Annotated in this window: 104 protein-coding genes, 2 tRNA genes, 1 pseudogene and 1 riboswitch (1 of these 108 cut by a window edge); of the genes and pseudogenes, 49 read left to right on the top strand and 58 right to left on the bottom strand. The window is 68.7% G+C overall.

Going from position 1 to position 115,343, the window contains the following annotated elements; genetic code table 11:
* Nucleotides 1–21: 21 nt before the first annotated feature.
* Both OG804_RS30180 and OG804_RS30175 read left to right on the top strand, forming a co-directional pair.
* Nucleotides 22–537, top strand: a complete 516-nt coding sequence (locus OG804_RS30180) for a gamma carbonic anhydrase family protein (RefSeq protein ID WP_328392026.1) — start codon at nt 22–24, stop codon at nt 535–537.
* A gap of 434 nt (nt 538–971) precedes the next feature.
* Nucleotides 972–1,589, top strand: coding sequence for a TetR/AcrR family transcriptional regulator (locus OG804_RS30175; RefSeq protein WP_328392025.1), 618 nt, complete (start codon nt 972–974; stop codon nt 1,587–1,589).
* Here OG804_RS30175 and OG804_RS30170 read toward each other — a convergent pair.
* The 7 genes from OG804_RS30170 to aceE all read right to left on the bottom strand — a co-directional run bounded on the left by OG804_RS30170 (nt 1,574) and on the right by aceE (nt 12,108).
* Complete coding sequence (locus tag OG804_RS30170) at nt 1,574–3,334, bottom strand: Eco57I restriction-modification methylase domain-containing protein (RefSeq protein WP_328392024.1); 1,761 nt, start codon at nt 3,332–3,334, stop codon at nt 1,574–1,576. The two genes, OG804_RS30175 and OG804_RS30170, sit on opposite strands and share 16 nt — an antisense overlap.
* Nucleotides 3,335–3,664: 330 nt before the next feature.
* Nucleotides 3,665–5,098, bottom strand: a complete 1,434-nt coding sequence (locus OG804_RS30165; protein ID WP_328392023.1) for an acyl-CoA carboxylase subunit beta — start codon at nt 5,096–5,098, stop codon at nt 3,665–3,667.
* A gap of 120 nt (nt 5,099–5,218) precedes the next feature.
* A complete protein-coding gene (locus OG804_RS30160) occupies nt 5,219–6,469 on the bottom strand; it encodes a KasA/KasB family beta-ketoacyl-ACP synthase (protein ID WP_328392022.1) in 1,251 nt (416 codons plus the stop codon).
* A 10-nt stretch (nt 6,470–6,479) separates the two neighbouring features.
* Nucleotides 6,480–6,782, bottom strand: a complete 303-nt coding sequence (gene acpM / locus OG804_RS30155; RefSeq protein ID WP_328392021.1) for a meromycolate extension acyl carrier protein AcpM — start codon at nt 6,780–6,782, stop codon at nt 6,480–6,482.
* Nucleotides 6,783–6,909: 127 nt separating this feature from the next.
* Nucleotides 6,910–7,824: an ACP S-malonyltransferase gene (locus tag OG804_RS30150; protein ID WP_328392020.1), complete on the bottom strand. Its 915-nt coding sequence runs from the start codon at nt 7,822–7,824 to the stop codon at nt 6,910–6,912.
* Between the two features lie 128 nt (nt 7,825–7,952).
* Nucleotides 7,953–9,287: a PucR family transcriptional regulator gene (locus OG804_RS30145; RefSeq protein ID WP_328392019.1), complete on the bottom strand. Its 1,335-nt coding sequence runs from the start codon at nt 9,285–9,287 to the stop codon at nt 7,953–7,955.
* Between the two features lie 10 nt (nt 9,288–9,297).
* Nucleotides 9,298–12,108 (bottom strand): pyruvate dehydrogenase (acetyl-transferring), homodimeric type, encoded by a 2,811-nt coding sequence (gene aceE, locus OG804_RS30140; protein WP_328398835.1) that lies wholly within the window; start codon nt 12,106–12,108, stop codon nt 9,298–9,300.
* Nucleotides 12,109–12,342: 234 nt separating this feature from the next.
* Here aceE and OG804_RS30135 point away from each other — a divergent pair, with 234 nt between their 5' ends.
* The 5 genes and pseudogenes from OG804_RS30135 to OG804_RS32460 form a co-directional block, all read left to right on the top strand.
* On the top strand, nt 12,343–12,897 hold the full coding sequence (locus OG804_RS30135; protein WP_328392018.1) for a hypothetical protein: 555 nt from the start codon (nt 12,343–12,345) through the stop codon (nt 12,895–12,897).
* Nucleotides 12,898–13,026: 129 nt separating this feature from the next.
* Complete coding sequence (locus OG804_RS30130; RefSeq protein WP_328392017.1) at nt 13,027–13,449, top strand: DUF3052 domain-containing protein; 423 nt, start codon at nt 13,027–13,029, stop codon at nt 13,447–13,449.
* A 63-nt stretch (nt 13,450–13,512) separates the two neighbouring features.
* A complete protein-coding gene (locus OG804_RS30125; protein ID WP_328392016.1) occupies nt 13,513–13,977 on the top strand; it encodes a peroxiredoxin in 465 nt (154 codons plus the stop codon).
* A gap of 32 nt (nt 13,978–14,009) precedes the next feature.
* Nucleotides 14,010–14,081 (top strand) — tRNA-Val (locus tag OG804_RS30120).
* Nucleotides 14,082–14,461: 380 nt separating this feature from the next.
* Nucleotides 14,462–14,710 (top strand): annotated as a pseudogene (locus OG804_RS32460) (ATP dependent DNA ligase); the annotation flags it as partial.
* A 30-nt stretch (nt 14,711–14,740) separates the two neighbouring features.
* On the opposite strand, the gene OG804_RS30115 reads toward OG804_RS32460, so the two are convergent.
* The 8 genes from OG804_RS30115 to OG804_RS30080 all read right to left on the bottom strand — a co-directional run bounded on the left by OG804_RS30115 (nt 14,741) and on the right by OG804_RS30080 (nt 24,017).
* Nucleotides 14,741–15,067 carry a transcriptional regulator gene (locus OG804_RS30115; RefSeq protein ID WP_328392015.1) on the bottom strand — a complete coding sequence of 109 codons (327 nt, stop codon included), beginning with the start codon at nt 15,065–15,067 and terminating at the stop codon, nt 14,741–14,743.
* Nucleotides 15,055–15,492 carry a hypothetical protein gene (locus OG804_RS30110; protein ID WP_328392014.1) on the bottom strand — a complete coding sequence of 146 codons (438 nt, stop codon included), beginning with the start codon at nt 15,490–15,492 and terminating at the stop codon, nt 15,055–15,057. Before OG804_RS30110 ends, OG804_RS30115 begins: the two co-directional genes overlap by 13 nt.
* 1,518 nt (nt 15,493–17,010) lie before the next feature.
* Nucleotides 17,011–17,787 carry an RNA ligase family protein gene (locus OG804_RS30105; RefSeq protein WP_328392013.1) on the bottom strand — a complete coding sequence of 259 codons (777 nt, stop codon included), beginning with the start codon at nt 17,785–17,787 and terminating at the stop codon, nt 17,011–17,013.
* An 80-nt stretch (nt 17,788–17,867) separates the two neighbouring features.
* Entirely contained in the window at nt 17,868–19,385 is a 1,518-nt protein-coding gene (locus tag OG804_RS30100) for an MDR family MFS transporter (protein ID WP_328392012.1), read from the bottom strand.
* A 236-nt stretch (nt 19,386–19,621) separates the two neighbouring features.
* Nucleotides 19,622–20,155 carry a DUF3145 domain-containing protein gene (locus OG804_RS30095; RefSeq protein ID WP_328392011.1) on the bottom strand — a complete coding sequence of 178 codons (534 nt, stop codon included), beginning with the start codon at nt 20,153–20,155 and terminating at the stop codon, nt 19,622–19,624.
* Between the two features lie 95 nt (nt 20,156–20,250).
* The gene (locus OG804_RS30090) at nt 20,251–21,081 is read right to left on the bottom strand and encodes a serine hydrolase domain-containing protein (RefSeq protein ID WP_328392010.1); all 831 of its coding nucleotides are present in this window, start codon (nt 21,079–21,081) and stop codon (nt 20,251–20,253) included.
* Between the two features lie 328 nt (nt 21,082–21,409).
* Nucleotides 21,410–22,540: an NDMA-dependent alcohol dehydrogenase gene (locus OG804_RS30085; RefSeq protein ID WP_328392009.1), complete on the bottom strand. Its 1,131-nt coding sequence runs from the start codon at nt 22,538–22,540 to the stop codon at nt 21,410–21,412.
* 412 nt (nt 22,541–22,952) lie between these two features.
* Nucleotides 22,953–24,017, bottom strand: a complete 1,065-nt coding sequence (locus tag OG804_RS30080) for a phosphotransferase family protein (protein ID WP_328392008.1) — start codon at nt 24,015–24,017, stop codon at nt 22,953–22,955.
* A 79-nt stretch (nt 24,018–24,096) separates the two neighbouring features.
* Here OG804_RS30080 and pabB point away from each other — a divergent pair, with 79 nt between their 5' ends.
* Both pabB and OG804_RS30070 read left to right on the top strand, forming a co-directional pair.
* Entirely contained in the window at nt 24,097–25,581 is a 1,485-nt protein-coding gene (gene pabB, locus OG804_RS30075; RefSeq protein WP_328392007.1) for an aminodeoxychorismate synthase component I, read from the top strand.
* A 54-nt stretch (nt 25,582–25,635) separates the two neighbouring features.
* Nucleotides 25,636–26,025 (top strand): hypothetical protein, encoded by a 390-nt coding sequence (locus tag OG804_RS30070; protein ID WP_328392006.1) that lies wholly within the window; start codon nt 25,636–25,638, stop codon nt 26,023–26,025.
* Between the two features lie 4 nt (nt 26,026–26,029).
* Here the strand turns inward: OG804_RS30070 and OG804_RS30065 are convergent, their stop codons facing one another.
* Complete coding sequence (locus OG804_RS30065; protein ID WP_328392005.1) at nt 26,030–26,518, bottom strand: hypothetical protein; 489 nt, start codon at nt 26,516–26,518, stop codon at nt 26,030–26,032.
* A gap of 88 nt (nt 26,519–26,606) precedes the next feature.
* Between OG804_RS30065 and OG804_RS30060 the strand changes: the two genes are divergently transcribed.
* The gene (locus OG804_RS30060; protein ID WP_328392004.1) at nt 26,607–28,574 is read left to right on the top strand and encodes a TerD family protein; all 1,968 of its coding nucleotides are present in this window, start codon (nt 26,607–26,609) and stop codon (nt 28,572–28,574) included.
* Between the two features lie 379 nt (nt 28,575–28,953).
* Here the strand turns inward: OG804_RS30060 and OG804_RS30055 are convergent, their stop codons facing one another.
* The gene (locus tag OG804_RS30055; protein WP_328392003.1) at nt 28,954–30,402 is read right to left on the bottom strand and encodes a DUF1254 domain-containing protein; all 1,449 of its coding nucleotides are present in this window, start codon (nt 30,400–30,402) and stop codon (nt 28,954–28,956) included.
* Between the two features lie 95 nt (nt 30,403–30,497).
* The gene (locus OG804_RS30050; RefSeq protein ID WP_328392002.1) at nt 30,498–30,791 is read right to left on the bottom strand and encodes a hypothetical protein; all 294 of its coding nucleotides are present in this window, start codon (nt 30,789–30,791) and stop codon (nt 30,498–30,500) included.
* 219 nt (nt 30,792–31,010) lie between these two features.
* Between OG804_RS30050 and OG804_RS30045 the strand changes: the two genes are divergently transcribed.
* Both OG804_RS30045 and OG804_RS30040 read left to right on the top strand, forming a co-directional pair.
* The gene (locus OG804_RS30045; RefSeq protein WP_328392001.1) at nt 31,011–31,286 is read left to right on the top strand and encodes a hypothetical protein; all 276 of its coding nucleotides are present in this window, start codon (nt 31,011–31,013) and stop codon (nt 31,284–31,286) included.
* Between the two features lie 476 nt (nt 31,287–31,762).
* Entirely contained in the window at nt 31,763–32,002 is a 240-nt protein-coding gene (locus OG804_RS30040) for a DUF6374 family protein (protein ID WP_328392000.1), read from the top strand.
* Between the two features lie 46 nt (nt 32,003–32,048).
* Here OG804_RS30040 and OG804_RS30035 read toward each other — a convergent pair whose 3' ends face one another.
* Nucleotides 32,049–33,791, bottom strand: coding sequence for a BCCT family transporter (locus tag OG804_RS30035; RefSeq protein WP_328391999.1), 1,743 nt, complete (start codon nt 33,789–33,791; stop codon nt 32,049–32,051).
* Between the two features lie 345 nt (nt 33,792–34,136).
* On the opposite strand from OG804_RS30035, the gene OG804_RS30030 reads away from it, so the two are divergent.
* Nucleotides 34,137–35,150 carry an NAD-dependent epimerase/dehydratase family protein gene (locus OG804_RS30030; RefSeq protein WP_328391998.1) on the top strand — a complete coding sequence of 338 codons (1,014 nt, stop codon included), beginning with the start codon at nt 34,137–34,139 and terminating at the stop codon, nt 35,148–35,150.
* 155 nt (nt 35,151–35,305) lie between these two features.
* A complete protein-coding gene (locus OG804_RS30025) occupies nt 35,306–35,773 on the top strand; it encodes a MarR family winged helix-turn-helix transcriptional regulator (protein ID WP_328391997.1) in 468 nt (155 codons plus the stop codon).
* 15 nt (nt 35,774–35,788) lie between these two features.
* Here the strand turns inward: OG804_RS30025 and OG804_RS30020 are convergent, their stop codons facing one another.
* Complete coding sequence (locus tag OG804_RS30020) at nt 35,789–36,577, bottom strand: acyl-CoA thioesterase domain-containing protein (RefSeq protein ID WP_328391996.1); 789 nt, start codon at nt 36,575–36,577, stop codon at nt 35,789–35,791.
* 226 nt (nt 36,578–36,803) lie between these two features.
* Complete coding sequence (locus OG804_RS30015) at nt 36,804–37,469, bottom strand: TetR/AcrR family transcriptional regulator (RefSeq protein ID WP_328391995.1); 666 nt, start codon at nt 37,467–37,469, stop codon at nt 36,804–36,806.
* A gap of 184 nt (nt 37,470–37,653) precedes the next feature.
* On the opposite strand from OG804_RS30015, the gene OG804_RS30010 reads away from it, so the two are divergent.
* Genes OG804_RS30010 through OG804_RS29995 form a run of 4 tightly spaced genes read left to right on the top strand, consistent with a single transcriptional unit; the run spans nt 37,654 to nt 42,569 of the window.
* On the top strand, nt 37,654–39,153 hold the full coding sequence (locus OG804_RS30010) for a sodium:solute symporter family protein (RefSeq protein ID WP_328391994.1): 1,500 nt from the start codon (nt 37,654–37,656) through the stop codon (nt 39,151–39,153).
* 37 nt (nt 39,154–39,190) lie between these two features.
* On the top strand, nt 39,191–39,943 hold the full coding sequence (locus OG804_RS30005; RefSeq protein WP_328391993.1) for a DUF1989 domain-containing protein: 753 nt from the start codon (nt 39,191–39,193) through the stop codon (nt 39,941–39,943).
* Entirely contained in the window at nt 39,940–40,563 is a 624-nt protein-coding gene (locus OG804_RS30000; RefSeq protein WP_328391992.1) for an urea amidolyase associated protein UAAP2, read from the top strand. Before OG804_RS30005 ends, OG804_RS30000 begins: the two co-directional genes overlap by 4 nt.
* Nucleotides 40,560–42,569, top strand: coding sequence for a 5-oxoprolinase/urea amidolyase family protein (locus tag OG804_RS29995; protein ID WP_328391991.1), 2,010 nt, complete (start codon nt 40,560–40,562; stop codon nt 42,567–42,569). Before OG804_RS30000 ends, OG804_RS29995 begins: the two co-directional genes overlap by 4 nt.
* A 49-nt stretch (nt 42,570–42,618) precedes the next feature.
* On the opposite strand, the gene OG804_RS29990 is transcribed toward OG804_RS29995, so the two are convergent.
* The 3 genes from OG804_RS29990 to OG804_RS29980 all read right to left on the bottom strand — a co-directional run bounded on the left by OG804_RS29990 (nt 42,619) and on the right by OG804_RS29980 (nt 45,322).
* Nucleotides 42,619–43,275, bottom strand: a complete 657-nt coding sequence (locus OG804_RS29990) for an isochorismatase family protein (RefSeq protein ID WP_328391990.1) — start codon at nt 43,273–43,275, stop codon at nt 42,619–42,621.
* Nucleotides 43,276–43,357: 82 nt separating this feature from the next.
* A complete protein-coding gene (locus OG804_RS29985) occupies nt 43,358–44,506 on the bottom strand; it encodes an isochorismate synthase (protein ID WP_328391989.1) in 1,149 nt (382 codons plus the stop codon).
* A gap of 9 nt (nt 44,507–44,515) precedes the next feature.
* Nucleotides 44,516–45,322 (bottom strand): SDR family oxidoreductase, encoded by an 807-nt coding sequence (locus OG804_RS29980; protein ID WP_328391988.1) that lies wholly within the window; start codon nt 45,320–45,322, stop codon nt 44,516–44,518.
* Nucleotides 45,323–45,408: 86 nt separating this feature from the next.
* Here OG804_RS29980 and OG804_RS29975 point away from each other — a divergent pair, with 86 nt between their 5' ends.
* The gene (locus tag OG804_RS29975) at nt 45,409–47,061 is read left to right on the top strand and encodes a (2,3-dihydroxybenzoyl)adenylate synthase (protein WP_328391987.1); all 1,653 of its coding nucleotides are present in this window, start codon (nt 45,409–45,411) and stop codon (nt 47,059–47,061) included.
* A 47-nt stretch (nt 47,062–47,108) separates the two neighbouring features.
* Here the strand turns inward: OG804_RS29975 and OG804_RS29970 are convergent, their stop codons facing one another.
* From OG804_RS29970 to OG804_RS29935, 8 genes are all read right to left on the bottom strand, one after another.
* The gene (locus tag OG804_RS29970; protein ID WP_328391986.1) at nt 47,109–47,351 is read right to left on the bottom strand and encodes a phosphopantetheine-binding protein; all 243 of its coding nucleotides are present in this window, start codon (nt 47,349–47,351) and stop codon (nt 47,109–47,111) included.
* Between the two features lie 12 nt (nt 47,352–47,363).
* A complete protein-coding gene (locus OG804_RS29965; RefSeq protein WP_442941671.1) occupies nt 47,364–48,203 on the bottom strand; it encodes a siderophore-interacting protein in 840 nt (279 codons plus the stop codon).
* Nucleotides 48,203–49,513: an enterobactin transporter EntS gene (gene entS / locus OG804_RS29960; protein WP_328391985.1), complete on the bottom strand. Its 1,311-nt coding sequence runs from the start codon at nt 49,511–49,513 to the stop codon at nt 48,203–48,205. Before entS ends, OG804_RS29965 begins: the two co-directional genes overlap by 1 nt.
* Complete coding sequence (locus OG804_RS29955) at nt 49,510–50,508, bottom strand: ABC transporter substrate-binding protein (RefSeq protein ID WP_328391984.1); 999 nt, start codon at nt 50,506–50,508, stop codon at nt 49,510–49,512. The genes entS and OG804_RS29955 overlap by 4 nt, the downstream gene beginning before the upstream one ends.
* A gap of 71 nt (nt 50,509–50,579) precedes the next feature.
* Nucleotides 50,580–57,698 (bottom strand): non-ribosomal peptide synthetase, encoded by a 7,119-nt coding sequence (locus tag OG804_RS29950; RefSeq protein WP_328391983.1) that lies wholly within the window; start codon nt 57,696–57,698, stop codon nt 50,580–50,582.
* A 153-nt stretch (nt 57,699–57,851) separates the two neighbouring features.
* On the bottom strand, nt 57,852–58,640 hold the full coding sequence (locus OG804_RS29945; protein WP_328398831.1) for an ABC transporter ATP-binding protein: 789 nt from the start codon (nt 58,638–58,640) through the stop codon (nt 57,852–57,854).
* An 81-nt stretch (nt 58,641–58,721) separates the two neighbouring features.
* Entirely contained in the window at nt 58,722–59,801 is a 1,080-nt protein-coding gene (locus OG804_RS29940) for a FecCD family ABC transporter permease (RefSeq protein ID WP_328391982.1), read from the bottom strand.
* A complete protein-coding gene (locus OG804_RS29935; RefSeq protein WP_328391981.1) occupies nt 59,798–60,829 on the bottom strand; it encodes a FecCD family ABC transporter permease in 1,032 nt (343 codons plus the stop codon). The genes OG804_RS29940 and OG804_RS29935 overlap by 4 nt, the downstream gene beginning before the upstream one ends.
* A 570-nt stretch (nt 60,830–61,399) precedes the next feature.
* Between OG804_RS29935 and OG804_RS29930 the strand changes: the two genes are divergently transcribed.
* The 4 genes from OG804_RS29930 (at nt 61,400) to OG804_RS29915 (ending at nt 65,017) form a co-directional block, all read left to right on the top strand.
* The gene (locus OG804_RS29930; RefSeq protein ID WP_328391980.1) at nt 61,400–62,044 is read left to right on the top strand and encodes an MspA family porin; all 645 of its coding nucleotides are present in this window, start codon (nt 61,400–61,402) and stop codon (nt 62,042–62,044) included.
* Nucleotides 62,045–62,110: 66 nt separating this feature from the next.
* On the top strand, nt 62,111–62,773 hold the full coding sequence (locus OG804_RS29925; RefSeq protein WP_328391979.1) for an MspA family porin: 663 nt from the start codon (nt 62,111–62,113) through the stop codon (nt 62,771–62,773).
* Between the two features lie 270 nt (nt 62,774–63,043).
* Nucleotides 63,044–63,586: a YaeQ family protein gene (locus tag OG804_RS29920; protein WP_328391978.1), complete on the top strand. Its 543-nt coding sequence runs from the start codon at nt 63,044–63,046 to the stop codon at nt 63,584–63,586.
* Between the two features lie 156 nt (nt 63,587–63,742).
* Nucleotides 63,743–65,017: an MFS transporter gene (locus OG804_RS29915; RefSeq protein ID WP_328391977.1), complete on the top strand. Its 1,275-nt coding sequence runs from the start codon at nt 63,743–63,745 to the stop codon at nt 65,015–65,017.
* A 47-nt stretch (nt 65,018–65,064) separates the two neighbouring features.
* Here OG804_RS29915 and OG804_RS29910 read toward each other — a convergent pair whose 3' ends face one another.
* Nucleotides 65,065–66,387 carry an NtaA/DmoA family FMN-dependent monooxygenase gene (locus tag OG804_RS29910; RefSeq protein ID WP_328391976.1) on the bottom strand — a complete coding sequence of 441 codons (1,323 nt, stop codon included), beginning with the start codon at nt 66,385–66,387 and terminating at the stop codon, nt 65,065–65,067.
* A gap of 268 nt (nt 66,388–66,655) precedes the next feature.
* Between OG804_RS29910 and OG804_RS29905 the strand changes: the two genes are divergently transcribed.
* The gene (locus OG804_RS29905) at nt 66,656–67,114 is read left to right on the top strand and encodes a hypothetical protein (protein ID WP_328391975.1); all 459 of its coding nucleotides are present in this window, start codon (nt 66,656–66,658) and stop codon (nt 67,112–67,114) included.
* 68 nt (nt 67,115–67,182) lie between these two features.
* On the opposite strand, the gene OG804_RS29900 is transcribed toward OG804_RS29905, so the two are convergent.
* A complete protein-coding gene (locus OG804_RS29900) occupies nt 67,183–68,247 on the bottom strand; it encodes a hypothetical protein (protein ID WP_328391974.1) in 1,065 nt (354 codons plus the stop codon).
* Nucleotides 68,248–68,496: 249 nt separating this feature from the next.
* On the opposite strand from OG804_RS29900, the gene OG804_RS29895 reads away from it, so the two are divergent.
* On the top strand, nt 68,497–69,237 hold the full coding sequence (locus OG804_RS29895) for an SDR family oxidoreductase (protein WP_328391973.1): 741 nt from the start codon (nt 68,497–68,499) through the stop codon (nt 69,235–69,237).
* Nucleotides 69,238–69,241: 4 nt separating this feature from the next.
* Here the strand turns inward: OG804_RS29895 and OG804_RS29890 are convergent, their stop codons facing one another.
* Complete coding sequence (locus OG804_RS29890; protein ID WP_328391972.1) at nt 69,242–70,666, bottom strand: WGR domain-containing protein; 1,425 nt, start codon at nt 70,664–70,666, stop codon at nt 69,242–69,244.
* Nucleotides 70,667–70,948: 282 nt separating this feature from the next.
* On the opposite strand from OG804_RS29890, the gene OG804_RS29885 reads away from it, so the two are divergent.
* The 4 genes from OG804_RS29885 to OG804_RS29870 all read left to right on the top strand — a co-directional run bounded on the left by OG804_RS29885 (nt 70,949) and on the right by OG804_RS29870 (nt 74,774).
* On the top strand, nt 70,949–71,893 hold the full coding sequence (locus tag OG804_RS29885) for a TIGR03564 family F420-dependent LLM class oxidoreductase (RefSeq protein WP_328391971.1): 945 nt from the start codon (nt 70,949–70,951) through the stop codon (nt 71,891–71,893).
* A 165-nt stretch (nt 71,894–72,058) separates the two neighbouring features.
* Nucleotides 72,059–72,937 carry an ABC transporter permease gene (locus tag OG804_RS29880; protein ID WP_328391970.1) on the top strand — a complete coding sequence of 293 codons (879 nt, stop codon included), beginning with the start codon at nt 72,059–72,061 and terminating at the stop codon, nt 72,935–72,937.
* Entirely contained in the window at nt 72,934–73,989 is a 1,056-nt protein-coding gene (locus tag OG804_RS29875; RefSeq protein WP_328391969.1) for a taurine ABC transporter substrate-binding protein, read from the top strand. Before OG804_RS29880 ends, OG804_RS29875 begins: the two co-directional genes overlap by 4 nt.
* Complete coding sequence (locus OG804_RS29870) at nt 73,986–74,774, top strand: ABC transporter ATP-binding protein (RefSeq protein ID WP_328391968.1); 789 nt, start codon at nt 73,986–73,988, stop codon at nt 74,772–74,774. Before OG804_RS29875 ends, OG804_RS29870 begins: the two co-directional genes overlap by 4 nt.
* An 18-nt stretch (nt 74,775–74,792) precedes the next feature.
* Here the strand turns inward: OG804_RS29870 and OG804_RS29865 are convergent, their stop codons facing one another.
* The 3 genes from OG804_RS29865 to OG804_RS29855 form a co-directional block, all read right to left on the bottom strand.
* Nucleotides 74,793–75,329, bottom strand: coding sequence for a hypothetical protein (locus tag OG804_RS29865; protein ID WP_328391967.1), 537 nt, complete (start codon nt 75,327–75,329; stop codon nt 74,793–74,795).
* 276 nt (nt 75,330–75,605) lie between these two features.
* Nucleotides 75,606–76,052, bottom strand: coding sequence for a 6,7-dimethyl-8-ribityllumazine synthase (locus OG804_RS29860; RefSeq protein WP_328391966.1), 447 nt, complete (start codon nt 76,050–76,052; stop codon nt 75,606–75,608).
* A 75-nt stretch (nt 76,053–76,127) separates the two neighbouring features.
* A riboswitch (FMN riboswitch) is annotated at nt 76,128–76,293 on the bottom strand.
* Nucleotides 76,294–76,467: 174 nt separating this feature from the next.
* Nucleotides 76,468–78,471 carry a PKD domain-containing protein gene (locus OG804_RS29855; protein WP_328391965.1) on the bottom strand — a complete coding sequence of 668 codons (2,004 nt, stop codon included), beginning with the start codon at nt 78,469–78,471 and terminating at the stop codon, nt 76,468–76,470.
* 135 nt (nt 78,472–78,606) lie between these two features.
* On the opposite strand from OG804_RS29855, the gene OG804_RS29850 reads away from it, so the two are divergent.
* Entirely contained in the window at nt 78,607–79,242 is a 636-nt protein-coding gene (locus tag OG804_RS29850; protein ID WP_328391964.1) for a TetR/AcrR family transcriptional regulator, read from the top strand.
* 81 nt (nt 79,243–79,323) lie between these two features.
* Here the strand turns inward: OG804_RS29850 and OG804_RS29845 are convergent, their stop codons facing one another.
* The 3 genes from OG804_RS29845 to OG804_RS29835 form a co-directional block, all read right to left on the bottom strand.
* A complete protein-coding gene (locus OG804_RS29845; protein ID WP_328391963.1) occupies nt 79,324–79,854 on the bottom strand; it encodes a hypothetical protein in 531 nt (176 codons plus the stop codon).
* 75 nt (nt 79,855–79,929) lie between these two features.
* Entirely contained in the window at nt 79,930–80,247 is a 318-nt protein-coding gene (locus OG804_RS29840) for a hypothetical protein (protein WP_328391962.1), read from the bottom strand.
* On the bottom strand, nt 80,214–81,134 hold the full coding sequence (locus tag OG804_RS29835) for an FAD-dependent monooxygenase (protein WP_328391961.1): 921 nt from the start codon (nt 81,132–81,134) through the stop codon (nt 80,214–80,216). Before OG804_RS29835 ends, OG804_RS29840 begins: the two co-directional genes overlap by 34 nt.
* A 223-nt stretch (nt 81,135–81,357) precedes the next feature.
* Between OG804_RS29835 and OG804_RS29830 the strand changes: the two genes are divergently transcribed.
* Nucleotides 81,358–81,753, top strand: coding sequence for a nitroreductase family deazaflavin-dependent oxidoreductase (locus tag OG804_RS29830; protein WP_328391960.1), 396 nt, complete (start codon nt 81,358–81,360; stop codon nt 81,751–81,753).
* A gap of 63 nt (nt 81,754–81,816) precedes the next feature.
* Here OG804_RS29830 and OG804_RS29825 read toward each other — a convergent pair whose 3' ends face one another.
* The 3 genes from OG804_RS29825 to OG804_RS29815 all read right to left on the bottom strand — a co-directional run bounded on the left by OG804_RS29825 (nt 81,817) and on the right by OG804_RS29815 (nt 83,872).
* Nucleotides 81,817–82,374: a hypothetical protein gene (locus OG804_RS29825; RefSeq protein WP_328391959.1), complete on the bottom strand. Its 558-nt coding sequence runs from the start codon at nt 82,372–82,374 to the stop codon at nt 81,817–81,819.
* 209 nt (nt 82,375–82,583) lie between these two features.
* Nucleotides 82,584–83,219, bottom strand: coding sequence for a hypothetical protein (locus OG804_RS29820; protein WP_328391958.1), 636 nt, complete (start codon nt 83,217–83,219; stop codon nt 82,584–82,586).
* 347 nt (nt 83,220–83,566) lie between these two features.
* Nucleotides 83,567–83,872, bottom strand: coding sequence for a hypothetical protein (locus tag OG804_RS29815; protein ID WP_328391957.1), 306 nt, complete (start codon nt 83,870–83,872; stop codon nt 83,567–83,569).
* Nucleotides 83,873–84,155: 283 nt separating this feature from the next.
* On the opposite strand from OG804_RS29815, the gene OG804_RS29810 reads away from it, so the two are divergent.
* Nucleotides 84,156–85,382, top strand: coding sequence for a helix-turn-helix transcriptional regulator (locus tag OG804_RS29810; protein WP_328391956.1), 1,227 nt, complete (start codon nt 84,156–84,158; stop codon nt 85,380–85,382).
* 115 nt (nt 85,383–85,497) lie between these two features.
* Here the strand turns inward: OG804_RS29810 and OG804_RS29805 are convergent.
* A tRNA-Ile gene (locus OG804_RS29805) sits at nt 85,498–85,571 on the bottom strand.
* 149 nt (nt 85,572–85,720) lie between these two features.
* Here OG804_RS29805 and OG804_RS29800 point away from each other — a divergent pair.
* From OG804_RS29800 to OG804_RS29790, 3 genes are all read left to right on the top strand, one after another.
* Complete coding sequence (locus tag OG804_RS29800; RefSeq protein ID WP_328391955.1) at nt 85,721–86,170, top strand: nitroreductase family deazaflavin-dependent oxidoreductase; 450 nt, start codon at nt 85,721–85,723, stop codon at nt 86,168–86,170.
* Nucleotides 86,171–87,451: 1,281 nt separating this feature from the next.
* A complete protein-coding gene (locus OG804_RS29795; protein ID WP_328391954.1) occupies nt 87,452–87,967 on the top strand; it encodes a hypothetical protein in 516 nt (171 codons plus the stop codon).
* A 126-nt stretch (nt 87,968–88,093) separates the two neighbouring features.
* A complete protein-coding gene (locus OG804_RS29790; RefSeq protein WP_328398829.1) occupies nt 88,094–88,768 on the top strand; it encodes a VTT domain-containing protein in 675 nt (224 codons plus the stop codon).
* Nucleotides 88,769–88,793: 25 nt separating this feature from the next.
* On the opposite strand, the gene OG804_RS29785 is transcribed toward OG804_RS29790, so the two are convergent.
* Nucleotides 88,794–90,329, bottom strand: coding sequence for an aldehyde dehydrogenase family protein (locus OG804_RS29785; protein ID WP_328391953.1), 1,536 nt, complete (start codon nt 90,327–90,329; stop codon nt 88,794–88,796).
* A 219-nt stretch (nt 90,330–90,548) separates the two neighbouring features.
* On the opposite strand from OG804_RS29785, the gene OG804_RS29780 reads away from it, so the two are divergent.
* From OG804_RS29780 to OG804_RS29745, 8 genes are all read left to right on the top strand, one after another.
* On the top strand, nt 90,549–91,007 hold the full coding sequence (locus OG804_RS29780; RefSeq protein WP_328391952.1) for a DNA-binding protein: 459 nt from the start codon (nt 90,549–90,551) through the stop codon (nt 91,005–91,007).
* Entirely contained in the window at nt 91,007–91,480 is a 474-nt protein-coding gene (locus OG804_RS29775) for a Zn-ribbon domain-containing OB-fold protein (protein ID WP_328391951.1), read from the top strand. The genes OG804_RS29780 and OG804_RS29775 overlap by 1 nt, the downstream gene beginning before the upstream one ends.
* Nucleotides 91,473–92,543, top strand: a complete 1,071-nt coding sequence (locus tag OG804_RS29770) for a lipid-transfer protein (protein ID WP_328391950.1) — start codon at nt 91,473–91,475, stop codon at nt 92,541–92,543. Before OG804_RS29775 ends, OG804_RS29770 begins: the two co-directional genes overlap by 8 nt.
* Entirely contained in the window at nt 92,540–93,694 is a 1,155-nt protein-coding gene (locus tag OG804_RS29765) for a thiolase domain-containing protein (RefSeq protein ID WP_328391949.1), read from the top strand. The genes OG804_RS29770 and OG804_RS29765 overlap by 4 nt, the downstream gene beginning before the upstream one ends.
* A 108-nt stretch (nt 93,695–93,802) precedes the next feature.
* Nucleotides 93,803–95,002 carry a thiolase C-terminal domain-containing protein gene (locus OG804_RS29760; RefSeq protein ID WP_328391948.1) on the top strand — a complete coding sequence of 400 codons (1,200 nt, stop codon included), beginning with the start codon at nt 93,803–93,805 and terminating at the stop codon, nt 95,000–95,002.
* A 64-nt stretch (nt 95,003–95,066) separates the two neighbouring features.
* Nucleotides 95,067–95,750 carry a TetR/AcrR family transcriptional regulator gene (locus tag OG804_RS29755; protein ID WP_328391947.1) on the top strand — a complete coding sequence of 228 codons (684 nt, stop codon included), beginning with the start codon at nt 95,067–95,069 and terminating at the stop codon, nt 95,748–95,750.
* 63 nt (nt 95,751–95,813) lie between these two features.
* Entirely contained in the window at nt 95,814–96,092 is a 279-nt protein-coding gene (locus OG804_RS29750; RefSeq protein WP_328391946.1) for a type II toxin-antitoxin system Phd/YefM family antitoxin, read from the top strand.
* On the top strand, nt 96,089–96,355 hold the full coding sequence (locus OG804_RS29745; RefSeq protein WP_328391945.1) for a type II toxin-antitoxin system RelE family toxin: 267 nt from the start codon (nt 96,089–96,091) through the stop codon (nt 96,353–96,355). Before OG804_RS29750 ends, OG804_RS29745 begins: the two co-directional genes overlap by 4 nt.
* Before the next feature lie 14 nt (nt 96,356–96,369).
* On the opposite strand, the gene OG804_RS29740 is transcribed toward OG804_RS29745, so the two are convergent.
* Nucleotides 96,370–97,959: an AMP-binding protein gene (locus OG804_RS29740; protein ID WP_328398827.1), complete on the bottom strand. Its 1,590-nt coding sequence runs from the start codon at nt 97,957–97,959 to the stop codon at nt 96,370–96,372.
* A 172-nt stretch (nt 97,960–98,131) separates the two neighbouring features.
* The gene (locus OG804_RS29735; protein ID WP_328391944.1) at nt 98,132–99,058 is read right to left on the bottom strand and encodes a LysR family transcriptional regulator; all 927 of its coding nucleotides are present in this window, start codon (nt 99,056–99,058) and stop codon (nt 98,132–98,134) included.
* Nucleotides 99,059–99,145: 87 nt separating this feature from the next.
* Here OG804_RS29735 and OG804_RS29730 point away from each other — a divergent pair, with 87 nt between their 5' ends.
* Complete coding sequence (locus OG804_RS29730; RefSeq protein WP_328391943.1) at nt 99,146–99,982, top strand: oxidoreductase; 837 nt, start codon at nt 99,146–99,148, stop codon at nt 99,980–99,982.
* A 153-nt stretch (nt 99,983–100,135) separates the two neighbouring features.
* Here the strand turns inward: OG804_RS29730 and OG804_RS29725 are convergent, their stop codons facing one another.
* Entirely contained in the window at nt 100,136–101,731 is a 1,596-nt protein-coding gene (locus tag OG804_RS29725; protein ID WP_328391942.1) for an aldehyde dehydrogenase (NADP(+)), read from the bottom strand.
* The gene (gene kdgD / locus OG804_RS29720; protein ID WP_328391941.1) at nt 101,731–102,645 is read right to left on the bottom strand and encodes a 5-dehydro-4-deoxyglucarate dehydratase; all 915 of its coding nucleotides are present in this window, start codon (nt 102,643–102,645) and stop codon (nt 101,731–101,733) included. The genes OG804_RS29725 and kdgD overlap by 1 nt, the downstream gene beginning before the upstream one ends.
* Nucleotides 102,646–102,752: 107 nt before the next feature.
* On the opposite strand from kdgD, the gene OG804_RS29715 reads away from it, so the two are divergent.
* From OG804_RS29715 to OG804_RS29705, 3 genes are all read left to right on the top strand, one after another.
* Complete coding sequence (locus OG804_RS29715) at nt 102,753–103,685, top strand: LysR substrate-binding domain-containing protein (RefSeq protein WP_328391940.1); 933 nt, start codon at nt 102,753–102,755, stop codon at nt 103,683–103,685.
* Between the two features lie 191 nt (nt 103,686–103,876).
* Nucleotides 103,877–104,356 carry an RrF2 family transcriptional regulator gene (locus OG804_RS29710; protein WP_328391939.1) on the top strand — a complete coding sequence of 160 codons (480 nt, stop codon included), beginning with the start codon at nt 103,877–103,879 and terminating at the stop codon, nt 104,354–104,356.
* A 99-nt stretch (nt 104,357–104,455) separates the two neighbouring features.
* Nucleotides 104,456–105,670, top strand: a complete 1,215-nt coding sequence (locus OG804_RS29705; protein WP_328391938.1) for an NAD(P)/FAD-dependent oxidoreductase — start codon at nt 104,456–104,458, stop codon at nt 105,668–105,670.
* Between the two features lie 45 nt (nt 105,671–105,715).
* On the opposite strand, the gene OG804_RS29700 is transcribed toward OG804_RS29705, so the two are convergent.
* Together OG804_RS29700 and OG804_RS29695 are read right to left on the bottom strand one after the other, a co-directional pair.
* On the bottom strand, nt 105,716–106,924 hold the full coding sequence (locus tag OG804_RS29700) for an MFS transporter (protein WP_328391937.1): 1,209 nt from the start codon (nt 106,922–106,924) through the stop codon (nt 105,716–105,718).
* Nucleotides 106,921–107,574 (bottom strand): GntR family transcriptional regulator, encoded by a 654-nt coding sequence (locus OG804_RS29695; RefSeq protein WP_328391936.1) that lies wholly within the window; start codon nt 107,572–107,574, stop codon nt 106,921–106,923. Before OG804_RS29695 ends, OG804_RS29700 begins: the two co-directional genes overlap by 4 nt.
* Before the next feature lie 181 nt (nt 107,575–107,755).
* Here OG804_RS29695 and OG804_RS29690 point away from each other — a divergent pair, with 181 nt between their 5' ends.
* Nucleotides 107,756–108,550, top strand: coding sequence for a thioesterase family protein (locus tag OG804_RS29690; RefSeq protein WP_328391935.1), 795 nt, complete (start codon nt 107,756–107,758; stop codon nt 108,548–108,550).
* 105 nt (nt 108,551–108,655) lie between these two features.
* On the opposite strand, the gene OG804_RS29685 is transcribed toward OG804_RS29690, so the two are convergent.
* The 5 genes from OG804_RS29685 to OG804_RS29665 all read right to left on the bottom strand — a co-directional run bounded on the left by OG804_RS29685 (nt 108,656) and on the right by OG804_RS29665 (nt 114,261).
* Nucleotides 108,656–110,386, bottom strand: coding sequence for a hypothetical protein (locus tag OG804_RS29685; RefSeq protein ID WP_328391934.1), 1,731 nt, complete (start codon nt 110,384–110,386; stop codon nt 108,656–108,658).
* Between the two features lie 135 nt (nt 110,387–110,521).
* Nucleotides 110,522–110,977: a nitroreductase family deazaflavin-dependent oxidoreductase gene (locus OG804_RS29680; protein ID WP_328391933.1), complete on the bottom strand. Its 456-nt coding sequence runs from the start codon at nt 110,975–110,977 to the stop codon at nt 110,522–110,524.
* A gap of 203 nt (nt 110,978–111,180) precedes the next feature.
* On the bottom strand, nt 111,181–112,224 hold the full coding sequence (gene dmpG / locus OG804_RS29675; RefSeq protein WP_328391932.1) for a 4-hydroxy-2-oxovalerate aldolase: 1,044 nt from the start codon (nt 112,222–112,224) through the stop codon (nt 111,181–111,183).
* Nucleotides 112,225–112,453: 229 nt separating this feature from the next.
* Nucleotides 112,454–113,416: an acetaldehyde dehydrogenase (acetylating) gene (locus OG804_RS29670; RefSeq protein WP_328391931.1), complete on the bottom strand. Its 963-nt coding sequence runs from the start codon at nt 113,414–113,416 to the stop codon at nt 112,454–112,456.
* Entirely contained in the window at nt 113,413–114,261 is an 849-nt protein-coding gene (locus OG804_RS29665) for a 2-keto-4-pentenoate hydratase (protein WP_442941669.1), read from the bottom strand. Before OG804_RS29665 ends, OG804_RS29670 begins: the two co-directional genes overlap by 4 nt.
* A gap of 113 nt (nt 114,262–114,374) precedes the next feature.
* Between OG804_RS29665 and OG804_RS29660 the strand changes: the two genes are divergently transcribed.
* Nucleotides 114,375–115,142, top strand: coding sequence for an IclR family transcriptional regulator (locus tag OG804_RS29660; protein ID WP_328391930.1), 768 nt, complete (start codon nt 114,375–114,377; stop codon nt 115,140–115,142).
* 120 nt (nt 115,143–115,262) lie between these two features.
* On the opposite strand, the gene OG804_RS29655 is transcribed toward OG804_RS29660, so the two are convergent.
* On the bottom strand, nt 115,263–115,343 hold the 3' end of the coding sequence (locus tag OG804_RS29655; protein WP_328391929.1) for a type II toxin-antitoxin system VapC family toxin. It continues 348 nt past the right edge of the window; the window shows 81 of its 429 coding nt (coding positions 349–429); its start codon lies beyond the right edge, outside the window; the stop codon is at nt 115,263–115,265.

Genomic DNA, 115,343 nt, shown 5'->3' with positions numbered 1-115,343 from the left:
CGGGCGCGTTAGGTTGCGTATATGAGGATCGAAGTCAGCGGACATCAGCCCGAGGTACACGACACCGCGTGGATCGCGCCGAATGCGTCCGTGATCGGCAAGGTGCGGCTCGAGGCCCAGGCCAGCATCTGGTACAACGCGGTACTGCGCGGCGATACCGAGCTGATCACCGTCGGCGAGCGCAGCAATATCCAGGACGGCTGCGTGCTGCACGCCGACCCCGGCTTCCCCACCACCGTGGGCGCCGGGGTGTCGGTCGGGCACAACGCGATCCTGCACGGGTGCACGATCGAGGACGACTGCCTGATCGGAATGGGTGCGACCGTGCTCAACGGGGCGGTGATCGGCCGGGGCAGCCTGATCGCGGCCAATGCGCTGATCCCCGAGGGCGCGCAGATCCCGCCGGGCTCGCTGGTGGCCGGTGTGCCGGGCAAGGTCCGGCGCGAGCTCACCGCCGAACAGCAGCGCGGGGTGGAGCTCAACGCCATGGTCTACCTGCACCACATGTCCGAGCATCAGTCGGCGAAGGAGCTCTGAGACCTTCGTCCCGGGACCGCACCGGACACATAATTGGACAAGCGTCCAGTAGGTGACTGATACGATGGGGACAACGAAAACGGGGAGACGGGCAAGCTCGAAACCCGCTGTCCTGCAAGGTGTCGGCGTTTCGGGCGGCCCGGACACGGGGCACGGGAACGTGTCCGGCAGGAGGTATGACGGGTGGCGTGCGAGCAGTCCGGGATGCGTCGGCCGACCGGACAGGTCAGCGTGGCGGATATAGCCGCTCAACCGGGAGGAATCGAGGCACTGCGGCGACGCGTGCACGAACTCCGTTCCCGAGGAGTCGATTTCGCGGCGAATGCGATCGAACACGAGATGGCCGAATTGGACCTGCCGCGGGAGTGATGCCCGGCACCAAACCAACGCGCAGGTCACTCGGCGCCCCGGACGTCCGATAAGGTGGGAAAACCATGTCTCCCGTACCGCCGATTCTGCAGCGCATCCTGGCCCAGCCCCCCGCCGACAGCGGGAAAGTGCTCGACAGTGCGTTATCGGCATTCCTGGACTTCGGGATCAAACGCACCAGCATGGGTGAGATCGCCCGCCGCGCCGGAATAAGCCCCGCGACCCTGTACCGCCGCTTCGAATCGAAAAACGACCTCGTCGAAGCCGTCACCATCCGCGAGGCGCAACGCTTCGTCGCCAAGATCGACGACCGGGTGCGCACGGTGGCCGGCTCCGAGGATCAACTCGTGGAGATCTTCGTCGCCTTCATCTCCGCCATCGCCGGAAATCCGCTGCTGATCCGGCTGCTGCGCACCGAACCCGATCTCGTCCTGCCCCGCCTCACCACCGAGGCCGGGCCCATCCTGGCCGTCGGCCGCACCTATCTGGCCGCGAAACTGCGCGAGCTCAACGACAGCGGTATCGATTTCGATCCCGACCTGATCGCCGAGATAATGGCCCGGCTGGCGCTGTCGCTGGCCCTCACCCCGGACGGCCTCATCCCGATCCAGGACGAGGCAGCGGGCCGCGAGTTCGCTCGCCGCACCCTACTGCCGATGGTGTCCGGTCACAGCGCCGGCTGATCTCCACTCAGCGCGAAGGACCGATAGACCAGCGCGTCCAACTCCGCCTGCGCCGCCGCACCGGGCTCCGGCTCCTCGGCGAACGCGCGCACCCGGTGCACGATCGCGGCGGCCACCGAGGTGCCCGGATCGGGTAACGGAAGCCGCGACACATACTGGGTGATCCAGCGCCGCCGGCCGGAATACAGGCGGTTGCCGCACATCGCGTCGTAGTACCGCAGGCCCAGCGCGGAGTTCGCGACACCCATCATCAAACAGGCCATATCCTCGGCGCCGCCGTCCCCACCCAGATCCGCCAGCGATATCCAGTAACAATCGCCGTTCACCACCGCACCGGAACGGTCCAGGGCGAAACGCGGCCGGTCGCTGATATCCGGGAACACCACCTTCGGGACCCGCCACAGATGCGGACGCTGCGGCACCCAGTGCTCGAACCATTTCCGGCCCGCGCCGGTGAGATAGGCCCGTGCCGCCAGCACCTCCCGATGCTGCTCCAGGTAGGCGGCGGTACGCGGATACCGGGCCAGATCCACCGGGACCCGGCGGGTCCGGGTGAGGTCGTACGGATACAGCACCCGGGTCGCGCGCGACCGCTCGATCCGCCACGGCCGCAGATCGTGATGGGTGATGAGATCGCACAGCAGCTCCGGCTCGGTCGCCGGATCCCCCCAATGCGCGGCGATGAAAACCTTGTCCGCGTTGGTTTTGATCCCCACCCGGATACGCCCGAGCTCCCCGAATGTCCGCCACATCTGCCGGGAGACCCCGCGCAACCAGTCGTCGTGCCCCACGCGCGACATCCGCCATCCCACCGACGTGTCGGCCGGTCCGGTCTCGGTCGCCAACTCCCCTACCGCCACCGTGAACCTGCGGCCGTGTCGCCACACCGTCGCACCGTCGGCGCCCCGCAGCGCCGCGAACAGGTCCGGATCCGCGACCGGCCCGCCGCGCGCCGAATCCGGCCGGTGCGCGGAATCCGCGACCTCGGCCAGCGCACCCCCGGCGGCGGATTCCGGCCCCGTCGGCCCACCCGGATCGTCCTCGTAGACCGAGGCATACCGGCAGTTCCCCCGCGCCCCGCCGCGCACCGCGATGGTCACCGCCGGCAATACCGCCGCCTCGAACAGTTTGGTGTCGCCCAGGTCGTACAGTTCCACCGGCGTCAGATCGGCCAGCAACACCGCCCGCAGGTTCGCGCCCGCCTTCGTGGTCAGGAACCGATTCGCACACAACAGCCCGAGCACTCCACCCGGTACCAGCAGCCGCGGCAACGCGGCGACGAACGGATGGGTCAGGTCGAACCGGCCACGCAGACCGAACTGACCCCGCAACGCCTGCGCCGTCACACCGCCGAGCTGCTGAGTGCGCACATAGGGCGGGTTCGCGATCACCGCGTCGAACGATTCGCCGGGCAACCCCGCGCAGTCGGCCAGAAAATCCGACTGCCGCCACTCGGCATCGACCCCCGCCTCTGCGGCGCGGCGCCGGGCCAGCGACAGCCCAGCCGGGTCCAGGTCGTAGCCGACCAATTCGACCGACGTTCCGGGTAGCCGCGCGGCGAGCGCGTCCCTGATCGCGAACAGCAGCTCACCGGACCCGCACGCCGGATCCAGCACCCGCACGCCTTGTCCGGGTACATCGATCCGCTCGGCGACCCGCCCGGCCAGAAACCCCGCGAGTGTCGCGGGTGTGTAGTGCCGGCCGTGCCGTTTACGCTCGCGAGCCCCCGCTCCATCGCGTCCCATCTGCGCATTGTCGTCGACTCGGGTGGGCGAGCAGATCATTTCCGGTGTATTCGGCCCACCTCCGGCGGGGCGGGAGCACTCACGCCCAGCGAAACGGAAGCCCACCCACGAAGGTCTGTGTTTTGGCGCCGCCTGCGGCGTTCGCGGGTCGAGGCCCCTGAGGGCCCGGCGTTCAGCCCTCGAGACTCGCGCCTGCGGCGCATGCGCTTCGAGGGCTGAACGCCGGGCCGGGCCTCGACCTTCGAGGGCCTCGCTGGACTCGGCGCAGGGAGGGGGTGACAGTTCGCGAAGGCGGACGTTTCACGGCTGCAGAGTGGCCCGCAAACTAGCTCACAGGGGGATGTTCTTGTGGTGACTCGGCCGCGAGGGTGCGGCGGCCAGCGCGGCGGCGATCACGCTGCGGGTGTGCGCCGGGTCGATGATCTCGTCGACGACCCCGATGGCCACCGCTCGTTCCACACCTCCGGCGATCGCCTCGTGTTCGGCGGTGAGCCGCTCGTGCAGGGCTTCGCGCTCCGCGTCGGGGGCGGCGGCCAGGGCCTTCTTGTGCAGGATGCCGACGGCGGCCTTGGCGCCCATCACCGCGACCTCCGAGCCCGGCCAGGCGAAGACCGCGGTGGCGCCCAGCGCGCGGGCGTTCATCGCGATGTAGGCGCCGCCGTAGATCTTGCGGGTCACCAGGGTGACCCGCGGGACCCGGGCCTCGGCGAAGGCGTGCAGCAGTTTCGCGCCGCGCCGGACCACGCCGTCCCATTCCTGACCCACACCGGGCAGATAGCCGGGCACATCGGTGATGACGACCAGCGGGATGCCGAAGGCATCGCACATCCGGACGAACCGGGCCGCCTTCTCCGCGCTCTTGGAATCCAGGCAGCCGCCCAGTCGCAGCGGGTTGTTCGCCAGTACACCGACGGTGCGGCCGGCCAGCCGGCCCAGGCCGGTCACCATGGAGCGGGCGTATCCGCCCTGCAGTTCCTCGAAGCTGGATTCGCCGTCGACATTGTCGAGCAGTTCGTGGACCAGTGGTTTGACGTCGTAGGCGCGTTTGGCCGAGGCCGGGAGCATGGCCCGCAGGTCGACATTGCCGTGTTCGGCGGCGACGAGATCGAATTCGCCCTGTTCGGCGAACATCGACACCAGCCGGCGTGCCCGGTGCACGGCGTCGGCCTCGTCGTCGGCGACGATATGGGTGACACCCGACTTCTTGCCGTGGGTTTCCGGACCGCCGAGGGTGACCATATCCACCTGCTCGCCGGTGACGCTGCGGACCACATCGGGTCCGGTGACGAATACGCGGCCCTCGGGCGCCATGATGACGATATCGGTGAGCGCGGGGCCGTAGGCGGCGCCGCCGGCGGCGAAGCCGAGCACCACCGAGATCTGCGGCACCAGGCCGGACGCGCGGACCATGGCCTCGAAGACCTGGCCGACCGCGTGCAGAGCTTCTACACCTTCGGCGAGCCGGGCGCCGCCGGAATGCCAGAGGCCGACCACCGGCGCTCCGGAGTCGATGGCGGTATCGATGGCGTCGACGATGTGCCGGCAGCCCTCCACACCCATGGCGCCGCCCATCACGGTGGCGTCCGAGCAGTAGGCGACGGTGCGGACGCCGTCGACCTCACCCACCCCGGCGAGCACACCGGACTTGTCGCGCGGGTGCAACGGCAGCAGGGTGCCGGGGTCGAAGAAGCGTTGCAACCGCCCGAGGGGATCACGCGGATCCGTCGCGGTGTCCTGATGGCGGGCCGGAGCGATAATCGTCATCGCGTTCTCTCCTCGAATGTGTGCGGCCGAAACGCGGGCCGCAGTTGTCGAAGCCCAGCGCGGGGCCGACCGGTGAACCGGCGGCCCCGCAGTGGGTCGTCGAACAATTCGATCGGGGTGCTATGCCCGACCGAAGGCGAGCGCGACATTGTGCCCACCGAAACCGAACGAGTTGTTGATCGCGTACTCGATCTCCTGGCGGCGGGCTTCGCCGGCCACCACGTCGAGGTCGATCTCTGGATCCTGGTTCTCCAGGTTCAGGGTCGGCGGCACGATACCGTCCCGAACGGCCAGCACGGTGAGCACGGACTCCAGCGCGCCGACGGCGCCGATCGAGTGCCCGAGCGCCGATTTGGGCGCGTAGACCGAGGCGTGGTTGCCCACAGCCAGGTTGATCGCCCTCGCCTCGGCGGTATCGCCGATCGGAGTGGCGGTGGCGTGCGCGTTGATATGGGTGATGTCCTTCTTGGACAGACCCGCGGTCTGCATGGCCCGGGTCATGGCGCGGGCGGCGCCCGTGCCCTCGGGGTCCGGCGCGACCAGGTGGAAGCCGTCGGAGGTGATGCCGGCGCCCAGCAGGCGGGCGTGGATGGTGGCCCCGCGCGCTTTGGCGTGCTCCTCGGTCTCGATGACCATGAGCGCGCCGGCCTCGCCGAAGACGAAACCGTCGCGGTCCTTGTCGAACGGCCGGGAGGCGGCCTTCGGGTCGTCGTTGCGGGTGCTCATCGCGCGCATCATGGTGAACGCGGCGATCGGCACGGCGTCGATGAAGCCCTCGACACCGCCGGTGACGACCATATCGGCGTCGCCCATGACGATCATCCGCCATGCGTTGGCAATGCCCTCCGAGCCCGACGAGCACGCCGAGACCGGAGTGACCACTCCTGCCCTGGCCTTCAGCTCGAGACCGACGACGGCCGACGGCCCGTTCGGCATGACCATCTGAACAGCCAGCGGCGAGATCTTGCGATAGCCCCCGTTCTTCAGCTTGTCTACCGAATCGATGAGCGCGTCACCGCCACCAAGTCCAGTGCCGATGGCCACACCCAGCCGGTCCGGATCGACCTCCGGGCTGCCCGCATTACGCCAGACCTCGCGGCCGAGCACGGTCGCGAGCTGCTCGACGTAGGCCATCCGGCGGATCTCGACCCTGCTCAGCAGGGTTTCGGGACGAACCTTCAGATGACCGCCGATGCGGACCGGTAGGTCGTATTCCTCGACGAAGGAATCCTCGAGAACGTCGATACCGCTCTCGCCGTTGAGGAGACCCTTCCACGTCGCATCGACGTCACCCGCGATCGACGTGGACGCCGCCAAGCTAGTAACGACGACGTTCGGGAAGTTCCCGTTCAAGGTGGAAGGAGTGGTCACGGTGTCGGCCCTACTCGGCGCTGTCGAACTTGGCCTTGAGCTCGGCGGCGGCGTCGGTGTTCTCCGCCTCGAGCTTCTGGATGTAGCCGACGGCGTCGCCGACGGTCTTCAGGCTGGCCAGGTCCTCGTCCGGGATCTTCACCCCGTACTTGTCCTCGGTCTGCACCGCGATCTCGACCATGGACAGCGAGTCGATGTCCAGGTCATCGACGAAGGACTTCTCGATGGTCACCTCGGAGGGTTCGATACCCGTCACCTCTTCGATGATCTTGCCGAGTTCCTCGACGATTTGTTCCTGGGTCAGAGCGGCCACTTCGTGGCTCCCTTCTCAATTTTTCCGGGTAGGGCTTTGCATATTTCTTCGGGTCGAGTAGACGAACAGTTACGTCACTCGGTGCCGTACTCCCGCGAGGTTTCGCGGAAACACGGCCGCAGGCACGCTAGCCCGAGCTCGTGAGCTCGGCCAGCGCGGGGATGTCCTCCGGGGTCTTCAGCGCCAGGTTGGGGGTGCCCTTGAGCTCCCGTTTGGCAATTCCGACCAGGGTTCCCGCCGGTGGCAACTCCGCCACCGCCGAAACGCCGGCCTGCCGGACGGTTTCGGTGCACAGATCCCACCGGACGGGCCGGGTGATCTGCGCGGCGAGCTTAGCCACCGCGTCCGCACCGGACTCGACCGGCTTGCCGTCGGAGTTCGACAGCAGCGGGCGAGTCGGTTCGTGCGGGGTGATCTCGGCGATCGCCGCCGCTACCGCCTGTCGAGCCGGGGCCATGAACTCGGTGTGGAACGCACCCGCCACCGGAAGCGCCCGGACCCGGGCCTTCTCCGGCGGATTCGCGGCCAGTTCGGCCAGTGCGTCCAGCCGTCCCGCCGCCACGATCTGTCCGGTGGCATTGCGGTTGGCCGGGACCAGTTCGAGTTCCTCGAGCCGAGCCAGCACGGCGGCCTCGTCGCCGCCGAGCACCGCGGACATCCCGGTCGGCTCCAGCGCGCACGCCTTCGCCATTTCGGTACCGCGGATGGCTGCCAGCGTAACCGCTTGGTCGGCCGAGATCACTCCGGCCACCGCGGCGGCGGCGAGTTCACCCACCGAATGTCCGGCCACGATGGTGTCGGCCGGTACCCGCCGCTCGCCGATCTCGGCGAAGGCGAGCAGTGCGGCCGCGACCACCAGCGGCTGAGTCACCGCCGTATCGGTGATCTCTTCGGCGGTCGCCTCGGTCCCGAGCCGGACCAAGTCCAGGCCCGATTCCTTCGACCACAGTGCGAGGCGGTCATGAGCGCCCGGCAGGTCGAGCCAGGGCGCGAGCATGCCGGGTGTCTGAGAGCCCTGTCCAGGGGCGAACAACGCGATCACGTACCTAAGAAAACACTGTGAGACCGCATTTGCGAGATGTCGACGCGAATAGAGCTTGCGGACAGGTTTTGTATGGTCCCCACAAAAGCCCGCGTGGGGTGTCCGGATCGACCGAATCGGGGTCGGCGTTACAGCCCATCCTTGTCCACTGGGACAAAAGAGTCCTCTGAGACCGGTGTTGACGATTCGTTACGTGTTCGTGTCAAACGGCCTACTGTGGCCGCGATTCGTAACACATACGCATCGCGCGGATTCAGCGGGTCCCGACCGGTGACTTCCCCGATCCGCTTCAGGCGATAACGCACAGTATTTGGATGAACGTACAGTTGACGGGCGCACATCTCGACCGCACCACCGCACTCCAGGTAGGCATCCAGGGTGTCCGCCAGGGCGGAACCCGCAGAAGCCAACGGAAGGACAAGGTACTCGACGAGCGCGTCGACCGCAGCTCGGTCCCCGAGCAGGGCACGTTCCGGGAGCAATTCCATGGCGTGTACCGGGCGCGGCGCCTCGCGCCAGCCGATCACCGCTTCCATGCCCGCCAGCGCTTCCAGGGCGCTACCGTGCGCGGCGCCCAGTGTGCGGGTCGTCGGTCCGATCACCACCGGACCGTCGGAAAACGCCTCGGTGAGCAGATCGGCCATGAACGGCGATGTGTGCAATGTGTCGCCCAACTGTCCGCTCACCACCATCACCAACCGCGCGCCCTGCACGACCGCCAGGGCGGCCCGGCCGTGCCGGGCCGCAATGGTGTGCACCGCGCCCACCACCGAGACGCCCTGATCCCGCGGCGGGGTACCCACCAGCACCGTCGCGGGCGCGGTGGCGTCCCAGTTGAGCGTGGCCGCCCGCGAGAGCATGTCGGGTCCGGTATCGCCGCGCACCACCGCGTCCACCACGAGCGCTTCCAGGCGGGTATCCCAGGCGCCCCGGGATTCGGCCGCGCTGGCGTACACCGAGGCGGCCGCGAAGCCGAGCTCACGCCCGTATCGCAGCACCGCCTCGGTGAGCGCGACCAGTTGCCGGTCGTTGCGCGCCAGTGCAGGCAGCCACTGTTCGAAGAACTCCATGGCCACCCGCACCATGTCCACGGTCTGGCGCAGCGTCAGCCGCCGCGCCAGATCCTGCGGGATGACCTGGAAGGCGTCCAGGCTGAACCGGATATCACTGTCCGGATCCTGTAGCCATTCCAGGAAGTTGACCACCGCGGTCTGCACCAGCATCTGGACCCCGGCGCGCTGCGCGGCGTCCAGATCGGCGAAGAACGGCAGCCGGTCCTGCATCGACCCCACTGCCTCGGTGGACAGCCGGCCGGAGAACTGCTTGACGCGTTTGAGCAGCGTGTCCGGCAAAGGGTCGCGGGTCTGCCGGTTCGGTGACAGCGCACCTGTCGGCAGATACACCTCGTGCTCGTTGGAGCCCTCGGTGACCCGGCGGGGCCGCGGTGGTCTGCGTTCGATCATCGAACCGCCGTCACTCCGCGTCTCCGGCCCCGCCGGCGGTGAACTCCGGCGCGGCCGACACATCGTCGATCCGGTACCTGGCGGCGGCCTCGGCGGCCTTCGCCGGATCGAGCCGGCCGATCCGGCCCAGTCCGGCCAGAGCGGCGACCACGATGGATTCGGCGTCGACATTGAACACGCGGCGAGCCGCCGGGCGCGTATCGGAGAAGCCGAACCCGTCGGTACCCAGCGTGGTGAAATCGCCCGGCACCCATTTACGGATCTGATCCGGCACGGCACGCATCCAGTCGGTGGCGGCCACGAACGGCCCCTCGGCACCGGCCAGGGCCCGGGCCACATACGGCTGCCCCGGATCCTCGCCCGGATGGTGCAGCGCCTCGATCTCCAATTCGAGGGCCTCGCGGCGCAGCTGACCCCAGGACGTCACCGACCAGACGTCGGCGGCCACACCCCAGTGGTCGGCGAGCAACTGCTGGGCCCGCAGACCGTCGGGCACGGTGACCCCGGAGACCAGGATCTGCGCCCGGACATCGCCCGCGCCACCCTTCTTGTACAGGTACAGCCCCTTGAGCAGCCCGTCGATATCGAGTCCCTCGGGCTCGGCCGGCTGCTGGTAGGGCTCGTTGTACAGGGTGATGTAGTAGAAGATGTTCTCGCCGCCGAACCCGTCGACGCCCGGCGTACCGCCGTACATCCGACGCAGGCCGTCCCGCACGATATGGGCGATCTCGAACGAGAACGCCGGATCGTAGGACACCACCGCCGGGTTGGTGGACGCCAGCAGCAGCGAATGTCCGTCGTTGTGCTGCAGGCCCTCACCGGTGAGCGTGGTGCGGCCGGCGGTCGCGCCGAGGACAAAACCGCGCGCCAGCTGATCGGCCGCGGCCCACAGACCGTCGCCGGTGCGCTGGAACCCGAACATCGAATAGAAGATGTAGAGCGGGATCATCGGCTCGCCGTGCGTGGCGTACGAGGTGCCGACCGCGGTGAACGACGCCGTGGAACCGGCCTCGTTGATGCCCTCGTGCAGGATCTGCCCGACCGTGCTCTCCTTGTAGGCGAGCATCAGTTCCGCGTCGACCGAGGTGTAGAGCTGGCCGTTGCGGTTGTAGATCTTCAGCGACGGGAACCAGGAATCCATACCGAAGGTGCGGGCCTCGTCCGGGATGATCGGCACGATGCGCTTGCCGATCTCCTTATCGCGCAGCAGTTCCTTCATGAGCCGCACCAGCGCCATGGTCGTGGCGACGTTCTGCTTCCCGGACCCCTTGCGCACCGATTTGTACGCCTCGTCGCCGGGCAGCTTCAGCGGTGCCACGTCGGTCCGCCGCTCCGGCAGATACCCGCCGAGCGCCTTGCGGCGATCCAGCATGTACTGGATCTCCTTGGTCTCCGCACCCGGGTGGTAATACGGAGGCAGGTACGGATCCTTCTCCAGCTCGGCATCGCTGATCGGGATCCGCTGCAGGTCGCGGAAGTCCTTCAGATCCTGCAGGGTCAGCTTCTTCATCTGGTGCGTGGCATTGCGGCCCTCGAAATGCTTCCCGAGGGTGTAGCCCTTGATGGTCTTGGCCAGGATCACCGTCGGCTGACCCTTGTGCGCCAGCGCCGCCGCATAGGCCGCGTACACCTTGCGGTAGTCGTGACCGCCGCGCTTGAGGTTCCAGATCTCCTGATCCGACAGGTCCTGGACCAGTGCCTTGGTGCGCGGGTCGCGGCCGAAGAAGTGGTCGCGGACATACGCGCCGTCGTTGGCCTTGTAGGTCTGGTAGTCACCGTCCGGGGTGCTGTTCATCAGGTTCACCAGCGCGCCGTCGCGGTCGGCGCCCAGCAGCGCGTCCCACTCGCGACCCCAGATCACCTTGATGACGTTCCAGCCCGCGCCGCGGAAGAACGACTCCAGTTCCTGGATGATCTTGCCGTTACCGCGGACCGGGCCGTCCAGGCGCTGCAGGTTGCAGTTCACCACGAAGGTCAGATTGTCCAGACCCTCCATGGCCGCTACCTGGGCCAGGCCGCGCGATTCGGGTTCGTCCATCTCGCCGTCGCCCAGGAACGCCCACACGTGCTGATCGGAGGTGTCCTTGATCCCGCGATCGTGCAGGTAGTGGTTGAACCGCGCCTGATAGATGGCGTTCATCGGGCCCAGGCCCATCGACACCGTCGGGAATTCCCAGAAATCGCTCAGCAGCCGCGGATGCGGATACGAGGGCAGACCCTTGCCGAGGCCGCCGTGGCTGTATTCCTGACGGAAACCGTCGAGCTGATCGGTGCTCAGTCGGCCTTCGAGGAAGGCGCGAGCGTAGATACCGGGCGAGGCGTGACCCTGGATGAAGATCGAATCGCCGCCGCCGGAATGGTCCTTGCCGCGGAAGAAATGGTTGAAGCCGACCTCGTAGAGCGCCGCAGAGGACGCGTAGGTCGAGATATGGCCGCCGACGCCGATACCCGGGCGCTGCGCGCGGTGCACCATGATGGCGGCGTTCCAGCGAATCCAGGCCCGGAAGCGCCGCTCGGTCTCCTCGTCGCCGGGGAACCAGGGCTCGTTCTCGGTCGGAATGGTGTTGACGTAATCGGTGGACGTCAGCGCGGGAATGGACACCCGGCGCTCACCGGCGCGCTCGAGCATCCGCAACATCAGGTAGCGGGCCCGGCCGGGGCCCTCACGCTCGAGCATCTCATCGAAGGACTCGAGCCATTCGCTGGTCTCCTCCGGATCTATATCCGGTAGGTAGGACGCCACTCCTTCACGAATCACGCGGACTCGGCCACCGGGCGGCACGCCGTTGGCGTCGCGAGGGGTGGGAGCGGAACCCGGCACAGCGGATTCCGCCGGGACGCCAGAGTGGATCAGATCGGTCAAAACTGCTCCTCGTACAGGGGGTGGTCGAGCTGATGGCTGCGGTGACCCCGAGCGGCCCGCTGGTGTGCGGATCACTCGTGACGACTATTCCGGGCGCGCCCGCGTCCTCGCGTGGCGCGTCCCACATCATCATGTCAGCCGCCGATCCAGTACCGTTCGACAGGCAGCGGTTACCGAGGAGTCGGGAGGACGATGGAAGGGCTGGATCCGCGCCGATTCGGGCTGGTGTGCGCCGCGGCGGCACTGGTCGCCGGCGCGACCGTGACGGGTTGCGCGCAGCAGGTCGCAGGTATGGCGACACCCAACGCCGCCGAAGCGACCGCCTACCGCAACGCCGCGTCGTCCTCGTCCGCCGCTGCCACGTCCTCGCAGATCGCCGCGGCCCGCGACAAGGCCATCTCCGACAACTGCACCCTGTTCCCGGGCACCACCGGGGTGGGGGTGAGCAAGTACAACGACTTCGTCGACGCGCACGACGACAACGCCCCCGACTACGCCGCCAAACGCGACGGCGCGGTGACCGCGTTGGAGGATGCCGCCAAACAGGTCGAGGGCGGAGTGAACACCGCGGGCACCCAATTGCCCGAGGAGCTGAAGACCAAATTCACCGCCTACGTCGATGCCGCCCGCGGCCTCGCCCAGGCGACCCGGGAGATGAGTTACACCTCCCCCGTAGGACCTCTCAACGATGCGAGCAAGCGTGTGAACGACGCGCGCAACGCGGTGCGCGATGCCTGCCCCAGCTGACCCGGATCGCCCGTCACCAGGGGTTTATCGCGACATCGAATATTTGATCTACCCGATCGGCTTGCGTTAGGGCCGATAACCATGTTCGCTTGCAGATATCTGTAGTCGGGAGTTGAGGAGGACGCCACCGTGGTCGCCGCGGCGGACGATCAGAATTTCGCTCAGAAGCTTGGCATCACCCACGGCTTGGTTGTCCAGGAGCTGGGTTGGGACGAGGACACCAACGACGACCTTCGGGCCGACGTCGAAGAGACATCCGGCAGTGAACTGCTGGACGAGGGCTCCGACGAGGTCATCGATGTCGTCCTGCTGTGGTGGCGGGACGGCGACGGTGACCTGGTAGACGAGCTGATGGAGGCAATCGGCCCACTCGCCGACGACGGGTTCATCTGGGTGCTCACCCCCAAAACCGGTAACGACGGCCATGTCGATCCCAGTGAGATCGCCGAGGCCGCACCCACCGCGGGGCTCACCCAGACCTCGGCCATCAAACTCGGCGAATGGTCGGCCAGCCGACTGGTGCAGCCCAAGGCCCCCACCAAGCAGCGCTGAGCCGCCCATAGCTGTCGGCGCACCTCTCGACGATGTGCGCTGCCCGAGATTTGGAGGAACCTCATGCCCCTAGAGGTCGGCACGCAGGCGCCGGAGTTCACCCTCAAGGATCAGAACAATCAGGAAGTCTCGCTGTCGGACTATCGCGGCGAGAAGAACGTCCTGATCGTCTTCTACCCCTTGGCCTTCACCGGCATCTGCCAGGGTGAACTCTGCAAGGTCCGCGACGAGTTGCCGCGGTTCCAGAACGACAACACCGAGATCATCGCGATCTCGGTCGGTCCGCCGCCCACCCACAAGATCTGGGCGGCCGAACAGGGCTACACCTTCCCGCTGCTGTCGGATTTCTGGCCGCACGGCGCGGTGGCCCAGGAGTACGGCGTCTTCAACGACACCACAGGTTTCGCCAACCGCGGCACCTTCGTCGTCGACCGGGAGGGAATCATCCGTTTCGCGGAGATGAACGGTCCCGGAGAGCCCCGTGACCAGGCGGCTTGGGAGAAAGCGCTCGCCGCGCTAGATTCATAGACCGGTCCCCCGGACAGCGCTCCGGGGGATACGGGCGTATAGCTCAGCGGTAGAGCTCTGGTTTTACACACCAGCGGTCGGGGGTTCGAACCCCTCTGCGCCCACAGCTGAATTGCCGGTCGGCCCCGACCCGCACCCGGTACGGCGGGCCTGCACCGGCGCGGTCTCGAAGCCCATCTCCTGTAGGCGATCCCGGCGATCGACTCAGGGGCAGGCCGGTCACATCCTCGCCATCGACGGCGAGGACGTCGAAGCTGCACCGGCACCGCGGAGATCAAGGCCCACGGCTGGGGCACGTGCATGCGGCGCTGCAGCAGCCCGGACGACGGGGTCACGGCCAAGTTCTGCGCGATGATCTCCCCGTCCACCACCAGCCCTGCCGGATCGCTCGACCAGCGCATCGTGGACCAAGGTCGAGAACGCGCTCGACCAAGAGATCGTGATCGTGGGCTGGAAACCGGGAGCCGGTCGGCGCGCAGGCCACATGGGCTCACTACTGATGGCCGTCCACGACGACGACGGCGGCGGCCAACTCATCTACATCGGCAACGTCGGTACCGGCTGGGCCGTCCAGATGCTCGACGAGCTTCGAACGAAACTTGAACCGCTGCCACGAAAGATCGCGACCGTCGAGTCCGATGCGCCCGGTGCGGTGTACGTCGAACCGCGGATCGTGGGCGAAGTCTCGTTCACCGAGAGGACGTCGGACGGTCGGCTGCGTCAGCCGAGCCGGCGCGGCTTACGCCTTGGGTCTGGGCAAAGATCAGGTTTCACGAGATGGTGTGCCTGCCTCGCCCTCCGCCTTCTGTGCTTGTTGTGCGAGCGCGGTAAGAGCGTTCAAGTGTTCGTAGTACGCCGTACGGCCGTGTTCGGTCAAGGCGAGCCATGTCTTCGGTCTGCGCCCGACATATCCTTTCGTGATCGTGAGGTATCCGGCGGCCTCGAGCACGGTCATCGCCTTCGACAGTGTGGACTTGTTCATCTCACACAGGTCGGTGATCGTGCCGAATTCCGCCTCGCGGCACCCGCCCAGAAACGCAACCACTTTCAGGCGCGGCAGCGAGGCCAGCACTGTACTCAGTTCCGCCACAGCGCGACCCGCGGTCGTGCCAGCTGGACCCACATCCACACGCCCATGACCAGGGCGAAGGCACTTCCACTGAAAAAGACGAAGGCTACGGCCGGCGGTAGCCCGCCCAGGGCCACCCGCTTCCAACGCTGCGCGGGTTCCTCGGCCAGAGGCCGGGGCATGACACCGCCGGTCCTCCATGCTCGAATCACCCACGCCAGGAAGAGCCCGAATGCGGGCGCCACCACGATTCCGGCTACCCCGCGAACGGTGATCGTCCAGTCGAAGAGCATGCCGATCGTGTCGCCGATCAGGAAGAAGGTGCCGAAGCACAGCAGCGCGGCCAACGATGGCACCCAGCGGCGTTGAGCCGTTGCGCTGCGGGCTCGACGGGTGGCGGCCGAGGCGAGGTCCAGCGCGGCTTGTGGGGTCAGTTCGTCACTCACACACGCAGCATAATCAACTAGTTTCCAATCGCCAACTAGTATCCGGGTTCTGCTCCGACGGCGAACAGCGGCGCCCGAACTGCGGAGCGTCGAAACGGCCCCTTACAGAAAGGCCGGCACTGCCAGGGTGGTGTCGGCCGAAAACAACAGGCCTCGCGACAAGCGCCGATTCGGCGGGCGACCCGCGACGGCCATGAGCCCCGGGCAGTGCCTGTTGAATCGGCGACGCGGACCTGCAACGTGCGGTCGGCGAAGCGAGGTGGGAGACCATGCCGACTTCAGCCAGGGCGAGTGAGCAGTAATGCCGCTCATCGCGCGAATCGACGGAAGCCGAGTTTCGTGGCTATGAGGTTAGACCTGTTGTTGCCCAGTCCTTTTGGTGACGCCGATGCATACGGTTTGCGCTACCGTCTCCCGGCCCCGGCGAGAGTCTCAGCGAGTGCCGACTTGCGAGTTCAGAGAAGCACGCCGTCCCACTTCATCTCCACCACCCACCCCGGGTTGTCCGGCGGCCGACCGGAAACTGTCGAATGCCTTGCAGAAAAACGCTTCCCCACCGATACGACGTCTCGAGGCGAATTAGAGAGCAACTGCCGCAACCGCTGGTGATCGACTCCGAGCCACTACGCCATCGGCTGCATCGACCGACGGCGCCCATCCAACATCAATCCCTGCACGTACATCCCCGGCGTGGCTGGCTGAGTTTCACGCACCAGCGAGGAAAACACCTCACTCACAAACTAATCCAGCTTCTCACCAACACGAGCCACGGTCACGGCGTACACAAGGCATCGTCTCGAGAATCGCTGGAGAACTCGGGCCGACGCCGACCTGACTGAGTACTACTAGCCGCAGTGCGAGGGTCCGCTGGTCCACAGGGAACGTCCTCGGCTGAAGGTGGCCCCACCACCCCAGATGATGCATTTACCTGGGGCGTACACCCGAACCGGGCCTGCGTAGTATTGATAGTCACCTTCGTCTCGGCTGGTCGTGGATGCGCCGTCGATCCTGATAAGGGCGTCGGTGTTGGTCGCTTCGCCGACATACGCCGTTTTCTCGGTCACCACACAGTCGGTACTGCCGTTGTACGGGCGCAAATGTGCCCGCTCGACGAATTCAACAGCTCGAACGACGAAAATCCCTCCTTTGGTCGGCCAGCCGGCTTCCGCTCCGGGGATACGGGCGTATAGCTCAGCAGTAGAGTTCTGGCTCACACGCCAGCGGTCAGGGGTTCGAACCGCTCTGCGCCGATTACGCCTGAGGACCGAGGAGCGCTGCCCCCGATAGATTCTGTGGGGCAGCCCGCAGCCATCGGCCGCCCGTGGTACACCTGGCTCGATCTCCGCATTTTCCGGTGCCACAGCGCACCGATCGGAGTTCGGGCCCATCGCCCCCGGGGGCCCGAACTCCGATCGCGATCCAGGCCGCGCTCCCGGCTCGGCAGAAGTCGCGGCTGAGACGGCCGAGCGGTCCGCCCTGGCATGTCACCGGCAGCGTTGGCCGGGCGGCACAGTGAATTCAGCGGCCGGAACCGCGCCGGCGCAGCGTGCGGTCGTAATCCTCGTACCGCGCCTTGGCGATCACCGACCGATCGGCGGTGCGTAGCACGATCCCCTCCGGCCGGCCGCCCGCGTCGGCGTCCAGATCGCAGCGGGTCCGGGGTAGAAACTCGGCGAGGAAGTCGCGTGTCTTGTCGATTTCGGTCGGCAGTTCGGACGCCGGTAGGTCGAAGAGCCGCGGGGTGAGTTCCAGTCCGTAACGATGCGCCGCCGCCGCCAGATCGGTTTCGGAGGCGAACGGCTGGCCGCCGGACTCGCGCCAGCGCGAGATCTCCGCACGCGATGCGGCGAACAGCTCGGTGTAGTCCCGCAGCACCACCAGATCGAACATCCGGTACCCGACCGCTCGACGCCCGGTGTACTGCGCGCTCGCGCCGGTGATCTTCCCGCCGTACAACTCGACGTAGAACACCTGGACGACATCCTCGTCCGGGACGGCGGCTTCGGCGAATTCCCGCAGCGCCGCTACGATTCCCAGTGCCGGATTACCGATGAGGTCGCCTTTGGCGCACAGCAGTTCCTCCCGGCTACCCAGCAGCCAGGTCCCGTCGGGCAATCCGATGACCCGCGCGTTCGTGCCGTCCACCTTCTCCGTACCGATGACCCGTCCCGCGAACTCGGTCACGGCGCCGGTCAGCGAGCCGCGTTCCCCGAGGGCGTGATAGGTGGGGATCGACGGATACTTCGTGGCGCTGTTGAGGCCGTCCAAGTCCGCGTTTCGTACATCGAAAACCATTGCCGTATAGTCCCCGCGGCCTGCGGGCACGTCCACTGGTTATTCACCCGGGGTGCCGCTTCGGGCGCGAAAAGAGCGCGCTAGAGGCCGGGAGCCGCCGGCGTCTTCTTGCGGTCGCGAGCCGCGTGCCGGGGCAGGAACATCGCGGGGACGATGATCACGGCTGTGAGTGCGAAGGCGACCCAGAACGCGTACCCGAACGAACTGGCCAGCAGCGGGCCGACAACCGGCATGGCCTCCGGCGGTACCGAGCTGATCTGGTCGGCGCCGGCGCCCGCGGCCTGGATGCCTTTCGAGGTGAGCTGGTCGGTGAGCCGTTGCGTCAGCACCGTCACCAGCAGGGCGCTGCCGAGCGAGGCGCCGACCTGCTGGATGGCCGACAGGGTCGGCGCCGCACGCGATACCGCGTCCTTGCTCAGTTCGGTGTATGCGGCGGAGATCGTCGGCATCATCACCGCGCCCAGGCCCATACCGCGCACGAACAGGGCCACGCTCAGCCAGACATACGAGGTATCGACGCCCACCTGGGTGAACGGGAAGGTGCCGATCAGCGCCAGCACGATGCCGACGGGTACGACGTAGCCCGCGCCGATCCGATCGGTGAGCCTCCCGCCGATCACGATCGCCACGATCGCGCCGAGGCCCTGAGGGGCCAGCAGCAGACCGGCGTCCAGCGCTCCTTCACCGCGGACGGTCTGGTAGTACAGCGGGAGCAGCAGCATGCCGCCGAACATTCCGATGGCGACGAGGAAGACCGCGATGGTTCCGCTGGCGAAGAGCCGGTTGGTGAGCAGGCGGACGTCGATGATCGAGTCGGCTCCCTTGCTCAGGCTGTGCCAGGTGTAGAGGGCCAGGCCGACGACGCCTGCGATCAGCCACCCGAGCACGCTCCACTCGTTGAATCCGCCGTGGGAACTGGCGCGGGAGAGCCCGTAGAGCAGGCATACGAGGCTGCCGGAGACCAGAATGAGGCCGCGCACGTCGAGACGACCGAACTCCGGCAGCGCACCACCGGCGGGCAGTTTCCACACCGCGAGCGCGACAGCCAGAATGCCGACGGGGACGTTGACGAGGAAGATCCAGTGCCAGCTCGTGTATTCGACGAGCAGGCCGCCGATCACCGGACCGAACACCGGCCCCAAGAGCATCGGAACGCCGAGGATGGCCATCGCGCGACCCAGGCGCTGTGGCCCCGCGGCCCTCGTGATGATCGTCTGCCCGCCGGGTAGCAGCATGCCGCCGCCGAGTCCCTGGATCACGCGGAACGCGATCAGGCTTTCGATCGACCAGGAGGCCGCGCACAGGGCCGAGCCCATCACGAACAGGCTCACCGACGTGATCCACACCGCCTTCGGCCCGAACCGGTCCATGGCCCAGCCGGTGAGCGGAATGACCAGGGCCACCGCGAGGAGGTAGCCGGTGACCACCCACTGAGTCGTGGACAGCGGTGCGTCGAGCTCTCTGCTCAACGAGTCCAGGGCCACGTTCACGATCGTGGTGTCGAGAACCACCATGATCATGCCGGACACGATGACGAGCCCGGTGACGATGACGCTGCGGTCGAGCTTGTCCGACCGTTGGGCGGTGAAACCATCCATACCGGCTCCCAGTGGGTAGCGATTCGAGGAGGCGGACCCGCATGAATCCGCCTCCTTTACGTTGTGCACCAGTCCACGCGGATCAACAAGCGAAGTGAACCAGGTTGCCGGGGCCGCCGACGACAGCGAAACGCACCAACTGAGCAAACGGATGATCGTCGTGACGGTCGGGCCGGACCGGAAGGCGAGTCTCGCGCGTCCGCGTACCGCGCCTCGACCGGCGGGCTCCTGACGCCTCAGCCCACGTCCCGCCGCAACCAGGTGACCTCGGCCCCTTCGCTGCCCGTCCGGAAGACCTCCAGATCATCGTCCCAGGCCGTGCCCAGGGCCCGATCGAGCTCCGCGGCCAAGTCGTAGGCGGAGTGCCGACCCAGCTCCCGAGCCGCCTGGAGCATGACCCGCAGGCGCATCTCGCCGACCATCACATCCCCGTTGGCGCTGGTGGAACCGTGCCACAGACCCAGCGACGGCACGAAGCTGTAGCGCTCCCCGTCGACGCCCTCACCGGGATCCTCGGTGACCTCGAAACGCAGCACCGGCCAGGACCGCAACGACTGCGCGATCCGGGAGGCGGTGCCGGCCGGGCCCACCCAATCGGTCGTCGCCCGGAGCTGACCCGGAGACGCGGGCTGCGCGGTCCAGCGCAGACTGGCGGGAGCGCCGAGAGCGGCCGCGAGCGCCCATTCGATATGCGGGCACAGCGCGGTGGGCGACGAGTGGACATACACCACACCCGCCGTCGCCTCCGCGTATCGAGTCGATCCGCGCACCACGTACACCTCCGGTTTCGACGATGCTCGTCTTCCCCAACGGTCCGTCGAAAAGGCGTTGCCCGAGTGTACTCGAGTGCCCGGTGTTACACGTGTTACTTCTTTGCCGTGTTGCGGGCGAGTGCCGCCTCCGCGATGACCGAATCACTGAACGGAGGCCATACTTCGCGCGACCAGTCACCGAAATTCTCATCGCTCAATGCCACACACGCCAGGTCGTACCGCGGATCCACCCACAGGAACGTGCCGGATTGCCCGAAATGACCGTAGGTCGCAGGCGAGTTGGCGACGCCGGTCCAGTGCGGCGTCTTCCCGTCCCGGATCTCGAAACCCAGACCCCAGTCGTTGGGCCGCTGCGAGCCGAATCCGGGCAGCACGCCGTTGCTCCCCGGAAACTGAACGGTGGTCGCCTCGGTGCGGGTCTGTGGGGAGATCAGCCGCGGCTCGAGCAGCTCGCCGGCGAAACGCAGCAGATCGGCGAGTGTGGAATACGCGCCGTGCCCGGCGGAACCCGCCAGCTCCGAATCGGACATGCCCAGCGGTTCGAATACGGCCTCACGCAGGTAGTCCGGGAACGGAATGCCGGAGTGCTCGGCAACGAAATCGGCCAGCAGTTCGAATCCCGCGCTCGAATAGATCCGCTTCGCGCCGGGCCGGGCGAGGATATCGGTGGTGTCGAAAGCCACCCCGGAGGTGTGCGCCAGCAGATGGCGGACGGTCGAACCGGGCGGCCCGGCAGGCTGATCGAGCTCGATCGCCCCTTCTTCCACGGCGACCAGCACCGCGTACGCGACCAACGGCTTGGTGACCGACGCGAGCCGGTAGACCCGGTCACCGTCACCGGCCGACCACTGGCCGTCCGGGGTGACCACACCCGCCGCGGCATGCCGGACCGGCCATTGTTTGATCTGCTCGAGTGCGCGCACACCCCGAGGTTACGAGACCGAACAGCTCGCCCGGAATCCGCCCGAGCGGTTCCGGGGCAACGGTTCACCCACGCGAACCCGGCCGCGCGGACCCGTGCACCGCAATTCCCCTGCCCCGGACGGCAACAGCGCGCCGGACCGGCCGTCCGGACCGGTCACGTGGCCCCGACCGGGCCGGCGCGGGTGACGGGAGCTTCGGACGAGTCGGCGCAGTGCGCCCGGAACGCCGGCCGGGCCGGCGGCCGATCGACCGGCACGGGCCGGGGGGCGCGGAATCGATCGGCCCCACCGGCCCGGAACGCGCAGTGCGCGGGTACTCCGGCCGGGATCAGCGGTCCGCGTCGGTGTACTTGATGATGCCGCGGATGTTCTTGCCGTCCAGCATGTCCTTGTAGCCCTGGTTGACGTCCTCCAGCGAGTAGCTGCGGGTCACCATATCGTCCAGGTTCAGCTGACCCGCCTTGTACAGCGAAAGCAGCCGTGGGATGTCCTGGCGGGCGTTGCCGCCGCCGAAGATGCAACCCTTGACCGTTTTCTGCAGCATGGAGAGCAGGAAGCTGTTCAGCTTCACATCGAAGGCGTCCATCCGGCCCATCGAGGTGACGACCAGGGTGCCGGCCTTGGCGGTGAGGATCAGGCCCTCTTCGATGTACTCGCCCTGCATCTCACCCATGGTGAGGATGACCTTGTCGGCCATCCGTCCCTCGGTGGCCTCCATCAGCGGGACGATGGCCTCGGCCATGCTGCTGTAGGTGTGGGTGGCGCCGAACTTCTTGGCCTGTTCCAGCTTCCACGGGTTCGGGTCGATGGCGACGACCTTCTGCGCTCCGGAGAGCACCGCGCCCTGCAGCGCGCTCATCCCGACGCCGCCGATGCCGACGATGGCCGCCGTATCCCCGGGCCCGATATTGCCCACATGGGTGGAGGAGCCGAAACCGGTGGGCACACCGCACCCGACCAGGCAGGCGACCTCGAACGGGATCTCGGGGTCGATCTTGACCACCGAGGAGTAGTGCACCGTCATATACGGCGAGAAGGTCCCGAGCAGGCACATCGGGATGACGTCCTTGCCCCGGGCCTGGATGCGGTAGCTGCCGTCGCTGATGGACTGCCCGGAGAGCAGGCCCATCCCGAGGTCGCACAGGGCCATATGTCCTGCCACACAGGACGGACAGCGTCCGCAGGCGGGGATGAACGACAGCACTACGTGATCGCCCACGGCGAGATCGGGCGGGGTGCCGGGACCCAGCCTGGTGATGACGCCCGCGCCTTCGTGGCCGCCCATGGCCGGGAAGGAGGGCATGGGGGTGGCGCCGGTGACCATGTGGTGGTCCGAATGGCACATTCCAGCGGTCTCCAGCTGGATCTGCACCTCACCGGCGCGCGGATCGCCGAGTTCGATTTCCTCGACGGACCACGGCTCGTCGATCCCCCAAAGGATCGCGCCCTTCGTCTTCATTCGTGTCCGACCTCTCGCATGCGCGGGCTTTCATGTGACAGCCTCCACACTACGACACGAACTGGAACACGTTCTAGTAGTTGGCGAAGATTTTCCACAGAGAACTGGTCGGTCGACCATATAGACCGGCCGGAGCGAGCGCCCGCCCCGCCGATCAGCTCCCCGAATCCACCGGCTCTCCGGCGGGATTCCATGAGTAGCTCCGCCGTCACCGATCGACTCGGCTGGTCGACGCAGTGACGCAAGGCCCGGGCCCCGAAGCGGAGGCGCGGATGACGAAACGACGCCGGGGATCACGCGGTAACAAGATCGGCAGCACACCACCGCCGAACCGACCGATGCGCGCACACCACGATCACTCCTCAACCGCGGGCGCGGACCGCGGGACGGATCGCAATAATGAAACCTGTTCTCACTCTATGAGTCCACGCGCCTGCGCGAACAGCTCGAGCGTGTTCGCGTGCAGGAAATCACCGACCTTCACGGGCGCCTTACCCGCGAACGCCCGCGCGTAGGTTCCCTCCAGGACGATGCCCAGCTTGAAGCAGGCCAGCACTGTGTACCAGGTGACCGCGCTCAGATCGCGATCGGAGAACTTGCCGTAGTGCTCGATCATCTCCGCGCTCGACGGCAGCGATCCGGCCTCCCCGAGTTTGCCGATCAGCGCCGCTCCGGAGGTGCCGGGTTCCGGCCGGGTCGCGATCTGCCAGCCGAGATCCAGCAGCGGATCGCCGATGGTCGACATCTCCCAGTCCACCAGGGCCGCGACCTCCGGGCGGTCGTAGGAGAACATGATGTTGGCCAGATGGCAGTCACCGTGCAGGATCCCGGGGGTCCAGGAGGCCGGACGGTTGCGCTCCAGCCAATCCGCCACCGATTCCAGCCCGGGGATCTGCGGACCGGGGTAACCCTCGTTCGCCGCATACGAGTCGAGTTCGTGCATCCAGCGGCCGACCTGGCGTTCCAGGAACCCTTCCGGTTTGCCGTAATCGGCCAGCCCCAGTTCCCGGTAGTCCAGCGCCCCCAGCCGGGCGATGGCCTCGACCGCGGACAAGCCCATCAGCCGCCGCGCCTCCGCGTCCGCGGCGAAGGGCGCCGGGAGCTCGGTCTGCGGGTTGAACCCCTCGATCGGTTCCATCAGGTAGAACACCGCGCCCAGCACCGACTCGTCGGTTTCGGCGGCGATCACCCGCGGGGCCCGCACATCGGTGCCGGTGAGCGCGCCCAGCAGCCGCGCCTCCCGCCGGATGACCTCGTTGCTCTTGGGCCGCAGATGCGCCGGTCCGCGGCGCAGCACGTAGTCCCGCCCACCCCGGGTGAAACGCAACATGATGTTCTGCGTCCCGCCGCCGAGGGCCCTCACCTCCTGGAAGTCGCCGCCGGTGAGCCCCCGCTCGTCCATCCAGTTCCCGACCACGGTGAAGTCGACGTGTTCACGATCCACGCCTACCGGCTGCGCAACAGACATGCCTGACATTGTGCCCCACCCGTCCGGAGAAACTGCGGGCAACCGACGACAGTTCGGGACACGCCCGCGGCGTAGGGTTCGGTCCACGATGTCTTCCTCCGCGACCCTCCGGCACCACGTACTCGATCGCGCCGTCGACACCGAGGCCGCCTTCCTTCGTCTCTACCGCACCTCACCGACCGCGTTCTGGCTGGACAGCGAGCATGTGGAACCCGGGCTGGACCGTTTCTCGTTCCTCGGGGACGCCACCGGGCCGCTGGCCGAAACGGTCGGCTACCGGGTCGGCAGCGGGACGGTCACCGTACGCAGCTCCGACGGTCGGGTCCGCGACGAGCCGGGCACGATCCTGGACTACCTGGCCGCGGCACTGCGCACCCGCTGCACGCCGCTGCCCGAGGACCTCCCCTTCGATTTCGCGGGAGGCTACGTCGGATACCTGGGTTACGAGGTCAAGGCCGACTGCGGCGCGACGGCCGCGCACCGGTCGGCGGCGCCCGACGCCCAGTGGATCTTCGCCGACCGGGTGATCGTCGTCGACCATCTCGCCGGACGCACCCACCTGCTCGCGCTCACCGGACCGCAGGAATCCGACCGCGCGGCGGGCGACGCCTGGCTGCTCGCCACGGCGGCGATCCTGCAGACACTGCCCGCCTGGTCGAACCCCCCGCCGCTCGACACCGACGGCGACACCCCCGGCATCGAGGACCACCTGGTCCGTGGACGCGCGCGGTACCTGCGCGATATCGCCGCGTGCCGCCGTGCCCTGCAGGCGGGCGAATCGTACGAGATCACACTGACCGATCAGCTCACCTTCCCCGCCACGACCGGCGGACTCGATGTCTACCGCACGCTGCGCCGGACCAATCCCGCGCCCTACTCGGCCTATCTGCGATTCGCCGACCTCGAGATCGCCTGTTCCTCCCCCGAACGCTTCCTGAAGATCGACCGGACCCGCACCGTCGAGACGAAACCCATCAAGGGCACCGCCCGGCGCGACCCCGACCCGGTGGTGGACGAACGCCTGCGCCGCGCGCTGACCGAGGACCCGAAGACCCGGGCGGAGAACGTGATGATCGTCGACCTGCTGCGCAACGATCTGGGCCGGGTCTGCGAGGTCGGCAGTGTGCGCGTGCACGAACTGCTGGCCACCGAAACCTATTCGACCCTGCATCAGCTGGTTTCGACCGTGCGCGGGACGCTGCGCGCGGACACCGATGTCATCGGCTGCCTGCGTGCGTGTTTCCCGGGCGGATCGATGACGGGTGCGCCCAAGATCCGCACCATGCAGATCATCGACGCCCTCGAGACCCGCGCGCGGGGGGTGTACTCGGGCACGATCGGCTTTCTCGGGCTGGGCGGCACCGCCGACCTCAATATCGTCATCCGCACCGCCGTGCGCCACGCGGGACACTGGCAGATCGGGGCCGGGGGCGCGATCGTGCTGGACTCCGACGCCAACGCCGAATACGACGAAATGCTGCTCAAGGCCGCGGCGGTCTACCGGGCGCTGGCCACCGGCCCGGCAGGCGCCGATCGGCCCGCGGCCGGTATCCCGATGGGCCGGGCGAGGTAGCCCGTCCCCGGAAAACGCGCGGCCCGAACCCGCGAACAGGGCGACAATGGACTGATGGCACAGCTCTGGGTGAAAACACATGGCGGGGACTGGCTTCGGGCCGACCAGATCATCGAGATCGGCACCGAACCGGTGCGCGAACGCGGACCGCACGAAGGTACGGGCGCCGTCGAAGTCGTCGCCCGGCTGGCGGTGGCGACCGGTACCGGACAGTGGGACTACGACCGCGGCAGCGGCACCGTCGGACCCAGCAGCCGGGTGCTCGGACGATATTCCAGCGGGGAAACCGCCGAAAGGATGGCCGATCAGCTGGTGCTGATCCTGCTCAACGCGAACAAGAACGCGCAGATCACCTTCGACGACGACGAGGTCCGGGTGCGCCCGGTGCACGACCGCACCGCGCACGACGCACCCTTCAACGGCAGTGCGCTGGACCCTCACTGAACGCTCAGGATCCGCGCCGCGGCCGCCGCTTCGGTCCGGGTTCCGGTTCCGGGGGTGGTTCCGGCGCGACGATCCCGGCCATCCGGCCGAGCCGGCCCACCCCGGGCAGCCTGGACAGCGCGCCGAACAGATCCTCGCCCAGTGCGATCATCGCCTCCAACCGGGGCAGCAACCTGTCGTAGGCGGCGAACGCGGGATCGGCGAGCGCGAGGGTGCGGTCGAGGCGATCGATCGTGGCGTTGAGGCGATCGATGGCAGTGGACAGATTCTCCAGCACATCGGGAAGTTGTGCCGCGAGCTGCGCCGACGCCGGGGGCAACCGGACCGCCGCGTCGAATGCCTGGCCCGCCGTCAACTGTGCGGCCTCGAGCGCCTGCCCGGCCGCGGACTGCGCCGCGTCCACCGCCGACTGCGCGGCCGCCAGCACATCGGCGGGCGTGGGCACCCGCCGCGCCCCCGGCCGCTTATCCGCCGGCTGCCCCGGATCGGTCATGGGACAACTCTGCCCCATCGATCCCGAAAACAGCGACGACCTGCACGCCTGCGGGCGTGTCGGCATCGCATGGCATAGTTCGACGACGATGGAACTGAGCAAGGGTGCCAATACTGCGATCCCGACATCGCTTCTGGCCGTAGTGATTTCCTGGCGGTCCGAGCATGTGCTGGACGCGCATGCCCTACTGCTGGGCGGCGACGGGTCGGTGCGCGGCGATCGGGATCTGGTCTTCTACAACGCGCCCCGGCACATCTCGCAAGCGGTCACCCTCGACCAGGACCCCGCCCCGGGCACCGCGCGGCTCAGCGTATCGCTACCCCGCACCGAGGCCGAAGTGGACCGCATCGTGGTGTCGGGGTCGCTGGAAGGCGCGGTGTTCACCCAGGTCGACGAGCTGCGGATCACCGTATTCGCGGTCGACGGCCCGGTCGCCGAGTACACGATCGGCGATTCGGAAGCGGTGTCGGCCATGATGTTCGGCGAGTTCTATCGCCGTGACAGCGGCTGGCGGTTCCGCGCTGTCGGTCAGGGCTGGGCCACCGGTATGGCAGGTCTGGTGACCGAATTCGGAATCAGGGTCGACGACGAACCCGCATCGGTCGACGAAGCCACAGAACTGCTGAGGGCACCGCGGACCGGGCACGCGGCGTCGGACCGGAGCACCGCCGTGCTCACCAGAACGCCCACGCGCGAACCGCGTGGCGCGAGCGACGAATCGCATCGCGACGGCGCGCGACACCCGGCCGCCGGACCGGGCCGATCCGGACCCGCGATACGCGCCGCCGACCCGGGCACAGGATCGGCGAACGGCACTCGTCCTGCCCCCGGAACACATCCGGGCAACGCTCACTATCGGCTCAACGAATCCTCCGCCGCACCCGCCGCACCCTGGGACCGCTTCACCGAACCGCAGCCCACCCGGCAACTGCCGGGCACCGTGACCCTGCGCCGGCTCGCCACCACCGATCCCGTCCGCATCCCGCCGCCCCCGGACCCCGACCGCGCCGACTGGTACCGCGACCCCGAGGACCCGGCCCGGCTGCGCTGGTGGGACGGCGAACACTGGACCGCCGACCGGCGTCCCACCACCCGGCCGCACCCGCACGACTGCGAACGCTGCGGCACCCGCCGCCGGCGGCGGGTCTTCGGCGGGCACCAACCGTGCGCCACCTGCGCCACGGATATCGAGGAGTTCCTCATCCACTGGCACACCCGCGCCGCGCGGGTGCTCACCGCGTCCGGGCCGCGCGGCGCCGAATGGGAGGCGCTGTGGGCTTCGCTGCGCTATCAGCGGATCGATCGGGCCGCGGGCCGGGCCGCCTTGGAACCGATGGCACTGCAGTATGTGGAACGCCGGGTCGCGTTCGCCTTCGCCGACGGGCAGATCACGGCCACGGAATACGACGATGTCGAACACGCCGTCACCGAACTGGGCGTGGCCGGTCCGCTGGTCGACGAACTCCGGTCACGGATGAGACGCGGAAGGGCACTGTCCCGGTTGCGGGAGGGCGATCTGCCCACCGTCCGCACACCGGATCTGCACCTGGACGCCGAAGAACTGGTCTACCTCGATATCGACGCGACCCAGATCCGGGAACTGGCCCGCGGCCCCAAACACACCGACGGCCGATTGATCGTGAGCACGAAGAAGCTGCGATTCGTCGGCGCCGGCGCGGGTGTCGAGCTGCCGTGGTCCCGGATCGTCTCGGTCACCGCCGAACGCGACGCCGTCACCATCGCGGCCACCTCGGCCCGCGGCGGCGGGACCTTCGCCGTCGCCGACCCGGAATATCTCGCCGCCGCGCTGGAGGGCGCGCTGCGGGTCGCCAAACGGCTCGTCCTCGCTCCGGGACAGCGTGATTCGCGCAGTATCTCGCAGGAGGTGAAGGCGGAGGTGTGGCAGCGCGACGGCGGCCGCTGCGTGGAATGCGGAGACAGTCACTATCTGGAGTTCGACCACATCATCCCGCTCAGCCGCGGCGGCGCCACCAGTGCCTCGAATCTCCAGATCCTGTGCCGCGGCTGCAATCGCACCAAAGGCGCCAATATCTGAGCCCGCACCCCCCGACCGGACCACCTGCCCCGTGCACGGCGGCCCCGGTGCGACGGCTCGTTTCTACCCGGTCAGGGCAACGGCCCGGTCGGTGTGCCGGCGCACCGACCGGGCATACATTCGGGCGAGCGGGTTCCCGGCGCCCGGCATCGGCCGCACCCGGGGTTGTGGGTTCCCGGCGCCCGGCATCGGCCGCGCCCGGGAGTTCTGGAGCGCAGTCGCCTTCCAGTTCTCTCTCCGCAACAGCTCAGCACCCCGGTCTTGCGTGACAGCCGCCGGCGCGCGATATCGCACTGCCAGCCGGCCGACCGTGCAGACGGGATGTCGCCGTACGCACGGTATGCGCTCGAACCGGAGGTCTCCCGGCCGACGGGTACGACTAGCGCACCAGCGGCGGCGGCGACCAGTTGCCGTCCAGCACCCGCGGTTCCGGCTCGTACAGGCGCATGACCAGTGAGAACTGACCGCTTTCCGGAATCGGCAGCCAATTGGCCCGCGGCACCCGGGGCCCCGGATCAGCGGCCTGCACCGCGAACTCGAGCGCGCCGTCGGAGGCGAATTCCGCCGCCATCGGATGGCCCACAGTCTGGATGCCCGCGGTGTTCGGAACGAGGAAACCGTCTGCCCCGTACGCGGTGATCGACCAGAACGCCCGAACCGGCGGCGCCTGGCCGGGTTCGAAACGCAGCGTGTACTCCACCGGGTCGCCGTTGTCGTCGGCCACCGTGAACAGCGCCGGGTAGACCACCGCCTCGGCGATGTTCGCGCCGACGCCGCGGTGGGCGGTTGCCGCCCGCAACAGGTAGTTGGTGCCGTAACGACCGACATTGAGCGCGATCACCCAGCCATTGCGCAATTGGGTCGCGGGATCGACATAGGCGGCGATCTTCGCCTTCGCCGCTTCGGCGCCCGCGTCGAGTTCGCCGGTGCTCACGCCTTCGGGCGAGCCCCCGGGCCGGATCCCGATGGTGGCGAAACGCCGCATGGCGGTGTCGTCATCCGGAGCGGGTGGGTTGTCCACCATCAACTTGCACATCCGCTCGAAGAAATCCCGCGCGGGCATCTGCGCGACCGAATCGTGTCCCGCCGATTCCGACCAGTCCTGGTTGCCCGGGATCGAGTCGGATTCCGTGGCCGCGCGCGTATTCCACGCACTCAGCGGCGCGAGGCGCAACTGGGCCTGAACCGCGCGCACCGCTGGAACGTCCGCCGGACCGCGTACCTCGACCCGGCCGTACAGCCAGGCGTCTTCGGTGGGCACCGGCAGTTCCACGACCCCTGGCGGCAGGGTCCCGTTCCACCCGGGCCCGGTGACCGCGTAGACGTAGGGCGGGGTGGCGCCGGGTTCGACCCCCGGCCGGACGCTGCTCGGCGTCGCGGTCGTATTGGACCACGCGTCGAGGACCTGCATCACCCAGCGCCGGTCCCGGATCTCCGGCACCGAGAACAGCACCGGCTCCTTGCGCAGATCCAGCCAGCCCACCGAATACAGGTTGTCCAGATCGATCTGGATGACGGTCCGCTGGCTGGCGGCGGGGAGGGTAGAGGTGTGCTGGAAGCGGTTCACCGATACGTAGCCCAGGGCCCGACGCCGGAGCGTATCGATCAGGACCATGGGGTAGCCGAAGACATACGCGTCGGCCGCGACCTCGCGCCGCGAGGCGGGCGAACCCGACGGCGCGACCTCGCTGCCGGACTCCTCGCTCCCGCAGGCCACCAGTCCGGTTACCGCGACCAGGCCCAGCATGGACCGCCGGGTCATCCGCAACCGGCCGGTGGCCGGACCGTGCGTCGGGTCTCCGGCTGCCGCGGCGGGCATTTCGCCCATTGGCATTCTCCCTGCTCATCGCTGATGGAAGGACTGCCAGCAGGATACGCTCGGAGATAGCTGAAACGTAGCGGTTGCGGTCGGCGTGGCCGTTCTCAGACGGCGAGCACAGCGTTCATGATGGTGCCCGCACTGGTAGCCACGACACCGCCGATCATGGCTCCGGCCACCATCTTCGGCGATTGCAGACCACTGCCGGACCACTTCTCCCACGCGAATCGACCGCCCGCGTACACGATGCTCACGATTCCCGACAGAATCGCCAGCCAGGTGGCGTACCCGACGAACTTCATGATCTTGTCGGCCAGCGGCGGAGCCTCCGGAGTGGGATCGCTGACCTGTGCATATACCGATACCGCGTCCATAACCGACGCCGCGATGCTGCTCACCGTCTGCTCCCTCGCCGAGACCGTACGGGCCGCCCGGGCCCCACCCCATCATCCAGACCGACACCGCCGGTGCGCAAGTTCTTGCCGCGCAGCGTGTTTCACGCTATAACCGCTGGTGACCCGAATACCTACCCGGAACTGGGATTACTGCGACCGACCCGGCGAGCGGTTACGATGCGTTAGCGTTCCCGCCCACCCCGATACAGAGTGAGCTGCGAGATGATACTGGCCGCCGTCACCGATACGCTGGCACAAATCGGTAACCCCACACCCGAAGCACCCCCTATCTCGGACAAATTCCTGCAACTGGTCCGGTATCTCACCTGGTTCGTGTTGCTCGCCGGAATCTGCGCGATCATCTATGCCGGCGGCCGGTTCGCCTGGGAGAAATGGTCCGGCGGCGGTCTCGAATCGCCGAAGATGGTGGCCGGAGCCATGATCGGCGGTGTCATCGCCACCAGCGCGGGCACCATCATGAATGCCGTCATCGGCTGACCCGGCGGCACGCGGTCGGTTCCACGTCGCCGAGCCCGGATCCACCCCGTGGGCACCTTCGTTCGCGCGATTAGCTGCGGCCGGGTCCCCCTCGAGCGTGCACACCCGTTCGGCGATCCGCACCGCCGGCGATCCACGCATCCCACGACTGCCGTCGGCGCTCTCCGAACATCGCCACCTGACCCTGCGCCGACGATCCCCGACTCGTAGGCCTCGATCAGGCGATCCGGCCCCGCCGCCCGGTCCAGCCGGTCCGCGCGCGCCCGCCTCCGATCGCGACGCGGGACGCCCGACGCGGCGCGAGTGCCGAATCCGGGCACCGCGAGGTCCTACGTCGCGGGCGGCGGGACTTCGAGACATGTCGGGATGCCCCGCACCCGGCCCGTTGCGGCCGGGCCCCGCCGCCGAGCCGGTGCCGTCCCCGAACCCGAAATCATCTATCGAATATATGTTCGAATTCGGGTACCGTGACCGGCATGCCCGAACTCGCCCCCATCCCGTTCGCCCGGTTCAACCTCGAACAGGTACGGGAACGTCTTCTCGCCGCGGCGGCCTTCGGCGAGTCCCTCTCCCCCGATCAGCTCGAAGCCCTCGCCGACAAGCTCAGCACCGGCCTGAGCATCTACATCGAGGCGACGCAGAACAGCGGGCCCCGGGCCCGGCCGCCGGCCGCGCCCGGCCGGGCCTGCCTGGATTTCCGCGGACATCTGCGCTGACCCCGGGCCGCGATCGGCGCGGGCCGGGGACGACGCGGCTACCGCGTCACCGCTCGCCGGGCACCGATTCTCCGCCGACCGGTTCCCCGTCCTCCGTCTCGATCGGCGACGTGACGAGTTCGAATTCGCCCTCGTGCCGGGCCACTCCCTGCAGCACCGCGCCCTCCACCAGTTCGATGCCCAGGTTCGCCCGCACGATGATCGGGTCGCTGCGCACATCGCGATACAGCGAGACGCACATCATCACCATCACGACCATGAAGGGCAGCGAGACCACGGTGGTGAGCGCCTGCAAACCGGTCAGCGCGCCACCGAGATCGTCGGAATCCGCTATCACCAGCATGATCGCGGCGACCGCACCGGTGGCGGTGCCCCAGAAGATCACGGTCGGCCGGGACGGTTCGATACTGCCCCGCTCCGACAGGGTGCCCATGACGATGGATGCCGCGTCCGCGCCGGAGACGAAGAAGATTCCCACCAGGATCATCACCAGCACAGTCATGACCGAGGTGAGCGGATATTCCTCGAGCAGGTGGAACAGCGCGAAATCGGGGTTCACGCTGCCGTCGGCCTCGGTGAGGTCGTGGGTGTCGGTCTGCTGCCGGATGGCCGCGCCACCGAAGATCACGAACCACACCAGGCTCACCATGCTGGGCACCAGCAGCACGCCCGCGACGAACTGCCGGATGGTGCGGCCCCGACTGATCCGCGCGATGAACATGCCGACGAAGGGGGTCCAGGAGATCCACCACGCCCAATAGAAGATGGTCCAGATCGACAGCCACGCCTCCATCTCCTCGCCGCCGGATATCCCGGTGCGCGAGGCCATGGTCGGCAGTTCGGCGATGTAGTCACCGAGCGCGGTGGGCAGGAAGTTCAACATGAACAAGGTGGGTCCGGCGATGAAGACGAAAACCGCCAGGATCACCGCGAGCACCATGTTGATATTCGACAGCCACTGGATGCCGCGCGCGATGCCGGACACCGCGGACAGCACGAACGCGATGGTGAGGCCGGCGATCACCAGTACCAGCCCGACTTTGCCCACGGCGTCCACCCAGCCGTTGAACTCGAATCCGGCGCCGATCTGCAACGCCCCGAGTCCGAGTGAGGCCGCCGATCCGAACAGCGTCGCGAAGATCGCCATGATGTCGATGGCCTTACCGCCCAGACCGTCGGCGTGTCGGCCGAGCAGTGGCCGGAACACCGAGGAGAACAGCTGGGAGCGTCCGCGCCGGAAAGTGCTGTAGGCGATGGCGAGACCGGCGACCGCGTAGATGGCCCATGGATGCAGGGTCCAGTGGAACAGCGTGGTCTCCATCGCGACCTCGGCCGCCCGCGGACTTCCGGCTTCGGCGGTGCCCGGCGGCGGAGAGGTGAAATGCGTGAGCGGTTCGGCCACTCCCCAGAACATCAGGCCGATTCCCATGCCGGCGCTGAACATCATGGCGATCCAGGAAACCGTCCGGAATTCAGGCTGTTCGTCGTCGGCGCCGAGTGGGATCTTGCCGTAGCGGCTCAGGGCCAGCCACACCACATAGACCACGAACGAAGTGGCGACCAGAACGAACATCCAGCCGGTGTTGGTGATCACCCAGGACTGGGCGTCGGCGGCCACGGTGGCCAGGCTCTCCTGGTCGAAGATTCCCCACAGGACGAACGCCACTGCCCCGATCGAGGTGATCCCGAAGACCAGCCAGTCCAGTCCGTGCCGCCCCGGTCCGCGCCTGCGCGAGCCCGGCGAACGGCTATCGTACGTCGCGGATTTCCCGCCGGTGTCGATCGCCATGGACGAGTCCTTTCAGATCGCACTGTGCGTCCGGCGGCCGGTCGCGAGGACCGGCCGAACTCGACCTCGGTGGGCACCGCGACCGGGTCGCCGAACGGTATGTACCGGGGCAAACCGTACCCCGCCCGATCGGCGGACAACGTGCCGAACGCGTAACGGGCGGCCGCGTGCCGCCCCGGGAGAGCACCCCGAGCAGCCCGGACCCGAGGCTCGTGCCGGATTTCGGACACTGGTCCGTAGTAATGTCCAGTCAATCGCCCAGTTCCATGTACGGCAACCGCGCGGCCTTGCGACACTCGTACCCGGAGCCGACGGTTTCCCGTGGGCGAACACGAGGAGTACGGGATGGCGGAGCCGGTGACACTGGTGGTGGGCGCCTCCGGGTTCCTCGGATCGCACCTGACCCGCCAATTGGTCGCCGCGGGCGCCCCGGTCCGCGTCATGGTGCGGCACACCAGCGATATCCGCGCGATCGCGGACCTGCCGGTGCAGATCCACTACGGCGATCTGTTCGACGACGCCGCACTGCGCGAGGCCATGCGCGACTGCGACGTCGTGTACCACTGCGCGGTGGACACCCGGGCGTGGCTGCGCGATCCCGAGCCACTGTTCCGGACCAATATCGCGGGTCTGCGCCATGTCCTCGACGCGGCCTGCGCCACCGGACCGCGCAAATTCGTCTTCACCAGTTCCGCCGCCACCATCGGCCGCCGGCGCGGCGGTGTCGCCGACGAGACCGCGCCCTTCGACTGGGGCCGACTCGGCGGCCCGTATGTCCGGTCCCGGGTCGAGGCGGAGAATCTGGTGCTGCGCTACGCGGCCGAGCGCGAACTGCCCGCGGTGGCGATGTGCGTCGCCAACACCTACGGCCCCGGCGACTGGCAGCCCACCCCGCACGGGTCTTTCGTCGCGGCCGCCGCGCTGGGCGAACTGCCTTTCCGGTTCGCAGGGACCGGATCGGAATCGGTGGGCGTCGAGGACGCGGCGCGCGCGTTGATCCTGGCCGGGACCGCCGGACGCGACGGTGAGCGCTATATCGTCTCCGATCGTTACCTCAGCAGCGCGGAACTGCTCACCGCCGCCGCGCACGCGGTGCACCGGGAGCCTCCCCGCCTGGCTGTTCCGCTACCGCTGCTCTATCCGGCGGCCGCCCTCTCCGGCGCCGCGGCCGCGTTGCGCGGCCGGGACAGCCGGTTCACGGTCACCTCGGTGAATCTGATGCACGTCATGTCGCGGATGGACCACGGCAAGGCCGAACGTGAGCTCGGCTGGAAACCCGAACCGGTTCTGGACGCGGTGGCCCGGGCCGCGCGCTTCTTCGTCGAACGCCGCGCCCGCCGGCGGGCGCGGCGGGACTGAGCACTGCTCGCACCCGCGGTTGAATGCACGCTGCACAGGAGTTGCACCCTACACAGCATGTGTATGATGCAAGACACTCCCGGCTGCGTGATACAACGAGTGGCGGGACGCCCTCCGGGCCACCACGGCATCCGAGAACGAGCAGGACACCCGTCATGGACAAACCCACCGAACTGATCGAATTCGAGACCATGCTCCTGGGGCGGCACAGCCTCAACGCCCACCTGCGCCGCCCCGACCACCTCGAACGCAGTGCCTACCTGGTCCTGCGCCGGTTGCGCATCGAAGGGCCCATGTCCATCGGCGAACTGAGCGAGGCCTTCGGCCTGGACGCCTCCACCGTGCACCGGCAGACCGCGGCCATACTGAAAGCCGATCTGGTCGAACGCATTCCCGACCCGGACGGCGGGGTGGCGCGCAAGTTCCGGATCACCGCCGAAGGCGAGCGGCGGGTGCGCGCCGACCGGGACTACAACGTCAACGCCCTGGACCGGGTGCTGAGCGACTGGAACGAAACGGACGTGCGGTCCTTCGCCGCCTACCTCGAGCGGTTCAATACCGATATCGAGGCCAGCGAGGCCCGGCCGTGGCCGCGCCCTTCGCATACCGAGCCGCGACCCTAACGGCCGGCCCGCCGTTCAGTAGCGCCGCATATCGACCTGACGCCGCACATTGGATATCGCGGTCACCACCGCCGTGCCCAGCGGACCGCTCCGGTCGTAGAGGGTGGTGGTGCCGACCGCGATCCCCTCGTAGGCCACCTGATCCTGGGCCAGCACCCCGATACCCGGCCCGGCCGGGACCCGGGCCAGCGTCAGCGTGACGTCGGAGTTGATATAGCCGATCCCGGCGGTGCCCCAATTGCTCATGAGGCTCGCGGCGTCTCCGGCCATGCCGGCCCGCTGGAACGGAGTCACCACCTCTCCCGCGACCACCGGGAGCATGTTCTGCCAGATGACTTTGCGTTCGGCGTTCTGGGTGGCCGCGAAGTCGGTGGTCCAGTCGCCGTCGCCGCTCTTGAACAGCGGATGGGCGCCCGCTTCGGAGGCGTCCGGAGTCTCGGGGACCGGAAAATCGTGGGGCGGCCGCCAGAGTTCACCGACGGGCACTTCGCCGGTGCGCAGGTACGCGACGGTCGCCCGGGACCGCACTTCGCCGCGCTGCAGCAGTTCCGCGTCGGCGACGCATATCCGTTTGCCCTCCCGCACCACGACACTGCGCAGGGTGGCCGGTTCGTCGACGACCGGGCGGAACAGGTCGACGGTCAGGCGGGCCGGTACGAACTCCTCGCCCGGGGACCGCTTTTCCAGTTCGCGCGCCAGGAGCCCGCAGATCGCCGGACCACCCACCTGGGTGGGGCTCCATCTGGACATGGCTATCCGGGTGGGCAGGAACTGCTCACCCTCCCTGGTGAAGAACGCGAACACAGTATCGGCTCCTTCTCACGCGAATCCCCAGCAGAATTACAACACGTTCTAGTTTCGTACGCGTTCGAAGGTACCGGTCGAGCCGGTCGCACGGTACCGGCGAGAGGTCGCGTCACCGGACACCGCAGCACTCCCGGCGCGCCGACCGCCGCCGCGGCGGGCAGCGACGGGGGCGGCCGCGAGGCAGCGCCCGTGGCAGCCGCCTCAACTCTTCCCACTTCCGAACTCACACCCCGATATCGCGCACCAAGACTTCGGCCGCGTCCCGCACCCCGCCGAGATCCCCCTCCCAGCCGAGGATCCGCACTACCGCCTCGGCGATCGCCCCCTGCACGCTGCCGGGCACTCCACCCGCGTCCGAGCGGATATTGATCACCGTCTCCACCAAGCGGAACGGCAGGGTTTCCGCCTCCGGCACCCCGACCGCACCGCCCTCGGCAACCATCCGCGCCGCCAGCGACTCGTAGCCCGCGCGCAGATCGTCGCGGCGCGCCCGGAACGGCGCGAACCGCTCCCCCCGCAATTCCGGCAGGAAGTACAGCGCGCCGATGTTCCAGCGCGCCGCGCACAGCTGCTCGATATCGAACCGCGCCAGCGCGTACAACCGGACCGCGGCCGGTTCGGGCCGCGCGAGCAGGGCCTCGGCGAGTTGCGCTGCCGCCGCGATGGTCTCACCGAGGAGGGCGTCGAGGATATCGTCCTTGGCCGCGAAGTGGTGATACAGCGAGGCCTGACGGATTCCGACGGCTTCGGCGATGGCCCGGGTGGAGGTACTGCCGTAGCCGTGGGTGGTGAACAGTTCGGCGGCGGCGTCGAGGATTTCGGCACGCGGGGTCTGCCCCTGGCGGCGGCGTGGCGCGAGACGCGGGCGGCCCGGACCGAGTTGGGTCATGGATCCATTGTGACCGACCGGCAATTCGGACATGCACACCCATTCCTGTCATTCGATAGAAATATCGGCAACGCAGACGTTACGCGAGGTCTCGATACGGATACATCGCCGTCACCACGACGTCGCGACCGCCCGGAAAACTTTCACTCGATAGATATTCGTGTCGGATGAAGGGCCCCGGGCCATGATCATTCTCGGAATAGCGGTCAGCGTGCTCGCGGTAATCGGCATCGGCCTGCTGGTTTCCCGCAAAGTAGACGGCGACAGCGTCAACTTCCTGGTCGCCGGACGATCACTCGGGCTACCACTGGTGGCGGCCGGGCTGATGGGCCAGGCGGTCGACTCCAACGCCACCCTCGGCAACACCGACCTGGCCGGCTCGGTCGGATTCTGGGCCGGCGCCACCCTCCCACTGGGCCTCGGCCTGTGCCTGCTGCTCACCGGACTCTTCTTCGCGAAGCCGATGAACCGGATGGGCCTGCTCACCCTGCCGGACTTCTACCGGATCAAGTACGGGCGCGGTGTCGAATTCACCGCCTCGATCCTGATGATCTTCAGCTTCTGCATTCTGCTCGCCGGCAATCTGGTGGCCGGCGGCTTTCTGTTCGAACGCTTCCTCGGCATCCCGTACAGCGCCGGAGTCGTGCTCATCGTGGTGATCGTGCTGACCTACACCGTCACCGGCGGAATGTTCAGCGACGCCTACACCGCGCTGGCACAGATGGTGATCACCGTGATCGGCTCGCTGGCCCTGCTGATCTGGGTGGGCTCGACCTACGGCATCCACATCCCCGAAGGGATGGGACCGTTCGACCTCGGCCAGCTCACCAGCAGCTCCGACGGGGCGATGGTGAACTGGGCGACCCTCATCGCGCTCGGCATCGGCGATATCGTCGCGATCGATTTCATGCAGCGCATCTTCTCGGCGCGCTCCCCCGAAACCGCCCGCCGCGCCTGCTTCGTGGGCGCCGCCGGAACGGCCGTCGTCGGGATCCCGTACGCCTTGGTCGCACTGGCCACCACCGATGTCGTCGGCGGCGACGACGGCCCGCGACTGCTGGCGCTGCTGGACGAACACGCCCCGACCGGCCTGGCGATCCTGGTGCTGTCCGCGATCGTCGCGGCCTCGTGCTCCACCGCCAACGGCGCTATCCTCGGCACCGCGTCGGTGGCGACCCGCAATATCGCCGGACGCACCGACCGGACCGACGCGGCCGGACGCGACACCCTGCTGCGGGATGTGCGGCTCACCATGATCCCGGTCGTGGCGGTGGCGATCTTCTTCGCGGTGCAGGTCCCGCAGACCGGCATCCTGCTCACCCTGGCCTTCGACCTCATGCTGGCCGGATTGATCGTCCCGTTCGTGGCCGCCCACCTCACCACCCGCGTCACCACGGCCGCCGCGGTGGCGGCGATGGCGGCCGGGCTCGGTGTCCGGCTGGTGCTGTTCGTCCTCACCCCGACCATGTACGGGGTCCCGAACACCGTGCTCTATATCGACAATTCGCTGATCGGCCCGGGTTTCGACGGCTGGCCCACCTTCTTCGGCCTCTTCGCCTCGCTGCTGGCCTTCCTCGCCGCCCTGGCCGTACACCGGTTGCGTTCCGCCGGCACGAAACCCGTCGCCACGACCGCACCGCAGGCCCCGCTGCCCGCACCGGAGCCGGTCCCCCAGCACGGCTGACCCGCCCCGCCGCCAGGCCCGACGATCAAGGAAGACGATGACACCCACCACTGCCTCGACGACCGGCGCTCGCGCGCACGCCCGCGCCCAGGCGACGGCCACCGCAGCCGCTCCCGCACTGCCCGACGGGGTCCCGCTCGACGACACCACCTGGTCGGTCCGGCTGCCGGCCGGCGGTTACACCAGCACGGTCCTCGGTCGCGGGACACGCCTGCGGCTCGCCGACCCGCACGGCTCGGCCTGTGCGCACCTGTTCCTGCTCCGCGCGGAATCTCCCTGGGAACGACTCAATATCGCCGACACCGTGAAAGTGCCCTGGCAGGCCTACCTCGGTACCGGACACCCCCTGCTGTCCGATCAAGGCCGCTTGCTCGCCACCGTGGTCGCCGATACCTCCGGCCGCCACGACGCGCTCTGCGGAACCACCCGCGACGGGCGGCTGCTACTGGAACGCGCGGCCACCAAACACGGTCTCGCGCCGCGCGATATCGGCCCGACGCTCTCCCTGTTCCGCGGGGTGCGGGTGGGTGGGGACGGCGCTCTCACCGCCACCGGGTCCGCCGGTCCGGGCGCCTACGTCGACCTGCTGATCCACCTGCCGGTGACGGTCCTGGTGGCCGCGACCGCCCATCCCCTCGACGACTCCCCCGTCACCGATCTCGACCTGGTCGCCTGGCCCGGTGACCGGGCGGCCGCGGCCGCCGTGAACAGCGACCCGGAATACCAGCGCGCCGTCCAGAACACCGAACAGGCCTGGTCGGCCGCCCGAACCCGACAGGAGTGGGTATGAACAGCGTCTCCGCGACGGCGACAGTCGTTCTCGACGAAGTGGTCCCGGCCCGCGCCCCGTGGTCGGCGATCGTCCGGGCCGGCGAACGGCTCGACATCATCGATCTGCACGGCAACCAGGCCGTCGACTGCCTGCTGTACGCGGCGGCCGACCACACCGACCGCTACAGCGCCCAGGCCACGATCGCCGCGCAACGTAATATCTTCCTCACCACCGGCAGCGTGCTGCGCACCGACGCGGGCACGGCCCTGATGACCGTGCTCGCCGACGAGGTCGGCAACCACGACACCATCGCCGGAGCCTGCTCCCAGGAGTCCAATACCCTGCGCTACGGGCAGCACACCCGCCACCAGCACGCCTGCGTCGAGAACTTCCTCGTCGAGGCCGCGAAATGGGGTATGGGCAAACGGGACCTGGTGTCGAACATCAACTGGTTCATGAATGTGCCGGTGGAACCCGACGGCACCCTCGGCATCGTCGACGGATTGTCGGCGCCGGGTAAGACGGTCTCGTTGCGGGCCGACGCCGACACCCTGGTCCTGGTGTCCAACTGCCCGCAGATCAACAACCCCTGTAATGGATTCGATCCCACACCCGTGCGAATGGTGGTGTCGCGATGACCGCCCCGGTGGCGCTCGCCCCGGAGCCCGGCGCCGCGGCCGGACCGCACGTCGTGGTCGAACGGCCCGGCCTGCTCACCACCGTGCAGGACTGGCCGGGGCGGGTCGGCTACTGGCATGTCGGCGTGCCGCCGTCGGGTCCGATGGACGATCTGTCCTTCCGGCTGGGCAACCGCGCGCTGGGCAACAGCGAGGCGGCGGCCGGGCTGGAATGCACCATGGCCGGACCGGCCCTGCGTTTCGCCGAGCCGACCTGGGTGTGCGTCACCGGCGCCCCGGTGGAGGTGACCGTGGCCGGGCGGCTCGCCCCACTGTGGCGGCCGGTGCTGGTGCCCGCGGGCGAGGTGCTCGACATCGGACCGATTCGCGGACCGGGGATGCGCTGCTACGTCCTGGTGTCCGGGGGCCTGCGCCTACCCGAATACCTCGGCAGTACCGCCACCTTCACCCTCGGCGGATTCGGCGGGCTCGACGGCCGGGCCCTGCGCGCCGGCGATACGCTGCCGATGGGCGCCGCGGTCGCGGAACCGATCGGCGCCGTCCCCGGCGGAGACCAGCCGGTGCTGACCCGGCGCTGGGAACTGGCGGTCACCGAAGGACCGCACGGGGCGCCCGAGTTCTTCACCCGCGACGATATCGACACCCTCCTCGCCACCTCCTACGAGGTGCATTTCAATTCCGATCGCACCGGTGTGCGACTCATCGGCCCGAAACCGCGCTGGGCGCGCGCGGACGGCGGCGAGGCCGGACTGCATCCCTCGAATATCCACGACACCGCCTACAGTGTCGGCGCCCTCGACTTCACCGGCGACACCCCGATCCTGCTCGGCCCGGACGGGCCGAGCCTGGGCGGTTTCGTCTGCCCGGTCACCGTCACCGCGGCCGACCTGTGGAAACTCGGACAGCTGTGCCCCGGGGACACGGTGCGTTTCGTACCGGTGCGCGCCGACCGGACCGCGTCACCGCGCGATCTGGGCCCCGCACGCCGGGCGGGCTGGCCGATCGTGCTGTCGGGCGGCGGTGACGGCGACGACGGTATCCTGCGGCATGCCGAGACCGCGGACGGCACCCCGGTGACCTACCGGCGTGCCGGTGACGACGGGATCCTCGTCGAATACGGGACCATGACACTGGATCTCGAACTGCGGGCCCGGGTGCACGCCCTGCACCAGAGCCTGATCGGCCGACGCGAGCGCGGGGTCACCGAACTCACCCCCGGTGTCCGCTCCCTGCAGCTGCGCGTCGATCCGGCGGTGTCGAGTATCGCCGCGACGCTGGACCTGCTGACCGAGGTAGAGCAAGAACTACCGGTCGCCGAGGATCTGGTGGTGCCCAGCCGCACCGTCGACCTGCCGCTGTCCTGGGACGACCCCGCCACCCGCGAGGCGATCACCCGCTATATGCACGGTGTGCGCGCGGACGCCCCGTGGTGCCCGTGGAATATCGAGTTCATCCGGCGGATGAACGGCCTGGACACCGTCGCGGATGTCTTCGACACGGTGTTCGCCGCCGAATACCTGGTACTCGGACTCGGCGATGTGTACCTCGGTGCGCCGCTGGCCACCCCGATCGATCCGCGGCACCGGCTGATCACCACCAAATACAACCCGGCGCGCACCTGGACCCCGGAGAACGCGGTCGGCATCGGCGGTGCGTATCTGTGCATCTACGGCATGGAGGGTCCGGGCGGCTACCAGTTCGTCGGCCGCACCACCCAGGTGTGGAACAGACGCGACGAGTCCGGGACACCGTGGCTGCTGCGGTTCTTCGACCGGATCCGCTGGTATCCGGTGAGTGCGGACGAACTGCTCGACCTGCGCGCCGATTTCGCGGCCGGCCGCGGCGAATTGCGCACCACCCCGGGCGAATTCCGCCTCGCCGACCACCGCCGCTTCCTCACCGACCAGGCGGCGTCCATCGACACCTTCCGGGAACGCCAATCGGCGGCGTTCGCGGCCGAACGGGAATCCTGGCGCCGCTCCGGCGAACTGGGCGAACAGCGGTGAGCGCCCGGCGGCGGCACGACCCAGCGGAGCCGCCGCTCCCGTCGCCGGATCAGGCCCCGGAAGGCACCGCGGCGGGCCGCCACTGGTTCAGCATCTCCTCGGTGCTGAGCACCATGCCGCAGCGGCGAGCCGTGTACTTCAGCGCGATCGAATGCTCCTCGCGACTGAAATCCGCCACGGCGTCGTGGGCCAGGAACGCGTGGATATCGTTCATGAACGCCTCCGCCGCGCTCAACATGCAGCCCATATGAGCGTAGACACCGGTGACCACGAGCTGGTCGCGGTTGCGGTAGCCGAGCAGCTGACGCAGGTCGGTGCGCTGGAACGCCGAATAACGCCATTTGGTGACCCGGATGTCCTGTTCGGCGGGGGCCAGCTCGGCGATGACCTCGGTATCGGGCCCGTCCGACATCCCGGTACCCCAGAAATCGGCGAGCAGCCCGCGCCGATCGGGATGCTGATCACCCGGCTGCATGCTGTAGATCACCGGGATGCCCAGTTCGTGGCACCGCGCGCGCAGCCGGACGATGTTGTCGATCATCGTCCGGGCCGGGTCACGGTCGAGCTGATAGGCGGTGAGGAAATAGTTCTGCATGTCGTGGATCAGCAGCGCACTGCGATCGGGATCGAGTCTCCAGGACACTCTGTTGCTGGTCTCGTCGTCCAGCGACGGCATCGCATAGGGCGCGATCGGCTGCATGGGCATGTCCAGAACTCCTCATCTGTTGTGGCCCGCGACTTTCTGGGGAGCCGCGGGCCCTGGCGCAGTGGTGAAAAGGTAGTCGGGGTCAGGGCACGGCGGCGGGGTGTCCGGCCACCCCGAGCGGCCCGAGTACCCGTTGCAGTTTCCCGGTGGTCTCGGCCAGTTCGTCCTCGGGATCGCTCTCCGCGACGATGCCGCCACCCGCGTACGCCACCAGGGTCCGGTGGTCGGCGGCGAGTTCGGCACAGCGGATGCTGACCATCCATTCGCCGTTCCCATCGGCATCGCACCAGCCGACCGCGCCGGCGTAGAACCCGCGCTCGCCTTCGAGTTCGGCGATCAGGCGGGCGGCGGCCGCCGTCGGGGTGCCGCAGATCGCGGGGGTCGGGTGCAGGGCCGCGGCCAGTTCCAGCGCCGACGGTCCGGCGGCCGATACCTTCGCGCTGAGTGTGGTGCCGAGATGCCACATGGCGGGCGTCTCGGTGAGATCCGGGCGCGCCGGCGTCCGCACGTCGGTGCACCGGTCGCGCAGTACGCCTGCCACATGATCGACCACATAGCCGTGTTCGTGCTGATCCTTGGCCGAACCGAGCAGCGTCTCGGCGGCGATCCGGTCGGCGACGGCGTTCTCGGGCACCCGCCGCGCCGAACCCGCCAGCGGATGGCTGGTGACCTGGGCGCCGATCCGCCGCACCAGGATCTCCGGACTCGAACCCACCAGGTGGCGGCCGGTATAGAGGCCGCCGGCCGCGGACAGGTTCACCAGATAGCCGTTGCCCGCGGGGTCGGTGGAGACCAGCAGGTCGAGCAGGTCGAGCGCACGGACCGGGCGGGCGGCGCGGGCTCGCAGCGCCCGGGCCAGCACCACCTTGCGCAGCGGATTGCGGGGGTCGGCCAGCAGCCGCACGGCCTCGCCCACCCGGCGCACATGGTCCTCGGGCTCCGGAAGGTTCTCGGTGACGGCGATATCGGGTGCGGTCACCGGCCGAGCGGACCGGTGCCCCTCGGTGATCGATATCGTCTCCGGCGCCCACAGGGCCGCGGGCGCACCGGGCCTGAACGGCAACGCCCCGACGATATGGGTGACCCGTCGCGCACGCAGCTGGGCGGCGGCTTCGGCGGCGCTGTGGAAGACACGCCCGCCTGCAGACGCGGTCACGGTGCGCTGCGGACGGGACAGGACAAAGGCGGGATCCGCGATACTCGCGGAGTTCTCGGCGTTGATGATGATCATCCTCTCGTGTCACATATCCAGCGTTGCGCCGCCGTCGACCCGGAGGTCGTGCATGGTGATGTGGCGCGCGGCATCGGAAATCAGAAAGCGAACGGCGGCGGCGATATCGGCGGGATCGGCGATACGCCGCAGCGGGATTCCGAGCCGGTAGTTCTCTGGGTCACCGTCGAGCAGGCTCGCGCGCCCGGCCTCGCCGAGACCCGCCGCGCCGGAGTCGGCGTACATTCCGCGCAGCATCGGGGTATCGGTGGAACCCGGGGAGACCAGGTTGACCCGCACCCCGTGCGGCGCCACCTGGAGGGCCAGTGAGCGGGTGAACGCGGTGGCGGCGGCCTTCGCGGCCCCGTAGGCGGCGAGGTTCACGCGGGGGACGGTGGCGGAGTTCGACGACACGACGACGATCGATCCGCGCCGGACGGCGACCATTTCGCGGGCGGCGCGCTGGGCGACGTACACGGCGCCGTTCGCGTTGACCGCGACGCACTGCTGCCATTCCTGTGCCGTGGTGTCCAGCGCGGAGCCGCCGATCATCGCGCCCGCGGCGTGGACGACGACCCGGGGCGTGCCGTGTTCGGCGAGTTCCTTGTCGAATGCTTCGGCGACAGCCGTCGCGTCGCTGACATCCACTTCGGCGCTGCTGACGACGATCCCCTCGTGCTGCCGTCCGATGCGGTCGGCGACCTCGTGCACGCGGGCGTCGCGGTCCCAGAGTGAGATATTCGGAGAATCGCCGGCGAGTTCGGCGGCGATCGCCGCACCGATACCCCCCGCGGCTCCGGTGACGATGACCCCTTCGCCCCATTGCTTCGTGACCATTAGGTTAGCCTAACCTGAAGTTACACCGTAAGGCTAGCATTCCGGTGTGACATCGAACAAGATCGTTGATCGGAAAGAGGTGCTCCATGTCATCGCCCGCCCTCCCCGGTTTCACACCGTGGCCGCCGGACCAGATCGACCGGTATCGCGCCGAAAAGTGCTGGACCGGTGAGACCTTCGGAGACGTACTGACCGCGCGCACCACCGAGAACCCGGAGGCGATCGCGGTCGTCGACGCGGCGAACCGCTGGACCTACGCCGACCTGGACCGCCGGTCCCGGTCGCTGGCCGCCGGACTGATCCGGCTCGGCATCGCCCGACACGATCGAGTCCTGGTGCAACTGCCCAATCGCGCCGAATTCGTCGAAGTGATCTTCGCGCTGTTCCGGATCGGCGCACTGCCGGTGTTCTGCCTGCCCGCGCACCGCGAGGCGGAACTGGTTCCCATCGCCGCGGCGAGCCGGGCGGTCGCGATGATCACCTGCGCCCGGCATCAGCGCTTCGACCATGCGGCACTGGCGGATACGGTCCGCGGTAAGGTCGAGACCCTGCGCCACGTCCTGCTGGTCACCGACGACGCCGAGCACGTTTTCGCCGAAGGCGCGGCCGACCTCGCCGATTTCCGGGACGAGCCCGGTGACCTGCCGGCATTGGACGCCGGCGATGTCGCGTTCCTGCAACTGTCCGGCGGCAGCACCGGAATTCCGAAGCTCATCCCCCGCACCCACGACGACTACCTCTACAGCGTGCGCCGCAGTGCCGAGATCACCGAACTGGGCCCGGACACCGTGTACCTGGCGACACTGCCGGTGGCGCACAACTTCCCGATGAGTTCGCCGGGCATCCTCGGCGCGCTCTACGCGGGCGGCACGGTGGCCATGACACCCGATCCGACGCCCTCGACCGCGTTCGCCGCGGTGGAGAAGTTCGGAGTCACCATCACCGGACTGGTGCCGCCGCTGGCGCGGCTGTGGGTCGAACGGGCCGAAAAAGGCGGCGAGCTGCCCGATCTGTCCAGTCTGCGGGTGGTCCAGGTGGGCGGCGCCCGCTGCCCCGACGAACTGGCCCGCCGGGTCGGCCCGGCACTGGGCGTGACGCTGCAGCAGGTGTTCGGTATGGCAGAGGGCCTGGTGTGCTACACCCGGCTCGACGATCCGATCGACGTGGTGGTCGGCACCCAGGGCCGGCCGATGTCGGAGCACGACCGGATCAGGATCGTCGACGAGGCGGGCGACGACGTGGCTCCGGGCACCGACGGCGATCTGATGACCCAGGGCCCGTACACCATTCGCGGCTACTACGACAATCCCGACGCCAACGCCCGCAGCTTCACCGAGGACGGCTGGTACCGCACCGGTGACGTCGTCTCGCTGCGGCCCGACGGCAACCTGGTAGTGAAGGGCCGGGCCGGTGACTGGGTCAACCGCGGCGGCGAGAAGGTCTCGGCCGAGGAGCTCGAGGGCTACCTGCTGGAACACCCCGGAATCCGGGACGCGGTGATCGTCGGAACGCCCGACCCGGTACTCGGACAGCGCATCTGCGCCTTCGTGCAACCGCTGGACCCGGCGGCCCCGCCGACGCTGACCACCGTGCGCACCTTCGTCCGGGAGCGCGGTATCGCGGCCTGGAAGATGCCGGACGCGGTCGTCACCATCGCGGAGTTCCCCGAAACGGGAGTGGGCAAGACCAGCCGCCGCGATCTGCGCCGACTGCTCGCCGAGGGCCATCGCGCACAGTGACCCCCGGTGCCGTGGACCGCGCGCAACGCGCGGTCCACGGCGCCCGGTCACGGGCACAGCACCTCCAGCCATGACTCCAGAACGGGGTCACCGGCCAGCATCAGCGGATCGACGGTCTCGTGCCCCTCGGACCGCCACTTCTCCACGAGCTGCATGATGCGCACCGAATCCAGTCCGGCATCGAGCAGATTGGTGTCGGTGGGCAGTTCTTCCGGCGTGACCCCCAGCAGATCGGCCACATCACGGATGAAATGGTCGCGGCCGGCCACCGCCGTCGGCTCGTTCGTCATCGTCTGTACTCCTTATTCTTCGCGGTCGAAATCCGCGACACCGTGTTTCCAATAGCCCGCGACCAGGTAGTCCTTCGCCGGCACACCGAGCTCGCTGCGTATCCATTTGCGGATCGGCCGCAACTGCCCGGCTTCACCGGCGACCCACGCGTAGACGTTCTGCCCGTCGGGCACGGTGACGGTGCGGATCGCCTTCTCCAGCAGGTCGCCGGTGCCGGCGCGCGTGTCGCCCCGGTGCAGCCACCGGACCTCGACTCCGGCCGGCGCGTCCAGCTCGATCTCCTCGCTCGCGTCGACCACTTCGATGAACGCCCAGCCCGGCTTGTCGCGCGGGAGCCATTCCAGCCACCGGGCGATCGCGGGCAGCGCGGTGATATCGCCGGCGAAAAGGTAGTTGTCGTAACTGGTGGGCACCACCACGCCCCCGGGCGGGCCCGCGATGTGGATGCGGGTGCCCGGTTGCGCGGCCAGCGCCCAATCCGAGGCGAGTCCGCCGGGGTGCAGCGCGAAATCGATATCGAGTTCCCCCGCGGCCGCGTCGTAGCGGCGCACGGTGTATTCCCGGGAGATCGGCCGTGGAGCAGGCCATTCCAGGGAGAGACCGTCACGTTCTGGTAAGCGCAACGTGCCGTCGGTATCCGGGAAGACGAGCCGCACGTGCTCGTCGGGGACATAACTGTGGAATCCGTCCAGTTCCGGACCGCCGAAAGTGATGCGCACCAGGCCGGAACCCACCGGCGCGGTGCGGATCACCTCCAGTTCCCGCAAACCGATCGGATAGCCGACCTTCACGCCGTGCGAACCGGCGAGCACCTCGGCGATCCGTTCCCGGTAGGCTCCGCGATCCACCATCACACACCGTCCTTCTTCTCGTCGACTACGTTCCCGGCGACCGGAACCTGCGCCGGAGGCGGCGGCAGAGGCGGTCCGCCCGCCGGCGCGGTGAGCCGGTACAGCGGCCACACCAACACCAGCGCCAGCGCGAACAGCACCAGCACGGCCGCGCCGTAAACCACCAGCGCGGTGCCCGGTTCGACGAGGTTGCCGATCGCCCCGGCCACCATGGACCCGACGGCGGTACCGGCCACCGACTGCACCATCAGCAGTCCCGACATCCGGCCGCGCATCTCCTCCGGCGCGTTCTGTTGCAGTACCGCGTAGCGCAGGATCCCGTTGACCGCCCGGGCGACACCGAATGCGGCCAGCCCGAGGAAACTCCACGCCGCCTGCGGCCAGATGCCCGCCATGATCACGCCGAGCGGCATGAGCGCGAGCGAACCCAGCAGCACCAGGCCGTTGCGCGGAGTCCGGCCGATCCAGCCGCTGGTCAGCGATCCGAGGACGGCGCCCGCACCGGGTGCGGCGTAGAGCAGGCCCAGCGTCGTGGGGCCCGCCTCGAGCGTCCGATCGGCGAATGCCGGGAGCAGAACCAGGGGTCCACTGACCAGCATGGCGAGCAGACCGCTCACCAGCACCGCGCGAATGATGCGGTGCCGCACCGCGAACCCGATACCGTGCCCCAGTTCCACCAGTGGATTGCGGATCTCGCGGGCCGGCGGCGGCGCGGGCCCGATGGCCCGGATCAGCGTCACGGTGCCCACGGTCGCCGCCGCAGCGGCGAAGAACGCGAAGGACACCCCGATCTGAGCGATCAGCACCCCGGCGATCGCCGGGGTGATCATGGTGCCCAGATCGGAGGTGAGCGTGGTCAATGCCCCGGCAGCCGGGACCTTCTCCCGCGCCACCAACATCGGCACCAGCGCCATCAGCGCGGATCCGCTGATTCCGCCGGCCAGTCCGTCGGTCACCGCGGCGGCGTAGATCACCCCGATGAACGGATCGGGCAGCAGCGCATTGCAGCCCAGCGCGAGAAACGCCAGGCCTGCGGCGGACCGTGACCAGGAGATCACCGTGCGCCGGTCGTACCGGTCGGCGATCACACCGCCGCCGAGACTTCCGGCGAACAACGCGACCGCCATCGCCGTGGACACCCCGGCGACGTGCAGACTCGATCCGGTGAGGTCGTAGACCTGCACCGGCAGGGCCACCATCAGCAGCCCGATGCCGAGAACCGACACCAGTCGCGCGCCGAAGGCACAGCGAAACCGCCGGCTCTCCCGCAACGGGGAGATGTCGATCAGGAGGCCGGCGGGGGTTTTCACGTGAACTGCTCCGAGATCAGGTCGAGGGTGTTCATCACGCCGCGGTAGTCCGGCCGGTAGCTGGTGGCCGGCAGTTCATAGACCTTCTTGTCCTTGAACGCGGGCAGCTGGGCGTACATCGGATCCTTGGCGAGATCGGCGGCGCTCTTGGCTCCGCTGAGCGGGACCACGAACGTCACCGGCGCATCCACGACCTTGGTCAGCAGTTCGGGACTGAACCCGAACCAGTCCGCGGAGGGATTGACCTCCGGGCTACCGGCCTTGGCCAGCACCTGGTCGTCGGCCTTGAACCCCAGTTCGGCGAGCAGCGTCGGCAGAGCGGCGTTCGGCAGGATCATCTTCGGCTGGCCGTCGGCCGCGGACTGGAAATAGGCGACCTTCTGCTCGGGCACCTTGATCTCCGCGGCGACCTGCTTCACCTTGTCGTCGTAGGCGGTGATCAACGCACCGACCTCGTCACTCTTGTTCACCACCTCGGCGACCAGTTTCAGCTGATCCTGCCAGCCGGTGACGTTGCCGGGCACCAGCACGGTCGGCGCGATGGCACTGAGCTGGTCGTAGGCGTCCACGGATTGTTTGGCGGTGAACCCCTGGCCGCCGCCGATGATCAGGTCGGGGGTCATCGAGGCGATGAACTCCAGGTTCACGCTCTGCCCGACCGGCACCACCTGGGTGCCCTGCGCTTTCGCGTCGTCCGCCCACGCCGCCGGGAAATCGGCGCTGCGGCCGCTGACCCCGAGCACCCGCGGGTCCGCCGCGGCCACCGGGACGTCGAGGTCGTACAGATAGCCGGCGAGCGCGCCGTTGAGCACCACAACTCGCTGCGGGGCGGCGGGCACCTCGACCGGGCCGCGTTCGGTCTGGACGGGCCGGGTCCCGGATTCGGCGGCGGGTTCGGCATCGGAGCTACAGCCCGCGACCGCGACTACCGCGACGAACAGGCCGACCACGAGACGTAGCCAGGCCGCGAAGCGGCTGTGGGATAACAGCGACATAGGTGTTCTACTTTCTTTCTGGAACCACCGGAGCACCGGACAGTGCCGCGGCAGAGTCTCGAGACGCACGGTCAGGTCCGCAGGGCCGGTTCGGTGTCGAGCAGTGCGGCGACCTCGGACCAGCCGTCCTCGGACACGATCCCGAAATGCGTGTACGGCAACCGGCGCGGGGTGATCCGGGCGCCGTCGCGGCGCCATCCCGACAGCTGGGCGGCGACCCGCGCGGCATCGTCCTCGCCGCCGGGGTCCGCCGCGTACAACGCCATCGGCCCGCTGTAGCCAGGAGCCGCGGAAACAGTGACCATCCGCAGCAGCTCACCGGCCGCGCCACGGATCCGGGCCGCGAGATCGGGTGCGTCCGCGGGCAGTTCGGGCAGGAGCACTTCCAGCCGGTCCGGATCCGCCAATGCCTCGGCCGCCTGATCGGCGAGGTCGGCGAGCGGATGGGAATCGACCAGTCCCACGAACGCGACCTCTTCGCCGTTCTCGGCCAGGGCCGCCGCGATCGCGTGCACGATATTGCCTCCGAGGGAGTAGCCCAGCAGGTGGTAGGGCCCTTCGGGCTGTCTCTCCCGGATCGTCGCGAGGTAGCGGGCGGCGAGCTCGTCGATCGTGGTGGCGCCGGATTCCGTCCCGCGCAACGCCGGCAGTTGCAATCCGACCAGCGGCCGATCGGCGCGCAGCCGCCGGGCCAGCGGAGTGAACTGCCATGCGGTGCCGCCCACTGGGTGCACACAGAACAGCGGTTCGGCCGACCCCCGGGTGCGCAGTTCGAGCACATGGTCGAGACGCCGGCCCAGCATGGCGATCTCCTCCGAGGGTGCCTCGGCGTCCGGAGACTCGGCGGCAGTCGGGGCGGTCTCCTCGGAGGGCGTCGCAATACCGTCGATCCGAGCTGCCAGCGTCCGGGCGGTCGGCGCCTCGAAGATATCGTCGACCACGACGTCGTGGCCCGCCCGGCGCAGGCGGCCGACGAGACGCACCGCGGTGAGCGAATGTCCGCCCGCCGCGAAGAAGTCGTCGTCCACACCGATCGCGGCGACGCCCAGAACCGCGGCCATGGCCTCGATCACCGCCCCGGTGACTCCGGGCGGACCGGAGTCGACGACCGCGGTGGCGACAGCGGCCACAGCCGGCGGATCGACCGGATAATCGGGCACGGGCAGCGCCTTGCGGTCCAGTTTCTCGCTGCTCGTCATCGGGATCTCGTCGAGTTCCACGAAGGCCGCGGGAATCATGTACTCCGGCAGTACTTCTCTTACGGTGGCCCGCACCGCGTCGGGATCGACGCACGCCCCGGGGCTGGTCCGCAGGTAGGCGGCCAGGCGCTGATCGCCGGGAATGTCCTCGCGCAGGATCACCGCGACCTGGGCGACCCCGGGATGGCGCAGGACCGCCGATTCGATATCGCCCAGCTCGATCCGCTGCCCGCGCAGTTTCACCTGACTGTCGGTGCGGCCCACGTACTCCAGTTCACCGTCGGCGCCCCACCGCACCAGATCGCCGGTGCGGTACATGCGTTCGCCGTTTCCGGCGGGGTCGGCTACGAAGGTGCGCGCGGTCTGCTCCGGACGATGGATATAGCCGCGTGCGAGCTGCACACCGGTCAGGTAGAGCTCGCCGACCACACCGAACGGCACCGGCAGCAACTGATCGTCGAGGACCCGCACCCCGGCCCCGCCGGGCGGCCGGCCGATCGGGACGGTGACGGTATCGGCGTCGGTGGTCGCGTGATAGGTGATGCAGACGGCTGCCTCGGTGGGCCCGTAGAGGTTGTTCACCCGTGCTCCCGTCACCGCCCGGAAGCGCTGCGCGGTGCCCGGTGGCAGCGGCTCACCGCCGGTGAACACACAGCGCAGCGCGGTGCATCCGGACAGATCGCTTTCCTCGGCCGTCGTGGTGAGCATCGACGAGGTCATCTGGACGGCGCTGACCCGCTCCTCGGCCATCAACTGCGCCTGATAGTAGGGATCGCGGTGACCGTTCGGCCGGGCCAGCACGATCCGGGCGCCCACCAGCAGCGGGAGGAAGATCTCCAACAGCGAGGCGTCGAACGTCGCCGGGGTGCGGTACAGCACGGTATCGCCCGAACCGAACCGGTGCTGCTCCTGGAGCCAGGCGAAGGTGTTCACGATGGCTTCGTGGGCGACCGTCACCCCCTTGGGCACCCCGGTCGAGCCGGAAGTGAACAGGAGGTAGGCGGCGTTCTCCGGCCGCAACGGGGCCCGTCGATCGTCGTCGGTGAGCGCGGTCGCGGCGAACTCGGCCAGGTCGAGCGTATCGATGGAAACGACCGGCGCGCGGTCGGTCTCGAAGGCGGCGGCGCCGGTGGTGAGCACCAGCGGTGCGGCGGCGGTGGCGAGGATGGTGTCCACGCGTTCGGCGGGCTGTCCGGGATCCACCGGCAGATAGACCCCGCCCGCCCGGCAGATCGCATGCGCCGCGATCACCGAATCGGGGCTGCGCGGCATCGCCACCGTGACCACGGTCTCCGGTCCGACACCCTGCGAAACGAGCCAGCGGGCCAGTCGATTCGCGCGCGCCTCGAACTCGCCGAAGCCGATCGTCACGCCCTCGGCCGTGACGGCCGGCGACTCCGGATCGATCGGGGTGACCGACCCCCAGTCGGCGAGGGTGCGGCCCCGGGTATCGGGGTGGCGGGTGGCGTCGAGCACCGCCCCGGCGGTGGCGCCGGGATCGTCCACCAGCGCGGTGAGCACCGCGGCCAACCGTCCGGCCAGCCGCTGCGCGGTCGCGCGATCCACCGCACCCGGGTCGTGGTGCAGCATGAGCCGGAACCGGTCGCCGGGCAGAGCTGTCACGGTCACCGGATAGTGGGTCAGACTGTGCACGGTGACGTCGGCTACCGCGACCTCGTGCGATTCCTGTCCCTGCACACCGGTTTTCGGGAAGTTCTCGTAGACGACGAGGGTGTCGAACAACCGCCCGACCCCGGCCGCGCGCTCCACGGTGGCCAGACCCAGATAGCCCTGGTTCTGTAGTTCGAGCGTGGTCTGCTGGAGTTCGGCGAACTGCTCGACGGCGGCGCGGCCGGGGTCGAGATCCAGCCGGACCGGGACGGTATTGCTGAACAGACCGACCATGCCCGCGACACCCGGCAGATCGGCCGGCCGCCCCGACACCACGGCCCCGAAGACGATATCGGTGCGGCCGAGCTGTTCGGCCAGCACCAGCGCCCACGCGCCCTGCAGGAGTGTGTTCATGGTGAGCCGGTTGGCCCGCCCGAACACCTCGAGTGCGGCGGCGCTCGCCTCGGCCAGCGGTACCCCCAGGCCGATCGAACCGGATCGCGGTCCGGGTGCGCCGACCAGGCTCGGCGCCTGCAGTCCGGCCAGGTATTCGCCCCAGCGGCGGGCAGCCGCCGCGCTGTCGCGGCCGGCCAGCCAGGCCAGATAGGCGCCGTAGTAGCCGGGTTCGGACAACTGCTCACCGTGGTAGAGCGCGAGCATCTCGCGCAGCACGATCGGCACCGACCAACCGTCGGCGAGCAGATGGTGGGCGGTGAGCACCAACCGGTGCGTGGTATCGGAGAGGCGGATCAGCAGCGCGCGCAACAGCGGCGGTTCGGCGATATCGAAAAGCTGCGCGCCCGCCTCGGTTTCCAGCGCCAGCGCGCCTTCTTCGGCCGCGGCCGCCGCAAGAGAACGCAGATCCGCTACCCGCCAGGCCACTCGGGGCGCGCGGGGGATCACCTGCACCGGCTGATCGACCTGCTCGTAGTGGAAGGCCGCACCCAGGTTCGGATGCCGAGTCAGCACCGTCGCGAACGCGGCCGCCAGCCGCTCCGGATCCACCGGACCGGCCAGTTCGAACCGGGCCGTCAAGGTGTACACATCGGCGGCCCCGTCGCGCAGCGCGTGGAACAGCAGCCCTTCCTGGAGCGGCGACAACGGCAGCACATCGGCGATCGGTCCGTGCGCGGCGGCCAGTTCGGCGGCGTTGCGCGGGGGCAGGGTGATCGAGACGGTATCGGCGCGCGGCGCCGGATCCGATACCGGACCGGCCGCGGTTTCCGCGGGCTCGGCCGCCGCGGCCAGCTCGCCTAGACTGCGCCGGGTCAGCAGATCCTGCGGAGCCAGGATCACTCCGCGCTCCCGCAGGCGACTGCACACACCGATCGCGGTGATGCTGTCGCCGCCGGCGCCGAAGAAGTCGTCGTCGATATCGACGGTGTCGCGCCCGAGCAGTTCGGCGACCACCTCGCCCACGGCTTGTTCGGCCGGCGTGGCCGGCGCCCGGCCACCCGTCGACTCGGCCGGTTCGGGCAGTGCGGCGCGGTCCACTTTGCCGTTGACGGTCCACGGCAGCTCGCCGAGCACCACGATCCGGGTCGGCACCATCGGGTCCGGCACCGATTCGGCCAGCCTGTTGCGCAACCGGGTGCCCAGGTCCGCGGTCTCCGCCGCACCGCGCGCCGCGGGCACGACATAACCGATGAGGCTCGGACGTCCCGCGAGATCCCGGACATCGGCCGCGGCCGCCGCGACCTCGGGCAGCCCGCTCAATGCGGCCTCGACCTCGCCGATCTCGATCCGGTGCCCGCGGATCTTCACCTGGGCGTCGGCGCGGCCGGAATAGAAATAGCCGCGGCCGGGCGCCCAACGCGCCAGATCGCCCGTCCGGTACATCCGGGCCCCGGGCGGACCGAACGGGTCCGCGACGAAGGCCTGGGCGCTGAACCCGGGACGGCCCAGATAACCCTGGGCGATACCCGCACCCGCCAGGTACAGCTCACCGGCCTGCCCGTCTGCGACGGTCTGCAAACCGTTGTCCAGCAGGTAGGCCCGGACTCCGGGCAGCGGGAAGCCGATATGCGGGTCGGCGCCGCGTACCGGCGCACCGATCGCGTCGACCGTGGCCTCGGTCGGGCCGTACAGGTTGACCGCGGTGATCCCGGCGCGCTGCACCGCCTGCCACAGGTCCGGCGGGCAGGCCTCTCCGCCGAGCACCAGCAGGCGCGGCGCGAGCTCGGTGAGGCCGTGCCCGAACAGCGCGGCGGCCAGTGTCGGAGTGCCGTCCACCACCTCGACGCCGTCGGCGCCGAATGCGGCGACCAGCGCCGCCGGGTCGCGGCGGATCTCGCTGTCGTACAAGTGGATCCGATGCCCGTCGAGCAGCCACAGCAGTGGATCGAGCGCGGCGTCGAAGGCGAACGAGGTGGTGTGCGCGACGGCGAGCCGGCGGCCGCCGGCTCCTTCGACGGTCTCGGCGTAGATCCCCGACCGGTGGCCGGCCACCAACTGCGCCAGCGCGGTGTGGTCGATCACCACGCCCTTCGGGGTCCCGGTGGAGCCGGAGGTGTAGAGGACATAGGCCGGATGGTCGCCGCGGATCGGTCCGGTCTCGGCCTCGGTCACCGGCTCGTCCGGGTGTGCCCGCAGCGCGGCGCGCACGGGTTCGGCGTCGAGAACCACCGTCCGGCAGGCGAGTCCGGCCGACAGCGCGCTGTCGGTGACCACCAGTACCGGCGCCGCGTCCTCGATCATGGTGCGCAGCCGGGGCACCGGATGTTCCGGGTCCAGCGGCAGATACGTGCCACCCGCGCGCCAGACGGCCAGCAGCGCGACCACGAGATCGGCGGTGCGCGGCAACGCGACACCGACGAGGTCGCCCGTCCGCACACCCTGGTCACGCAGGTAGCGCACCAGCCGGCGCACCTCGCCGCCCAGTTCGCCGCCCGTATACCGCCGCGATCCGGCGACCAGCACAGTGTCATCGGTGTATTCGGCGATCATCCGGTCCAGCGCGGCGGGCACCAGCTCGGCCCCGCCGGCGGCCGCGGGTCCGGCGCGACCGGCCAGCAGCCGGACACGCTCGTCGTGCTCGACCAGTTCCAGCGCGCCGACCGCGACCTTGTCCAGTTCGGTGAACGCCTCGACGACTCGCACCAGTCCGGCCACCCGGCGGTACGCGGTGTCCGGGTCGTTGGTCCGCGCGTCGCATTCGAAACCGAGCAGCACCGATTTATCGGGTAACGGCGTCACCACCAGGCCGAGATCTTCCGGCGGCCCACCGGCCACGTTGCGCAGCACGCCCTCGGCCCCGTCGAAATCTAGCGCGAAGTCGAAGACCTTGAGGTTCATGCCGACTCCGTGCAGCAGTTCGCCCGCACCGAAACCGCTCAGATCACGGGCCAGATCGGCACCGCTGTAACGCTGATGCTTACGCATATCGCGCAGCGTCTCGGCCACTCGGACGCCGAGTTCGCCGACCGTGTCGTGCGCATGCACGGTCAGTCGCAGCGGCAGGACGTTCACCGCCATCGCGGGGGTACTCAGCGCGACCCGTCCGACCCGGCCCATCATCAACATCGACAGCACCACATCGGAATTGCCCAGCAACCGCTGCACATAGGCGGCATAGCAGGCGATCAGGCCGTCTGCCCAGGTGATCCGGTATTTTTCTGTACAGCTGCGCAACCGGTCCAGCGTCTCGACCGGCAAGATCGCCTCGGCCCGGATGGTCCGCTCCACCGCGCCGCCGAGCGCGGTGCCCCGGCCGTCGAGCGACGGTGCGGGGCTGAGTTGTTCGCGCCAATAGCGCTGGTCGGCGGCGAACTGTGCACTGTCGCGGTAGTTCTGCTCATCGGCGACCAGCTCGGCGATAGCGCCGAAGGTCGCCTTGGGCGGCTCGCTACCGCGGCGCAGGGCGGTGTAGTGCGCGGCGACGCGGCGCGACAGCAGCGCCGCGCTGTAACCGTCGACGATCAGGTGGTGGTAGAGCTGTACGCACCACACCTCGCATTCGGTGAGCCGGATCAGCGTGTAGTTGTACAGGCGCCGATCCACCATGCCCCGGCACCGCTGCGCCGCCTGATGGCGTTCCAGCGCCACCGCTTCGTGCGCGAGCGACACCGGATCGGCCGCACCGCGCAGATCGATCATCGGTTGCAGTACCGCGGGTTCGGCGCAGACCGTTTGCCGTGGTCCCGCCGCGGTATCGCGGAACCGCAGCCGCATGTTCTCGGCCTCGGCCACTGTGGCGCCGATCGCCTCGGCCAGTGCCTCGACATCGATCGGGTCGTCGCCCGAGATTTCGAGAACCTCACCGACCAGATAGCGGCCGGATTCCGGATCGAACTGCTGCGCGTTCCAAATCCCCAGCTGAGGGCCGGTGAGCGGTAATTCGGGATCGCTTGCCTTCGAGGCGTCCTGCACTGCCGCCGGCACGGCAACTCCCTTCGCTGTGAATCACATTCGGTGTCGTGCCGATACACTTTCTCTATCGAGCGGTACGACACACGACCACAGTTGAGGTTAGCCTAACCTTTACTAAAGTAAAACATCTATCGGGTAATGGACCCCGCCGTAGCCCTGTCCCATTCAGGACATCCGGACCGCGTTCTCGGCCAGTGGAACCACCAGCGGCGCTCCCGTTTCGGGGTCGTCGATCACCCGGCATCCCAGGTCGAAGACCTGCCGCACCAACTCCGCGGTCACGATCTCGCGCGGCGCACCGGCCGCGATCACCGCGCCGTCGCGCATGGCGATGAGATGGTCGGCGTACCGGAACGCGTGGTTCAGATCGTGCAATACGGCGACCACGGTTCGCCCGGTCCCCCGGTTCAATTCGCGGCACAGATCCAGCAGCTGGATCTGATGGGCGATATCGAGGAAGGTCGTCGGTTCGTCGAGCAACACGATCGGCGTCTCCTGGGCGAGCACCATCGAGATCCACACCCGCTGCCGCTGACCACCGGAGAGCTCGTCGACCAGCCGACCGGACAGATCGGCCACCCCGGTGGCCGCCATCGCCGCGGCGACGGCCTCCTCGTCCTTGCGCGACCACTGCCGGATCAGCGACTGGTGCGGATAGCGGCCCCGCGCCACCAGATCGGCGACCCGGATCCCCTCCGGCGCGGTCGAGGTCTGCGGCAGCAGACCGATCCGCCGCGCCACCTCTTTCGCCGGATAGGAACCGATCTGCTTGCCGTCCAGCAGCACCGCACCGGATTCGGGCGCCAGCAGCCGCGACAATGCCCGCAGCAGGGTGGATTTCCCACAGGCGTTCGGTCCGATGATGACGGTGAAAGTGCCGTCGGGGATATCCACGGTGAGCTCGTCGCTGATGACCCTGCTGCGGTATCCCAGCCGGAGCCGTTCGGCCCGCAACCGTGCCTCGGCGCCGGTGTGCGGCGCAGTACCGGCCTCGTCGGCGGCAGTGCGATCGAGCTGTTCTTCCACGATGATTCCTCAGTTCCGTCGAGCCTCGGCCACCAGCAGATAGGCCAGATACGCGCCGCCGATCGAAGCGGTCACGACGCCGACCGGCACGGTGGTCGGCGCGAACGCGCGCCGCGAGATCCAATCGCAGACCACCAGCAGCAGGGCCCCCATCGCGGCCGCCGGCAGCAGCGCGGTGGTCGGGGTGCGGGCCAGCCGCCGGCCCAGTTGCGGAGCCGCGAGAGCCACGAAGGCGATCGGACCCGCCACCGCCGTGCCGACGGCGGTGAACGCGACACTCAGCACCGTGAGCACCAACCGCGCCCGGCTCACCCGGATGCCGAGCGCCTGGGCCGCGTCGTCGCCCAGTTCCAGGACCTGCAATCGGTACGCGGCGGGTACCACCGCGAGCGCCAGGATCGCCAGCACGATCAGCGCCGGCACGATCTCGGCCCAGCTGAGTCCGTCCAGGGTGCCGACACCCCAGGCGGCGGCCGACATGGCGTCGTCGAGGTCGGCGCGCAGGATGAGCCAGGTGTTGACCGCGGCCAGCATCGCGCCGACCCCGATACCGACGATGATCAGCCGGAAACCCTTGACGTTCTGCCGGAACGCGAGCAGGAAGATCGCGAGCGCGGTGAGCAGTCCGCCCCCCACCGCGCCGGCCGCAGTGGCGTAGTACCCGCCGCCGGCCAGGATCACCAGCAGCGCACCCGTATACGCGCCCGAATTGAATCCGACGATATCCGGGCTGCCCAGTGGGTTCCGGGTGACCGACTGCAGGATCGCCCCGCTCAGCCCGAGCGCGGCGCCGAGCACCAGCGCCATGAGCACCCGGGGGGCGCGCCACTCCCGGACCACGAGTTCGTCGCCGCCCACACCGTTGCCGAACAGCGCTCGCAGCACCCGATCCGGCGGGATCGGGAAATCGCCGGTGCCGAGCGCGAGCAGCGCCACCACTGCGGCCGCGACGAGCAGCAGCGTCGTCACCACGACGCTGCGCACCCCGAACCGGGCGGTGAGCCCGCGGAAACGCAGGACGCGGACCGTCCGGCCGAAGTCGACCGTCGTCTCGGCCCCGAGCCGCGGCAGCTTGCGCAGAGTGGTCACGACTGCCTCATCTCCGAACGGCGGGCGAGCCAGATCAGCACGGGGGCGCCGAGAAAGGCCGTCACGACACCGGCCGACAGCTCGTCGGGCGGGATGGCGATCCGGCCGACCACATCCGCGAACAGCACCAGGGCGGGCGCGAGAACCAGCGAGTAGGCGACGATCCAGCGATGATCGGGGCCGACGATCCAGCGGGCGATATGCGGTACCGCCAGACCGACGAAGGTGATCGGACCGACCGCGGCCGTCGCGGTGCCGCAGAGCAGGATCAACGCGAGCGCGGTACAGGCGCGGGTGCGGGTCACGTGCACGCCCAGCGCACGGGCCAGATCCTCGCCGAGCGCCACGGCGTTCAGGGAGCGGGCGGCGACCGCGGCCAGGATCAACCCGATCACGATGAAGGGAACCGCGCCGGCGAGCACGTCGTACCCGCGCCCGGTCAGCGCGCCGGCGTCCCACTGCCGCATCTTGTCGAACGCGGTCGCGTTCAGCAGGATCAGGCCCTTGGTGACACCGGTCAGCACGGCGGTGATCGCCACGCCGGCGAGGGTGAGCCGAATCGGGTCGGTGCCCCCGCGCCCGACAGTTCCCAATCGATACACCGCGATCGACACGACCGCGGCGCCGGCGAACCCGAACCAGACGTAGGAGGCGATCCCGTCGGCGCCCAGGTATGCCACGGCGACCGCGATGGCGAAAGCCGCTCCGGCATTGATTCCGAGGAGTCCCGGATCGGCCAGCGGGTTGCGTGTCAGCCCCTGCATCAGGCAGCCCGCGACACCGAGCGCGCTACCGGCCAGCAATCCGAGCAGCGTCCGGGGCAGCCGGTATTCGCTGATGACCAGGTCGTCCGGCGATCCATCGGGCGTCCACAGGGCACTAATGATTTCCGTGATCGGAATATGCTTCACCCCGACCACAAGACTCAGTAAGCAGGCGATTACCAGACAGAGAGCCGCCAGCAACCATCCAGTCCACCTGCGGGCACCTACATATGTGTGGTATTCATAGGACGAACCGGCGGTCATGAAGCGGTGTCACACCTTTTGTGCATCGAATCGTCCCTTCCCGGTCTGTGTGATATAGGTCACTGTTATCGCTCACAAATTTTGTTAGCAAACCTTTATAGTGAGCAAAGGCTAACCTAATCACAGATAAGGAAGCAATAGACTGCGCCGACACCGCACCCCGGTGTTCGCAACGGATGGCGTCCCTACCGGGTCGAACATCTGTCCGGCGCAGCGACGCACGAGCGAGAGGTGAAGAGATGCGCACTCAGACGCTGCTGACGTCGCCGCGCCCGCACTCCCTTTCGCCGCAGAATTTCCGGTCGAACCCGACCGGGTTGCAAGAAGATAGACAGGGATGAGGGATTCATGACGCAGCCATTCGTCACCTGATCGCTCGGTAAGACGATCTGACACCACCGGTGGGTTCCCATAGCCACCGGATTTCACCTGCGAGTGGGCAGGAAACACCCGAATCGCGGCACTGTGTTTTCGTGTGCCAATGGTCCGGAAATTTCGGCTGCCGTTTTCGCCGGATGCGTTGTAGAGACGCGCTCCGGTGGCAATTCGCAAGAGCATGAGGGACAAACGATGAACATCAAGTCGATTGCTGCTGTCGCGGCGATGACGGCGGCGGCGCTGGGCGTCGCCGGAGGAATGGCGACCGCCGATACCTTTGTGCCGCTCCCCGGCGGCGAAAAGCTCGGGCCCGGTCTCAAATTGAGCCGAGTCGACGAGAGCGCGCTCATCTCGCCGTCGCTGTCGGCCAACGGCGCCGGCCGGGTCGCCTGGGTGAGCGGACGGGTCTTCGCGGACGTCGCCGAGACCCCGGAGGGCACGCCCGGCCCCTGGAAGGGCCCCACCAATGCCCCCGGCACCAACAACTCCTCCACCCACGGCACTTCCCGGGTGAGCGCCGGCTACATCATCGGATGCCAGGTCAGCATCGCCGACGACGCTGTCTCCGCCGGCCTGTCCGCCAGCATGAGCAGTTCGAGCATGGGCGTCAGCGGTTCGATCGGCCTCAAACTGGGCCCCGGCGACGTGAAGTTCGTGAACGTCGAGGGAACCGATATTCCGAAGCCCGGCGTGTACTGGGTCGACTACAAAGACGTCGAAATGAATATCGAAGGTTGCGCCGGATACGCGCAGGCCCGTTCCTACGCCGTCGTCGAGATCATCGGCGACCACTATTCGAAGACCACCCTGTACGGAGCTCCGTTCAGCATCGGCTGACGCACGTCGTAACTGGTCGATCAAATCCGTCGCTGAACGGAATTCTCTTCCGAGAGGGAAATTGTCATGTCTGTAATCAAGAAGAGCGCCGTGCGGATCGCGAGCCTCGCTGGCGCGACCGTCGCAGCGATCGGCCTGTTCTCGGCCGGCGCGGCGAGTGCCGATACTTTCGTCCCGCTGCCCGGCGGCGAGCTCACCCACACCCTGCCCAACGGCCTGTCGATCACCGCGCGCATCGCCAACGAGTCGGCGCTGATCAACCCGTCGATGGGGTCGACCCCGCTGCACCGCAACGCCTGGGTCTCGGGTAGCGCGCAGGTCGAGGTGCACGGTGCGCACAAGGGCACCAAGATCACCCCCGGTTACGTGGTGGGCTGCCAGGTCGATATCAGCGGCGGCGGCGCGAACGGCGGCGCCGGCGTCCAGGGCTCGGGCGACAAGGTCACCGGCAACCTCAGCTCCGGCGGCAACCTGACCCTCGGCCCGGGCCAGGCCACGTCGTTCCTGCTGCTCGATATCGAGAAGCCCGACGTCTACGGCGACGAAGGCCATTCCTTCGCCAACAAGTTCACCGGCCCGAACGGATCGGTGACCTGGTCGGATTCCACCATCGGCCTCAACGGCTGCGCGGGATACGCCCAGGCTCGCTCCTTCGTCCGGGTCGAGGTGTCCACCGAACAGGGCATCTCCGAGTTCCGCGTGTGGGGTCAGCCCTTCAGCCTCGGCTGATCGCCACACTCGCGGCGAGTTCGCTCGACGCGCGGTAGCTCCGGCCACTGGACCGCTCCCCGGGAGTCCGACTGAGAATTCAGTCCGGACTCCCGGGGAGTAGTTGTATGAACGGGCGGAGTTCGCTGCCCGGATCCAGAGCCGACCGTTTACCCCGCCGCGGCCGCATTTCGCCCGGCCTCTTTGTGACACAGCACAATTTCTGACAATATCCGCCCACAGGCGCGCGCCGTCCGAACGACCGACGCCGCGGGATAGGCTGACCCTCCTATGGCTACCGGCGCGACTCTGTACACCTTCACCCTGCACCTGTCCGATATCGACCGTGGCGTCTATCAGGAGCTGGAGTTACGCCTGGCCCGGCACCCGTCGGAGACCGCGGAATTCCTCGTCACCCGGCTGCTCGCCTACTGCCTCGAGTACGAGGAGGGCATCGCGTTCAGCGACGGCGGCGTCTCCTCCACCGACGAACCCGCGGTGTTGGTCCGCGACCTCACCGGTCGGATCACCGCCTGGATCGAGGTCGGCGCCCCGGATTCCGACCGCGTGCATCGCGGCAGCAAACTCGCCGGGCGGGTCGCCGTCTACACCCATCGCGACCCCGCCAAGGTGTCGGCGCAGCTGACCGGCAAGCGGATCCACCGTGCCGAGACGATCCCGCTCGTCGCCTTCGACCGCGATTTCATCGATTCCGCGGCGGCGGCCCTCGGCCGCCGCAACACCGCCACGCTGTCGATCACCGAGCGGCAGCTCTACCTCGAGATCAACGGCGTCTCGCTCAGCACCTCGGTGACGGATCACCTGCTCGGCTGATCGTCTGATCCGGGTGCCCTCCTGGCCGGCACGCAATCGCGTGGTGGCCTACCCCTCGCCCACGAACCGGGCCCCGATCGACCGAACTGCCGCGCGAGCTCGACCGGGGGGAGTTCGCCTGGTCACCCCCGCGCCGCGGTCGGGCACCATCGGGTGATGCGCACCGGGACCGGGAACTCGATCGTGAAATCCGCAGGCCTCGCACCGGACCACCCCGACCGGCTCCCACCCGACTTCTACCGGCTCTGGACCGCGTTCACCGCCAACCAGATGGGCAGCGCGATCGGTACCGGCGCGCTGCCCCTGGTCGCGATTCTGGTGGTCGCGGCCTCCGATCTGCAGATCTCGCTCATGGCCGCCCTCGCCGGCATCGCCGCGGCCGCGATCGCCCTGCCGATGGGCTCGTTCCTCGAATTCCGGCGCAAGCGCGGCGCGATGGTGTCCGCGAATCTGCTGGCGTGCCTCGCACTGGCCACTGTCCCGATCGCCGCGTGGCTCGGTGTACTCACCTACGCGCACCTGTGCGTGGTCGCCGCCGCGCAAACCCTGTCCGGCTTGGTCTTCAACGCCGCCAAGGGCGCCCACCTCAAAACGCTCGTCTCCGAAACGCACCTGGTCCGGGCCCACAGCCGCCTAGAGACCACGTTCTGGACCGCGACCACACTGGGCGGACCCGTCGGCGGCGTATTGATCTCGGTGCTCGGCACCACGACAACCCTGATCATCGATGCCGGCGGCCATCTGGCCTCGGCACTGGGCCTGCGCCGGCTCCGCACGCCCGAACCGAGATCCGCGCCCCCGTCCCGCGAAAGCCCTCGGCCAGTGGATATCCGGACCGGATGGACCTACGTCTTCGCAAACCCCACGCTGCACCGGCTGTTCTGGAACGCCATGCTCTTCGGCGGCGCGCTCGTCCTCACCACACCGCTGATCGCCTTGCTCGTACTGCGCGAACTCGGCTTCGCCCCATGGCAGTACGGGCTGGCACTGGGCGTGCCCGGTCTCGGGGGCCTGCTCGGATCGATGTGCGCCCCGAAACTGGTCGACCGGTACGGCGAGCGGGCGATCCTCCTGACATTCGGCACTCTGCGCACCTGCTGGCTGGGACCGCTGGTGTTCGCCGGACCGGGCCCGCTCGGCCTCACCGTCATCCTGGTCGCCGAAACACTGCTGCTGTTCTGCGCCGGTGTGTTCAACCCGGTGTTCGCGACCTACCGGATGAACCGCACCGACGCCGACCACATGGTCCGTGTCGGCACCGCCTGGTCGATCAGCGCCAGGAGTGTCCAGCCCGCCTTCATCGCACTGGGCGGCGTGATCGCCGCCGCGACCACTATCCGCACCGCTATCGGCGTAGCCGCGGTGACTCTGGTCGCCAGTTCCGCGTTGCTGCCGTGGAGACACGACACGGACAGGGCTGCGCGCGGGTAGCGGAACCGGCCCGAACCACCCCGCGCTCCGGCACTCCTGACCGCCGGCTACACCGCGATCCGGCCCGGCGTGGCGGCGGGCAGCGGCGGAAGTTCGAGATTGTCGCGGAAAGTGCCGCCGCGGTAGTCGCTGCCGACGATATCGCGGCGGCGCAGTTCCGGAAGGAGTCCGTTGGTCACGAAATCGCGGGTGCGGGGATCGTCGAGGCCGCCGAGGGAAATGATATCGAGAACGCCCGCGCGGTAGCGCTCCTCGATGGCGTCGGCCAGCTGTTCGGGCGTGCCCGCCGCCGACCAGTGCCCGGTGTGCCGGGCTTCCAGGACGAGTTCGCGCAAGGTGCGCCCCGAGGCCGCCAGGCGGGCGAAGATCTCCACGCGACCGCGCCGCCGGTGCACCGAATTCAGTTCGGGCAGTAAGCTTTCCGGCAGCGGCCGGTCCAAGGGCAGGTCGGACAGGTCGACACCGCCGCCGAGCATATCCGCGAGCAGTCGGCGACCGGCTTCGAAATCGAAGGATTCCTCCTGCTCGCGGACCAATCGCGCGACCTCGGCTTCCGAAGCTCCGTAGGTGGCGTGGAAAGAGCTGAAGATATAGGGCAGTCCCGGCGCGCGTCCCAGTTCCGCGGCGCGGGCCCGGATCTTGTGGGTGTAGTCGAGCGCGTCGTCGAGGGTGGTGAGCGAGGTGAAAACAGCTTCGGCAAAGCGGGCGCCGAGTTCGATCCCGCCCGCCGACTGCCCGGCCTGGAACTGCACCGGCCGCCCCTGCGGCAGTGGCGGAATGTTCAGCGGACCGCGCACAGTGAAATAGCGGCCCTGGTACTCGATCGGCCGCACCCGGCCGGGATCGAGGACCGCACCGCCCCGGCCGTCCGGCGTCAGGGCGCCCGCGTGCCAGGAGTCGTAGAGCGCGTGCACCACTTCCAGCGACTCGGCGGCACGCGCGTAACGCTCCTCCGGGCCGGGCAACTCCAGATCGCTGTAGTTCTCCTCGCCCAGCGACGAGGTCACCGCGTTCCAGGCGGCGCGGCCGTTGCTCACATGATCGAGCGTGCCGAACAAACGGGCCAAATTGTACGGATGATGGAACGTGGTGGTGACCGTGGCGATGAGGCCGACATGCGAGGTCACCGCGCTGAGCGCCGAGAGGTAGATCAGCGGTTCCTGCGCGCCGATCGCACCCTGCGCGCCGAAGCTGAGCAGATCGGCCGCGAAGAGCGCGTCGAACTTGTGGTCCTCGGCGATCTTCGCGACGGTGATCGCGGTATCGAGTGTCGAACGGGCCGGGTCCACGGCCGCCGCGTAGATGTCGGCGCCTCCGCTGACTCCGGTGACCGTTTTCAGATGCCGTCGAGGTCCGCTACGAGATACCACCTACCGACCGTACGACCCGCCCGGGGGCCGAGAGAGCTTTGCGCTCAGCGTGATTCCGGGGGAATCGTGTCGGGATGGTGACACCTGATGAGGTTTCGTCGGCACGGGTGACGGAGCACATTCGCGGCGTTATTGTTCTGGTCTGCGTGTGATACTCGAACTCGGCGCGGGAGGTCCGGCCCGGCGACACCGGTGGAGCGGATCGGCAAGCGCGGGCCGAGATCTACGACCCGGTCGGCCGTGTTCGGCGGACCGGACCTGAACGGAGATGAGCGAATTGACAGCCCTCGACCACCCGGTTCTGGGTCTCGTGGCAAGCTTCGCACTTCCCGTAGTGGGAGGCTTCTTCAAGAACCCGCTCTACGGAGCCCTCGGGGGACTTGCCGGAGGCGCCCTCCACGGGTTTCTCAACAAACACAGTGGCTGGGATCTGGTCGCGGATGTCGCCATCGGCGCGGCGGGCGGAGGCCTCGGCGCGTCATTCGGAAGAAAGTCCTCCGAAGCCCTGCTGATGGAGGGAAAGGCCGGAAGGACCGTCGGAGAAGTTCTGAGCAACTTCACCAGGAGCGACCGGGCACTGAGAACAGGCACTTCGATGTCCATGGCGGGCGCTGGCACCGCACTTCCTATTTTGGGGAAGGACATTGCGAAGACCTACGTGGCGCCCTATCAAGACCCGTTCACCGGAAGCCTTCCTACCGTGAGCATCGGGCGAGGCGACCGCTGAACCCGCCGGTCAGCGCGAGAGCCGACGGACCGGTGCACAGTATGCGAGATGCCGCGTCGAGCCGAAGCTCACGAGTTCGCGACGGCCGCTCGGTCGCCGCCGTCGGTCGGCTTCTTCTCGGGCACCGCATCGTCGGCCGGAGCGTACGGGGGTATCCGGCTGCTCTTCGTCTGCGCTGACCCGGCACCGACCGCCTTCTCCCTGCTGTGAAGCCCACCGGGGGAGCGGGTTGCTTCCGCGCTGGCCGGTCGGTCGACCGCAACGGTCGCCGGTCCGGTGGTCGATAGTCGGTGGAACCCCGTGAACGGGCCGAGTTCGTCGTGCTCGTCGTCCGGCGGAATGGGAAACGGTCGTAGCCGGCTGTCGACGATCACTTCGTATGCGCGGTTGTTCCCGGTCTCGAATACGACGAGCACCGCGCTGCGTCGAGCCCATACCGCGATATCGCCGGTGGCGGCCGAGTTCGCCTCGAGCCGGATGCCGACCGGTCGGCCCGACGGCGCAATCGTCGTCGGGTCGGGGTTTCCGGTCCGGGCATTCCTGCCCGGTCGCTCGCCGAATGCCACATCGAGTGCGCGTGCGACCGCCCGCGAGACCTCCTGGGCCCGGCCGTCCGGAAACCGGTAGACCACCACGGTCTCGTCCGTCGACAACCGACGCTTGCGACCGGACGCACCGGCTCCGGCCCGCTTCCTGGAGAGTGCGGCGCCCGGCTGAGGTCCCGGCGCCGCCCGGTTCTGACGGCTCCATGGGGTGGCGGAATTGCCGACTCCAGGGGGCACAGGTGGCGCGGCCTGCTCACCGCCGCGGGTCTCCCCCGTTCGGCCGGGTGTGATTTCGTCGGCTGCCGTGGACGGATTCAGGTTCGGCGGCCCCGCCGCATCGGACATGAGGCTCGGCGACGCATTGCGTGATGCCGAACCCGAATCCGTTCGCGCAGTGCCTTCCACCTCACGCACCCCCGCCTGCAGCGGCACCTCGACGGCCGATCCCGAACCGAAGGCATCCCACTGCCTGCGCAGCGTGTGCGGCAAACGGCGGTAGTAACTTTCGATAGCCGGGGAGAATCTGAACTCGGCCGGATAACCGGGCGCACTCTGATCCGGCATGAGTATTTCGGGCATCTCGGCCATCGAGCGCTAGTCTTCCCGGCCGATACTCATGACCCGACGGGCGCGGGGATGCGGCCGGGCGGAAATTTCGCCGGCGAACCGGATGTCGCCAGGCGCAGCGGCCGGGGCCGCGGGCGGCGTTGATCGTTCATGCCCTCCGTCTCGGCGCGTGCGTTCGTCGCGATTTGCCGCGGAGTGGCCAAGCGGACAAGTGTCCGCTACGGTGAAGGTCAAGCGGACAAGTGTCCGTATCGGCGCGAAGGGAATGTCATGTCATCGATCGAAGGCAAGGTCGTGGTTATCACCGGGGCGAGCAGCGGGATCGGCGCGGCAACCGCGCGCCTGCTCGCCGAACGCGGAGCGGCCGTCGTACTGGGCGCACGCCGGACAGCACGCCTCGACGTCCTCGTCCAGGCGATCCGCGACGCGGGCGGCCGGGTCGCCTCCTGCCGCACCGACGTCACCCGCCGCGAGGACCTCGAACGATTGGTCGCCACGGCGCTGGACGAATTCGGGAGGCTCGACGTGCTCGTGAACAACGCCGGCATCAGCAAGATCGGCCCGATTGCCGACCTGGACATCGACGGCTGGTCGGCGATGATCGACGTCAACCTCCGCGGCGTCCTCCACGGGATAGCCGCGGCGCTGCCTGTCTTCCACGAACAAGGCAGCGGTCATCTCGTGACGACGATATCGACCTCGGGCCTGAAGATCGTCCCGGACCAGGGCATCTACGCCGGCACCAAGAACGCCGTCCGGACCCTGCTGGAAGGTCTGCGACAGGAGTCGACCGACGGCGTGCTGCGCACCACGTCGATCTCCCCCGGCGTCGTCCGCACCGAACTCGCCGACAGCATCGACGATCCCCGGGTCCGAACGCAGATCCGGCGCAACATGGCCGAATGGGCGCTGGCGCCGGAGGCAGTCGCGGCCGCCGTCGCCTTCGCCGTGGAACAACCACACGATGTGGAGATCGGCGACATCACCATCCGCCCGACCGTGCAGAACTAGCCGGTCAGGTCAGGCGGCGGATATCGCCGCGCACCCGGTAGAACCCGCCCCGCACCGACTCCGCCACCCCGTCCACCACGTAGCGGGTTCCGGGCTGCCGGATATCTCGCGGGAACTGCACATTCCATTCCCGGCGGTAGCCCGGCGAAACGATGTGCACGCGCAGCCGCCCGCCCACATCCACACATTCGACGACCACGCCGCCGTCGATATCGGTGGTCACCTCCACGGTGCTGCTGGGGACCACGGCGGCGAGCTGGGGCGCTTTGACCGACACGGTGTGCGGCAGCACGCCCTGCTCGGCATCACCGATCGCCGTCACGCTCACATCCAGGCAGGCCAGGGCGCCGCTGGTGGTGACCAGGTACAGCTTGTCGTCGTGGTACTGCATCGAATAGGCCGAGCCGCAGCCGGTGCCGAGTTTCCAGAGCCGCCGTCCGGTGGCGTCGAAGCAGTAGACCGACGAATAGTTGTCCCCGGCGAAAACGTAGCGTCCGTCCGGTGAGGCCGCACAGGAATACACCGCGGCATCGCACTGGAAGGTCCGGTCGTTGCCGCCGTCCTTGTCGAGCATCCGCACCTGATTACGGGTGGTGCCGGCGTACACCGCGCCGGCTTCCTGCCAGCCGAACAGCACGGAACCGCCGGTGTTGCGGTGCCACTGATGGTTACCGCTGCTCAGGTCATATTTCGTGACGCCTCTCGTATGCCCGTGATACACGCCGTCGGCGTCGATTCGCACCATCCAGCCCGATTGGCCGTCGCTGCGCCGGGTCCACAGCGACTCTTCCTCGTGGTCGATCACGGTGAGCCCGCCCTGCACATCGGAGACGCCGAGGATGCCGTCGTGGATATCGAGCCAGTAGATGTCGACATCCGCGGCGATATCGTAGGCTGCCCGCGGCACCTTGCCGGACAGATCGTAGACACGGCCGTCGTCGCAGCCGGCGTAGATCCAGAAATCATCCGCGACAATGCATTTCACCGCTTCGGGCAACCGGAAGCGCCCGGTGACCTCACCCGCGGGGGTCAGCGTGAACACATCGCCGTTCTCGTTGCCCACCCAGCAGCGGTCGGCGTCGATGAAGATGCCGAACGCCGCGGCGCCGGAATCGAAGCTCCACAGCACGGGCGCGGTGCGGGCGGTGGAGCGACTGCTGCTGATCGCCCGCCGGGTGACCGATCGCGCCGCTCGCGCACCCGGTACCGCGGGCGTGTAGCCCTTGCGTACCTTCTCGCCGATCTTCTTCTGCGCCGCGGCCTGTGCTCTGCGGGCGTCGGCGAAGGAACTGACCTTGCTCTGCCCCTGGTCGCCGATCCGCCCGTATCGGATCGTGACGTGGATGTCGTCCACGACCACCTCGTAGAACTTGTGCGCCGAACCCCCGTCCTCCGACAGTTCGAGATAGGTCGTGGTTGCCGTGCTCATACTGGATCCCGCTCGTCGTCGTTGTGCTTCGACACGGAAATTAGCAACAGGCACCGACATCCAGCGCGCGATGACTGTGGCCGCACCTCGTCACGAACCCCCCTGAACGAAGGACGGGCGACAAGTGCCGACGGAGGTAGATACGACCCGCGGTCGTGACGATCCCGGGCCGCGAGGAACGGGCCGGGAGGGTCACCGGGCAGCTGTCACGGTTCACATTCAGCGTGAGTTCAACAGCGCCCGAAGGGAATACGACCCGTCGGCGCGGGTGTTGGCGCGGATATGCCACTCACCGCACCGGTCGGGATCGTGCTCGGTCCACGGCCCACGGCGCCGAATGCCGTCGACGATGTCATCCACCGGGCCCAGCTCGTGCAGCGCGCCGGGATCGACCGGGTCTGGTTCGCACAGCGTTTCGACTTCGACTCACTGTCACTGGCGGCAGTCGTCGGATCGGCGGTGCCGGGGCTGCACGTCGGCACTTCGGTGGTGCCCATCAATCCGCGCCACCCGCTCGTGGTCGCGAGTCAGGCGCAGACCGCCCACGCGGCCAGCCACCGCCGCTTCACCCTCGGACTCGGCCTCGGCGCGCGGGCCTTGGAAGAACCCGCTTTCGGGATCGCCACCGAGCGCCCGATCCGCCGGTTGCGGGAGTACCTGACCGTGCTGCGCTCCGTGCTCACCACGGGAACCGCCGATTTCACCGGCGAAACCCTCACCGCCGCGCCACCGTTGCCGGCGGCCGTCGCGGGTGGTGACGGCCCCGATATCGTCGTGGCCGCCATGGGCCCGCAGGCGCTCGCCGCGTCCGGCGAACTCGCCGACGGCATCGTGCCGTTCCTGGCCGGGCCGCGCACCCTGGACGGAGATATCGTGCCGCGAGTCGAGGCGGCCGCCCGCGCGGCGGGCCGGTCCCGGCCCCGCGTGATAGCGGGAGTCGCGGTGGTGGTGACCGACGATCCGGATCGGGCGCGGGCCCGGGCGGCCGAACAGCTGGCCTTCTACGATTCGATCCCGTCCTACCGCTCGGTGCTGGACCGCGAAGGCGTCGCCACCGCCGCCGAGCTGGCGGTCATCGGCACCGCCGCCGAAGTCGAGGCCGAGCTGCGCCGTTACGTGGACGCGGGCGCCACGGAACTGCTGGTCACCCAAACCGACCTCGGTGGCCATGACGACGAACAGGCCACCTGGCGTTTCCTCGGCACGCTCACCGGTCGAGCGGGCTGAACCGAGCGAATTCGGATCACGCCGCGCTCAACTCTGCCCCTCGCCGCCGCTTCCCGGTAGCGTCGCCACTCCTGCCGTTCGCCGACGATCGGCTCAGCGGCCCTGGTCGGGCGGAAGTGTGGAGAGTGTCGTGGCCGACGTGGGGTGCAGTACCGAGGGCGGTCGATGACCGCGACCACCACACCGGCGGCGGATACATCCAGTGCGGAGTCGGCGCCGGCGCCGCGAAACCGCTATCGCACCCCGATCCCCGCGCTGGCGACGCGAATCGGCGCCCTCGTGCTCGTGGTCGGCCTCTGGCTGCTGGTCACCGCCGCCGGACTGGTCGATCCGCTGTATCTCCCGCCGCCCGGCGCGGTGTGGGATGCGTTCGTGCGCGCCAATACCCGGCATCAGCTCGCACCCGGTGTCGACCGGACCGTGATCGGCGAGCAGAACTACTACCTCTGGGAACACCTGGTGGCCAGCCTCCAGCGCATCGGGGTCGGTGTCGGGCTGGCCGTCGTGGCCGGACCACTGGTCGGGTTCGTCATGGGCATGCTGGCGCCGGTCCGGCTGATCACCGAACCGATCCTGAATTTCCTGCGGTCGCTGCCCCCGCTGGGCTATATCGGCTTGCTGATCGTCTGGTTCGGCATCGGTGACGTGTCCAAGATCTGGCTGCTGTTCCTGGCCGCGTTCCCGCCGATCGCGATCGCCACGCTCAACGGTGTCGCCGGGGTCAAACAGGATTACCTGAACGCCGCCCGCTCGCTGGGCGCCGGTCGGGTGCAGGTGATCACGCGGGTCGTGCTGCCCGCGACCCTGCCCGAGGTGATCGGCGGTATCCGGCTCGCCACCGCGTTCGCGTGGACCACTGTCGTCGCCGCCGAACTCAACAACGGCATACCCGGTATCGGCGGTCTCGCCTATATCTCCGGCACCCAGCTGGACACACCGCTGACCATCGCCTGCATCATCGTCATCGGCTGCGCGGCGCTCGTCCTCGATTCCCTGCTCAAACTTGCCGGTGACGTGGCGGTTCCCTGGAAAGGCAAGTCATGAAACGCACACTTCGCACGGCCCTGGCGCTGATCGCCGTCCTCGGCGCGGCCACGACCACCGGCTGCGTAGAATCCGGTCGCGGCGATACCGGCGCCGCGGCCGCGGCCTGCCCGTTCGCACCGGACACCAGCGTCACCACCCCGGCGCGGATCGGATATCAGGCGATCCCCAACGCCGATCTGTACGTCAAGGACCGGGGTCTGCTGGAGGCGTGCCTGCCGAACGCGACGGTCACCTGGAGCCAGTTCGCCTCCGGCGCCGATGTGGTGCAGGCGTTCGGCGCGGGCAGCATCGATATCGGGACGCTCGGATCGAGTCCCGCCACGAAGGCGGTATCGGCGCCGTTGAACCTGCCCGTGCGGGTGCTGTGGATCCATGATGTGATCGGCAAGTCGGAATCGCTGGTGGTCAAGGACCCGTCGATCACCTCGATCGCGGGGCTGCGCGGTAAGCGGATCGCGACGCCGTTCGGCAGTACCGCCCACTACAGCCTGCTCGCCGCCCTCGGCAGGGCCGGACTGACCGGCCAGGTGAATCTGATCAATATGCAGCCCGCGGCGATCCCCGGCGCCTGGACCGGCGATCAGATCGATGCCGCGTGGGTGTGGGATCCGACGCTGTCGAAACTCATCGAGTCCGGGGGCACGGTGCTCACTTCCAGCGCGGACACCGCCGCCCAGGGCGCGCCCACCTTCGATGTCGCCGCGGCGACCACGGCATTCCTGGACCAGCACAGCGCATTCGCGGCGGCTTGGGCGAAAATCCAGAATTACGCGATCGGTCAGCTGCGCGACAACCCGCAGGAGGCCGCGCTATCGCTGGGGGCACAGCTGGGTATCGATCCGGAACTGGCGCGACCGCAGCTGGCCGGATACACCTATCCGACCGCCGCGGAACAGGCCGGACCCGACTACCTCGGCGGCGGATTCGCCGGCGCGCTGCGCAATACCGCGCAATTCCTGCTGGGCCAGGGCGGTATCGCCGCGGTCGGCGGCGAACAGGCCTACCGGGATGCCATCTATCCGGACGCGGCACGAGCGGCCGCGCGGTGACCGAGCCGGCCCATCGAGTGACCTTCACCGCGGTGACCAAGAGTTACCCCGGCGACGACGGCCCCACCCGAGTACTCGCGCCCACCGACCTGACGATCGAAGGCGGCGAATTCGTCTGTGTGGTCGGCCCGTCCGGCTGCGGTAAGACGACCCTGCTGAACATCCTGGCCGGATTCCTGGAACCCACCGCGGGCACGGTCCGGATCGGTGACCGTCCGGTCACCGGGCCGGACCCGGATCGCGGTGTCGTATTCCAGCAGCCCACCCTCTACCCCTGGCTGTCGGTGCGCCAGAACGTCGAGTTCGGTCCGAAGGTGCGCGGTGTCGCCCGCGCCGAACGCGCGGCCGCGGCCGACCGCCTGCTGACCATGGTCGGTCTGGATCATCTCGGTGGGCGGCGACCGTACGAGCTGTCCGGCGGTCAGCAGCAACGCGCGCAGATCGCCCGCGTCCTGATCAACGATCCGCGGATCGTCCTCATGGACGAGCCCTTCGGCGCCCTCGACGCGCTGACCAGGGAGAAACTCCAGGGCGAACTGCTGGCCCTGTGGCGGGAACGCCGCAAGACCATCCTGTTCGTCACCCACAGCATCGACGAGGCCCTGCTGCTGGGCACCCGGGTGATCGTCATGGGTACCCGGCCGGGTCGTATCGTCTACGACCGGCCGACGGCGTTCAAGAGCGAACTCGGTGACTCGCCGTTTCCGGCGATACGCGCGGATCCCGGATTCACCGCCATGCGCGACGAGGTCGCCCAGCACATCTACGCCGCGCACGCCGACTGAATTCCCGATACCGGGCGCTCAGTGGGTGAGCGCGACCTTGACGATCACGATGATCGCGCCGACCACTGTCAGCAGAACGGCGCCCACCACCGAACCCCGGGTCGGGCGTTCGTTCTTCAGCCGGGCGATCACGAACACGATGCCCCCGATCCGTACCAGGACCGCCGCTTCGGCGGCGACCTGCGCCGTTCGCGGCTCCAGCCACCCCACCCACCCGGTCGCCAGGATCACGCACGGAAGCACCGCCGAACTGAGCACCGGCACCGAATTACGCAGTTCGCGCATCCGGTCCGCCATCGTGGGCGTACTGCGCTCACGCACCCGGTGGCCGACCGATTCGGCGAAACTGTGCGCCACGAAGGTCGACAGGGCCGTGCCCAGAACCACCCAGATCCCGACATGTTTCTCGGTGGCGTCGACCGGCACCAACGCGGTGAGCACGAGGATGTTGCCGTAGATGTAGGCGCTGATACGGCTGGCCGCGTTGCCGCGGTCGAGCGGGGTCCGGCGCGAGAACAGCGGACCGTGCAGGAGCGCGTACGGGTCGGCGTCCACCAATCCTCTTCTCGTTCGCCGGATCCGGGCCGAACCATCTCGGAGCCGGACCGGTACCGGTACCGAACTCCGGGAACACGTTGTCGACGGATTCTGGATATCAGTCGACGCACAGTGGGTTCTACCAGATCGAGACGAGTCGGCCGGGGTACCGGCACGGTGCGTCCGCCCGCGGATCGAGTGCCTGGCTCGACGTCCGGCCGGTTCTCGCCGACTGTGACAACCGAGGCCGAGGTACGCCGGACGCGACGCGAGTCCGCGTCCGGCGACCGTGGGTCAGGCGGGAACCGTGTCCGGTGCCAACGTGGCGGCGATCGCGGCGGCCAATTCCGCGCCCTTGACCTCGAAATGGCGGGTGAAGTACGCGAGATGCTCACCGTGTTCGTGAAAGTGGTGCGGGGTCAGTACCGCGGAGAACACCGGCACATCGGTGTCGAGCTGCACGCGCATGAGTGCGTCCACCACGGTGGCCGCCACGAAATCGTGGCGGTAGATTCCGCCGTCCACCACGAGGGCGCAACCGGCGATCGCCGCGTATCGGCCGGTCGCCGCCAGACGTTTGACCCGCAGGGGGATCTCGAAGGCGCCGGGGACGTGGATCACGTCGATATCGGGGTAACCGTGGCCGACGAGCTCCGTCCGGCAGGCTGTCACGGCGCGGTCGACGATATCGGCGTGCCAGCGCGCGGCGACGAGGGCGATGCGGTTCGGTGTGGGTGACATGGGTCCTCCTGTTCGCGATGTCACCCAGGGCATGGCAACGCGAACAACAGCCGCCCGCACGCGGGCGTTCCGGTGCCGCGTTCTCTTTCATCCGGACTGTGACCGTCGGCTCCGGGATCGCACCGGAATCTGCTCGACCCACCACCTCCGCGGAGACCGTGGCGCTCGCGGGCTCGGTTTCCGGGTGGACCCGGATGCCATTACCGCCGGTGGGGAATTCCGCCCCGCCCTGAGAACGTGTACAGAGCGGACTGTAGCAACACACACCGGATCGCCGTGACCCGGCCTCGGGCGAAACCGGGCCGGCGGGCCGTTCCCTTCAGCACGGCCCACGCGCCGGGCCCGCGGCGGCTACCGGAATATCTCCGCCTGCCGGGAACGGACCGCACGCTGGTCGGCGGCGTCGGTCTCCCGACTAGCCGACGACGACGCGGGCACGGGCCAGGTTGTCCGTGCGGGCGAAGGGTGTGGCCGGGTCGCCGTCGAGCTGGGCGGAGACACGGACCGTCACGAAATGGGTGCCGGGTTCGGTGAAGACGTGGTCACGTCCGATGGTCACCGCCGCGGCGGGGTCCGGGTCGGTGGTATCGGTGAAGGCGCCCGTTCCGTCGAAGTCCCAGGCGAGGGCGACGATCGGCCCCGCGCCGGGCGGTGTCTCGGCGACCGCTTCCAGCCGCACACGCTGTCCGGCGGCGATCTCGACACGGTCGGCGCCGTCGACGGTGAGCGTCACGACGGGCTGCACGCCGAGCCGGTCGGCGGCGCGGGCGGGCACCCGCACCTGGCCGTCCTCGACGCTGTAGCGGGTGGTGGCGGCGGGCGTCCGGCCGGTCTCGACCCACGCGCTGAGTTCGCGCAACGCTTGGTGCAGAACGCCCAGGTAGGTGACGGTCCGGGTGGGGTGCTCCTGATATTCGTCGTCGCCGTGCAGTGCGTGGTCCACGAACCACAACCGGAAATGGTCGTCGGTCCGGTCGCCGAGATGTTCGCGGACCCGCTCGCGGTACCAGTCGGCCTGCCAGGGAAAAGCCTCGCGGTCCAGCAGACAGGACACGACGATCATCTTTCCGGTGAAACGGCCCGTCGGCAGGTGCCCGGAAGCCGCCTGCGTGAACAGGGGGCCGAGGAGGAACGGCCGTTGCGGATACTGCGGGTCGCCCGCCGCGTCGCGGAACTGGTCCCACACGGGGTAGGTCCGGTCGGGCACCTGGTGGCGGTGGTAGGTCTGGGCGGCGAGGAATGCGCTGTTGTCGATGTCGACCAGGTCGCCGGGCTCGAGCCGGGCCAGGATCCCCGCGCGGTCGGGAGCGTCCAGCACGGCCGCGTCGCCGTGGAAACCGGTGACGGTGGCGCGCGCTCCGGCGGCCGCACCGGTGATCACCACCAGGTCCGCGCCCTGGATCCGGGCCGGGAACCCGGGAAGACCGACAGCGACGACGGAGTCCTTTTCTCCGCGCGGGCCTTTGAACGCTTCGTCGAAACCTCCGCGCGGCGTTCCCGCGGCCCGCTGGTCCGGGAGACCTTGGGCGGCAGCCTGTTCGGCGGTGATGGCGCCGCTGGTCGGGCCGCGGTGGCGGACGCGGTCGCGGTGCACGGAGGCATCCGGTTCCGCGCCCAGATGCCCGGGGCTCGACCAGAAGCCCGCGAAGTAGGCGGGATCGACCGTCACGATATGGGGGTAGAGGGTGCCGAAGGCGTGGAAACCCATGGTGCGGTGGCCGAACCAGGAGCGGAGCGGGAAACCCATCCGCGTGACCTCGGCCAGGGTCGCGCGCTCTTCTTCCGTGAGACCCGCGTCGACCGCGCGCGCCGACCCCGCGTCGGCGGCGTCGGCGATCCGGTCCAAGGAGTCGCGCAGTATCCGCTGCGCGTGCATCCGGACCGCGAAGACGTTCGGGATGGCCATGGGGCTCCCGATGACGTAGGGCACGAATCCGTCCCACACTCCTTCGGTGCTCTCGGCCCCGCCGATCGTCCGGTAGCCGCCACCGCTGCCGCCGTAGGCGTAACCGTAAGGGCGGTGGTCGCCGTACAGCCGCCGAGCGACCACCCGGGAGTACTGCGCGGCGGCCGCGTTGGCCCGGTAGGCGGTAATGGTCGCGTCCGCGACCGGACCGCCCGGGGTCGCCGGATCACCGCCGCCGTTGGTCTCCACGAAATACGCACCACAGGAGAACGCGAAGCCGATCTTGTCCTCCCGCCCCGTAGCGCGCTGAGCGAGATGTTCGCTGTCGGGGACCGGCGTGATGTGCTGGAAGAACCGCCCTCGATAGTCCCCGGCGGGCGGGAAGTAGAGGGAGAAGCGGGTATCGGTGCCCCGGAAACCGCCGTGCGCGTATCGATGGGGCACGGGCGCGTCACGCCATTCGTCGATATCGAGATAGGGCGCGGCGAAGGTGGGATCGGCGGAGTGGTCCACAGGGTCTCCTCGAGCTGAAATCCGAGCGTTGATCAGTTGAGCCAGCAATATCGCACCATGGATGGTGTGAATCGCGGCTGTTTTCGGCTGAAAACTAGTAGTTGCTCGAATTTGGAGCATGCGTAGAGTCGCGGCATGTCGACAGCACCAACCGGGGGACGCGGTACCTACGCCAGAACCGCCGAGCGGCGGCGGACGATCGCACGGACAGTCCTCGACCTGATACTCGAGAAGGGGCACAGCGGACTCACCCTGGCCGAGACCGCGACCCGGTCGGGTATCGGCGAGGCGACCGTCCTCTACCACTTCCCGACGCGCGACCACTTACTCGTGGCGGCGCTGCGCTGCGCCTTCGACGAGGACGACGAGCGTTTGTCTCCCGAAGAATCGGTCCTGGACTTGGCGCGGCTCCACGAGTACGCGAGCGGAACCCATCGGGAGATCGTGCTCCTCTACACCGCGCTGGCAGGCCACGCGGGGACGCCGGGCCATCCGGCCCGGGAATTCTTCGCCGCGCACTACGAGCAGGCACGCGACCGCTGGACCGAGATCATCGCGGCACGGCAGCAGGCGGGCCTGGCCCACCCCGGACTGGATCCGGCCGCGGCCGCCCGCCAATTCCTCGCGACCTGGAACGGCCTGCGCACGCAGTGGCTGATCGACCCGGCATTCGACCTGGGCGACACCCTGCTCACCGCGTTCCGCCTGCTGACCGGCCAGAATTGGATGGAGACCCGGCAACTGCTGCTCGCCCCCGACACCTGTCTCTGAGGTCGCCGCTCCGGCACCGGCGCGAGGGAGCCGTCGCGGATCACGCAGCTGCGCGTGCCCTGGCCACTGGGCCTGCGCGCTTCAGGCGGCGTCGGGTGGTTCGACGTCGATAACGACCAGTTTGTCTTGTCGGTAGCTGTCCAGGTCGGGGGTGTTCCAGCTCTCACCGCTGCGGATTCGATGAAACCGGAACGTTGCGTTGGTTTCGTTCGCGCCGACGATGAAGCGCACCGCAGTAGGCAAGTCGAGCTCGTAGACCAGCCGACTCATCACCCGCGCCAACGCGACGCCGTGCACGAGCAGAACCCGCTGGTCGCCCTCCTCGATGAGCGGTTGGTTGTCCACAACCGCGACGGCCACCGCAACGAAGTCCTCCAGATGGAATGAACTGTCGCTAGCTTCCCAGTAAGACAAGTTGGGAAAGAACGACGGTGCGTTGCCGGCATCGGCGGCCGAGTCGGCCCAGGTCAACACCTCACCCCGGCGGGCAATTCCGCGCGCGGCCTGCTCACGCAAACCGGAGGCCAATCCTGCCCGTGGCTCCATGACCCCGAATCCCGACAGCACACCCAAGGTCACCGCTGCCCGATCGTTCATCTTCACCGTGAGCACGCCAGCAAATGTCCCACACCCGACTGCTGACCGAGCAAACGCAATATGAGCCCGGCGCCCTTCGGATTTACTCGTCTAGTTGTTCGCGCGCTGGATCGATCGACGGACCAGCGCGCGGATTCCGGGAAGCTGGATGGCCCGCAGCATCATCTCACCAGCCCGGACGTGTGCTCGCGACGGTGGCGCGAACCGGCTGATCCCGCGGCGGGCCAGGGCCTGCCGCTTGCCGACTTCGGGTCGCAACGCCTTCTCCCAATCCGCGAGCGCGGCGGGGACATCGTCGGCCCGTGCCGCGAGGGCGGCCCCCAGCCGGTCGGCCCCGTCGAGAGCGAGCGCCGCCCCGTACCCGGCGAATACGGTCACGCACCATGCCGCGTCGCCGAGCAGAACCACCCGGCCGCGACTCCACCCGTCCAGCACGACCTGGCCGACCGAGTCGAAATAGGCGGCGGCCGGGTCGGCTTCGAGTTGCCGCAAGGCCTCGGCGACTCCTCCGCCGAGGTCGCCGAAGGCCCCGGCGGGGCGCGTTCCGGCCCGAGGGCGAGCGCCGCCTCCGGTTCGGCGCAGCGGTAGGCGAAGAACGTCGAAGAGCGTCCCGGCCCGAGATTCATCACGGCTGCCGTGCGCCGGGGCCCGATGAATGTCGTACCGGCGCCTTCCGGTACGTGCGCGGGAAGCTGTTCGAGCGGGAACGCTCCCACCATGTGTCCGAGACTCACCAGGCATTCACTCTCCGGGGCGAAGACGAGTTCACGGATTCCGGAGTGCACACCGTCGGCGCCGACGAGGAGTTCGGCGCGCAGCCGAGTTCCGTCGCCGAGGGTGATATCGAGGCCGTCGTCCTGCTGAGCGACAGTGGCCACCGTGGTGCCGAACCGAATATCCGCGGTCTCGGCGACCCGGTCGTACAACGCCGACTCCAGATCACCCCGGAACACCGTCAATGCCCGCTTCCCGACCGCGGCCTGTGCGAAAGCCGCGGGAATCGTGAACTTCTCGCGGCCGTCCGCGTGCACGAGGATCGAACGGAAGAACCCGATATCGCACGGGGTCAGCGCCGGCAGCAGGCCGAGCCGTTCGGCCGCGTCGTAACCCGGTCCGTGCAGATTCACCAGGTAGCCGCTGCTGCGACGAGTCGCGGCCCGCTCGACCACCAGCACGTCCCAGCCCTCCTCCCGCAGCCGCAGCCCGGCGGCCAGACCGGCGATACCGGCCCCGGCGATCACCACCCGCCGCTGCGCTCCACCGGGAAATTGCGTCTCGTTCTCGACAGCTGACACCGACACTCCAATGTTCGTCCGATACCGGCGAGAGCCCCACCGAGCACCGCCTCATCGTCAACTGATAGTTGACGATCGACCATTCGTCAACCCAGGGTTGACGATGGTGAGGCCGGTTCGGCCCGCCAGAAGCGCTCGCCACCGGCGCCCGAGAAGGCGCGAGCCGTGAATTTCCGCCCACAGAAGGATGTTCGGCGTATCACCCGCTCGTAGGCTGACCGAGATGACCAGTTCCGAAAGCCCTCTCCCCTACTACTTTCCCAAGTGGATGGACCGGGCGGGCGCGAAGTATCTGAACCCCTTGATGCAGCGAATCGCGCCTTCGCTAGCGGGTTTCGCCGTAATCGAGCACATCGGCCGGAAAACCGGCAAACAGTACGAGACCCCGATCGCCGTGTTCCGCAAGGGCGAGGTGATAGCGGTTGTTCTGCTCCACGGCGAAACCAATTGGGCGAGAAACGCGGTCGCCGCGGGGCGAGCCACTCTCCGCTATCGCGGCGGCACAGTCACATTGCGCGATCCGCGCATCATCCCACCGCACCGGACCACGACGGACGTGCCGCTCATCGCGCGGTTGGGCAACCGGATGGCGGGGATCATCGTCTTCGACGCCGAGTGAACCCGTACGAACTCGCCGGGTCTGCGCATGACCCGTGCCGCCACCGGCACGGACCGGGCGTGATCACATCCGCACCCCGGCGTCGCGCATCAGCGCGAGCGCGGTTTCCGGTGCCAACTCGCGTGGTATCGGGATACCGGCGCCGTCCCTCCTGCGTAGGTATACAACATCCCGGAACAGGTTGAGACGCTTGATCTCCCGGTACGGCAGGTTGCGGAACTTGTCCCCCATCCGTATCTGGAAATCGACGATATCGTGGCCGTAGACGGCGACAACCGTGGTGCCGGGAGCGGCGTAGCTGCTGAAGCCGCCGCGCCCGAACAACAACCTCCACAGACTCAGCACAATGATCAGGCTGAGCACGAAGACCACACCGACACAGAATGCCCCCGCCATGCCGGCGATATCGACAACCCCCTCGTCGTAGGCCCACCTGCGTCCCGCCATCACGACTCCCGCGATGACGAGGAGCCCCCACAGCCGACCACTCGACCACAACATCAGGGTTTCCACCCGGACGAGTTTGCGCCTGATAGCGCTGTCGCAGACATACGTGACGTGTAGCGGGATCTCGCCCGACGGCGGAAAGTTCGAACGATCTTCGTGCTGATCCGGATTCATATCCCGAATACCTCCCCCGGTGGCCTCGACACGAGACCGGCTTCGAATCAACGCTTTTCAGCACTAGGAACGATACTGCGCACCACCCTCGCGTGGCGGCGGAACGGCACCGAGGAGCTCGACAACCGCGTCCGCGCCCAGCGGGCCGAGCCCGGACGCACTCCGGACGGACTGCCGGAGCCCCCGCAGGACGCGGTTCGGCGTCTCGATCACCGCGGGGAGGCCGGCTCGTCGACGAGGTCACCGATCTCCGTGACAGGAGAGGATTCAGCACTCCCCCGGGCCGCCTCGGAGGTGAGCAGATGCGCTTGGTGCGGCGGAAGCCAAGCCCCTTCGCTGGTCGGCACGCTGCCGCCGCGTACTCCCAGGTCAGCGCGGGCGCACACGTAGAAGTCGTCCCGGAGAGAACCCATGGATTCGTAGAGCCGCACATACCGGTCCGGACCCGGGTGTTCTTCGAACACCAGGTAGGTGAGATCGTGAGCGGCCTTGTGCCAGCGCCTGGCGGCGGCGATCGTATTCGACGAACCCAGCAGCAGTACCCGCTCCCATTTGACACTTCGAGCGGCATTGGCCTCAGCCAGGACATTGGGCGCCAGCGGTTCATCAGCCGGTGTCGTGAGGTTGGGCAGGCCTTTCTCCGCCCCATAGCGGTACAAGATCTGCAGGTACGCCTTCAGGGCATCGGCGTACTCGCTGTACGCGGTCAAGCGCATGTCATCCCAGCGGGTCTCGAAACTTCGCCGCCACTTCGAGCGCTCGATGTAGGTGGTCGCCGCGAACGTCGAACCCGCACCCAGGAGAACCCCCGCGAGCGTAACCAGTTGTTGCAGTATCGGTCCCATACCGCGATTCTGAACTCGGGCCGACCTGACACACAAGGTATGCCGGCCGTTCTCACCCCTCGCGTCGACCGCCCCGGCCGTCCCGGTGTGAGATTCCGAGTTCGATCCCGGTCGGCTCACTGCGGCCCCGCAAAGAACCTCACGATCGACGAGGTCGTCTCCCGCCGCACCGACCGCAGCACCCCCACCGACCCCCTACGACAACGGTTCCGAGCCCCGGCAATCAGCACTCGCTGTCGTATTTTCCTCGCTGGTCGTGGGCCGACGGGCTTCCGGTGCCGGCCACGCCACCGCCCACACCAGCACCGCCGACGGCAGACCGATCGCGACGACGTACCCCAACACGATCACTGCCCATGCCTCACCAGCGACCACCGCGCGAAGGACAAGCGGGGTAACACCGTCTCCACATCGGCGACATCCATAACCCTGTTCAACTCCAGCGGACCGAGATGGTGCGGACCGGGCATGACGACCGCATCCACATCGGCAGCGCGGACCTGATCGAACAGCGGGAGCACCGACGATAGATCAGGCCAGATCACCAGGTAACCGAGATGACGCGCCAGGCGTTGGACCTGCGCCCGGTCCCAAGCCAAAGCCGTGCTCACGTCCAGATCCACATATCCGAGTGCGGTCGGCCGGTAGCGCATCGGGTGTCCCCTGTCCCTGTCCCCTGCGGTCGCTGACTTGCGCCCGCCGCCGGGGCTCGACACTCGGCGGCGGGGCGCTGGAAATCCTGCGCGCTGCGCCCTGGCCGCACCGGTGGGTACGAACCACTGTGCGGGATGGGGGGATTCCCCCTACTCGAGCCGCTGGTCGGACTCCACCAGCGGCCCTATCCTGGAGTTACCTCTTCGCGGAGGACATCTCCCCCGGCCGACGGGCCGGGGGTATCCGCGAAGTGGACCCGATCCGCGAAGAAGGCAGGCCGCTATGCCGACCCCTGACGAACTCGCCGCACGCGCGATAGGCGAACGCATCCAGAACATCCGCACCCGCACCGGCCGCACCCGTGCCGTCGTCGCCGGTCTGGTCGGCCGGTCCGAGGACTGGCTACGTGACGTCGAGAAAGGCCGTCTACAGCACCCGCCCGGGCTGGACATGCTGCTACGGATCGGGCAAGCGCTCGGCGTGCGGGACTTGACCGAGATAACCGGCGACCACGAGTTGCTGGTCGGCATCTCGCGCCGCGCCGGGCACCCCGTCGTGCCCGCAATCCGCGAGGCTATAGAGGGTGTAGACCTCACCCCGTCACCGTCGCCGGTCGACCCCGCCGAACTCGCCGCACGGGTCGAGCGCGCTTGGCGGATGTGGCACACATCGGCGACACCGCGCGCCGATGCGGGGACGATGCTGCCCGAACTGATCCGCGACGGCCGCCGCGCGCTGCGCACTCTCGACGGACAGGAACGCCGCGCCGCAGCAGCAGCGCTGTCGGGTGCCTACGCGCTGTCCGAACAAGTCCTTGCATGGGTCGCTGACGCGCCGCTGTTGTGGCTCGCCGCCGACCGCTGCATGTCGGCCGCCGAGGTCGCCGACGACCCGGTAACGCTCGCGTCGGCGTCCTGGGTACTCGGCAACGTCTGGCGCTCGACGGGCCGCGAGGAGGACGCCTACCACCTTGCGTCCGATGCCGTGGCGCTACTGGAACCGCACTTGGACGGCGACCAGGACGCACAAGCGCTCTGGGGCGCCTGCCAACTGCACGGCGCGATCACAGCCGCCCGTATCGGCCGCGAAGGCGACGCGCTACGCGGCATAGACCAAGCGATGGGGATGGCGCGGGCACTGCCCGCCGGTTCGGCCCATCCCTGGACGCTTTTCGGTGTAGCGAACACCGAAGTCAGCGCCGTGTCCGTACAGGTCGACCTGCGCAAGTCCGGCGGAGCGTTGGACGCGGCAAGTGCCGTCGATCCCGACGCGGTGCCGTCGGTCGACCGCCGTTCGCGGCTGTGGCTGGAACTGTCCCGCGCCTATGCGCAACAACGGGATTGGCTCGGCACGCTCGGCGCGCTACGCACCGGCACCGCCGTAAGCGAAGAGTCGATGAAGTGCCATCCGCTGGCGCGCTCTCTGGCGGCCGACTTGGTCATGCACGGCGGTCGCCTCAACGAGCGCGAGTCGCGGGCGCTTGCGGCTCGGCTGGGCGTCACTGCCTGACCCGGTCACAGGTCAGAAACATCCATACGGATAGCAGTTTCACTACTGCTGTCCCACGACGGATTCGCTATCCGAATCCGGTCGAACCCCATGACCCTGAACTGGCCTTTCACTGTGGGGCGGGTGGGGCTCGAACCCACGACCAATGGATTATGAGTCCACGGCTCTAACCGACTGAGCTACCGCCCCTCGTCGCGACCTGGGGCCGCAACTGTGGGATGGTACCCGGTCGGCGTGACTGGGGCCAGTCGATCGATGCGGGATGCGGTCGATGGGGTCAGCGGGGAGGTCGGTCTCCTCGTTAGGGTTGGGACTGTTGCCGAACCGGAGGAGGGCGTGTGGCCGGGTTGTTCGTACGGGCGTTGCAGGCGCATCAGTGGGTGTACGAGAAGAGTGGCGGGCTCGTGGGGCACCGGCTGCTGTTCGGGAATCCGACGCTGCTGCTGCAGACCGTGGGCCGTAAGACCGGGCAGGCGCGGACTTCGGCGCTGACCTACGCCAGGGACGGGGAGGATTATCTGGTGACCGCGTCGAACGGTGGGTCACCGCGGCCGCCGGGGTGGCTCGCGAATGTGAAGGCGCGGCCGGAGTGTGCGATCCAGGTGGGGCGGCGCGCGTTTCCGGTTGTCGCCCGGGCCACCGGGCCCGATGATCCGGAGTACGCGCGCCGCTGGGGTTTGGTGGACGCGGTGAATCAGGGCCGGTACAGCGAGTACCAGCGGAAGACGAAGCGTCCGATTGCGGTGGTGGTGCTTTCGCCCGCGGGTGGTGCGGGTCAGTCGGAGTAGGTCTCCGAGCCGGCCCGCGCCCGCGCTCTCCGGGGGGCGAGGTCCTCCGGCGGGCGGCTGGCGAGATGGACTACGGAGGCAACGAGAATCAGGATTGCGAGCACTACCAATGCGGTAACCACGGCACGCAGAGTAGCGATCGCAAGATGGAGACGCACCCGGGAACCGTCTATGGTCGTTTGTCCAATTCCGCAGAACAGGTGGACAATTCGCGCATTACGGCACTTTTACGCAACAACCTGCGTTCAATCGGATAATTTACTGCATATCATCGATTTGGACGGCATAGTTTGAAATTACTGAGTTCCAATATATATCAAATCGGTATCAAGGGCGTGTCGGCAGATCCTGTGTCGCAACACTTCCCACACCGAGCGGCGGAACGCCCCGTCTTCACGAGAGTGAATTCGTTTGCGCCGACCGGAATATTACACGCAACCCCAGGTTACATCCAATTCGTCGATCCGCCGGGCGGAAATAGCGAATCCCACGCTCGACCGAATACGGTAGTGGGATAACAGCTTCCGCCTGACCCGGCCTCGCCCTCAGCTTCCCACGCCACCACCTCCGCAGCCCCCACCGCCGCCACCACAGCTACTGCCACCGCCGCTTCCGCCGCCGGAATCGGCTCCGCCCGAACCGCTATCGGCGAGCCAGGCTTCACCCGCCCCACCGGAGGGATATCCGCCGCGGCGGCGGGACCATCGGCTACGACGCGACCGACCCTCACTCGGCGATCTCGTCAGGAAAAGCACGACCGCTACTCCCACCACCAGTACGACACAGCCCACCCCGAACACCGACAGAATGAGCAGCGCGGCCGGATCAGCCATGGCCGGAACGAGGTTCGGGAATCAGTCTGCCCGCTCTACGGTCAGCCACCCCCGCCGCCTCCTCCACAGCCACCCCCGCCCCCGCCGCCGCCCCCGCCACAGCTACTTCCTCCCCCACCGCCGCCGCAGCTGCTCCCCGAGGAACCGCCGTCACCGGAACTCCCACCGGTATCGCCGGAACCCCAGCCGCCCGAACCGCTATCGGCGACCCAGACGCCGCCGGCGGAATATCCGCCCCGGCTACGCCCGCGGCGACCACCGCCCGAGGACGATTTGGCGATCACGACAATGACGGCGACGAAGACCCCGAGACAAAAGAGGCCCAACATCAACATGATGAACAATGCCGCCACATCCATCTTTCAACGGTACCGGCGAACAACTCTGGCGTGCAGTGGTTTCGCGGCGGCGACTGCGACACGGACAGCGTCGGCGGGATAATGACACAGTGTTCTTCTTCGCTCCGCTCCGGCGACCCCGCGGTGTCGATCCCGCCGCCGTAGCCCGCGCGGTCGACGAACTCGACCTCTCCGACGCCGTTTTCAAGACCTGCCCCTGGGAGCCGCGCGAACTGGTCGCCACCGGACTGCGCCAGTGGTTGCGCTGTTGCGGCCCCGCCCTGGCGGACGGCCAGGTGATCGGCATGCCGTCCCATGCGGTCGACGAGGCGTGGCACGGTCTCATCCTGTGCACCCGGCGGTACGCGGATTTCTGCTCGCGCGCCTACGGGCAGTTCCTGCACCACTATCCGGAGGGCGACGGCACGCCGGATACCGGGCACGGCGATATGGAGAGCCAGCTGGGCCGGACCGTCGTGGCGTGGTCGCTGGCGGCCCGGCCGGACGAGGAGTGCGTGCTGTGGGACCTGGATACCCGGCTGGGGATCGAGCAGCCCTGGGGGATCCCCGCGGCACGGGTGGCGGCGATCGAGACGACGCTGCGACAGCGCGCCGCGAACCAGTGACCGGCTACCGGTCCGCTATATATTCACAAATCCGGCAATCCGGATATTGGTGGCGAACTCTGCTGCGGTATCTTCGGCGGGGTGAGTTACTCTGCCGTCGCGGCGACCACCACCGAACTTGCCCTGATGCCGGGTTTTCTGGACCCGGTGAATCTGCTCAATTCGTTCGGCACCTGGGTACTGCTGGGGCTGCTCATCGTGGTGTTCATCGAGTCGGGTCTGCTGTTCCCGCTACTGCCCGGTGATTCGCTGCTGTTCACGGCGGGCCTCATCGCGGCCTCGAAATCGGCGGAGATCGAACCCTTCGCGCCGATCGGGGTACTGCTGGTCCTGATCCCGCTGGCGGCGATAGCGGGCGATCAGGTGGGCTATCTGATCGGCGCCAAGGGCGGGACGGCGCTGTTCTCCAGTGACGACGCGAAGATCTTCAAGAAGTCCTATATCGACGAATCGCACGCGTTCTTCGAGCGGCACGGGCCGATCACCATCGTGCTGGCCCGGTTCGTGCCCATCGTGCGGACCTATGCGCCGCTGGTCGCGGGCGCGGCCAAGATGAAGTACTCGATATTCCTGACCTACAACATCGTCGGCGGCGTGCTGTGGGGCGCCGGGGTCACGATGCTCGGTTATCTGCTGGGCCAGATCACCGTCGTTCGCGACAACGTCGATCTGATCTTCCTGCTCATCGTGGTGGTCTCGGTGCTGCCGATCGCCTGGGAGGTCGTCAAGCGGTATCGGTCGGGGCGCGGCAAGTCCCCCGCCGCGGACGGCGACGAACCCGCCGACCACCCGGCCGCCTGACTGAACAGGCGGCCGGGTCGGGGGGTCAGCGCACCAGGCGGCGCATGATCTTGTTGCCGAACAGGGTGGCGATGCTCTTCTCCAGCGTGGCGGCCGTGGCCTCGCTGTAGGGGTACCAGATGCTTTCCTTCTTCAGACCCCAGCGGTCGAGCAGCACGGGCTGCGGGTGGGCGAATCCGCGCAGCGCGTCGCGGCCGTTGACCGTGCCCAGACCGCTGTCCTTGCGGCCGCCGAACGGCGCTTCGGCGACGCCATAGATCACCGACGCGTCGTTCTGCACTACCGAGCCGGTCTTGAGCTGTTTGGCGAGGCGGACGACCTTGGCCTTGTCCTTGGTGAACACGCTGCCGCTGAGCCCGTACTGGCAGTCGTTGGCCAGTTTCACGGCCTCCTCCTCGTCGCGCACTCGCATGATCGCGACGATCGGACCGAAGGTCTCCTGCTGCATGATGTCCATATCGTGGGTGACGTCCACGACCACCGTCGGCTTGAAGAACACGCCTTCGGCAGTATCGGATTCACCGCCGAGCAGGATGGTGGCGCCCTTGGCCTTGGCGTCCTCGACGTGCTTCTCGACGATCTCCAGCTGCCGGTCCCAGAACAGCGGGCCGACATCCTTGCCGACGGCCCCGTAGGTGACCTCGGCGGCGCGTTTGCGCACCTCTTCGATGAACCGGTCGGCGATGCTGTCCACCACGTAGATCCGCTCGACTCCGACGCAGACCTGACCGGTGTTGAACATCGACAGATACACCGCGCCGAGGGACGCGCGATCCAGGTCGGCGTCGGCGCAGACGATCATCGCGTCCTTGCCGCCGAGTTCGAGGGTGCAGGGAATCAACCGGCCGGCGCACGCGGCGGCGATCTTCTTCCCGGTGCCGACGCTGCCGGTGAACGAGATCTTGTCGATATCGCCGTCGACCAGCGCCGCGCCGGTCTCGCCGTCACCGTGCACGACCTGCAGGACATCCTCGGGCACGCCCGCCTCGTGCAGCACCTTGACCGCCCACTCCCCCGAATGCGGGGTGACCTCGGACGGCTTGAGGACCACCGAGTTGCCGGCCAGCAGCGCTTGGGCGATCGGGTTGAGGGAGAGGATGAACGGGCCGTTCCAGGGCGTGATCACCCCGACCACGCCGAGCGCCTGATAGTTGATGACGAGTTTCTTCAGCGGCAGCATGTAGCCGTGCAGCCGCCGGTTCTCGTCGGCCAGATCCTTGGGCGCCCGGCCGCTCCAGTAGTTCAGGAAATCGCAGGCCGGAACCATCTCGACGGCGAGCGCCTCGACGCGCGGTTTACCGGTCTCCTGCATCACCGTCTCGACGATCTCGTCGCGCCGCGCGAGCAGCACCGAGACCGCGTTGCGGATGATCGCGGCGCGCTCTTTGACCGGCCGGGCGGCCCAGCCCGGCTGCGCCGCGCGCGCCGTGGCCAGGACCGCGGCCACATCGTCGGCCGTACTCACCTCGATCTCGCCGACGCGTTCACGGGTAGCGGGGCTGCGCAGCTCGAGTCGACGCCGCCCGTCGGTGGTCGGCTCCAGCTGTTCAACGATGGCCATGGTGATCTCTCCTCACCGGAGGAATTGGAACAGGTTCTACTTTAGTCCGGAGCTTACGTCATGCTCGCGGGCGATGCACCGAGGATCGCACAAGCGTTCCGGACGCGGGACACTGGAACTATCAACTGATTCAATCAAGTGATTGACAGCGGCGGCCGCGCGGGACACGATCGACACGCGGCCCAGTGCCGGACCGCGCACCCGATCGGCAGGAGACCGATGACAGCCGAGTCCCCGGACGCGAGCCTGACCGCGCCCTACAGCATCGAATTCCCGTACAACAGAACTGTCGGCGAGAAGATCGGCACGTTCCTCGGCGGTCTGCGCGACGGCGAACTGTACGGGGTGCGCACCGCGTCCGGCGCGGTGCTCTGCCCCGCGCTGGAGTTCGATCCGGTCTCCGCGGCGCCCACCGGCGAACTGGTCCGGCTGACACCCGCGGGCACGGTCACCCACTGGACCTGGGTGCCCACCCGACCCGGCGACGAGATCGCGGCCGATCACTTCGCCTGGGCCCTGATCGCCATCGACGGCACCACGGGCGCCCTGTTCCACGCCGTGGACACCGGCGGCGACCCGTCCCGTCTCACCGCCGGCCTGCGGGTGGCGCCCCGCTGGCGCGCGGAACGGGTCGGCAGTATCCGCGATATCGTCTGCTTCGAACCGGTGGAGTCGTGATGAGCACCCTGCCCAGCCCGGTGGAATCGTTCACCAGCCCGCACAAGGTTGATTACACCTTCGTCGCCGGAACCGGCCGCTCGGCTTTCCTGCGCGGCTTGCGGGAACGCCGGCTGCTCGCCCGGCGCTGCCCGACCTGCGAGCGGGTCTACCTGCCCGCACCCGAATTCTGCTCCCGCTGCCTCAACGAACTGTCCGAACCATTCGAACTGGCCGGCGCCGGAGTGGTGAAGACCTTCTGCGTGGTGAACTTCCCGTTCCCCGGCCAGCAGATCGAGCCGCCGTATCTGGTGGCCTATATCCAGGTGGACGGCGCGGACACCACACTCATGCACCTGGTTCGCGATGTCGAACTCGCCGACGTGCACATCGGCATGCGGGTGGAACCGGTGTGGTGCGCCGACGCCGACCTGGAGACATCCATGAACAGCATTCGCTACTACCGGCCGATCGCGGGAGGTTCCGATGCGTGATATCGCGGTGGTGGCATTCGCACAGTCACCGGGCACGACAGCCGACCGGCGCGACGATATGGCCGAGATCCTGCTCCCGGTGATGCGGGAAGCACTGGGGTCGGCCGGGATCGAGCGCACCGAGGTCGATTTCTGGGCGTCGGGCAGTCACGATTTCCACGAAGGCCGGACCTTCGCCTATATCGAATCGCTGGACGCGGTGGGCGCGTGGCCGCCGATCTCGGAATCCCATGTCGAGATGGACGCGGCCTGGGCCGCCTACGAGGCGTGGTCGTGGCTGCAACTCGGTGAGGGCGAGATCGCGGTGGTCTACGGCGTCGGGCGCGGATCGCTGGCGACCGACCTCGACCAGGTCACCGCCACCCAGCTCGACCCCTATTTCCTGGCCCCGCTGCGCCCGCATCAGGACGCGCTCGCGGCGCTGCAGGCCCAGGCCCTGGTCGCCGCGGGCGCGCTGGACGAGAAGCAGATGGCCGAGGTGGTCGCCCGGGCGCGCGCGGCCGCGGTGGGCAATCCGGGCGCGCAGGTGTCCGGGGAGGTCACGGTCGACGAACTGCTGGCCGCCCCCTACCTGGCCTCGCCGCTGCGCGAACACGATCGCGGACCGATCGGCGACGCCGCCGCGGTTCTCGTCCTGGCGTCCGGCGATACGGCGCGACGTCTGGCCGCATGCCCGGCCTGGGTGCGCGGCGCCGACCATCGGATGGACACCCACTATCCGGGCACCCGCGACCTCACCCGGGTCGACACGGTGACGCTGGCGGCGGCCAAGGCAGCCGATCAGGCCGGTTTCGGCGCCCGCGACGTCCAGATCGCCGAATTGCACACCGAGTACAGCTATCAGGAACCGCTGCTGGCGGGCGCGCTCGAATTATCCGGCGCCACCGTCAATCCCGGCGGCGGCCCGCTGGTCGCCCGGCCCACCACCGCCACCGGCCTCATCCGGATCGGCGAGGCGGCGCGGCACATCCTGACCGGTCGCGCGGACCGCACGCTGGCGCACGCCACCAGCGGGCCCGCGCTCCAGCAGAACATGATCTGCCTATTGGAGGGAGACCGGTGAAACTCGCGGTCGTCGGAATCGGACAGAGCAAACAGGCCAAGAAGCGCAAGGTCACCATCGGTGCGATGGTGCGCGAAGCCGTCGACCAGGCGATGGCCGACGCCGAACTGGAATTCGGTGATATCGACGCCGTCGTGCTGTCGAAAACTCCGGATCTGTTCGACGGGGTGATGAACCCGGAGCTGTATCTCGCCGATGCCATGGGGGCGCGCGGGCTACCGGTGACCCGGGTGTTCACCGGCGGCAGCGTCGGCGGGCACGCCGCGATATACGGCGCCCACCTGGTGCAGGCGGGGTTGGCGCGCCGGGTACTGGTGGTCGCGTATTCGAAGGAATCCGAAGGCGATTTCACCTGGGCCCTCTCGCGCGGGCTGCCGTTCAGCGCACAACTCGGCGCGGGCGCAGGCGCGCATTTCGCGCCGGTGATCCGGGAGTACATCCGCCGGGCGCAGGCGCCGGAGCACATCGGCTGGCAGATCGCCGTGAACCACCGGCTGAACGCGACCCGCAACCCCTACGCGCATATCCAACTGCCGGATATCACCGTGGACCAGGTGCGCGAATCCCGGATGCTGTGGGACCCGATCCGGTTCCTGGAATCGTGCCCGTCCTCGGACGGTTCGTGCGCGGTGGTGATCACCGGGGAAGCCGACGCCCACCACACCGGCCGGCCCCCGGCCTGGATCCACGGCATGTCGTGGCGCACCGAGACGGGTCATTTCGCCGGCCGCGACGAAGTGAACCCCGAAGCCGGCCGGCAGTGCGCCGCCGAGGCGTACCGGCAGGCCGGGATCACCGATCCGGCGCGCGAGATCGATACCGCCGAGCTCTACATCCCCTACAGCTGGTTCGAACCGATCTGGCTGGAGAACGTCGGCCTGGCCGAGGTGGGGGCGGGCTGGAAGGTGGTGGATTCCGGCCGCACCGCGTTCGGCGGCGAGCTGCCGATCAACCCCTCCGGCGGTGTGCTCTCCGGAAATCCCACGGGCGCTACGGGTCTGCTGCGTTTCGCCGAAGCCGCCATGCAGGTGCGCGGCACCGCGGGCGAGCATCAGGTGCCGGACGCGCGGCGGGCCATCGGGCACGCCATGGGCGGCGCCGCCCAGTTCCACGCGCTGTGGGTGGTCGGTTCCGAACCACCGCAATCATGAACCGCGACAACGCTTTCACGGATCACACCGCACCCGGGCAAGGAGAAATCGCGATGCGATACCTCCGCCTCCGCCGCATCGCCTATATCAGCTTCTGAGGAGAGAATTATGACCGAGCAGGTGTACGTCGCCGGTGTCGGGATGACGAAATTCGAGAAGATCCAGACCCGGGACTGGACGTATCCGCAGATGGTCGCCGAAGCGGTCGGCCAGGCGCTCACCGACGCCGGGGTGCGCTACGACCAGGTGCAGCGCGCGGCGGTCGGGTACGTCTTCCAGCCGTCGACCGCCGGGCAGCGGGCGCTCTACGAGATCGGGCTCACCGGCATTCCGGTGGTCAACGTCAACAACAACTGCGCCACCGGATCGACCGCGCTGGTCCTCGCCCGCGAATGGGTGCAGGCCGGGCTGGCCGATATCGTGCTCGCGGTCGGGTTCGAGCAGATGACCAAACAGGCCATGGCCGGTGACGGCACTACGCCGAAGGTCACCACCATCGACCTGCACATCGACGCGTTGAAGGCCGCGGCCGGGTTCGGCCAGGCCCCGCTGACCGCGCAGTTCTTCGCCGCGGCCGGCGCCGAACACATGAAGCGGTACGGGACCACCCGCGAACAACTCGCACAGGTCGCGGTGAAGAACCACGAACACTCCACCCGCAATCCGAAAGCCCAGTTCCAGGACGCCTACACCCTCGAACAGGTCCTCGGCGACAAAATGGTCTCCGATCCGCTGACCCGGTCGCAGTGCTCCCCCATGTCCGACGGCGCGGGCGCCGCCGTCCTGGTCAGCGAGCGCTACGCCCGGGAGCACGGACTCGACCGCGCGGTGCCGATCCTCGCGCAGGAGCTGGTCACCGATAGCGGCGCCGCGTTCGAATCCGGTTCCATGATCGACGTGGTGGGCGCCCCCATGGCCCGCACCGCCGGGCGGCGGGTGCTGGAAACCGCCGGCGTGGGCATCGACGACATCGATGTGCTCGAAGTGCACGACTGCTTCTCGATCAACGAACTGCTCACCTACGAGGCCCTCGGTATGTGCGGGGAGGGTGAATCCGGTGGGCTGGTCGAATCGGGCGCCACCACCTACGGCGGCCGGTGGGTGGTCAACCCCTCGGGCGGTCTCATCTCCAAGGGCCACCCGCTCGGCGCCACCGGTCTGGCGCAGTGCACGGAACTGGTGACCCAGGTCCGCGGGGCCGCGGGTGAGCGTCAGGTGCCGGGTGCGCGCTTGGGACTGGCGCACAATCTCGGGCTCGGCGGCGCCTGCGTGGTGACCCTGTACGGCGCCCCCGACGCGGTCTCCTAGAGTTTCGATCATGACATCGGGCCGGACGAGGGCGGGCCGGGATCCACGCCCGGCCCCTGCGCCCGTGTCCGAAGAACCGGGCGCGGGCGAAGGCACAGCCCCGGGGGGCGCGGAACCCGGTGCGGGACCGGACCCCGTGCTGCCCACCGATCAACGCCTGATCCTGGCCGCGGAACGACTGTTCGCCGAACGCGGGATCGACGCGGTATCCCTGCGTTCGGTGATGGCGGAGGCCGGCGCGAATGTCGCGTCGGTCCACTACCATTTCGGTTCCAAGGACGCGCTGGTCGAAGCGCTGATCAGCCGGCGCAGCGAACAACTGCACACCCGGCGGGCCGAACTGCTCGACACCGTCGAAGCCCTCGGTGCGCCCGACGCCCGCGCGCTCGCCGACGCTTTCGTCCGCCCGGTCGGGGAGCTCGCCGCCGCGGGCGGCACACCCTGGATCCGCCTGGTCGCGGGCATCATGAGCGGTAACCATCCCGCGCTGACCCGGCTGACCGAGGGTTTCGCCCCGCAGGCCCTGCGTTTCAACGCCCTGCTGGAGGAAACCGCCCCGGGCACCGCACCCCGCACGCTCCGCTTCCGCCTCACCCAGGCCATGAACCTGACCTTCCAGACCCTGGGCGATCCGGAAGGTCTCCGGGGCATGCTCGCACTCAGCGGGACCCGGCTCTCCTCCGATGAACTGCTCACCGAGCTGATCGACACCGTCACCGCGATCCTCACCGGCCCACCGGACCGGTGAGGACGCGGTCCCAACGGATCCGCTCGCCAGCCCGCGGTACACACCTGGGTGTACACTTCGGAAGTGGACGACCAGCTGAGTATCCGAGAGGCCCGCGCTCAACTGCCCTCGGTGGTCAACGCCGCGATACAAGACGGACACGTCACCCTGATCACTCGCGGCGGCGAACCGGCCGCAGCCGTAATTCCACTCTTCATGCTCGCCAAACTCGAAGAGTGGGAGGATGAGCAGTTGGGACAGATGGCCGATGAGGCGCTGGCCGAGGCGGGTGAGCCGGAACACATCACCCTTGGCCAGATGATGGACGAGGTGCTGGCAGCGGGCAACGACGCCGTCGCATGAAGTACGAATTCTGCTGGACCCCCGCCGCTCGGCGCGCACTTCGAACGATCCCGCAAGAAGACGCCCTACGGCTGTTGGTTGCGCTGACACTCCTGGGCGACGACCCCTACCGGCGCGATGGCATAGACGTGAAAGCGCTCACCGGTCGAGCCGGATTCCGGCTGCGAGTGGGCAACTACCGTCTCGTATACCAAGTCGACGACGGGAAACTGATGATCCTGGTCGTATCCGCCGGACATTGCCGTGCCATATACGAGCGGTAGCCGCCCCGGCAAGGTCAGTTCACCTGCCGGCCTTCGCCCCAGTACTGCGCACGCAGCGCCTTCTTGTCCGGCTTGCCCAGCGGGCTCACCGGAATACTGTCGGCGAAATCCACCGTCTTCGGTGTGTACACCGCACCCTTGCGGTCTTTCACCAGCGCTTGCAACTCCTCGACCGTGACGCTCTGGCCCTCGCGCAGCACGACCACCGCCTTGACCGCCTCGCCCCATTTCTCGTCCGGCACACCGATGACCGCCGCCGCGCTCACCGCCGGATGCGCCGACAGCACATCCTCGACCTCGCGCGGATACACGTTGAATCCGCCGGAGACGATCATGTCCTTCTTGCGGTCGACGATGTAGAGGAAGCCCTCCTCGTCCTGCCGGGCGATGTCCCCGGTGTGCAGCCAGCCGAATTCGGTGGCCTCCGCGGTCTGTTCGGGTTTGTTGAGGTATCCGTTCATCACCAGCGGCCCGCGCACGCACACTTCGCCCGGTTCGCCCTGGGGCACCTCGTTGCCCTTCTCGTCGAGCAGCGCCACCGACAGCCACGGCACCGGGCGACCGCAGCTGGCCAGCCGTTCCGGTTTGTTCAGATCGTGGTCGCCGCGGCGCAGTACCGCGATGGTCATCGGGCTCTCGGCCTGACCGTAGAACTGGAAGAAGATCGGGCCGAACTTCTCGATCGCCTCGGCCAGCCGGGTCGGCGAGATCGCGGAGGCGCCGTAGAACACCGTTTGCAGGCTGGACAGGTCGTACTTGTCCAGGTCCGGGCTGTCCAGCAGCGCGTACAGCATGGTGGGCACCAGCATGGTCGCGGTGATCTTGTACTTCTCGATCGCCTCGAGCACCTTGGCCGGGTGGAAGTACGGCAGCACGACGATGGAGCCGCCCTGCTGGGCGGTGGGGTTCCAGAAGGCAGCGCCCGCGTGGCTGAGCGGGGTGCACACCAGGAACCGGACCTCGTCGGGCCACTCCCATTCGGTCATCTGGATCCGCAGCATGGTGGTGCTGCCGCGGAAGCTCATCTCCACGCCCTTGGGTTTGCCGGTGGTGCCACCGGTATAGGCCAGGCTCATGGTGTCGTTGAGATCCACCCGCGGCCCCCGCACCGGCGCCGGGGTGAAACCGGCGGCCAGTTCGATGAGATCGACGCCCGTCTCGGAGGGACCGAACGAGAACAAGTTCCGCAGTCCGGGCACTTTGTCGCGCAGCTGCGCGGCCCGCTCGTCGAAGCCGGCCGGATCGTAGATCAGGGTCTGCACGCCCGCGTCCTCGAGCACATAGGCGTGATCGTCGAGCGAACCCATCGGGTGCAACGCCATGGCGCGCGACCCGTTCACATTGTTGGCGCCCTGCGCGAAGATCACCTCCGGCCGGTTGGCCGAGAGCACGGCCACCGGCGATCCCACGCCCAGCCCGGCCGAGGCCAGCGCCTGCGCGAACCGGCTGATCTGATCGCGTACGTCGCGGTAGGTCAGGGTGGCGTCGTCGATATGGACCGCGGTGCGGTCGGCGTACCGCTCGAGGGCCTTGCCCAGTAGGTCCACCGCCAGTGGCTCACGGTGCAGCAGGGCGCTGTCGTCCACGTGCGGTTCAGTGTTCATCTGCGCCTGCGGCTCAGTGTTCATTCGTCTGCCTTTCGAGCCGGCCCGTAGCGCGGGCCGGCGACATTGACCGGCGCTCCGGCGCGGCCACGGGCCGCGGGGCGCCGCCACAGTGCGCCGCGGCCCGTGAACCGCCCACGGGGCTCGCAAACCGGGAAAACTATAACACGTTCTACTTTGTCCGCGGAGGCGATCCACCCGAACCGGCCGACCCGGCCAGCGCGGCCCGGCATGCAGCGATATAGCCGCGCACCAGCGGCCGGTCATCGGCGCGCCGCCAGGCCAGAGCCAGTTCGCTGGCACTCACGCCGCGCACCGGTCGCACCACCACCCCGGCATGCGCGACCAGCGGCGCGTTACCCGCCGCCATCAGCACCACACCGTCGCCGTTCAGCACCGACTCATAGGTCTCCTCGGTACTCGAGATCTCACCACCGATAACCGGCGGCCGACCACCGCGCTCGTCGACCGCGAGAAAATAGTCCCGCAGCACCCGCGCCGACTCGGGCAGCGCGAGGAACGGTTCGTCGAGCAGATCGGCGAACTCGACGGTGTCGTGCCGGGCGAGCAAATGCGTCTCGGGCAGTGCGACCACCCGGGGCTCGCGGGCCACCACGAGCCATTCGTAGCGTTCGGCGTCGGCCAGCGGCAGCCAGACGAACGCCACATCGGCGTCGCCACCGGCCAGCCCCGCGCTCGGATCGACCCAGCCGATCTGCCGCAGTACAGGTTTGGCGGCCGGATGGGCCGCGGCGAAGCGGGAACGAACGGCCGGGAGCAGCCCACGCCCGGGACTGGTGCTGATCCCGATGACCAGCGTGGCCCGCTGCCCCGCCTTCGCGGCCTCCACATCGCCGCGGGCGGCATCCCAGGCGGCCAGCATCCGTTGCGCGTGCGGCAGCAATGCCGTTCCCACCGGGGTCAAGCGCACCGCACGCCCGTCCCGATCGAACAGCGGTGCGCCGAGCTGTTGTTCGAGCGCGCGGATCTGCTTGCTCAGCGCGGGCTGGGAGATGAACAGGCTTTCGGCGGCCCGGGTGAAGTTCAACTGTTCGGCGACCGCGGCGAAATAGCGCAGATCGCGTCCGTGCACGTCCATAACCAATGGTTATCACACCAGGTCTTGGACAATGTCCGGTGCGGGAAACAGTATTGTTCTCGACGGACGAACCCGGAGGAGAACACAGTGAGCAACCCGAAGATCTGGCTGGTGACCGGTGCGAGCAGCGGCTTCGGCCGCGCGATCACCCAGGCCGCGATCGACGCCGGCGATACCGTGGTCGCGATCGCCCGGCGCACCGCCGCCCTGGACGATCTGGTCACCGCGTACCCGGACCAGATCGAGGCCGTCGCACTGGATGTCACCGACACCGAGCGGATCGAATCGGTGGTCGCCGATATCGTCACCCGGCACGGCCGCATCGACGTCCTGGTCAACAACGCGGGCCGGACCCAGGTCGGCGCGGTGGAGGAGACCACGGACCGCGAACTGCGCGACCTGTTCGACCTGCACTTCTTCGGACCCGCCGCGCTGACCCGCGCCGTCCTGCCGCAGATGCGCGCGCAGGGGTCGGGCGCCGTGGTCATGATGAGCAGTGTCGGCGGGCAGATGTCGTTCGCGGGCTTCTCCGCCTACAGCGCCACCAAATTCGCCCTGGAGGGCTTCGCCGAGGCGCTGGCCGACGAGGTGGCGCCGTTCGGGATCCGGGTTCTCGTCGTGGAACCCGGCGCGTTCCGCACCGGTCTGTTCGGTCCCGGCGCGGCCTACTTCAGCGCGGAGAGCGCCGTCTACGCGGACACCGCGGGCGCCACCCGGCGGATGGTGGAGAACAACGACGGCGCCCAGCCGGGCGATCCCGCCAAGGCCGCCGCGGCGATCCGGACCGCGCTGGAAGCCGACCGGACGCCGCTGCGGCTGCCGCTGGGCGAGGATTCGGTGGATACGGTGCTCGGCCACCTCGACGCGGTCCGGGCGGACGTCGTCGAATGGGAGAAGGTCGCGCGGGCCACCGCCTTCGAGTGAGCCGCGGCGGCACCGCGGGTCACGGAAGCCGTCAGCAGAGCCGGTGCCGACTCGCGGTGCCGGCCGTCCGGCAACAGACAGTCGCCGAGTGGTGACCGCGCAAACGCTCGGCGGGCCCTCGCTCACAACTTCGGAGCGAGGGCCTTTCGAACGTCAGTCGCGGCCGAGAGCGCCGTCCACCCGTCGCCAGATACCCAGCGGATTCGCGGTGTGGAGTTCGTCGGCGAGCAGTTCTTCGGGCACGTTCTGATACGCCACCGGACGCAGGAAGCGTTCGATGGCACCGGTTCCCACCGAGGTGGTCGCGGACGCGGTGGTCGCGGGGAACGGACCACCGTGGACCACGGCATGCCCGACCTCCACGCCGGTCGGCCAGCCGTCGAACAGCACCCGGCCCGCGATCAATTCGAGCTGGTTCAGCAGCGGGCGGGCGGTCGCTCGATCCGAGGCCGCCGCGTGCACGGTGGCCGTCAGCTGCCCCTCCAGCGCACCGGCCAGGGCCACCAGTTCCGCGGGATCGGCCGCCCGGACGATGATCGAGCTCGGGCCGAACACCTCCTCCTGCAATTCCCGGTCGGCCCGGAACCGTTCGGCGCTGGTGACGAACAGATGGGGGTCGCCCGGGCAGGCCGCCGTGACGGTATCGCCCGATGCGGCCAGCCGGACTCCCTCGGTGCCGGTGAGCCGTTCGACGCCGGCGGCGAACGAGGCGGCGATACCCGCGTTGAGCATCGGCGCGCCCGGCGCCGCCCCGACCGCCGCGACCGCCGCGGCCACGAACTCGTCGGCCCCCGGACCGTCGGCCAGCAGGACCAGTCCGGGACTGGTGCACAGCTGTCCGACGCCGTTGGTCAACGACGCCACGAACTCGGCCCCGAGGCGGGCGCCGCTCTCGGCCAGGGCGCCGGGGAGCACGAATACCGGGTTGACACTGGACATCTCCGCGAAAACCGGGATGGGCACCGGGCGGGCGGCCGCCGCGGCGGCCAGTGCCAACCCGGCCTGCCGGGAGCCGGTGAAGCCGACCGCCCGGATATTCGGATCGCCCACCAGGGCGAGCCCGGTCTCGCGGCCGCCGTGCACGAGGGAAAAGGTCCCGTCGGGCAACCCGTGCTCGCGGACCGCGGCGCGGACCGCCCGCCCCACCAGTTCCGAGGTGCCCGGGTGCGCGGGATGCGCCTTGACGACGACCGGTGCCCCCGCCGCCAGCGCGGCGGCGGTATCGCCGCCCGCGACGGAGAAGGCCAGCGGGAAGTTGCTCGCCGCGAAGACCGCGACCGGACCCAGCGGGATACGGCGTTGCCGCAGATCGGGTTTCGGCAGCGGAGTGCGGGCCGGATCGGGCCGGTCCAGCCGCGCCCCGGTCCAGCTGCCCTCCCGCACGACATCGGCGAAGAGCCGCAATTGGCCGGTGGTGCGACCGACCTCACCGCGAATACGCGCTTCGGGCAGCCCGGACTCGGCCACCGCCCGTTCCACCAGCGCCTCGCCGAGGTTCTCGATCGCACCGGCGACGCTGTCCAGGAACGCTGCTCGCCGGGCGAAATCGGTGTGCCGGTATTCGTCGAACGCCGTCCAGGCGAGTGCGGCGGCGCGGGCGACGGTATCGGCGCCGGCCTCGCGGTACTCCGGTTCCAGGGTGGCGCCGGTCGCCGGGTTCACGGCGCGGAAGGGCGCTCCGGCGCCGGGTATCTCCGTCGCGCCGAGGAGATTCGCACCGCTGAGGCGGACGGTATCGATGCTGGTCATCAGCTCACCTTTTTAACGAGGTCGGCCAGCTCGGCGAGTTCGGTCTCGCCGAGATCGGTCAGGGGACTGCGTACCGGACCCGCCGGGCGGCCGATCACCCTCATCCCCGCCTTGACGATGCTCACCGCGTACCCGGGTGTGCGGTTGCGCAGATCGCAGTACGGGATCACGAACTCGTTCAGCGCGTTCAGCACAGCGGCGGTGTCGCCGCGGCGCAGGGCACGGTAGAAATCCAGTGCGAATTCCGGGACGAAGTTGTAGATCGCCGACGAATAGGTGGTGACGCCCAGCGCGAGGTAGGGCAGGGCGAACATCTCCGCGGTGGGGAGCCCGCCGATGTAGATGAGGCGGTCGCCGACCCCCGCGTAGATGCGGGTCATCTGTTCGATATTGCCGATGCCGTCCTTGAACCCGATCAGGTTGGGGCAGCGGTCGGCCAGTTCGGCGACCGCCGCCTCCGAGTAGGCGGCATTGGCGCGCGAGTAGATGATGACGCCGAGGTCGGTGGACTCGCAGACCTGCCGCGCGTGCGCGACCAGGCCTTCCTGGCTCGCCTCGGTGAGATAGGGCGGCAGCAGCAGGATGCCGTGTGCGCCCGCGCGCTCGGCGGCGCGCGCCATCTCGATCGCGGTGGCGGTGCCGTATCCGGCGGGCGCGATCACGGGCAACCCCGTCGGCGCCTCCTGCACCGCGGCGGTGACCACCTGTTCGACCTCGGCCGGGGTGAGCGAGAAGAACTCGCCGGTGCCGCCGGCGGCGAACAGGCCGGAGGCGTCGAATCCGCCGAGCCAGGCGATGTTGTCCCGGTAGGCGGCCTCGTCGAAGGCGCCGTCGGCACGCAGATGCGTGACCGGGAAGGACAGCAGGCCGGAGCCCAGCTTTCTGGCGATTTCCTGCGGCGAGGCAGTGGTCATGGCTGTGTGTGCTCCTGTTCGGGGGACCTGCTGCCCTCACCCTAGGAACGACTTATGATTCACGTCCAACACTGATTACATATCTATCAATACAAGGTCGGTATCGAATGTTCACTTTCGTCCAGCTCACTCATTTCGTGGCCGTAGCCGAAGAACTGCACTTCGGCCGGGCCGCGGAGCGACTGCGCATGACGCAACCGCCACTGAGCCGGCAGATCCAGCTGCTGGAGAAAGAGGTCGGCGCGGAACTGTTCGATCGCTCCAACCGCACCGTGAAGCTCACCCGGGCCGGCCGCGCGTTCCTGCTCGACGCCCGCCGCCTGCTCCAACAGGCCGAGCGAGCCGCCCTGGCGGTCCATCGAGTCTCGGCCGGGACCGGCGGGGTGCTGCGCCTGGGCTTCACCGGCGCGAGCGTGCACTCCGGCCTGCCCCGCGTGCTGGCGGCGGCACGGACGGCACTGCCCGATGTGGACGTCGAGTTGCGTGAGATGGTGACGATGGATCAGGTAGAGGCGCTCTCGGAGGGCGCTCTGGACCTGGGCATGGTGCGGCCGCCGATCTCCCGCCCGGATCTCACGACCCGCACCTTCGTGCGCGAAGGGTTGATCGCGGCCCTGCCCACCGACCACCCCCTGGCCGGCGCGGGTCCCGTACCGGTGACCGCGTTGCACGGGGTCGAGATGGTGATGCACGCACCGGTCGAGGCGCGGTACTTCCACGATCTGATCACCACCGTCCTGCACGCGGCGGCCGTGGTTCCGGTGATCACCCAGTACATGACCCAGATTCACAGCATTCTGGCCCTGGTGAACCTGGGCTGGGGTGTGGCGCTGGTGCCCGAATCGGCCGCGGGCATGCGCTTCGATCACGTGGCGTACCGGCCGCTCGAGGGGGTCGGAGCGCACGTCGAGCTGGATCTGGTGTGGCGGCAGGGCAATGAGAACCCCGCCTTCGCCCGCCTGATGTCGACGCTGGCGGCGGCGAACGACCAGCCCGCCCGGCTGCCGGGCCGCGCTCGGGGTGCCGCGATTTCGAGCTGACGGGTGTTGCGCCGCCGGGCCGAAGGAAGCCGCCGCGGTAATTCCTTGGACCGAGGCCGGCCGCGTGTCCATGATGGTTCGCGCCGACGAGACCGGCGAGCCGTGCGGCGCTTCCGGGCCGTCCGCCGGAATGCCCGCCGTCCCGGGTATCGCCCTTGCCCGGATCAATAGGGACATTTAGTATCCCCTTTATGAAGATGGGCGAGGGCGTCGAGTGGAGCCTGCACTGCTGTGTGACCCTGAGCTGGGCCGAGGACCAGTGGCCGGTATCGATCGCCCGGCTGGCCGCCTGGTTCGACCTGCCGGTGGAGTACCTGAAAAAACGTCTGCAGGCGCTCGTGCGCGCCGGGATCCTGACCTCCACGCCGGGCGCGCGGGGCGGGTTCGGTCTGTCCCGCCCGCCGGAGCGGATCACCCTGCTCGACGTCGTGACCGCGATCGAGGGCGGGACAGACCCGTTCCGCTGCACCGAGATCCGGCAGCGTGGGCACAGCGGCCGCACGGCGACCGAAGAATTCACCCACGCGTGCGGTATCGCGGTGGCGATGCGCCGTGCCGAACTGGCCTGGCGGCGGGAACTGGCCGCGCAGACCATCGCGGATCTGGCCGCGGCCGCGCCCGCGGACTCCGCCGAACGAACCCGCCGCGAGATCGCCCGGGCGGGCGCCTGAATCACCGGCCCGACCGGACAGGTTCCGCGCGGGCCGACCCGAATCCGATCCGGCGCAGCGCCGGGCGCACAAGCGAATATCGCAGTCGAGGAGGAGATCATGTCCGGAATAGTGGTGGTGGGAGGCGGGTTCGCCGGTGTCTGGAGCGCGGCCGGCGCGGTCCGCCTGGCGCGCGCTGCGGGGCGCGAACTATCGGTCACTGTGATCTCGTCCGGGGACGACCTGGTGATCCGTCCGCGGCTGTATCAGGCCGGGCCCGACCGGATGCGGGTATCGCTGGACCGGATCCTGGGACCGATCGGGGTGCGCCGGGTCGCGGCCACCGCGACCGGAATCGATACCGTCGGCCGGCGCGTGACCGTGGTCGGACGGGACGGCCGCAGCGGCGAGATCGATTACGACCGGCTGATTCTCAGCACCGGAAGCCAGCTCGTCCGTCCCGCGTTGCCCGGCGCCGAACTGCTGTACGACGTGGACACTCTGCCGGCGGCGGCCGCCTTGGACGCGCACCTGGACCGGCTCCCCGATCTGCCACCGAGCGAAGGCCGGTTCGCCGCGGTCGTGGTCGGCGCCGGGTTCACCGGTCTCGAGATCGCCACCGAACTGGCGGACCGGCTCGGCGCCCTGGCCGCGCGAGCGGGCGAGCGGGCCGAGGTGGTGCTGGTGGAACGCGCCGACACCATCGGCCCGGAGCTCGGTCCGGGACCCCGGCCGGAGATCCTCGATGCGCTGTCGGCGGCGGGGATCCGGCAGCGGCTCGGCGTGCGCCTCGCGGCGGTGGAGCCGGGCGGCGTCACGCTGTCGGACGGCACCCGGATTCCCGCGCACACCGCGATCTGGACCGCCGGGGTACGGGCCAGTTCGCTCACCGCCGATATCCCTGCCGACCGCGACGAGCTGGGCCGCCTCGACGTGGACGCGCAACTGCGGGTCGCCGGGGTGCCGCAGGTCTACGCGGCGGGCGATACCGCCGCGGCGGAGGCCGAACCCGGCCATCGGGTCCTGCAGTGCTGCCAGCACGCCCTGCAGCTCGGCAAGTTCGCGGGTCACAACGCCGCCGCCGACCTGCTGGGGTTGCCGCCCGCGCCGTTCACGGCCACGCCCTACGTCACCTGCCTCGACCTCGGTTCCGCCGGCGCGGTGTTCACCAACGGCTGGGACCGCCGGGTCGTCTCGACCGGCGATACCGCCAAGGCGCGTAAGCGCAACGTCAACGAGTTGTGGATCTACCCGCCCACCGATGACCCCGGCGAACTGCTGCGTCAGGCCGACTACCGGTTCTCGGTCCGCGAGATCACCGCGCCCGGCGCCTGAACGGGCGAGCTCGGACCCTCGCGCCGCCGCGACCGGCGCCGGAGATCACGCGGCGGGTACCAGTTCTTTCTCCGGCGCCCGGGGCACCGGCAGGTGCGACCGGGAATGCCGGACGATGACCACGGTCCCGGACAAGGCCAGGAGCACCAGCCCGCCGAGCAGCACCGGGTATCCGGCCACCGCGCTGAGCAGGCTCAGCAGGGACGGCAGCAGGAAGCCGAGGTAGGCCAGGGCGTAATAAGCGCCGGTGAGCGCGGCCAGTTCCCCCGGTGCGGCCAGGCGCTGCAATTCCAGGAGACCGGAGACCAGCACGATTCCATAGGCGCAGCCCAGCGCGAGCGCCGCGACCAGGCCCAACGCGGGCGACCGCACGATCGCGGCGAGCACACTGACCGCGAGACCGGCCGGCACCAGCGACATGGACACCACCGCGGCGCGCGCACTGGTGGTCCGGTCGAGCCGTTTCGCCAGTGGTTGCACCAGCACGCCGACGGTCAAGGTCGCGACGGTGATCGTGGTCGAGTAGATCAGCCCCCACTGCCCCACCCGGTCGGCGATGAGCTGCGGCATGATCGCGTAGGCCACGGCCGCCGACCCGAAGATCCACGGCGCCATCGGCGCGACCACCCGCCGAAATCGCGGGTGCCGGAGCCCGGAGAACCCGGTGCGCAAACCAACCGCGCGCGACCCCGCGGGATGCGTCTCCGGCACCCGGAACAGCACCGGCAGCACTGCCGCGGCGAGCAGCGCGTGCACGAGATAGGGCAGGACCATCGGCGCCGGGCCCCACTGCGCGAGGACCCCCGCGACACCCGCGCCGAGACCGAACCCGATGGTCATCCAGAGCGCGGCCCGGCGGGCCCCGGTCGCCGCAGCGTCACCCGCGCGGGCGGAGAGTTCGGTGACCCAGGTCGTGCCGACCGCCATCGCCACGGCCACCCCGAAACCGGTGACGAGGCGTCCGGCCGCGATCCATTCGACGCCGTACACTCCGGCGGCCAGCAGCAGACTCGCCACGAACGAGGCCAGCACACCGGCGACGGCCACCGGTCTGCGTCCGAAGCGCGCGGCCAGACCGCCGGACAGCAGCAGACCGGGAACGAGACCGAAGACATAGGCGCCCAGCAGTGCGTTCACCGTGAGAGTCGACCAGCCCGCGTCCCGGTACATCACCAGCAGCGGCGTGAACTGGTTGCCGCCCCAGGCGCAGACGAAGATAGCGGCCACCGCCGCGGGCCACGAACCGCGCGTCATCGCCGGTGCGTCCCGTCCAGGTGCTCGCGCAGCGCGGTGGCGAAGGCCGTCTCGTCGCCCGATTCGATGATGGTGATCAGTTCGGCGTGCTGCCGGAGCACCACCGGGATCTTGTCGGGCACCAGACCCATCGCGGCCAGGTTCATCCGGCGCTGCCGATCGGCCAGACCGGTGTAGAAGCGGATCAGCAACGCGTTGCCGCCGGCCGCGACCAGCGTGCGGTGGAAGAGTTCGTCGGCCTCCACGAAGGCGGGCAGATCCGCGGGTTCGGCATGCCGGCGCTGGACCTCGAGTGCGTCCCGCAGTTGCGCGGCCGCGGCCGGGATCCGCTCCGGGGTGCGGAGCAGGCGCCGCACCGCCGCGGCTTCCACGGCTTCGCGGGCGTCCAGTACGTCTTCGGCCTCGCCCGGCGGCACCGGGGCCACGATGGCGCCGCGTTTGGGCACCAGGGTCAGCAGTTGCTCGGCCTGCAACCGGACGAACGCCTCGCGCACCGGGGTCCGGCTGAGGCCCAGCCGACCGGCGATCTCGGTCTCACTGAACAGGTGCCCGCCCGGCAGTTCGCCGGACAGCACCAGTTCCTTGGTGAGTTCGTAGGCCCGGTCGGCCGCGCTCGATCCGGTGTCGGTTCGCGTCGACGATGTCCGCATGCCGCCACTCTAGCCGATAGATACATGCTTGCATGCAAGCATGCACCCCTGGCCGCGACGGCTGTCCGGCACAGAACACCAGGCAACCGGGCCAGGGCACGGGACGCGCGGTACCCGGCGGTACGGTCGGGAGCAGAGACCGACAGACGGCGCGACCGCCGACCGGACGAACGGACACGATGTGAACGAGGCCTTCTACCTGCCCGATCCGGCGGACCCCGAGCGGTTCGTCTCCACCGAGCTCACTCGCGGTCCGTGGTCGCCGGACGCCCAGCACGCCGGCCCCCCGTCCGCACTGCTCGGGCATGTGATCGAGCGGTGCGCACCGCGACCGGGTTTCCAGGTCGGCCGGGTCGCCGTGGAGATCCTCGGGCCGGTACCGCTGGCGCCGCTCACCGCGCAGGCACGCCTGGTGCGGCCGGGTCGCAGCGTGGAACTCATCGAGGCCACGCTGTCCACCGAGCGCGGGCCGGTCATGCGGGCCAACGCCTGGCGGTTCAAACTGGCCGATCCCGAACTCGAGATCCCCGAATATCTTTTGCCGACCGGCGCTCGCCCCGGCCCCGATCAGGTGACCGCGCCCTCCCCGTTCCCGTCCACCCAGCCGGTGGGCTTCCACACCGGTATCGAATACCGTTACGTCACCGGGTCGTTCACCGAACCCGGGCCCGCGGTCTGCTGGATCCGGCTCAATTACCCGATCGTCGCGGGCACCACACCCAGCCCGCTGGAACGCACCCTCGCCGCGGCGGACTCCGGAAACGGCGTCAGCAGTGTGCTGGACTGGGAGCGCTACCTGTTCATCAACACCGACCTGACGGTCACCCTGCACCGCCAGCCCGTAGGTGAATGGGTGTGCCTGGACGCCGTCACCCACCCGCAGCCGCACGGTATCGGTCTGGCCGAATCGGAACTCTTCGACGAGAAGGGCCCGCTGGGCCGCAGCACCCAGACACTCTTCCTCGGCCCGCGCTGACCGACGGCGCAACAGCACCGACGCGAGGCAGGACGAAACCGGCACCTGCGTGGGATCGGCGGCGCGACCGCCCCGCTCCCCAACCGGTCACCGCTGCTCGATCTTTCACGATCCACGCTGCGTACAGCTCAGAACGGCAGGGTCGAGGACGGGAAACAGGTAGTCCCCGGCGCTATCGATCGACATGCTCTCGCGTTCCGGATTTTCCGTGGCAGGTCCCGGTCTGCGCACCGTCATCAACGACCATGCGCTGCCCGGTACGACGCCCACCGGATGGGCGATCCCGGACCACGGCGTCCGGCCCGGGACCGGCAGGACCCCGGTCGGCGTCGAGCCGGGCACGGGCAGGCCGCTTGCCACCGGCGCCGCGGCGAGCGCGGCCCCGGCAAACGCTCGGGCCGCCTCCGCCGACCATCCGGTGAGCGATACGGCGACCGACCAGGCCGCCGACGCGAACACCTCGGGCGATGCCGGTACCGGCGCACCACTGTGCCGGGTGGCGACCGTGACCACCTGTTCGGTCGTGGGCCCCGGCGTCCAAGGCGTCCGGTGATGCGCCGCTGTCGCGGGCGCGGCGGATTCCACTGCCACGCCGGGCCGGTACGCCGGCCACCGAGTCCACGGCGACTCGGTCCGATCGGCCGTTCCCCGATCCCCTGAATTCGGGCCGCCGCCCTGCGTGCGACCGATGGAGGCCGGGCACTGCCGGGGTGCTTCCGTACGAGGCGGCGCGCAGACCGGCAGTGGCCATGGGACCGGCGGCAGGGCCGGTGGCACGAGCGGCGGGGGTGGCACGACCGGCGGCGCTTCGGGTGTTCGCTCGGGGGGTGTTCGCTCGGGTTCGTCGGCGCGCGGATGCTCGCGCAGATGCGAGTCGAGCTCTTTGCGCAGGGTCTCGATCTCATCGGTGAGATCGTTCGTATCGGCGGCCACCCGATCGCCGGCCGTCACCGCCGCGCCGAGGGTCTGGCGGCCCTTCTCGAACGCCTCGTTCAACAGGTCCAGGGCGTTCACTTGCCGTGAGGTCCCCGCGGGCGGCGTCTCGCCTGCTCGTCTGTTGACGGTATCGATGAGCACATCCACGGCCGCGCGGCCCTCGCCGGAGATCCGCCCCGAATCGCGGGCGAGCGCCGCGACTTCGCGATCGAGCGCGGCGAAGTCTTCCATCATCGCGTCGAGCCGCCGCGCCTTGCGCGTGTATTCCGGGATACCGCTGTCACTGGACCCGCGCAACTGCTCGGGAAGTGCCGGGGCGGGCGGCGGCGCCACCCGCCCGCCGGTGCCGAAACTCCGCCAGACGTCGCAGAGATAGCGCGGTAGTCCCTCGTACATCTCGCGGACAGGTCCGGTCAGCTGCGCGGGCATCATCAGATTCGACATCTGGGCGGGGCATCCGCCGTTGCCGATATCGGCGGCGGCCGAGATCTGTACCGGCGTCCGCGCCTGCGGCGATACCTCGTACCCGCCGAACGCGCCGCCGAGCGCGGCCAGCGGTCCGCCGTGGTGTGAATTCCAGGGCAGCAGGGCCTTCGCGGCGACCGAATCCACCCGGCGGGCCGCGCCGGCGGACAACGCCCGCGCAGCGGCTCCGGCGATATGGTCCTTCAGCAGGCTTCCCGCCAGATTGGCGGCCCAGGCACCGCCCGCGGCCCCGATACCGGCCACGAGCGCCTCCTCCATCGCGGCGCCCACACCTTTGTCGTCACCCCACACACCGCCCGCGTAGGCGCCGACCGCCGACCCCAGCATCGCCCCCGGCGGCCCGAGGAAAGCCGCGCCCAGTGCGCCGCCGACGAAGGAACCGCCATCAGCCCAGGTGAACCCGAAAATGCCCACACAGAGCACGCTATTTCGGGCGATGCCCGATACGACCGGCTCCTTATGCGCCCCTTACGCACCGTCGGGGATTATTGACGCCCGATATCGGGTCCGTGGAGCACCTGATCCCCATCAGGTGCCTCAGCACGCGGATCAGAAGCCGTGGGCGGGCATATCCCGAGTCCTGTCCACACAACGCCCGGAGCGCCGGGTCAATACGACAACAGGGACAACCCTGCGGGCGGTCCGCGCGTAATCGGCCAGGGCGGGCAGGATATCGCTCATCGCGCGGTAGAGACGGTCGCGCTCCGGCCCGCGTTCGACCACGGCGGCATCGGCCTCGAAGGTTTCGGCTGCCACCTCGACCGTCACCGCCGGATGGGCGAGCAGATTGTGATACCAGGCCGGGTTCGCCGGTGCACCCGCGTTCACCGCGACCACCACGAACCGATCGTCGTCGCGCAGGTACATCACCGGTTTCGTGTGCGGCAGTCCGGATTTGGCGCCGATGGTGGTGAGCAGCAGCAGATCGAATCCGGCGAAGGGCCCGGCGACACTGCCTTCGTCCGCACGGAATTGTTCGATGACCTCGTCGTCCCAGGCAGCCATGGACCGTCCTTCCGGTTCCACCGGTGCGACAACGCTGTTGCGCGATCCGCCGACACCGGCGCGGGGTTTCCACTCACCGAATACCCCGTTACGCAAGAAACCATCCCGACCTCCCCCGATGGGGCTCGAACGACGACGGCCGACCACCGGCGCGAGTCGTCATCGACTCCGTCGCGGTGGCCGGCCACAGTCGGCTCGACGGGTCAGACCGCCTGCTTGTCGGCCTCCCGCTCCGCCACCATGGTGAGCGCGATATCCACGATCATGTCCTCCTGGCCGCCCACCAGCCGACGCCGGCCGGCTTCCATGAGCAGGGTGCGGACATCGATTCCGTACCGTTCGCTCGCCGCCTCGGCATGCCGCAGGAAGCTGGAATACACCCCCGCGTACCCGAGGGTGAGCGTTTCCCGGTCCACCCGCACCGGCCGGTCCTGCAGCGGCCGCACGATATCGTCCGCGGCGTCCTGCAAGGCGAACACATCGCAACCGTGCTTCCAGCCCAGCACATCGGCGACGGCCACGAATGCCTCGATCGGCGTATTACCCGCGCCCGCACCGTGTCCCGCGAGGGAGGCGTCCACGCGACGCACCCCGTTCTCGACGGCGACCACGGAGTTCGCCACCGACAGCGACAGGTTCTCGTGCGCGTGGATGCCGAGTTCGGTCGCCGGGTCGAGAACGTCACGGTAGGCCAGGATCCGGTCCCGGACACCGTTCATGGTGAGACGGCCACCCGAGTCGGTGACGTACACGCAGTGCGCGCCGTAGCTCTCCATCAGCTTGGCCTGGGCGGCGAGCGCGGCGGGCTCGGCCATATGGCTCATCATCAGGAACCCCGAGACGTCCATCCCGATCTCGCGCGCGGTCGCGATGTGCTGGGCCGCGACATCGGCTTCCGTGCAGTGGGTGGCGACGCGCACCGAGCGCACACCGAGACCCCAGGCGCGCCGCAGATCCTCGGCGGTGCCGACACCGGGCAGCAGCAGGCTGGTCAGCCGCGCGTTCTTCAGGTTCGCCGCCGCCGCTTCCAGCCAGGTCCAGTCGCTGTGCGAGCCGGGGCCGTAGTTCACCGAGCCGCCGGCCAGCCCGTCACCGTGCGCGACCTCGATGGCGTCGACACCGGCGGCGTCGAGTGCCGCGACGATCCGCCCCACGTTCTCGGGGGTGATCCGGTGCCGGATGGCGTGCATACCGTCGCGCAGGGTCACATCCTGGACGAATACCGTCGGCGCTTCGGACGAGCTCATCGGGCGTTCTCCTTTTCTATCGAGAATGAGCGGGGGCCTGCGTGGTTACGCTCCCCTGCCGCCTGCGGGCCTGACCCGCTCATGCTGTGTCCATTGAGCACGAGCGAGGGCCCTGCGTGGTTACGCTCCGCTCCCGCCTCCGGGCCTGACCCGCTCATGCTGTGTCCATTGAGCATGAGCGAGGGCCCTGCGTGGTTACGCTCCGCTGCCGCCTCCGGGCCTGACCCGCTCATGCTGCCTGCTGGGTGTTCTGCGCGATCCGCTCGGCGACCTGCATGCCCGCCGAAGTCATGATGTCGAGATTGCCCGCGTAGGCGGGCAGGTAGTGCGCCGCGCCCTCGACCTCGAGGAATACCGACACCCGATGGGTCGGGAACGCGTCGTTGTCCTTGGCGAGCAGGGTGTGCACCGGCTGGTCCGGCGGAATCGGATCGATCTGCACTTCCTGCTTGAGCCGGTAGCCCGGCACATACGCGGCCACATCGCCGACCATCTTCACCACCGAGGCCTTGATCCGGTCGTGGGATTCCTCGTCGGGGGCGTTCACCAGGCAGAAGACCGTATCGCGCATGATCAACGGCGGTTCCGCCGGATTGAGGATGATCACCGCCTTACCGCGCTCGGCGCCGCCCACGGTTTCGATGGCGTGCGAGGTGGTCTCGGTGAACTCGTCGATATTGGCGCGGGTACCGGGCCCGGCGGACTTGGACGCGATCGAGGCCACGATCTCGGCGTAGGCCACCGGCACGACCCGCGATACCGCGGACACGATCGGGATGGTCGCCTGACCGCCGCAGGTCACCATGTTCACGTTCGGCGCGTCGAGGTGCTCCTCGATGTTCACCGCCGGCACCACGAACGGTCCGATCGCGGCGGGCGTCAGGTCGATGAGGCGTTTGCCCAGCGGCGCGAGGCGGGCGTGGTTCTGCTCGTGCGCCTTGGCCGAGGTCGCGTCGAAGATGATCTCGATCTCGTCGAAGTTCGGCAGCGCGACCAGCCCCTCCACCCCTTCGTGGGTGGTCGGCACCTTCAGGCGGGCGGCGCGGGCCAGGCCGTCGGACTCTGGGTCGATGCCGACCATGGCGCCCATCTCCAGGAACTCGGAGTGGCGCAGCACCTTGATCATCAGATCGGTGCCGATATTGCCCGATCCGATGATCGCGACCTTCGTACGTTTGCTGTTGTCACTCACTGGGAGACCTCCGAAGCGGTGGTGAACGAAGCCGTGACCGTCCCGAGGCCGGTGATGGCGGCGGTGACGGTGGCGCCGGGATGCAGCGGCCGCATCGGACCGAGCGCCCCGGACAGGATCACCTGCCCGGCCCGCAGCGGCTCACCGAAGGTGCGAGCCTGCTGGGCGAGCCAGGACAGGGCGTTGAGCGGGTCGCCCAGACAGGCCGCGCCGTTCCCGGTCGACACCTCTTCCCCGTCGATGCGCATGCTCATGGCGACGTCGACGGGTTCGAAGTCGTCGAGGGTCCGGCGCTCGGTCCCGAGCACGTAGAGCCCGCTCGAGGCATTGTCGGCGACGGTGTCGGCGAAGGAGATGTTCCAGTCGGTGATGCGGCTGTCCACGATCTCCAGCGCGGCCATCGCCTCGGCGACCGCCGCCCGGCACTGCGCGATATCGAGCGGGCCCTCGGCGAGGTCCGCGCCCAGCAGGAACGCGATCTCCGCTTCGGCCCGCGGCTGCAGCAGCCGGTCGATCGGGATGACATCCCCGTCGGCGTAGGCCATATCGGAGAACAGGACCCCGAAATCGGGCTGGTCGACGCCCAGCTGCTGCTGGACGGCCTGCGAGGTGGCGCCGATCTTGCGGCCGACCACCGTGATGCCCGGGGTGACCCGGGCGGCGTTGAACCGCTCCTGGATGAGGTAGGCGGTGGCGACATCGTCGGGGCTGATCAACCCCTCCCGTAGCGGCGCGCAGGTTCGGCGCGTCTCCGCGGCGGTGATCAGGCGTTGGGCTGCGCGGGCGACGATCGACTCGTCGACACCGGATGCGCTGTCGCTCGTGCTGTCGACAGTGGTGGCCACCACGACCTCCGTTCTCCTCTTCGATGGGGCTGCCAACCAGTGCACACCCGCAGCGGGGCAGCTGAACAGTAGAATGGTCCACTGACTGGACCACCCGCTCACGGAAGACCCCCATGCCGGAACCTCGACTCGACGCACGCTCCGTCCTCGGCCGGGCACTGCTGATCCTGGAAGCGTTCGGCGTGGAGGATCAGGCCGTGGGGCTGTCCGAACTCACCCGGCGCACCGGCCTCCCGAAGGCCACCGTCCACCGCATGGCCCGCGATCTGGTGGCCGCCCGGCTGCTCAGTTCGTCGCCCGACGGTTACCGGCTCGGGCGCGGACTGTTCGAGCTGGGCATGCGGGCGGCCACCGAGCGGACCCTGCTCGAGGTCGCCGTGCCCTTCCTCCAGGACCTCTTCGCCCGCACCCGGGAAACGGTGCACTTCGGCGTCCGCGACGGTGACGAAGTCGTCTACATCAGCAAGATCGGTGGACACCGGCAGGCCCGCGCACCGTCGCGAATCGGTGGCCGGATGCCGTTGTACTGCACCGCGATCGGCAAGACGCTGTTGGCGCACTCGGGCGCCGAGACGATCGATCGTGTCCTCGCGGGCCCGCTGCTCAGGCGCACCCCGCGCACAGTGGTCGCTCCGGGACTGCTGCGTGCGCAACTGTCACAGATCGTCGAACGCGGGCTGGCCTACGAGTACGAGGAGTCCGCGATCGGCATCGTCTGCGTGGCCGCTCCCATCCTCAGCGCCGACGATCAGCCGCTGGCGGCGATATCGGTCACCGGGCCGGTCAGCCGGTTCCACCCCGAGGCCCACGCGGCATCGGTACAGGCGGCGGCCGTGGGGGTGGCGTCCATCCTGGCCCGGCGCACCCCCAACCAGCCGTGAACAACCACCAGGCAAGTGAGCCGTCGGACCGGGCCGACACCCGGTGCCGTTGCGGAGGTCCAGCGATACGCCTGTTTCATGGCCGCTCCTCCCTTTCGCCGTGCCGCACGCTCCGGAAGATCACTGCAAAGGGTTCACCCACTTGATCTTCGGGAACCTGGCGAAATCGGTGTCGTTGGAAAAGATCTCGCCCTGATTCTC

The sequence above is a fragment of the Nocardia sp. NBC_00416 genome (assembly GCF_036032445.1).
Lineage (GTDB): Bacteria > Actinomycetota > Actinomycetes > Mycobacteriales > Mycobacteriaceae > Nocardia.
This window is presented reverse-complemented; position numbering and strand designations above follow the sequence as displayed.

Excerpts from the sequence above, each read along its gene's own strand:
- OG804_RS30135 (WP_328392018.1), top strand. The coding sequence starts at position 12,343 with ATGGAAGGGCTGGATCCGCGCCGATTCGGGCTGGTGTGCGCCGCGGCG.
- OG804_RS29860 (WP_328391966.1), bottom strand. The coding sequence starts at position 76,052 with ATGTCACCCACACCGAACCGCATCGCCCTCGTCGCCGCGCGCTGGCAC.
- OG804_RS29985 (WP_328391989.1), bottom strand. The coding sequence starts at position 44,506 with ATGATCATCATCAACGCCGAGAACTCCGCGAGTATCGCGGATCCCGCC.
- OG804_RS29965 (WP_442941671.1), bottom strand. The coding sequence starts at position 48,203 with ATGGTGGATCGCGGAGCCTACCGGGAACGGATCGCCGAGGTGCTCGCC.
- OG804_RS29990 (WP_328391990.1), bottom strand. The coding sequence starts at position 43,275 with ATGCCCATGCAGCCGATCGCGCCCTATGCGATGCCGTCGCTGGACGAC.
- OG804_RS29955 (WP_328391984.1), bottom strand. The coding sequence starts at position 50,508 with ATGTCGCTGTTATCCCACAGCCGCTTCGCGGCCTGGCTACGTCTCGTG.
- OG804_RS29980 (WP_328391988.1), bottom strand. The coding sequence starts at position 45,322 with ATGGTCACGAAGCAATGGGGCGAAGGGGTCATCGTCACCGGAGCCGCG.
- OG804_RS30040 (WP_328392000.1), top strand. The coding sequence starts at position 31,763 with ATGCCCGAACTCGCCCCCATCCCGTTCGCCCGGTTCAACCTCGAACAG.
- OG804_RS30125 (WP_328392016.1), top strand. The coding sequence starts at position 13,513 with ATGCCCCTAGAGGTCGGCACGCAGGCGCCGGAGTTCACCCTCAAGGAT.
- OG804_RS30005 (WP_328391993.1), top strand. The coding sequence starts at position 39,191 with ATGACACCCACCACTGCCTCGACGACCGGCGCTCGCGCGCACGCCCGC.
- OG804_RS29900 (WP_328391974.1), bottom strand. The coding sequence starts at position 68,247 with ATGGCCGAGATGCCCGAAATACTCATGCCGGATCAGAGTGCGCCCGGT.
- OG804_RS30145 (WP_328392019.1), bottom strand. The coding sequence starts at position 9,287 with ATGATCGAACGCAGACCACCGCGGCCCCGCCGGGTCACCGAGGGCTCC.
- OG804_RS30065 (WP_328392005.1), bottom strand. The coding sequence starts at position 26,518 with ATGACCGATCCGGGGCAGCCGGCGGATAAGCGGCCGGGGGCGCGGCGG.
- OG804_RS30170 (WP_328392024.1), bottom strand. The coding sequence starts at position 3,334 with ATGGGACGCGATGGAGCGGGGGCTCGCGAGCGTAAACGGCACGGCCGG.
- OG804_RS29745 (WP_328391945.1), top strand. The coding sequence starts at position 96,089 with ATGAAGTACGAATTCTGCTGGACCCCCGCCGCTCGGCGCGCACTTCGA.
- OG804_RS30080 (WP_328392008.1), bottom strand. The coding sequence starts at position 24,017 with ATGTCAGGCATGTCTGTTGCGCAGCCGGTAGGCGTGGATCGTGAACAC.
- OG804_RS29930 (WP_328391980.1), top strand. The coding sequence starts at position 61,400 with ATGAACATCAAGTCGATTGCTGCTGTCGCGGCGATGACGGCGGCGGCG.
- OG804_RS29875 (WP_328391969.1), top strand. The coding sequence starts at position 72,934 with ATGAAACGCACACTTCGCACGGCCCTGGCGCTGATCGCCGTCCTCGGC.
- OG804_RS29660 (WP_328391930.1), top strand. The coding sequence starts at position 114,375 with ATGCCGGAACCTCGACTCGACGCACGCTCCGTCCTCGGCCGGGCACTG.
- OG804_RS29925 (WP_328391979.1), top strand. The coding sequence starts at position 62,111 with ATGTCTGTAATCAAGAAGAGCGCCGTGCGGATCGCGAGCCTCGCTGGC.
- OG804_RS29740 (WP_328398827.1), bottom strand. The coding sequence starts at position 97,959 with ATGAACACTGAACCGCACGTGGACGACAGCGCCCTGCTGCACCGTGAG.
- OG804_RS30105 (WP_328392013.1), bottom strand. The coding sequence starts at position 17,787 with ATGGTTTTCGATGTACGAAACGCGGACTTGGACGGCCTCAACAGCGCC.
- OG804_RS30015 (WP_328391995.1), bottom strand. The coding sequence starts at position 37,469 with ATGACCCAACTCGGTCCGGGCCGCCCGCGTCTCGCGCCACGCCGCCGC.
- OG804_RS29970 (WP_328391986.1), bottom strand. The coding sequence starts at position 47,351 with ATGACGAACGAGCCGACGGCGGTGGCCGGCCGCGACCATTTCATCCGT.
- OG804_RS29850 (WP_328391964.1), top strand. The coding sequence starts at position 78,607 with ATGTCGACAGCACCAACCGGGGGACGCGGTACCTACGCCAGAACCGCC.
- OG804_RS29770 (WP_328391950.1), top strand. The coding sequence starts at position 91,473 with ATGCGTGATATCGCGGTGGTGGCATTCGCACAGTCACCGGGCACGACA.
- OG804_RS30085 (WP_328392009.1), bottom strand. The coding sequence starts at position 22,540 with ATGAAGACGAAGGGCGCGATCCTTTGGGGGATCGACGAGCCGTGGTCC.
- OG804_RS30045 (WP_328392001.1), top strand. The coding sequence starts at position 31,011 with ATGATACTGGCCGCCGTCACCGATACGCTGGCACAAATCGGTAACCCC.
- OG804_RS30030 (WP_328391998.1), top strand. The coding sequence starts at position 34,137 with ATGGCGGAGCCGGTGACACTGGTGGTGGGCGCCTCCGGGTTCCTCGGA.
- OG804_RS29920 (WP_328391978.1), top strand. The coding sequence starts at position 63,044 with ATGGCTACCGGCGCGACTCTGTACACCTTCACCCTGCACCTGTCCGAT.
- OG804_RS29880 (WP_328391970.1), top strand. The coding sequence starts at position 72,059 with ATGACCGCGACCACCACACCGGCGGCGGATACATCCAGTGCGGAGTCG.
- OG804_RS29915 (WP_328391977.1), top strand. The coding sequence starts at position 63,743 with ATGCGCACCGGGACCGGGAACTCGATCGTGAAATCCGCAGGCCTCGCA.
- OG804_RS29710 (WP_328391939.1), top strand. The coding sequence starts at position 103,877 with ATGAAGATGGGCGAGGGCGTCGAGTGGAGCCTGCACTGCTGTGTGACC.
- OG804_RS30100 (WP_328392012.1), bottom strand. The coding sequence starts at position 19,385 with ATGGATGGTTTCACCGCCCAACGGTCGGACAAGCTCGACCGCAGCGTC.
- OG804_RS29890 (WP_328391972.1), bottom strand. The coding sequence starts at position 70,666 with ATGAGCACGGCAACCACGACCTATCTCGAACTGTCGGAGGACGGGGGT.
- OG804_RS30060 (WP_328392004.1), top strand. The coding sequence starts at position 26,607 with ATGGAACTGAGCAAGGGTGCCAATACTGCGATCCCGACATCGCTTCTG.
- OG804_RS29735 (WP_328391944.1), bottom strand. The coding sequence starts at position 99,058 with ATGGACGTGCACGGACGCGATCTGCGCTATTTCGCCGCGGTCGCCGAA.
- OG804_RS30055 (WP_328392003.1), bottom strand. The coding sequence starts at position 30,402 with ATGGGCGAAATGCCCGCCGCGGCAGCCGGAGACCCGACGCACGGTCCG.
- pabB (WP_328392007.1), top strand. The coding sequence starts at position 24,097 with ATGTCTTCCTCCGCGACCCTCCGGCACCACGTACTCGATCGCGCCGTC.
- OG804_RS30165 (WP_328392023.1), bottom strand. The coding sequence starts at position 5,098 with ATGACGATTATCGCTCCGGCCCGCCATCAGGACACCGCGACGGATCCG.
- OG804_RS29825 (WP_328391959.1), bottom strand. The coding sequence starts at position 82,374 with ATGAATCCGGATCAGCACGAAGATCGTTCGAACTTTCCGCCGTCGGGC.
- OG804_RS29975 (WP_328391987.1), top strand. The coding sequence starts at position 45,409 with ATGTCATCGCCCGCCCTCCCCGGTTTCACACCGTGGCCGCCGGACCAG.
- OG804_RS30070 (WP_328392006.1), top strand. The coding sequence starts at position 25,636 with ATGGCACAGCTCTGGGTGAAAACACATGGCGGGGACTGGCTTCGGGCC.
- OG804_RS30175 (WP_328392025.1), top strand. The coding sequence starts at position 972 with ATGTCTCCCGTACCGCCGATTCTGCAGCGCATCCTGGCCCAGCCCCCC.
- OG804_RS30025 (WP_328391997.1), top strand. The coding sequence starts at position 35,306 with ATGGACAAACCCACCGAACTGATCGAATTCGAGACCATGCTCCTGGGG.
- OG804_RS29705 (WP_328391938.1), top strand. The coding sequence starts at position 104,456 with ATGTCCGGAATAGTGGTGGTGGGAGGCGGGTTCGCCGGTGTCTGGAGC.
- OG804_RS29695 (WP_328391936.1), bottom strand. The coding sequence starts at position 107,574 with ATGCGGACATCGTCGACGCGAACCGACACCGGATCGAGCGCGGCCGAC.
- OG804_RS29760 (WP_328391948.1), top strand. The coding sequence starts at position 93,803 with ATGACCGAGCAGGTGTACGTCGCCGGTGTCGGGATGACGAAATTCGAG.
- OG804_RS29700 (WP_328391937.1), bottom strand. The coding sequence starts at position 106,924 with ATGACGCGCGGTTCGTGGCCCGCGGCGGTGGCCGCTATCTTCGTCTGC.
- OG804_RS29935 (WP_328391981.1), bottom strand. The coding sequence starts at position 60,829 with ATGACCGCCGGTTCGTCCTATGAATACCACACATATGTAGGTGCCCGC.
- OG804_RS29725 (WP_328391942.1), bottom strand. The coding sequence starts at position 101,731 with ATGACCAGCATCGATACCGTCCGCCTCAGCGGTGCGAATCTCCTCGGC.
- OG804_RS29820 (WP_328391958.1), bottom strand. The coding sequence starts at position 83,219 with ATGGGACCGATACTGCAACAACTGGTTACGCTCGCGGGGGTTCTCCTG.
- OG804_RS29715 (WP_328391940.1), top strand. The coding sequence starts at position 102,753 with ATGTTCACTTTCGTCCAGCTCACTCATTTCGTGGCCGTAGCCGAAGAA.
- OG804_RS29780 (WP_328391952.1), top strand. The coding sequence starts at position 90,549 with ATGACAGCCGAGTCCCCGGACGCGAGCCTGACCGCGCCCTACAGCATC.
- OG804_RS29815 (WP_328391957.1), bottom strand. The coding sequence starts at position 83,872 with ATGCGCTACCGGCCGACCGCACTCGGATATGTGGATCTGGACGTGAGC.
- OG804_RS29885 (WP_328391971.1), top strand. The coding sequence starts at position 70,949 with ATGCCACTCACCGCACCGGTCGGGATCGTGCTCGGTCCACGGCCCACG.
- OG804_RS29895 (WP_328391973.1), top strand. The coding sequence starts at position 68,497 with ATGTCATCGATCGAAGGCAAGGTCGTGGTTATCACCGGGGCGAGCAGC.
- OG804_RS29995 (WP_328391991.1), top strand. The coding sequence starts at position 40,560 with ATGACCGCCCCGGTGGCGCTCGCCCCGGAGCCCGGCGCCGCGGCCGGA.
- OG804_RS30000 (WP_328391992.1), top strand. The coding sequence starts at position 39,940 with ATGAACAGCGTCTCCGCGACGGCGACAGTCGTTCTCGACGAAGTGGTC.
- OG804_RS30035 (WP_328391999.1), bottom strand. The coding sequence starts at position 33,791 with ATGGCGATCGACACCGGCGGGAAATCCGCGACGTACGATAGCCGTTCG.
- OG804_RS29905 (WP_328391975.1), top strand. The coding sequence starts at position 66,656 with ATGAGCGAATTGACAGCCCTCGACCACCCGGTTCTGGGTCTCGTGGCA.
- OG804_RS29830 (WP_328391960.1), top strand. The coding sequence starts at position 81,358 with ATGACCAGTTCCGAAAGCCCTCTCCCCTACTACTTTCCCAAGTGGATG.
- OG804_RS29680 (WP_328391933.1), bottom strand. The coding sequence starts at position 110,977 with ATGGCTGCCTGGGACGACGAGGTCATCGAACAATTCCGTGCGGACGAA.
- OG804_RS29790 (WP_328398829.1), top strand. The coding sequence starts at position 88,094 with ATGCCGGGTTTTCTGGACCCGGTGAATCTGCTCAATTCGTTCGGCACC.
- OG804_RS30180 (WP_328392026.1), top strand. The coding sequence starts at position 22 with ATGAGGATCGAAGTCAGCGGACATCAGCCCGAGGTACACGACACCGCG.
- OG804_RS29785 (WP_328391953.1), bottom strand. The coding sequence starts at position 90,329 with ATGGCCATCGTTGAACAGCTGGAGCCGACCACCGACGGGCGGCGTCGA.
- kdgD (WP_328391941.1), bottom strand. The coding sequence starts at position 102,645 with ATGACCACTGCCTCGCCGCAGGAAATCGCCAGAAAGCTGGGCTCCGGC.
- OG804_RS29775 (WP_328391951.1), top strand. The coding sequence starts at position 91,007 with ATGAGCACCCTGCCCAGCCCGGTGGAATCGTTCACCAGCCCGCACAAG.
- OG804_RS29810 (WP_328391956.1), top strand. The coding sequence starts at position 84,156 with ATGCCGACCCCTGACGAACTCGCCGCACGCGCGATAGGCGAACGCATC.
- OG804_RS30010 (WP_328391994.1), top strand. The coding sequence starts at position 37,654 with ATGATCATTCTCGGAATAGCGGTCAGCGTGCTCGCGGTAATCGGCATC.
- dmpG (WP_328391932.1), bottom strand. The coding sequence starts at position 112,224 with ATGAGCTCGTCCGAAGCGCCGACGGTATTCGTCCAGGATGTGACCCTG.